The following is a 92,203-nucleotide window of genomic DNA, read 5'->3' on the forward strand; positions in this document are numbered from 1 at the left end:
GCGGCGGGCGGCGGGCGGCGGGCGCGCCTAGGGGTCCCGGGGTCAGGACCCGTACCGCGGTGTCCACTGGGTCGTCGCGATCGCTTCTCGCAGCTGCTCCTCGCCGGCCTCGGGGGCGACGCCGTCCTCGACGGCCGTGAGGGCCACGGCGAGCGCGATGTCCCGGGCCGCGTCCCGCATGCTCGCCAGCGGCGGCAGCAGCGGGGTGGCGCCGTCGGAGCCCGCCCGGACCGCGCAGTCGCCCAGGGCGCGGGCCGCGGCGACCATCATGCGGTCGGTGACCCGGGTGGCCCGGCTCGCGGTCACCGCGAGGCCGACGGCGGGGAAGACGTACACGTTGTTGGCCTGCGCGACCGGGACCTCGCGGCCGTCCACCTTCAGCGGCGGGAAGGGCGATCCCGCGGCGATCAGGGCCCGGCCGTCGGTCCAGCGGGCGAGGTCGGCGGGGTCGGCCTCGGCGTTCGAGGTCGGGTTGGACAGCGGCAGGATCACCGGCCGGTCGCAGGCGCCGGCCATGGTCCGCACGATGTCCTCGGTGAAGGCGCCGTGTGCCGTGGACAGCCCGATCAGCACCGTCGGTTCCACCTCGCGGACGACCCGGGCGAGGTCGGGGGTGTCCCCGCCCCACTGCCGTACCTCCTCGTCGTCGCGGGCGTAGGTCCGCTGCTCGGGGGTGAGGTCGGTGCGGGAGCGCACCAGGGGGCCGTCGATGTCGACGAACCAGAACCGGTCGGCCGCCTCCTGCTCGGACAGGCCCTCCTCCACGAGCGCGGCGCGGATCATGTCGGCGACGCCGATCGCCGCGGAGCCCGCGCCGAGGACGACGATGCGGTGGTCGGTGAGGGCGGTCCCGGCGACCTTGGTGGCGGTGGTCAGCGCGCCCAGTGCCACGGCGGCGGTGCCCTGGATGTCGTCGTTGAAGGTGAGCAGGCGGTCCTGGTAGCGGGTGAGGATCGGGCGGGCGTGGGCGGTCGCGAAGTCCTCCCACTGGAGCAGCGTGCCGGGGAGTTCGGCCTCCACGGCGGAGACGAACGCCTCGATCATCTCGTCGTACTCCTGGCCGGTCACCCGGTGCTGCCGGCGGCCCAGGTAGTGCTCGTTGGCCAGCAGCTCGTCGTTGTCGGTGCCGACGTCGAGGAGGATCGGGAGGGTGCGGGCGGGGCGGATGCCGCCGATGGCGGTGTAGAGGCTGAGCTTGCCGATGGGGATGCCCATGCCGCCGACGCCCTGGTCGCCGAGGCCGAGGATGCGCTGCCCGTCGGTGACGACGATGACATCGACCTCGCCGCCGGGCCGGTTGCGCAGGATCTCGCGGAAGCGGTGCCGGTCCTCGTAGGTCAGGAACAGTCCGCGGGGCCTGCGGTAGATCTCGCTGAACCTGCGGCAGGCCTCACCGACCGTGGGGGTGTAGACGACCGGCAGCATCTCCTCCAGGTGCCGGGTGAGCAGACCGTAGAAGAGCACCTCGTTGGTGTCCTGGAGCTGGCGCAGGTAGATGTGCCGGTGGAGCGGGTTGTCGTAGCCGAGGAACGCGTGGTAGGCCCGGTCGGCCTGCTCGTCGAGGGTCTCGGTCGCCGGTGGCAGCAACCCGTCCAGGCCGAGTGCGGCCCGCTCGTCGGGGGTGAAGGCGGTGCCCTTGTTGAGGAGGGGATCGGCGAGCAGGGCCGCTCCGCGGACCTGGGGGGTGTGGGGTGCCATGACGTTCCTCGGGTCGACGGTTCCGGACCAGCTACTCCTGTGCCCCGTCGACCCGTGTCCGAATCAGCCGCCCCGTCCGGGTGTACGGCGGTTTCAGGCGTCGTCGGCCGTGTGCACCCGCCGTCCCTCGACGAAGGTCTCGAGGACCCGGGTGGCGGCGATCTCCTCGGGCGGGCCCGCGAAGGGATCCCGGTCGAGTACGACGAGATCGGCCGACTTTCCGGCGGTGATGCTGCCGGTGATGTCGTCGAGGTGGTTCACGTGGGCGCTGCCCGCCGTGTACGCGGCGAGGGCGGTGCCGAGGTCGAGGCGCTGGCCGGGGAGGAACTCCGGAGTGCCCTCGGGGGCACCCGGGGAGACGCGGTTGACGGCGACGTGGATGGCCTGGAAGGGGTCGGGGCTGCTGACCGGCCAGTCGCTGCCGGCGGCCAGGGTGGCGCCGGCCCGCAGCAGGTCGCCGAAGGGGTACTGGCGTGCGCCGCGTTCCGCGCCCAGGAAAGGCAGGGTCAGTTCGTCCATCTGGGGTTCGTGGGCGGCCCACAGCATCTGGAGGTTGGCGCTCGCGCCCAGGGCACGGAAGCGGGGGACGTCCTGCGGGTGCACGACCTGGAGGTGGGCCAGGTGGTGGCGGGTGTCCCGCCACCCGTTGGCCGTGCGGGCGGACTCCACGGCGTCGAGGGCCTCGCGCACCGCGCGGTCGCCGAGCGCGTGGAAGTGGACCTGGAAGCCGGACGCGTCGAGTTCGGTGACGTACTTCTTCAGCTCGCCGGGGTCCACGAAGCTGATACCGCTGTTGTCGGAGGAGCAGCCGCAGCCGGTCAGATAGGGGGTGAGCATCGCGGCGGTGTGGTTCTCGGCGATGCCGTCCTGCATGACCTTCACGGTGCCGGCCCGGAACCGGCCCCGGTGCAACTCCTCGCGGCGGGCGATGAGTTCGGGGATCTGCTCGGCGCCGCGCTCGCGGTCCCACCACAGGGCGCCGACCACTCGGGCGGTGAGCAGGCCCTGATCGAGGGCGGCGAGGTAACTGGGCGCCGGATCGGCCATGTTGGCGTACGCACCCACGATGGCGTCCTGCCAGGCGGTGACTCCGTACGAGTGCAGCACCGCCTGCGCTCGCAGCAGCGCGGCGAGTTGGTCCTCGGGGGTGGGGTCCGGGACCAGCTTGCCCACCAGGTGGACGGCGCCCTCCTGGAGCATTCCGGTGGGGTTCCCGTCGGCGTCGCGTTCGATGCGGCCGTCGGCGGGGTCGGGGGTGCGGGCGTCGATGCCGGCGCGTTCCAGGGCGCGGCTGTTGACCCAGGCGCCGTGGTGGTCGCGGTTGGGCAGGAAGACGGGGCGGTCGGGGACGATCGCGTCGAGGGCCTCGGCGGTGGGGGCGCCGCCGGGGAACGCCTCGAGGGACCAGCCGCCGCCGGTGATCCACTCGGCGTCGGGGTTCCGGTCGGCGTACTCCTTGATCCGGCGCAGGTACTCGGCGGGGTCGGTGGTGTCGGCGAGGTGGCACAGGCCGAGTTCGAGCCCGGCGCCCTGCGGGTGGACGTGCGCGTCCTGGAAGCCGGGGAGCAGCAACCTGCCTTTCAGGTCCACGACTTCGGTGCGCGGGCCGATCAGCTCGCGCACCTCGTCGTGACCGACGGCGGCGATCCGCCCGTTGCGTACGGCCACGGAGGTGGCTCGGCTGCGGGCGGGATCGACGGTGTGCACGGGACCGCCGGTCAGGACGAGGTCCGCGGTGGGTGACATGGGTGTGGCTCCAGTGGGGGTCAGACCGCCGTGCGGTCCATCGGCAGGGTCAGGGCGTCGGCGTCGGTGCCGCGTCCGGTGGTGAAGTACGGGGAGTGGCGCGCGTACTTGGCGACCGCGGCCATGCCGAGGCCGGCGAGGACGATCGCGGCGGGCAGCGAGAACATGAACCAGCCGTTGTCCGGGCTGAGGGCGAAGTGGTCGCTCATGGTCAGGTACGAGTAGGCGAGGTAGCCGCCGAGGCCGAGCAGGATCAGGCCGGACACGGCGGGTACGCCGATGGCGAGCAGGGCCTCCCGGGCGCCCTCGTGGCGGGCGGCGCGGAAGCGGACGGCGCAGGCGAGCGCGGTGAGGCCGTAGTAGAGCGCGACGATCAGACCGATGGCGTTGACGGCGGCCAGCAGCATGTCGCTGAGCTTGGGGATGGCGACGGCGAGCAGGGCGATCACCGCCGCGATGGCCATCACGACGGCGGTGCCGGCGGCTGGGGTGCCGTAGCGGGGGTGGATGCGGGTCCACAGCGGTCCCATGGTGCGGTCACGGCTCATGGCGAACAGCCCGCGGGCGGTGGGGATCAGGGTGGCCTGCACGGAGGCGACGGCGGAGAACATCAGCGCGACCACGGGCAGGGTGGCCCAGGGTTCGGAGGCAAGTTTCGCGCCGAGGTACGGGAGGGCCTGGGGGCCGTTCTTGACGAGCTCGGCGAGGCTCATCTCGCGCTGGAAGGCGACCGAGGCGAAGAGGAACAGGCCGAGCATGGCGAACAGGGCGATGAGGCCGCCGCGGGCCGCCTCGCCGGGGCTCTTGGTCTCCTCGTTGACGCTGAAGGCCGCGTCCCAGCCCCAGAAGAAGAACACCGCGAGGACCATGCCCTGGGCGAAGGTCTTGCCGCTGGAGATCTCCAAGGGGTTGAACCAGGAGAGCGAGAAGGCGTGGTCGCCGGTGATCAGGGCCCAGCCGCAGAAGGCCAGCAGGACCGCGTACTCGAAGACCAGGAGGGCGAACTGGAAGCGGGTGGCGGCCCGGATGCCGGTGACGGCGAGGACGGTCAGGCCGACGAGGATCACCAGGCCGACCGCCGTGGTGACACCGGTGGACGTCGGGTCCAGGGCGATGCCGGCGACGCTGTGCAGGCCCGCCTTGTTGGCGAAGATCAGCACCACCGAGCCCATGATCGCGCTGGTGTAGGCGCAGAAGATGATCGAGCCGACCAGGGTGACCCACCCGGTCAGAAAGCCTGGCCAGGGGCCGAGGGATCTGCCGACCCAGACGTAGCCGTTGCCCATGTTGGGCTCGGAGCGGTTCAGGCGGGCGTAGGCGGTGGCGATGCCGAGCACCGGCAGGAAGGCCAGGAGCAGCAGGGCTGGTGCCTGGAGGCCCACGATGGTCGCGATCGTGCCCATGCCGATGGCGATGCTGGTGGTGGCCGCGGTGCTGGAGGCGGCGAGGGCTACGCCGTCGACGACGCCCAGGGAACGGCGCAGCGTGGTTCCGGGCGGGGAGGACACGGGCGGTGCTGACGACATGGAGGGCTCCTCGGGGACGGGAGACGGAGGAAGAGCCGCGCGGTGAGGTGATGGAACCGCCACCGTCCACATTCGGTCAACCCTGTTGACGTAAGGAGGCCGGGGGCCGTTCACTGTGCGGGCCGCGACGAGAGGAGTCCCGACCATGACCACCCGTGTCCCGCCGGAGCGCCGGCGTCGGCGGCCCACCCGTTCCGGAGTCCTGCTGTCCGAGGAGCTGATCGTGCAGACCGCGCTGCGGCTGATCGGCGAGCACGGCCCCGAGGCACTGAGCGTGCGCCGGCTCGGTGCGGCGCTCGGCTGCGACCCGACCGCGCTGTACCGCTACTTCCACGACACCGACGACCTGGTCCTCGCCATCGCCGACCGGATCATCGGCGACGCGATGGAGGGCTTCGCGCCCGGGGACGACTGGGTGGCCTCGCTGCGCGAGATGGCCCTGCGGGTCCGCGCCGGGTACCTCGCCCATCCACGGGCGGCCGCGCTGGCCGCGCACCGGGTGACCCGGCGCAGGAACGAGATCCGGGCGGTGGACATGGGCATCGGCCTGCTGCTGATCGCAGGCTTCGAACCGTCCGCCGCCGCCCGGCTCTACCTCGCCTTCATCGACACGGTGCTCAGCCACGCGGCCGCGGACGCGGCCTTCCTGGCACTCCCCCGCCCGCAGCGGGAGGCCGACCAGCGGGCCTGGCGGGACGTCTACCAGGACCTCGACCCGTTGACGTACCCGGCGCTCACCGCTGTCCGCCGAGAGCTGCCGGGGATGGCGGACGGGTCGTTCGAGGAAGCGGTGGAACTGCTCCTCGAGGCGTTGGCGGCGCGGGCGGCGCGGCAAGGCGCCGCGGGTGGGGTGGGGGCGGTGAGTGGTTGAGGCCTCGGGGTGATCGCGGGTTGAGCGGCTGGAGTGCGGTCGGGGCGTCCCGGCCAACCGGACTTCGCGGCCAACTCGGCCTGACAGGAGGCATGTTGGGAGAAAGGCCCACGACAGGGCGTCGACGGGGTGCCGTGCGGCGGAAGCAGGGAGCGCGAATGCGAGGTACGCCCCATGATCACCGCACCCCTCGGAGATCTACGCAGGAGCATCACACAGGCTGCACACCGCCTTTCGAAAGCGTCGCTACTTTTACCTCGGCTCGATCCCCCGTGCGAACGAGACCGGCCACGGCCACTGGGCCGATGGTGCAGTCGACTCAGGAAGACCAGATGGACTACTGCTCCTCGTGCCGTCGGCATCTCAACGGCGCCCTGGCGTGTCCCGGATGCGGCGCCTACGCCCCCGACATCGCTCCCCCCGGCCACGTCCACACGATGGGCATGGCGGCAACGGCCTGGGACGAAGCACCCACCTGGCACGACGCCGGCCACCACGAGGAGCCCGCCGTCGGGACCGACCCCGGCCTCGCCTCCGAGGACGTGTCCGACGCGCCGGTGGTCACGGAGGGCCGGGCGGCCCGGCGGCGCCAGCGGGTCCGCTGGAAGAAGAACCAGCGCAAGGCCGTGGTCGCGACCGCGGTCGCCCTCGTCGGTGGCGGCCTGACCGTCTCCGCGATGAACCAGGGGTCCGGCGCCCGTGCCCAGGCGGCCACCGCGCCGGACAACCGGGCCATGGGAGTCTCGGAACTGCCCACCTCGGACGACTCCGTCGTCGGCACGACCGCGGGCGACGCGCACCGGTCCACCTCGGACACACCCGCCGCGACGATCGCCAAGCACCGGCGCACGGCCGGCTCGGCGTCCACCGCGGGCGGCTCCTCCGTCCGCACGGACTCCGTCGGCTCGCCCGCACCCACGGCGAAGACCGCCGCGCGCTCGCAGTCACAGTCCACGGTCTCCGCGTCGGCGGCCGGCGGCACCGACAGCGGCAGCGGCACGACCGGCGCGTCCGGTTCCACGACGGCGCAGACGCCGTCGTCCACGGCGCCGAGCGGTTCGACGTCCACGAGCACGGGCACGTCGACGACCACCACGGGGTCGAGCACCGACACCGGCACGAGTTCCGGCACCACGCAGACGTCGGGTTCGTCGGCCTCCTCGTCGTCGGCGACCGATCCGGCAGGGCTGTGCGTGCTCAACCTGCTCTGCATCAGCTGAACAGCGGCCGCCCGGGCCTGACCCCCGGGCGGCACCCCGGCGCGTCCTGCTGCACCGGCGGAAGTTCCTCAGACGGGGCTGCGGTGCGACTGCGGCGTTTCACGGGCGGGCCCCGCGCCGGCTGGTCGATCACGGGCTCGTGGCGCAGACGCCTCTCGGCGAGGTGGACGTCGCCTGCGACGAACCGCTGAGGACGAGGTTGGCCGCCTTCAGATTGCCGCGGGCCGGCCGCCCGCCTTGATCGTGCCGGTACTGGTGATCGTCCAGCCAGAGGGAGCCGGGCAGCGCCGCGGACCCGACGCAAGGGCGACCGCCCGACGCCGTCCGTGACGTAGGTCTACTGGGCGCAGGTGCCGTGCAGCAGGTCCAGGAGGTGCGGCCAGGCGGCGGCGCCGAGGAGGGCGTCGGCTTCGGGGGTGCCGCCGTAGCGGAACCGCGGGGACGCCGGCGCCGGGCCCTCGCCGGGCAGTCGCGGACGGTGGCCTGCGTCGGGGCGGGTGATCAGGCGCACGGCGGCGCCGGCCGCGCGGCGGCGTGCGGCGAGTTGTTCCGCGAAGGGCAGGGACGGCCACATCGCGTCGTCGCCGCCCGCGACGAGCAGCAGCTCGGCCCGTGCGCGCTCCACGGGGATGTCCGCCGCGGCGAGCCGGTCGGCGTGGGTGAGCTCGCTGAGTTCGTACCATCCGCGGATGGCGACGGGGTCGCCGTCGGGCTCGGCCGGCGTCCAGGAGTCGTCCAACGGCACGAAGGGCAAGGGCTGTCGGCGCCAGGTCCAGGAGGACCGGTACGGGTGCGTCGCTCCGTCCGGGCCCGGGCCGACGTTGCACCAGACGCGGGAGGTGGGCGACAGGGCCACGGCCACGTCCACGCGCGGGTCGTGCACCGCTGTGAGCAGAGCCGCCTCGGCCCCCTTGGACGTGCCCAGGACCCCGACCCGCTCCGCGCCGTTCGCCCGGAGGAGGTCGACGGCGGCGGTGAAGGTCTCCAGGGGGATCTCACAGATCCCGGGAGCCTGCCCCGGCCCGCCGAACCAGCGGATCGACAGTGCGGTGAGGCCCTGTCGCGCGAGGAGCAGGACACGATCGCGCTCCACCCGGCCGCTGGAGCCCGCCAGGACCAGGACGCCGGCGCGACTGCTGCCGCGCGCGCGGGCGGCCAGGACCCCCTGCCAGGGCTCCGTGAGGTCACGCTCGAAGACGTCCGTTGCGTACGTGGTCAAGGTGGGTCTCCCGCGTCCCGGCAGCTACGCCTCGACGCTACACGGGATGCCCTCCTTGACGCATGCCGATATAGGCATACGATGACGTCATGGCACGAGCGGCGACGACCTCGGACGCGTTCAACGCGATAGCCGAACCGCAGCGGCGGGACATCCTGGTGCTGCTGCGGGGCGGTGAGCGGCCGGTGACCGAGCTGGCACGGGACCTGGGGATGACCCAGCCGCAGGCGTCCAAGCATCTGCGGGTGCTGCGGGAGGTCGGGCTGGTGAAGGTCCGTGAGGCCGGCAAGCAGCGGCTGTACGGCCTGGACGCCCGCGGGTTGCGGCCGATCCACGAATGGGTGGGCGGCTTCGAGCAGTTCTGGAACGAGAGCTTCGACCGACTGGGCGACTACGTGCGGGAGTTGAAGCGGGCAGCACAGGAAGGACCGGACCATGGCGACGACGAGCAGTGACGGTGAGTCCGCGACCGCGGACCGCGAAATCCTGATCTCCCGGGAGATCGACGCCCCACGGGAGCTGGTGTTCGAGGCGTTCACACAGGTCCGGCACCTGTCGCGGTGGTGGGGACCCGAGGGGTTCACGACCACGACACGGTCGTTCGAGTTCCGCGTGGGTGGTGCGTGGGACTTCGTGATGCACGGGCCGGACGGAACCGACTACCAGGAGTGGATCACCTGGCGGGAGATCGTCCCGCCGCAGCGGATCGCGCTGCTGCACGGCGAGTCCGCCACGGACCCCGACGCCTTCGAGTCCTTCCTGACCTTCGAGTCCACCGGTGAGCGGACCCGGATCGCGATGCGGACCGTGTTTCCGACCAGGGAACTCCGCGACCAGGCGGTGGAGAAGTACCACGCGGTGGAGGGCGGCGAGCAGACCTTGAGCAACCTGGCCGCCTACGCGGCCGACCTCCTCCACGGAACGGAGAGCTGATGTCCGGGAAGGTGTTCTTCAGCGTGACGATGTCGCTGGACGGCTTCATGGCGCCGGAGGACGTGCCCGCCGAGGTCGTCTTCACGCCCGAGGGCCGCGACGACCCGAGGGCCCGGCGCTGGCTGGCGAAGTGGTCGGAGCTCCAGGCGTGGGTGTTCCCGCTGCGCTGGTTCCGGGAGAGCCTCGGCTTCGGCGAGGGCGGCGAGGAAGGCCTCGACGACGACTTCGCACGGGCGACGTACGAGCGCACCGGTGCGAGCGTCATGGGCCGGCGCATGTTCGACGCCGGCGAGCTGTCCTGGCCGGAGGAGGCGCCGTTCCACACCCCGGTGTTCGTCCTCACCCACGCCGGTCGTGACCCGTGGGAGCGGCCGGGCGGCACCACCTTCCACTTCGTCGAGGACGGCATCGAGAGCGCCCTGCTCCAGGCCCGCGAGGCGGCCGGCGACCGTGATGTGCGCATCTCCGGGGGCGCCGAGACGATTCAGCAGTACCTGGACCGTGCCCTGATCGACGAGTTCTCGGTCACCCTGGCCCCCGTGCTTCTCGGCACCGGCATCCGCCTCTTCGAGCATGTCGACGCGGAGCGGCTGACGCTGACCCAGTCCCGCGCGGACGCGTCGTCCCGGGTGACCCACCTGACGTACACCGTCGCAAAGCGGTAGCCGGGCGCTCGTGGAAGGGCCCCGGAACCGTGCGGTTCCGGGGCTCCTGGACTGTCCCTTCAGCCCACCCGCGGCGGGTCGGCCTCGCCGCTCACACGAACGCGCTCTGGCCTGTGATCGACTTGCCCACGATCAGGGTGTTCATCTCGCGCGTGCCCTCGAAGGAGTAGATCGCCTCGGCGTCGGCGAAGAAGCGCGGGATGTCGTGGTCCAGGAGGATGCCGTTGCCGCCGAAGATCTCGCGGCTCCAGCCGACGACCTCCCGCATCCGCGAGGTGACGAACGCCTTGGCCAGCGAGGACTGTTCGTCGCGGAAGATGCCGGCGTCCTGGAGTCGGGCGAGCTGTACGAGCATGCCCCAGGACGCGGTGATGTCGCCCAGGCTCTTGACCAGGAGGTCCTGGACGAGCTGGAAGCCTCCGATGGGGCGGCCGAACTGCTTCCGCTCCCGGGCGTAGTCCAGGGCGAGTTCGTAGGCGCCGACCATGACACCGAGGGCCTGCCAGGCGACACCTGCGCGGGTCGCACGCAGGATCTCGGCGACGTCGCGGAAGGAGTTGATGTTCTGGAGGCGGTTGGCCTCCGGGACCCGCACGTCGGTCAGGGTGATCTCGGCGTTCTCGACGATGCGGAAGGCGAGCTTGTTCTCGATCTTCACCGGGTCGAAGCCGGGCATGTCCTTCTCGACGACGAAGCCCTTGACGTGGTTGTCGTCCTCGTCGCGTGCCCAGACCACGACGTAGTCGGCGAAGGTGGCGTTGCCGATCCACTTCTTGGCGCCGTTCAGCACCCAGGTGTCGCCCTCGCGCCGGGCGGTGGTGCGCATGCCGCCCGCGACGTCGGAGCCGCCGAGGGGCTCGGTCATCGCGAACGCGCCGATCCTGTCCATCGCCGCCATCGCCGGCAGCCAGCGGTCGCGCTGCTCCTGGTCGCCGCCGGAGTGGATCGAGTACATGGCCAGGCCGTTGTGGACGCCGAAGAAGGTGGACACGGAGGCGTCGGTGCGGGCCATCTCCATGGCCATGGTGCCGCTGAGCAGGTTGCTGACGGCGGGGCGGTACTCGCCGTAGCCCTCGTAGGGCAGGCCGGCGAGGCCGCTCTCGCGGAACAGGCCGATGAGCTCCGTCGGGAACTCGCCCTTGGCCCAGTTCTCGTTGACCAGCGGCTTGACCTGGTCGCGCATGAGGTCGCGGGCCTTGAGGAGGAGCTTGCGCTCGTCGTCGGACAGCAGGCTCTCGTAGGCGTAGAAGTCCGCGACCAGCTGGTCCTGGAGCGGTTCGTGGGTGGTGGTCATCTCAGTTCTCCTCCTTGTCCGCGCTGTCCAGGGCTGCCAGGACAGCGAGTTGCCTGCGGTCGCGCGTCTCGGAGAGTTCCGAGTACGTGGAGGAGCCGTAGGCCTTCTCGACGGCTCGGATGAGCCGTTCTTGTTCGTCTTCCTGCTGGGCGGGGGTGCCGAGTCCCGCGCCCGTCCGCTGCATGGACGTGCCGATGTGCTCGACCAGGTGCCGGTAGCCGCCCGGTCCGCCGCCGAGGTGCGCGCCGAGGAAGGGCCCGACCGTGGCCCAACGCAGGCCCAGCGAGTTGGTCATGACCTTGTCGAGGTCCTCGGGGGTCACGACCCCCTGCTGGACGAGGTACGCGGCCTCGCGGCTGAGCGCGTTCTGGAGCCGGTTGCCGACGAAGCCGGGGATCTCCTTGCGCTCGACGACCGGGGTGCGGCCGACCGAGGTGTAGAAGTCCACCGCAGCCTGGACGGCCACCTCGCCGCTGCGCTCGCCGGGGACGACCTCCACTAGCGGGACCAGGTGCGGCGGGTTGAAGGGGTGGCCGATCAGGACCCGGGCGGCGTCCTCGTCGGACAGTCCTTCTGTGAACGCGCTCGACGGGACAGCCGACGAGGAGCTGAGCAGCAGCGCGTCGGCGGGCGTCTCGCGTGCCAGAGTGGCGAACAGGTCCTTCTTGAACTCGACGCGCTCGGGGCCGTTCTCCTGTACGACGTCCACGTCCCGGACCGCCTCGGTCACCTCGGGAGTGAGGTGCACGCGGTCGGCCAGGCCGGGGACGTCCAGGCCGCGGGCGGCCAGGTGCGGGGTGTACCGGGCCAGGGCCTCGTCCACGGCCTCGGCGAGGTCGGGGCGCGGGTCGCTGACCCGCACGGTCAGACCGTGGGCCGCGAACAGCGCTGTCCAGGACAGTCCGATGGTGCCGGCACCGATGACGGCGGCCGTACGGAAGAGGCGGGTCATGAGGAGGCGCCTCCCTTCAGGTAGTCGTGGACCGGCTCGACGCCCGCGAGCGTCAGGTCGGTGAGGATGTGGCTCGCGGAGACGACCTCCAGAACCGGCAGGTCCGCCAGCGGGGCGAGCACGTGCTGGAAGAGCTGGAGCCGGGCGGGGCCGGTCCAGGCGCCCTTGACGGTGAGGTCGGTGATGCGGGTGCGGACGAGTTCCTGCACGCGCGGCAGACCGTCGTAACCGGGAATCGTCTTGAGCATGAAGGTCGGCACGGTGATCTGCGCCTCGGCCTCGGCCCGGTCCAGTTCATGGTGCTTGTAGCCCATGGTCGCGGTGGCGACCCGCAGGCTGCCGTGGTCGAGGGTGCCGACGACAGCGCCGGAGTCGACGTACAGCGACGGCGAGCCGATGACCTTCGGATAGGCGGCGACCTCGCGACCGGAGGCGGTGGCCGGGAAGTTGTCGAGGTACATGGCGTGCAGGTACTCGCCCCGCTCCCCCTCGAAGCCGACCGGGATCGCCTGGCCGGCCTCCGTGTAGGGGCCGTATCCACTGACGTCGCCCATCTTCATGACCTCGAACCGGACCAACGGCTCGTCGATCCGCAGGGGTTCGGGGACGACGGCGCGCAGGGCGTCGGGGTCGGTGCGGTAGACGATGTTGAGGTACTCGCGGTCGGTGAACCGCGGGACCATCGGCGGGTACGCCGGGTTGGTGAGGGGGGTGGTCAGGTGCTGTCGTACGTCCTGGGTCCGCATGCCGGCCTCACCGCCCTGTCCACCGGGCGGGCCGGCGCTCGGCGAAGGCGGTCATGCCCTCGCGTACGTCGTCCGAGCCCATCAGGGTCTTCATCTCGCCGCGCTGGAAGGCGAAGGCCTCGGCGTCGGGGGCTCCGTCGGCGGCCCGGACGACGCGCTTGACGGCGGCCAGCGCCAACGGGGCGTTCCCGGCGAGCTGTCCGGCCAGACGCAGGGCCTCGGGAAGGGCCTGGCCCTGGGCGGTGACCCGGTTGGCCAGGCCGAGTTCGCCGGCACGGCCGCCGTCGACGGGCTCGCCGGTCAGCAGCAGTTCCATCGCCAGGTGGTGCGGGACGCGCTTGGGCAGGCGGATGACACCGCCACCCGCGGCGATCAGGCCGCGCTTGACCTCGGGCAGGCCGAACCGGGAGTCCTCGGCGGCGACGATCAGGTCGCAGGCCAGGGCCAGTTCGAAGCCGCCGCCCATGGCGAAGCCCTCCACGGCGGCGATGAGCGGCTTGGTGGGTTCGGCCTCGGTCAGTCCGCCGAAACCACGGCCCTCGATCTCGGGCGACTCGCCGCGCAGCGCGGCCTTGAGGTCCATGCCCGCGCTGAACGTGCCGCCCTCGCCGGTCAGGACGCCGACCCGCAGGGCGGGGTCGGCCTCCAGTATGTCGAGTGCTTCGGCCAGGGCGCCGGCGACCGCGGCGTTCACGGCGTTGCGGGCCTCGGGGCGGTCGAGGGTGATCAGCAGGGTGGAGTCGATGCGTTCGGTGCGGACGACGGAGGGTGCGGGGGTGCTCAAGGCGGTGGTGGTCACGGCGGTAGTGCTCATGGCGGTGGTCCTTCCGGGTCGATCAGCGTGCGGTGGCGGCGAGTTCGGCGAGGACGTCCTCGGTGTCCTGGCCCGCGACTGGCGCCAGACGGCGGATCGAGCCGGGGGTGGCGGAGAACCGCACCGGGATCCCGATGGTGCGGACCGTGCCCTCGGTCGGGTGCTCGACCGTGTCGAGGAGATGACCGTCACGGACGTACGGGTCCTCGTGCGCGCGGTCCAGTTCCAGCACCGGGGCCATCGGGATGCTGTGCTTGGCGCACACCTCCGCCCACTCCTCGGTGGTCAGCGCGGGGGCGCAGGCCGCCAGGAGCGCGGCCAGGTCCTCGTGGTCGGTGCTGTCGATGGCGTCCCCGTTGACCCGCGGGTCCTCGGCGAGGTCGGGGCGTCCGGCCGCCGTGAAGAAGTCCCGGTAGTTGTGCGGGTTGTACGGCATGACGCAGGCCAGGCCGTCCTTGGTGCGCACCGCCTTGTGGCCCTTGAGCATGGACAGCGGGAAGCCGGTGGGGCCGGTCTCGGGGACGTGGGTGTGGCCGGCGAGGTGCTCGACCAGGTTGAACGCGATCAGCGTGTCCGTCATGGGGATCTCGACGAGCTGGCCCTGGCCGGTGCGGCCGCGGTGCAGCAGGGCGGCCAGCACGCTGTAGGCGATGGTCAGCGAGGAGACCTTGTCGCCGATGATGGTCGGCAGGTAGACGGGCTCGCCGAGCGCCCGGTCGGCGATGTCGACGAGGCCGGAGGCGGCCTGCACGGTCTCGTCGTACGCGGCGTTCCCTGCGCGGTCGGAGTCGCCGCGGAACCCCTGGGCGTGCGCGTAGACGAGGCCGGGGTTGCGGGCGGCGATGTCGTCATGGGACAGGCCCAGGCGGTGCAGCGCGCCGGGCCGCATGTTGGTGATCAGCACGTCGGCGGTGTCGATCAGCGCTAGTGCCCGCTCGCGGTCGGTGTCGTCCTTGAGGTTGAGGGAGACGCTGCGCTTGTTGCGGTTGACGTTGAGGTTCAGCGGGGTCATGCCGGGCGTGGTGCGGTAGTGGCCCACGCGGACGGTGTCGGCCGGAGACTCGATCTTGACCACGTCCGCGCCCAGGTCACCGAGGATCTGGGCGGCGTAGGGGCCCATCACCACGGTCGACAGGTCGATCACCCGGATGCCCTTCAGGGGGCCGGTGACGGTGTCTGCGAGGTCCGTCATGGCTTTCCTCACTCCTTGCTTCGCGGTTTCCGTGTATCTAGCACCTAATTTATATCGGGGGTGCACCGACAAGAAAGCCGAGGGAATGACCGAATAAGGAAAGGCGGTATGACCACTGCGGTCATACCGCCTGTTCACACTGCTTCTATTCGTCGAATTTCTATTAGCGAGGCAGCTACGGCCGCACCTCTGAGGAATTCTTGCCGAATTCAGAAACGCCGTTTTCCCGACCGCCCGTCAGGAGGAACGGCGGCCACTCGCAACTCCATACTTCCCTCACGCGCCCAGGGCCCGCGCCAGCAGCATCACGCGGTTGTTCGTCGTGGTTTTGGTGAAGATCGACTTCACGTGGTCCTGGACGGTGTGTTCGGAGAGGCACAGGCGGTGCGCCACCGTGTGGCTGTCGCCGCCCTTGGCCAGGTGGTGGAGTACGTCCACCTCGCGGGGGCTCAGGGCGAAGGACCTGGCGAAGAGGGCGAGCCGTTCCGCCGGGCAGGTCTCCTCCAGCGTGACGGCGATGCTGTGCCGGCGATCCGTGGGCATCACGTCGGCGATGCGGGCGGCGCTCAGGGTCAACCACAGGCCGTCCGCGAGGTGGAGCCGGGAGCGCGGGGGGTGGGTGTCGACGCCCGCCTCGACGGCCAGTAACTGGGCGGCGACGTCGTACACGCACGCGTGCATCGCCGCGCGGCCGTGCCCGGGTGGCACCAGTCGGCTCAGACAGGCGGAGGTGGCCGGGGTCTGGGCGAGTACCCGCAGATCGTGGTCGAGCAGCAGGGCCAGCGGACTCTGGAGCCGCGCCTGGGGCGGTCGTACGACGAAGGTCTCGGCCTGGGCGCGACGCAGGGCCGCCGTCACCGGAGCGGTCAGGCGGGCCAGGCAGGCGGCCTCGGTGGCGGTGAAGGGGCGGTCGCGCCGGTACAGGTCGAGGTGACCCCAGCAGCCGAAGCGGTCTCTGAAGACCAGCGAGGCGATGTCCCGGATGCCGTAGTCGCACAGCGCCTCGCGCCACAGGCGGCTGACGGTGGGGTCGGGGAGCCGGCTGAGCAGAGCCACGCGGTCGAGTGTCGTCCAGCGGTTGGCCGAGGTCAGGTATCTGAGACGGGTCGTCCTCGGCAGTTCCGGCGACCACGGCACGTCGGCGACGGGGCAGGAGCCCACCGTGGTCTCGGGGTCGGTCAGGGGGAAGCCGTAGGCGTCGAAGCCGATGGTGGTCCGCAGTTCGCCGAGGAGCCGTTCGCGCAGGGTCCGGGAGTCGCCGCCCGCCTCACAGAGACGGACGATCCGCTCGTACGACCTCGCGTACGGGGCGGCATGGAGGGCCATGATTCGAGCGTACGTCGCGATTCCCCACATTTCAGGGATGGGCCGCGCTCCCCACCAGGTCAAGCATGGAGGCATCAGCACACGCCGGAAGGCAGCGACCGAGGAGCCACCGATGAGAAAGACGTCGAGAACCCGTGCCGTCCTGGCCGCCGCCTCGCTCGCCGCCGCGGCCGCGCTCGCGACCGCCGCCCCGGTCGGGGCGCAGCCCGCCCAGGTTCTCCAGGCGACCCAGTCGAGCACCGTGTACGCGTGGATCGACGGCTGGGGCGGCGGCACGGTCACCAGCCGACCAGCCGGGATCAGTTGCCACACGACCGCCTGGGACCCGTACAGCTCCGAAGAACCGCCGCCGAACTCCACCGGCCCGTGCTCGGCGAGCTTCCCGGTCGGCACGACCGTCACCTTCACCGCGACGCCCGACCCGGGTTCAGCCGTCAACGGCGGCCCCGACCCGGCCTCGCTGACCGTGCGGTCCGGCTACAACGCCGTGTGGGCCATGTTCTGCCCGACGGACGGTCTCTGCTCCGCCGGGTGACCGCACCTGCCCGGGCGGCTCCGCAGCCCCTCGGCCGGTGCACCGGCACACCCCTGTCCACGAAGATCCACTGATCTGGGAGGATCCTCATGCCCGTCATCGTGAACAACCTCCGGGTACCCCACGAGTCCACCGTCCCCGCGAACATGGGCCAGGTCGTCGAACTGTTCGTGCGCGAGCGCGACGGCACGTCCCTCGGCCACCTCGACGAGCGCACGGCCGTCCTGATGCTCCACGGCCGCAGCGTTCCGGTGCTCGCGGGCTTCGATCTCGATTTCAAGTCCTACAGCTGGGCCGACGCGCTGGCCAGGGCCGGTTACGACGTCTTCATGATGGATCTCCAGGGCTCGGGGCTGTCACCGCGGCCGAAGATGGACGACCCTCGTAACGTCAACCCCGCCCAGCAGAACCTTCTGAAGCCGCGGCCTCCGGGTTTCACGCCGGGCCCGCCGAACTATCCGTTCCAGCTGACCAACTCGATCAGCGACCGGGACGACCTGAACGCCGTCGTGGACTGGATCATCCGCGAGCGCGGGGTGGAGAAGGTCGCCTTCATCGGTTGGTCCGCGGCCGCGTTCACGATGGGGCCGTACGCGGTCAAGAACCCGGGCAAGGTGTCGAGCCTGTTCCTGCTGGCGCCCATCTTCCCGCCCGAGGGCACGTCGAACGCCCCCGACCCGTTGCCGCAGCCCGGCTTCCCGACGTTCGTGAGCACGAAAGCAGGAACCTGGAACGGGTGGGGCAACGAGGTGCACTGCGAGGGGCAGCGCGAAGAAGAGATGCAGGACAAAGCGTGGGACGCGATCATGGAAAGTGATCCCGTGGGCAGCACCTGGGGGCCGGTCGGTGAAGGGCGCAATCGCATCAGAAACTTCGTCCGGTGGGGCTGGAACAAGACCACCGCGGCGCAGGACATCGTCCTCGGCGACCGCGTGCCGGTCCTCATCGCGTACGGGGAGTACGACAGGCAGGCGAACACGTCGAGCGAGGATCCGGAACTCAACTTCTCGGTCCCCGCGCTCTACAACGCCATCGCCGGCGGCCACAAGCTGATGGTCAAACTGGACTGCGCAGGCCATTCCGTGGTGTGGGAGATACAGCACAACAACGTGCACAACCTCTCGAAGCACTGGCTCAAGCACCTGAAGGTCGACGGCAAGTCCAACGGCGTCTTCGACATGAACACCAACGGCGACATCAGCCCGGCTCCGTAGGGCAGCTGCGCCGACATCACCCAGGGCCCGGGAGCCGGGACCGGATGCGAGAGATCCAGCAGCGGCGGCCGTGCTGCTCAGCCCCAGGCAGTCACCGGCACGAACGAACTGTCCTGCCGGAAGAGCTCCGTCCCGTCCGTCCGGTCCACCCGGAGTTGATAGTCGTAGTGGCGCAGGTAGCGGCCGGGGTGGTTGTACGCCTCCCAGCGGATCGAGCCCGACGACGTGCCCGTGCGGGCGATGAACGTCGCGTCCTTGGCGAAGGTCGAGGTGCCGTCGTGGGCGTCGAAGCGGGCGCGGAAGTCCCGGTGGCGGAGGTAGTTGCCGGACGAGTCGCGGAAGGAGCAGCCGCTCGGGTCGGCGAGTCCCGCGACCACGGTGAAGGTGGACGCCGTCTTCTCGGCGGATGTGCTGGAGCCGGTCACCACCGGGAGGTTGAGCAGGGAGGACTGGTTCTGCCAGTAGCGGGTGGTGTAGTTGGCCGACCGGAAGGAGCGCGTCACGTTCCTGGCCAGCGAAGGGCCCCCGGCCACCGTCTCCTTGACCACCGTGAAGTGGCGGGCCGTGCCCGAGATCACCGGCAGTGCCGTCGGGGCCGACCAGGTGGCGAAGGTGTCGTAGCTGTCGCTGTAGTAGTAGCTGCCGTCGCCGTAGCCGTCGAAGAAGATCCGCCAGCCGCCGTTGTCGAGCTGGATCACCGACGGGCCCTCGCGGTAGCTGCCCCAGCCCGCCCAGTCGCCGGTTCTGGAGATCGTGTAGGGGCCGTCGAGGGAGGACGCCGTGGCGTACTCGATGTACTTCGTCGTCTCGTTCTTCGTGAACGCGTGATAGGTCGAGCCGGACTTCACGAGGTACGTGTCGATGTGGTTGGCGCCGAGGCCGGACAGAGCCACCGGTGAACTCCAGGCCGTCAGGGCCGAGTTCGTCGCCCTGAGCCGGTACGGCGTGAAGATCCACTCGTCGCTGGTGAGCGAGCAGGACACGATGACGTTCACACTGCCGTCGCTGTCGACGAACCACTCCGGCGCCCAGGCGCGGGACAGGTTGGCGATCGGGACGGTGTAGTCGTACAGGAAGGTCCAGTTGGCCCGGTCGGAGCTGCGGGCGAAGCCGATGGTGGTGCTGACGTCCTGCCAGGTGTGGGTGGTGTAGGTGAGGTAGTAGGAGCCGTCGGTGTGCTTGAGGACGCTCGCGTCGCGGATCCTGTTGCTCGGCGGCGTGTAGGCGGAGGACTTGAGCAGCCGGAAGTCGGTGGCGTCGTCGGACTGGTAGACGTTCACCGTGCCGTCGTTGCTGTTGAGGAACGGCACGATCGTGTAGCGGGTGGCGGAGCCGCTGGGCGGGGCGGCGGCGAGGGCCTCGCCGGGCAGTTCGCCCACCAGGACGGCCGAGGCGGGCAGGGCGGCCATCGCGCGGAGCAGGGTGCGGCGGGACGGCGTGGGGGGACGTGTGGTCACGGGCGGCTCTCCCTTGAGCAAGGACGCGACGCCGCACAAGGATGCGACGCCGCTGTCCGGTATCCCGAACAGAGTTCGGGAAGTCGGTCAGACGGTAAGAGCCTGACCAGAACACGTCAATCCCCTGAGTAACCCCTGTTGCGCACAACCCCCGTTCCGGCGAAGCGCTTTCCGACGTTACCGTTCGGTAGACGGCGTCCGCCCGTCCTGGAGCCCGGAGGTGTCCCGTATGAGGTACGAGCGTTCCGCCGGGCTGGCGGAGACCGCCCGGGCGCTGGCCGACGGCGGCCTCACCTCCGTGTCCCTAGTCGAACGGACCCTGGCACGCATCGACGCCTCCCAGGACACCCTCAACGCCTTCCGGCTCGTACGGACCGAGGCCGCCCTGGCCGAGGCCGAGGCGGCGGACCGGGATCTCGCCGCCGGCGTGCGCAAACCGCTGCTCGGAGTGCCCGTCGCGGTCAAGGACGACATGGACGTGGCGGGCGAACCGACCGCTTTCGGCTGCCGGGGCGAGTTCCCCGCGGTCGCCCGCGACGGTGAGGCGGTACGGCGGCTGCGCGCGGCCGGTGCTGTGATCGTCGGCAAGACCAACACCTGCGAGTTCGGGCAGTGGCCGTTCACCGAGGGCCCCGCCTTCGGCGCGACCCGCAACCCATGGAGCCCCGAACACACCCCGGGCGGCTCCTCCGGCGGCTCCGCCGCCGCCGTGGCCGCCGGTCTGGTGCCGGTCGCCCTGGGCTCCGACGGGGCCGGTTCGGTCCGCATCCCCGCCTCCTGGACCCACCTGGTCGGCATCAAGCCGCAGCGCGGCCGCGTCTCCACCTGGCCGCGCGGCGAGTCCTTCCAGGGCATCACCGTCAACGGCACGCTCGCCCGCACGGTCGCCGACGCGGCCCTGCTCCTCGACGCCGCGAGCGGCAACCACCCCCTGGACCCGCACCGGCCGCCCGCCGTCGACGCCTGCGCGGCGGTCGGCCGCGACCCCGGACGGCTGCGCATCGCGCTCGCCCTGAAGCCGCCGTTCACCGCTCTGCCCGCCCGGCTCCGCCCGGATGTACGGGCGCGAGTCCTCGAACTCGCCGAGAAGCTTGCCGCGTTGGGGCACACCGTCGAGGAGGCCGATCCGCCGTACGGGCAGATCGGGCTCACCTTCGTGCCGCGCGCCACGGCCGGGATCGCCGAGCGGGTGCGGGAGGCGCCCTTCCCCGCGCTCCTCGACCGCCGCACCCGGGAGGCGGCCCGGCTGGGCGGGCTGCTCGGCGGGGTGCCGCTCCGGGCGGCGCGGCACTCGGAGGCGGTCCTGCACCGCCGTATCGGCGGCTTCTTCACGTCGTACGACGTCGTCCTCGCCCCGACCACCGCCGCTCCCCCGCCCCGCGTCGGGGCGATGCTGGAGCTGGGCGGGCTGGCCACCGACCGGGCGATGATCGCGGCCTGCCCCTACGCGTGGCCGTGGAACGTGCTGGGCTGGCCCGGGGTCAATGTCCCCGCCGGGTTCGTCGGGGACGGGCTGCCCGTCGGGGCGCAGCTGCTCGGGCCGGCGAACAGCGAGCCGCTTCTGCTGTCGCTCGCGGGGCAGTTGGAGGCGGAGCTGCGCTGGCACGAGGTGTGGCCGCCCGAGTGGGCGACGGTGGATTCACCCGCCGCGTGACGGCGCCCGCCCGTACCCTGTGGCCATGGACGATGCGTCGATGGTCGGGCTCATGGGGCGGGTCACGGGGACGGTCGGGCCGGGGCTCGTCGGCGAGGTGATCGTCCGGGTGCGGGGCGGCGCCGAGCACTTCCTCGCCTACCCCGCCACCGGCACCGAGCGGATCGAGCGGGGCACCGTGGTGATGGTGGTGGAGCACCTGCCCCCGAGGACGGTCTACGTACAGCCCGCCTACGACAGTTGAGCCTGCCAATGCGCAGGTGAGAAGCGTTTGTATCAAGGTTTCGACAAGGAATCCCCAGCGTCTTCACCCTGGCCTCCAACAGGCGCACACTCCCTTCGTTCGGTGCCGAAAGGGCACCATCAAAAGGGGGCGTATGCCGATGGTTGTCGGCGTCGTTGCGGGGGTGGCCGTTGCGGCCATCGCCGCTGTGATCGGTCTGTTCAAACTGATGTGGCGTGTCGCGGAACCCAACGAGGCACTGATCATCTCGGGCTCCAACCACAAGACCGAGGGCCTCGAGGCGGGCATGGGATTCCGCATCGTCACCGGGCGCGGCACGCTGGTGCTGCCCGGTGTCCAGGCGGTGCGCAAGCTCTCGCTCGACCTGAACGAGACCGAACTGCATGTGGACTGCGTGACCCACCAGGGCATTCCGCTCAAGGTGCGGGGCGTGGTCATCTTCAAGGTCGGCGACGACTTCGTGTCGATCGCCAACGCGGGGCGGCGCTTCCTCGACCAGCAGAAGCTGATGTCGGAGCGGGTGCACAACGTGTTCGCCGGTCATCTGCGGTCCATCGTCGGCGGGTTGACCGTCGAGGACATGATCCGCGACCGGGAGAAGCTCACCGGGCAGACCCGGGCCGCCTGCGGCACGGAGATGGAGAAGCTGGGGCTCATCGTCGACTCCCTTCAGATCCATGAGATCGAGGACCCGACCGGGTACATCCAGAACCTGGCGATGCCGCACGCGGCGGCCGTCCAGCGCGATGCCCGTATCGCGCAGGCGGAGGCGAACCGGCTGGCCACCGAGGCCGAGCAGCAGTCGTTCGCTCGGATGGCGGAGGCCACCCGGGACAGCGAGATCCTCCAGGCCGGCTACCAGGCCGAGCGGGACAAGGCGGCCGCGAAGGCGCGCCAGGCCGGCCCGCTCGCGGACGCCGGGGCCCGGCAGGAGGTCGTCGTCCAGGAGACCCGGGTCGCCGAACTCGAGGCGCACCGGCGGGAGCAGCAGCTACAGGCGGACGTCCGCAAGCCGGCGGACGCCAAGGCCTACGAGAAGCGGACACTCGCCGAGGCCGAGCGTGACGCGCGGATCTCCGGGGCCGAGGCCAAGGCGCGGGAGACCGAGCTGGCCGCGGCGGCGGAGGCCACCCGGGTCAAGACGGCGGCGGGTGCCGAGGCCGAGGCGACCAAGGCGCGCGGTGCGGCCATGGCGGCGTCCACCCGGGCCACGGGTGAGGCGGAGGCCGCGGCGGCCCAGGCCAGGGGTCTGGCCGAGGCTGAGGCCGCGAAGGCGAAGGGTCTCGCGGAGGCGGAGGCCATCAAGGCGCGTGCCGCCGCACTCGCCGAGAACCAGGAGGCGGTCGTCGCCCAGCAACTCGCCGAGAACTGGCCGGAGATCGTCAAGGCGGGCGCGTCCGCGTTCGGCAACGTCGACAACATGGTGGTGCTCAACGGCGCCGACGGCATGGCGGACATGTTCGCCAAGGCGCTCACCATGGGCGGTACGGGGCTGGGTCTGGCCCGTCAGCTGCTGGCGTCGATGAACCAGAACGGGCAGCAGGTCAACGGCACTTCGCTGAACGGCGTCGCCGCACCGCCCGCGCAGAAGGTACCGGTTCAGGAGTAACGGCAGGTTCCGGTCCAGGAGCAAGGTACGGCTCCTGGACCGGAACTCACGGACAGGCGGTCCGGGGCCTTCGGACAAAAGGGCCCCGGACCGCCGCCGTTGACGACGCTCCCCGGGAGCGGTTCGACGGCACCATCCCCCGCCGTACGAAGCAGACCGCGGCCCCGCCTCGCTCGTTGGACCGGCCGCGCTGCTCCTGCGACCCCGCACGTCATAAGGTTCCTCACGTGACTGCGTCTACCGATGAGAACGTCCCCGGCCGCTTCGGCGCCACCGCCACCACCGAGGCCGACCCGCGCGAGGTCGGCTCGGTGCGCACCGAGTACTCCCCCGCGCACGACGGCGACCCGGACCCCGGGGAGATCGTGTGGACCTGGGTGCCCTTCGAGGAGAACGACGGCCGCGGCAAGGACCGGCCCGTGCTCGTGGTCGCCCGCGAGGCGGCCGGCACCGTGCTCGCCGTCCAGCTGTCGAGCAAGCGGCATGACGGCGACCGGGAGTGGGTCGCCATCGGCAGCGGCCCCTGGGACCGCACCGGGCGGGACTCCTGGGTGGCCGTCGACCGCGTCCTGCGCCTGCACGAGGAGGGCATGCGCCGAGAGGCCTGCGCCCTGGACCGGGGCCGCTTCAACCTGGTCAGGCAGCGGCTGCACGAGCGGTACGGCTGGACCTGACGGTCAGCTCCGCGCCGGCTGCTGCTCGGCGAACGCCTGTACGAACGCCGCCCGCGCCACCGCACCCGGGGTGCGGTCGAGGACCCCGAACACCACGTGCTCGAAGGCCCCCGCGAACCGGCCGCCCGGGGCGAGCAGAGTCCGGAACGCCCCCGCCACCTGCGCGGGGTCGTTCTGGAACACCCCGCAGCCCCAGGCCCCCAGCACCAGGCGCCGATAGCCCAGGGCGACGGCGACCGACAGCACCTGCTCGGCACGCACCGCGAGGGCCCGCGGCAGCTCGGCCACCCGCTCGGGTGCCGTCCGCCGCACCACCCCTGCGTTCGGGGCGGCCGCCGTCAGGAAGCCCACGAGGTGTACCGAGTCCAGCAGACGGCCGCGGTCGTCCCGGAACACGGGCACGGCAGGCGAGTGGACGACCCGGTCCGTGTAGAACGGGTCGCGGTGGGCGCGGTGGTGGTCGTAGAACTCGCGGGCCCGGAGCAGGCAGGTGTACAGCGCGGAGGCCCGGCACAGGGCTTCCTCCTGGGCCTGGGCACCGTTGAGGAAGCCGCCGCCCGGGTTGCGGGCCGAGGCGAAGTTCAGCACCGCCACGCCCCCGGTGGGCCGGCCGACAGGCCGACCGGCGGAGGCCTCGCCGGACGGGCGGACCGCCTCCGGACGGCTCTCGCCCGGCCGGCGGCCCGTTCCCGGACCGGCCTCGCCCAACCGGCGCGCCGCCTCCAGACTGCTCTCCCCCGTGACCTCGAAAATCGTGTCCGCGGGAGCGAAGCCCGCCGCCGGAGCGAACTGCGGCACCTCCACCGGCCCAGGGCCGAACATCCGCGTCCCCGCCCGCGCCGCCTCGATGTCCTCGGCGAGGAGCACCTCGCGCCCGTCCGGCGCCCGGTAGCGTCCCGCCGCGACGATCTGTTCCGTCTCCTGCGCGAGACCGCGCAGCCGTGCGCTCATGGCGCCACCCCCGTGGACGCCATGACCGCACGCCGTGCGGTCTCCCCCGTCGTGCTCATGCGGGAATCGTGGGTGATGCTGGGGTGGCGGTGCAACAGAGTTTCCGACGCCCGCCGTTTCCGGAAAACGCCTCGAGAACCCAGGGAAAACAGAGATCCACGGCCCCTAATGCGCGGATGTGCCCCCTTGTGCGGAACGGAAAGAAGGTCTTGGGTGGGACGAGCGTTGCCGGTCCGACCCACCTGATCCCCGGACCGGTGGCATGGTGGAATCTCAGGAGGATCCCGACATGTCCGACTCCATAGGCGACTGTACGAGCCCTCGTACAGCGCTCCGCGAAGCAGAGCTCGAGGCCCTGGTCCGCGGCATCTGCTTCAAGACCGGTCCGCCCCGCCGCATCGGGGTGGAACTGGAATGGCTCGTCCACGAGCTGCGCAGCCCGCAGCTCCCCGTCACACCCGAACGACTCAAGGCCGCCTACGCCGCAGTGCGGACCGTACCCCTGAAGTCGGCACTCACCGTCGAACCGGGCGGCCAGCTGGAGCTGAGTTCCCAGCCCGCAGCATCCCTGACGGAGTGCATCGGCACCGTCTCCGCGGACCTCGCCGCCGTCCGTACGGCCCTCGCCGCACAGGGTCTCGGCCTCGTCGGCTTCGGCCACGACCCCTGGCACCCGCCGCGCAGATACCTCCTCGAACCGCGCTACGACGCGATGGAGACCTGCCTGGACCGCACCGGCCCGGCGGGCCGCGCCATGATGTGCACCTCGGCCTCCGTGCAGGTCTGCGTGGACGCCGGCCACGAGGAGCCCGGCCCCCTGGGCCTGGGGCGCCGCTGGTGGCTGGCGCACCAGTTGGGCGCCGTCCTGGTGGCCGCCTTCGCGAACTCGCCCCTGGCCGGTTCCGAGCCCACCGGCTGGCTCTCCACCCGCCAGCTGCTGTGGACCGAGATCGGCAAGGGCCGGGCGGGCGGCCCCGACCTGGACGCCGACCCCCGTGCGGCCTGGGCCCGGCACGTCCTGGACGCGCCGGTGATGTGCATACGGCGGGACAGCGGCCCCTGGGACGTCCCCGAGGGGCTCACCTTCCGGCAGTGGGCCAGGTCGGGCGTGCCCCGGCCGCCGACCCGGGAGGATCTCGACTACCACGTCTCGACGCTGTTCCCGCCGGTCAGGCCGCGCGGCCATCTCGAACTGCGGATGATCGACGCACAGCCCGGCGAGGACGGCTGGATCGTCCCGCTCGCGGTGACGGCGGCGCTCTTCGACGACCCGGAGACCGCCGAGACGGCCTACCGGGCGGTGAAGCCGCTCGCCGAGCGCACCCTGTCCCTGGCCGCCCCGCACAATCCGCTGTGGATCGACGCGGCCCGGCACGGGCTCACCGACCCGGAGCTGCGGGAGGCGGCCGTCGTGTGCTTCACGGCGGCCCTGGAGGGCCTGCCCCGGCTGGGCGCGGGCCCCGAGGTCATCGGCGCCGTCGAAACGTATCTGCACCGCTATGTGATCCGGGGCCGCTGCCCCGCCGACGATCTGCTGGACCGCACCCACGGTTCGCTCGGGAAGGAAATCCGCACATGACCGACCCCACCACCGCCCCCTCGGTCGAGGACCCCGAGTCCTTCCGTGAGCGGGCGGTGTCGACCCTGGTCACCGCCCGGGACCGCACGACGCTGCTCACCAGCTGCGTCGAGGAACCCGACCTGACCGCCCAGCACTCGCCACTGATGTCGCCGCTCGTGTGGGACCTCGCCCACATCGGCAACCAGGAGGAGCAGTGGCTGCTGCGGACGGTCGGCGGGCAGGAGGCGATACGGCCCGAGATCGACGGCATCTACGACGCCTTCGAGCACCCGCGCTCCGAACGCCCCACGCTGCCCCTGCTGTCCCCCGCGGAGTCGCGGCGCTACGCGGCCGAGGTGCGCGGGCGGGTCCTCGACGTCCTGGAGGGCACCGCGCTGCACGGGACCCGGCTCACCGAGGCCGGGTTCGCCTTCGGGATGATCGCGCAGCACGAACAGCAGCACGACGAGACCATGCTGATCACCCATCAGCTCCGCAAGGGCCCCGCGGCACTGACCGCCCCGGACCCGGAACCCGCCCCCCTCTTCACCGGCCCGGCCGAAGTCCTGGTCCCCGGCGGCCCGTTCACCATGGGCACCTCCGACGAGCCGTGGGCGCTGGACAACGAACGCCCCGCGCACCGGCGGGAGGTGGACGCCTTCTGGATCGACACCACTCCGGTGACGAACGCCGAGTACCAGGCCTTCATCGCGGACGGCGGCTACGACACCGAGCGCTGGTGGGCGCCGGCGGGCTGGACGCACATCAGGCAGCACTCCATCCACGCCCCGCTGTTCTGGAGCCGGGACGGCAAGCAGTGGCTGCGGCGGCGCTTCGGCGTCACCGAGGTCGTGCCGGCCGACGAGCCCGTGGTCCACGTGTCCTGGTACGAGGCCGACGCCTACGCCCGCTGGGCCGGACGGCGGCTGCCCACCGAGGCGGAGTGGGAGAAGGCGGCCCGCCACGATCCGGCCGGGAACCGCTCGACGCGCTACCCGTGGGGCGACGCCGACCCTCGGCCCGAGCACGCCAACCTGGGCCAGCGGCACCTGCGCCCCGCCCCCGCCGGAAGCTACCCGGAGGGCGAGTCCCCGCTCGGCGTACGGCAGTTGATCGGGGACGTGTGGGAGTGGACGGCGAGCGACTTCGAGCCCTACCCGGGGTTCCGGGCGTTCCCGTACAAGGAGTACTCGGAGGTGTTCTTCGGTCCCGACCACAAGGTGCTGCGCGGCGGTTCGTTCGCCGTGGACCCGGTCGCCTGCCGGGGCACGTTCCGCAACTGGGACTACCCGATCCGGCGGCAGATCTTCTCCGGCTTCCGCACCGCCCGTTCCGCGGGATCCGCCTGATGTGCCGTCACCTGGCTTACCTGGGACCCGAGGAGCCGCTCGGCCGGCTCCTCGTGGAGCCCCCGCACAGCCTGTACCGGCAGTCCTGGGCGCCGCGCCGGCAGCGGTACGGAACGGTCAACGCCGACGGGTTCGGGGTCGGTTGGTACGCCGAGGGCGACCCGGTGCCGGCGCGGTACCGGCGGGCCGGGCCCATCTGGGCCGACCTGTCGTTCGCCGACCTCGCCCGGGTCGTGCGGAGCCCGGCGGTCCTGGCCGCCGTACGCGACGCGACGCTGGCGGGCGCCGACGCCGAGGCCGCGGCGGCTCCGTACGCCTCGGGACCCTGGCTGTTCAGCCACAACGGCGCGGTGAAGGGCTGGCCGGACTCCCTGGCTCCCCTCACCGGGACCCTGCCCCCGGCGGACCTGCTGTCGATGGAGGCCCGCAACGACTCGGCGTTCGTGTGGGCGCTGGTCCTCAACCGGCTGCGCGGCGGCGACGAGGAAGGCCAGGCGCTCGCCGACACGGTCCTGGAGGTCGCCGAGGCGGCCCCGGGCTCCCGGCTCAACCTGCTGCTGACCAACGGCGAATCCATCGCCGCGACCGCCTGGGGCGACACCCTCTGGTACCTCCAGCGGCCGGGCCTCGGCACGGTCGTCGCCTCCGAGCCGTACGACGACGATCCGCACTGGCAGGAGGTACCCGACCGCACGCTCCTCGCGGCGAGCCGCACCGACGTGCTGCTGACCCCCCTGAAGTCCCTGGAACCACTCAAGGAGCCCCGCACGTGAGTCCGTTCCTTCTGACCCGCACCCTGCCCGAGGACGCCACCGAGGCCGCCCTGCGCGCCGACGTCCTCAAGGGCCTGACGCACATGCCCAAGACCCTGCCTCCGAAGTGGTTCTACGACGCCCACGGCAGTGAACTCTTCGAGCAGATCACCGAGTTGCCCGAGTACTACCCGACCCGCGCCGAACGGGAGATCCTCGTCGCGCGGTCCGGTGAGATCGCCGCGGCGACCGGTGCCCGCACCCTGGTCGAGCTGGGCTCGGGCTCCTCGGAGAAGACCCGGTATCTGCTCGACGCCCTGACCGGGCTGCACACGTACGTCCCGGTCGACGTCAGCGAGAGCGCGCTCACCCAGGCCGGGCAGGCGCTCATCGCCCAGCGGCCCGAACTGAGCGTGCACGCGCTGATCGCCGACTTCACGGCCGGTCTGAGCCTGCCGGACACGCCGGGCCCGCGCCTGCTGGCCTTCCTCGGCGGCACGATCGGCAATCTGCTGCCGGCCGAGCGTGCCGCGTTCCTCTCCTCGGTACGCGCCCTGCTCTCGCCGGGCGACGCGCTGCTGCTCGGCACGGACCTGGTCAAGGATGAGGACGTGCTGGTCAGGGCGTACGACGACGCGGCCGGGGTGACGGCCGCGTTCAACAAGAACGTCCTGACGGTCGTCAACCGCGAACTGGACGCCGACTTCGATCCCGGCGCCTTCGACCACGTGGCCCTGTGGGACGCCGGGAACGAGTGGATCGAGATGCGGTTGCGGTCCCGCACGGACCAGACCGTGAAGGTGCCCGCGCTCGACCTGGCCGTGGACTTCACGGCGGGCGAGGAGCTGCACACCGAGATCTCGGCGAAGTTCCGCAAGGACGGCGTCCGGGGCGAACTCTCCGCCGCTGGGCTGGAGTTGGCGCACTGGTGGACGGACGGCGAGGGCCGGTTCGCGCTGTCGCTGAGCGTGGTGCGGTAGCGGTAGCGGTAGCGGCAGGTGACGAAGGGGGCCCTCAGGTCCCCTTCGTCGGTCGAAGGCGCGCTCTCCTCGTCAGTCGAAGGCGCGCTCGCCGTCCTCCTCGTCAGTCGAGGGCGCTCGCCATCCTGCGGACCGCCTCGGTGATCAGCTCGGGAGAGGTCGCCAGGTTCAGCCGGACGAACCCCTCGCCTCCGGTGCCGAACGGGATGCCGGAGTTCAGGGCGACCCGGCCGCGCTCCAGGAAGATCTCGGCGGGATCGCCGCCGAGGCCGAGCGCGCGGCAGTCCAGCCAGGCGAGGTACGTCGCCTGGCCCGGCGTGTACCGCACCGCGGGCAGGTGCTCGGCGAGGAGGCCGGCCAGGAGCCGGCGGTTGTCGTCGAGGCCGCCTAGCAGGGCGTCGAGCCAGTCGCCGCCCTCCCGGAGTGCGGCGGTGTGCGCGAGGACTCCGACATGGCTGGGTCCGTCCCCGACCTCCTCGGGCAGCCGCGCGAGGTCGTCGGCCGCCTCGGGCCCTGCGACGGCCACGGCGGCCTTGAGCCCGGCCAGGTTCCACGCCTTGGAGGCCGACAGCAGCGACAGCCCGTTCTCCGCGCCCGGTACGGCGAGGTAGGGCACGAAGTTCGCGCCGGGCGCCGTGAGCGGGGCGTGGATCTCGTCGACCACGACCCGGACTCCGTACGTCTGCGCCAGCGCCGCGACGGCGGCCAGTTCGTCGACGGTGTGCACGGCCCCGGTGGGGTTCTGCGGGCTGCACAGCAGGTATGCGGGCCGTCCCCCGCCCGCGCTCAGCCGCGCGAAGGTGCCCTCCAGGACGCCGAGGTCGAGCCGGCCGTCCGCGCCGAGCGGAGCCTCGACGACCTTGCGTCCCATGTTCTCGACGAACGGGAAGAAGGGCGGGTACACGGGCGAGTTGACGACGACCGGGTCATTCGGTCCTGAGACCAGCTTGAGCATCTCGACGATGCCCATCATCACGTCGGGCACGATGGCCGTACGCTCGACGGCCAGCCCCTCCCAGGCCCACCGCTCGGCGGCGAAGGCGGCCAGTGCCTCGGCGTACGCCGTCCCGGCCGGATACCCGGTGTCCCCGAGCTCCATCGCCTCCCGGACGGCCCGCACGACCGGTTCGGCCAGCGGCACGTCCATCTCGGCGACCCACAGCGGCAGCACGTCCTCGGGGTAGGTCCGCCATTTCATGCTCGTACGCCGTCGCAGCTGCTCCAGGGAGAGCGCCCGCAGCGGGTTCGGGGTGTCGGGGGCAGGGATGTCGTGCGGCATACCGTCCATGAACCCACGGTAGGCGCCGACCCGGTGAGCTCGGTCGTGGCGCCGGCCAACTGCACTCACCCAGGGGCGCGGGGAACTGCGCGACATGCCACGACGCACCCGCACCCGCCCGGCGGCCGCCCCCGGCACTCCCGTAGGCGCCGGGCCAAGCCCAGCGCAGCGGACTCGCGTTACCGGGCGGGCTGGGGCACGGTGGAGTGACGCGTGACGCCGCTGTCACGGCGGAGAGGAGCATCCGTATGTCGAACCACACCTACCGGGTCACCGAGATCGTGGGCACCTCGCCCGACGGCGTGGACCAGGCGATCCGCAACGGCATCAGCCGCGCCTCGCAGACCTTGCGCAACCTGGACTGGTTCGAGGTGACCCAGGTGCGGGGGCAGATCGAGGACGGGCAGGTCCAGCACTGGCAGGTAGGCCTCAAGGTCGGTTTCCGCCTCGAAGAATCCGACTGACGGCGCTCACGTCCGCCCCTCCCGCTCCTGCGCCGTCTTCAGCGCCGCGGAAGGGGCGGTCCAGCGTGCCCGTACGACGGAGAACCCGGCCCGTTCCGCGTCCGCGCAGACCAGTTCGTCGTCGTCCACCAGCACCCGGATCTCCCGGGTCCGCGCGAGCCGCTTGAGGATCTCCAGCTTGGTGAGCCGGGCGGGCCGCCGGTCGTCGTTGCGCCGCATGTGCACCCGCCCCTCGGGCAGCCCCTGCGCGGCGAGCCAGGCGAGCGTGTCGCGGCGGCAGCGCTCGGGCCGTCCGGTGAGGTAGACGATCTCGCACTCCTCGGCGCTGGCCAGCACCAGCGCGATGCCCTCCGGGATCGGCGGGTCCTCGGGCGCGGCAGCGAAGAAGGCGTCCCAGTCGCGCGGCTTGCGCTCCAGGTACCGCTGCCGGTGGGCGGTGTCGGCCAGGGTGTTGTCGAGGTCGAACACGGCGACGGGGCGCTTGTCACTGTCGGTCACAGGCTCACCCTAGCCCCGGCCGCCGTCCCGCTCCCGGGACCACGCGTCCGGACGGCCGCAGCCCGGCGACACCCGCCCGCGTGCGCCCCCCCCTCGGTCGTACGCGGGGGTCCGCCTGAGGACGCGGACACCGAGCCCCCTCCCGCCCGGAGGGGGACCTGAGGTGCCGCCCCCGGCGTGATGTGGCACGGGCGTCGTGCCGGGAGAGTGGGAGCCGTCCGAGCAACCCACCGAGAGGACGGGCATGAACCGCCGTACACGAACTGCCGTGTTGGGTGCCACGCTCCTGCTGACCGCCGCGGTGGCGGGATCAACCGCCGCCTCCGCCACCGGTGACCATCGGCGGGAGGCCGCCGCCCCTCACCGGTACCGCGAAACTGTCCCGGTCGACCGCCGAGGACATCACGTTCTCCTTCGACGCCCATCTGGCGGCGAAGGACGTCGACAACCCGCTCAAGGCCACGGGAACCTTCGAGTGGAGTCACTACCTCCACGGTGACGGCGCACGTGCGAAGGCGAAGGTCGACTGTCTCGGGTCGGCGTGACCGTCCACGACCTCGGCCGCCATGACCGGCTCGGCTACAGCTGGGCCTCGACGGGCTCGCCGGTGGAGACCGACGGCCTGCCCAGGTGCGTGAGTTCGGCGCCGTTCGAGAAGGTCGAGGGGGCACGGGCGACTACCGGGTCCTCCCGTGGCAGCCGGAGTTCCAGGCACCCCGCCCGCACCCCGTGATCGGTGCAGGCCGCATGCTTCTCCCATGTCCTCGACGCCCCGTACGTTCCTGACCGGCTCCGCCCCCTGCACGCTCGTCGTGTGCCGGGGCTGCTGCTGCGGGGACGCCCGCAAGAACCCCGGCACCGACCACGCCTGGCAGCTGGAGCTGTTGCGGGCCGGGGCCGCCGAGCACGGCTTCCAGGTCCGGACGACCGACTGCCTGGGCCCCTGCGACCAGGCGAACGTCATCGTCGTACGACCCTCCGCCGCAGGGCGCCGGGCGGGTGCCAAGGCCGCGTGGATCGGGTTCGTGACGGACGACGGGGCCACCGAGGAGGTCGTGCGGTGGGCGGCGGCGGGCGGCCCCGGGGTCGCCGAGCCGCCGCTGACGCTGGAGCTCCAGTTCATCGAACCGCCTCGGGAGGCGAGGGTCCGGTCCCGGCGCCGCCGCTGACAGTCCAGGCGCCACCGTTGATTGTTAATGGTATCCATTTTCATGTAGCGTCCTCGGTGCTCACCCCGGCACCGAGGAGGATCCCGTCATGGCCGTACCCAAGCGGAAGATGTCCCGCAGCAACACCCGCCACCACCGCCCAGCTGGCGCCCGTCACCGTCGACGGGGTCACCCGTCTCGTCCCGCAGAACCTGGTCAGGGCGTACGAGCGCGGCCTGCTGCGTCCCGAGGGCTGAGGACCTCGTGCCGTACGACCGCCTCCTGCCCGTCACCGTCCTGTCCGGCTTCCTCGGGGCGGGCAAGACAACGCTCCTCAACCACGTCCTCGCCAGCCGCGAGGGGCTCAGGGTCGCCGTCATCGTCAACGACATGAGCGAGGTCAACATCGACGCGGCGCTGGTGCGCGGCGGCGAGGCCGCCCTCTCGCGGACCGAGGAACGTCTGGTCGAGATGACCAACGGCTGCATCTGCTGCACCCTGCGCGACGACCTTCTCGAGGAGGTGGACCGGCTGGCCCGCGAAGGCCGCTTCGACCACCTGCTCATCGAGAGCTCGGGTATCTCGGAACCCATGCCGGTGGCCGCCACCTTCACCTTCGCCCGCGACGACGGCGCCACCCTCGGGGACGTGGCCCGGCTCGACACCATGGTCACGGTCGTGGACGCGGCCAACTTCCTGCCCGAGCTGGAGCGGGGCGACGACCTCGCCGAACGCGGCCTCGCGCCCTTCGAGGGCGACGAACGCACGGTCAGCGATCTCCTCGTCGACCAGGTCGAGTTCGCGGACGTCCTGATCCTCAACAAGCTCGACCTGGTCGACGCGGACGAGGTCGCCCGGCTGCGCGCGGCTCTCCTACGGCTCAACCCGGCCGCCCGGATCGTCGAGACCGAGCATGCCCGCGTGGACCTGCGACAGGTCCTCGGCACCGGTCTGTTCGACCTGGAGCGCGCCCAGCAGGCACCGGGCTGGGTCCAGGAACTCAACGGCGAGCACATTCCCGAGACCGAGGAATACGGCGTCTCCTCGACCGTGTTCCGCTCCGAACTCCCCTTCCATCCGGGCCGGTTGTGGGACTTCGTCACCGAGGGCCTGGACAGCGGGGCGTACGGGCGAGTCATGCGCTCGAAGGGCTTCTTCACCCTTGCCGGCCGCCCGCGGGTGACGGGCCTGTGGTCACAGGCCGGTGCGGTGGCCCGCTTCGAACCGTCCGCGGCCCGGGACGCGGAGGCGCCCTACGCCCAGGAACTCGTGTTCATCGGTACCCACTTGGAGCCGGAGGCGCTGCACGCGGCGCTCGCCGGCTGCCTCATGGCCCCGGACGAACGCCGGCCGCGCGTGGACCCCTTCCCCGCCTGGGAGACGTACGGCGTCGACGACGCCTGCGACCATGAGACCACCGACGCGCACACCGACACCCGCGACCACGAGACCACCAACGCGCACGCTCGCGCTCACGCCGCCGTGGCGTAGAACTCCGCGCGCAGGCGCAGCAGCCACGCCTCGACCGGCGCCTCGTCGGGCCGGTCGGGCAGCGCGCTGCGGCTCTCGGCGAAGGCGTGCTCGTAGCGGGCGAGCAGCGACCGCGCGCAGGAGGGGTCGGCGGCGACGGAGTCCCCGAAGCGGTGGTACTCCTCGGGGTCCTCGACCCGTACGGTGAGCTGTCCGGTGGTGTACAGCTCCAAGCCCTGGTGGCAGAGCCGTTTCAGGTGCCGGGCGTGCTTGGCGGTGCGGTGGTCGCCGGCGCGGCTCTCCAGCTTCCTGAACTGCTGGGCGGCGTACCCGAGATAGGCGTCCTTGACCCGCGGCGCGCTGAGGAACGCCCCGCGGATGCCGACGAGTTCGTCACCGAGCGGGGTGCGCACCTCGTACAGCTCGTCGGGCAGCCACACCAGCTCCATCACGGTCGGGTTGCCGCCGAGGGCGAGCCGGCACCACTTCGCCGCCTCGTGCAGGGTGCGGTCCGGTGCCGTGGTGACGTGGGACTCCCTGGGCGTGTGCAGGCCGAGCAGGGACGCGGTGGGCGCGGCGAACATGCCGAGCCGGTCCGTGTCGGAGCCCTCGCGGGCGAGTCCGTACGCGGTCGAGCCGACGATGCCGGAGAGCAGGATGTTCTGGACGGTCACCCGGCCATTGTGCTGACCTGCGCGGATGCGGGTCACCCGGTTTTCCGCCGGACCGGGCCGGGAATGCGCGGCTCCGCCACGCGTTGAACCTGGTGTGAGTTCCCTGATCGCCGCCACCCGCTTCTCCGTCCTCGACCGCTCCCGCACCCGCGAGGGCGGCACGAACGCGCAGGCGCTCCAGGACACCGTGCGGCTGGCGCGGGAGCTGGAGGGGCTCGGCTACCACCGGTTCTGGGTCTCGGAGCACCACGGCGTACCGGGCGTGGCGGGCTCCGCGCCGACGGTTCTCGCGGCCGCCGTTGCCTCGGCCACCGGCTCGATCCGGGTCGGCACCGGCGGGGTGATGCTGCCGAACCACCAACCCCTGGTCGTCGCCGAGCAGTTCGGGGTGCTGGAGTCGCTCTTCCCCGGCCGGATCGACATGGGCCTGGGCCGCTCGGTCGGCTTCACCGACGGCGTGCGCAAGGCGCTGGGCCGCGGCAAGGACGACGCCGACGACTTCGCCGTACAGCTTCAGGAGCTGCTGGGCTGGTTCCGCGGCACCTCACCGACGGGAGTGCGGGCCCGGCCCGCGGAGGGCCTGACCGTGCCGCCCTTCGTGCTGGCGATGGGCGAGGGCGCGGGGATCGCGGCCCGCGCGGGCCTGCCGATGGTCATCGGCGACCTGAGGAACCGCGAGAAGATGCGGCGCGGCATCGACCACTACCGCGCGCACTTCCGCCCCTCCCCCTGGGCGCGGGAGCCGTACGTCGTCGTCTCCGGCACGGTCGCGGTCGCCGCCACCGAGGAGGAGGCGCGGCGCCTGCTGATGCCGGAGGCGTGGTCGATGGCGTACTCCCGCACCCACGGCACCTTCCCACCTCTGCCGCCCGCCGAGCGCGTCGAGAGCCTCACGATGACGGCGAAGGAGCGCGGCTTCTACGAGTCGGGACTCGCGGGCCACATCGCGGGCACCGAGGACCAGGTCGCCCACGAACTGGAGACCGTGCTGAAGGAGACGGGCGCGCAGGAGGTCCTGGTCACGACCAGCACATACGACCGTGCGGCCCTGCTGGACTCCTACCGAAGGCTGGCGTCGATCACCTCCGGTTAGAGTCGTTCTCATGTACGACCGCAGCGGCCCCCACGACCCTTACGTCCGTGTGCGCGGTGCACGTGAGCACAATCTTCAGGGGGTGGACGTCGACGTTCCGCGGGACGTGCTGGCGGTGTTCACGGGGGTGTCCGGGTCGGGGAAGTCATCGCTGGCGTTCGGGACGATCTACGCTGAGGCCCAGCGGCGGTACTTCGAGTCGGTGGCGCCCTACGCGCGGCGGCTGATCCACCAGGTGGGGGCGCCGAAGGTCGGGGAGATCACCGGGCTGCCGCCGGCGGTCTCGCTCCAGCAGCGGCGGGCCGCGCCCACGTCCCGTTCCTCGGTCGGCACGGTCACCACCCTCTCGAACTCCCTGCGGATGCTGTTCTCCCGCGCAGGCGACTACCCGCCGGGGGCCGAGCGGCTCGACTCGGACTCCTTCTCCCCGAACACGGCCGTCGGCGCCTGCCCGGAGTGCCACGGGCTCGGCCGGGTCCACCGTACGACCGAGCAGTCGCTGGTGCCCGATCCGTCGCTGTCGATCCGGGAGGGCGCCATCGCCGCCTGGCCCGGTGCCTGGCAGGGCAAGAACCTGCGGGACATCCTCGACACGCTCGGTTACGACGTGGACCGGCCGTGGCGCGAGCTGCCCGCGGAGCAGCGGGAGTGGATCCTGTTCACGGACGAGCAGCCGGTGGTGACCGTGCACCCGGTGCGGGACGCGGACCGGATCCAACGCCCCTACCAGGGCACGTACATGAGCGCCCGCCGCTATGTCCTGAAGACCTTCGCGGACTCCAAGAGCCAGACCCTCCGGGCTAAGGCGGAGCGGTTCCTGGTCTCTTCGCCCTGTCCGGCCTGCGGTGGCAGCCGGCTGCGCCCGGAGGCCATGGCGGTCACCTTCGGAGGCCGTACGATCGCCGACCTGGCGGCCCTGCCGCTGACCGAGCTGGCCGCCTCGCTGGCCGCCGACGGCGGGGCCGCGCGGGTCCTCACCGAGGACCTCAGGTCCCGTATCGCGCCCGTGGTCGAGCTCGGTCTCGGCTACCTCAGCCTCGACCGCGCCACCCCCACCCTGTCGGCCGGCGAACTCCAACGACTGCGCCTCGCCACCCAGTTGCGGTCCGGGCTGTTCGGAGTCGTCTACGTCCTCGACGAACCCTCAGCCGGACTGCACCCCGCGGACACCGAGGCGCTGCTCACCGTGCTCGCGCGACTGAAGGCGGCCGGAAACTCGGTGTTCGTGGTGGAGCACCACCTGGACGTGATGCGCGGCGCGGACTGGCTGGTGGACGTCGGCCCGCTGGCGGGCGAGCATGGCGGACGGGTGCTGCACAGCGGGCCGGTGGCGGATCTCGCGGCGGTCGAGGAGTCGGCCACGGCACGGTTCCTGTTCCACCGTTCACCCGCCTCCACCCGTCAAGTGCGTGAGCCCCGTGGCCACCTGAGGATCGGTCCGGTCACCCGGCACAACCTGCGTGGGGTCACGGCCGAGTTTCCCCTGGGTGTGTTCACGGCGGTGACCGGGGTGTCGGGGTCGGGCAAGTCCACGCTGGTCGGTGAGATCACGGACGAGCCGGCCGGGGTGGGCCGGGTGGTCTCCGTCGACCAGAAGCCGATCGGCCGGACCCCGCGCTCCAACCTGGCGACCTACACGGTGTTCGCCGGGACCGAGGGGGCACGCGAACGCGGCTACGGCGTGAGCCGGTTCTCCTTCAACGTGGCGGGAGGGCGCTGCGAGACCTGCCAGGGCGAGGGGTTCGTGAGCGTGGAGCTGCTCTTCCTGCCGAGCACGTACGCGCCCTGCCCGGACTGCGGCGGGGCCCGCTACAACCCCGGGACGCTCGAAGTGACGTACCGGGGGCGGAACATCGCCCAGGTGCTCGACCTCACGGTGGAGTCGGCGGCGGACTTCTTCGCGGACTCCCCGTCCGTGGCCCGCAGCCTCGCCACCCTCCTGGACGTCGGACTCGGCTACCTGCGGCTGGGGCAGCCCGCCACCGAGCTCTCCGGCGGCGAGGCCCAGCGCATCAAGCTGGCGAGCGAACTCCAGCGCGTGCACCGCGCGCACACGGTCTACCTTCTCGACGAACCCACCACCGGGCTCCACCCCGCCGACGTCGAGGTCCTCATGCGGCAGCTGCACGGCCTCGTTGACGGCGGGCACACGGTGATCGTCGTCGAGCACGACATGTCGGTCGTGGCGGGCGCGGACTGGGTGATCGACCTGGGGCCGGGCGGCGGGGAGGCGGGCGGACGGATCGTGGCGGCGGGGGTGCCGGAGGCGGTGGCAGGGGCCGCGGGGAGTGCTACGGCGCCCTATCTGACGCGGGCGCTGACGCCTGGCGGCTGAGGGGCGAGCAGAGGGGGGCGGCGGCGCGGACGACGGGGCCGTACGACGTCCCGGGCGGCCTGCGCGGGGAACGGGGCGCTTTCACCGTACGGCTCTACCGGGTGCCTCTCCGCCGTGTGTTCTTCCCACACCTGCGCCTGCGCGGTCGCGGCCAGCGTCTTTCGGTCGGTGCGGCAGCCCGGTGCCAGCGGCTCCGGGACTCCCACCTCGGCCACCAGCCCCCGTGCCGACACCACCCGCCACACCGAGGCGAGCAGGGAGTCGTCCCCGATGAAGGCGGGAGCCGTGCTGGCCTCTCCCCCGCTCACCCGGTACCGCAGGCGCACCGGCTGCACCGGGGCCCCGGCGTCCAGGGCCGCCTGGAACACCGCGCGGCGGAAGTGGCCCTGGGCGCGGCCGCACCAGGTGCTGCCCTCGGGGAAGACGGCCACCGCGGCGCCCCCGCGCAGCGCGTCGGCGATGCGCGCGACGGTGTCGGGGAGGGCCCGCAGCCGGTCCCGCTCGATGAACAGTGCCCCGCTGCGGGCCGTCAGCCATCCCGCCACCGGCCACCGCCGGATCTCGGACTTGGCGAGCATGCGGGCGGGGCGTACGGCGGCCAGCAGCGGGATGTCCAGCCAGGAGATGTGGTTGGCGACCAGGAGCACCCCGCCGGTGGGCACGGCGGCGCCGGACACGCGGACCCGGACGCCCGAGGCCCGCACCACCGCCCGGGACCACCACCTGACCGCGCCGACCGGGATCAGCCGCCCGACCGGCAGCAGCGCGATCCCGGCGAGCAGCAGGGCGGTCACCGCGAGCAGCCGCCCCACGGCACGGGGCAGAGCCGTGACCGGCCCCGTCCGCTCCAGGCACGTCCTGGGGGTGCAGGGCGCGCTGGGCAGCCAGACGCTCATCAGGCCGGCACGAGCGAGAGGAAGTGCCGCAGATAGCGGGCGTTGACCCGGCGCATCGACAGCAGCACGAACAGGTCGGCGACCCCGAAGTCCGGGTCGTGGGCGGGCTGACCGCACACCCAGGCGCCGAGGCGGAGGTAGCCGCGCAGCAGCGGGGGAAGCTCGGAGTGCCCGGCGGGCGCCGCGCCCGTGGGCTCCCAGGGCAGCAGGGGCCGTACCCGGAACTCCTCGGGAGCCAGGTACTTGGTGCGCACCCGGTCCCAGGTGCCGGCCGCGAGCGCGCCGCCGTCGGCGAGCGGGATCGAGCAGCAGCCGGCCAGCCATTCGTGTCCGCGGTCCACCATGTAGCGGGCGATCCCGGCCCAGATCAGGCCGATGACCGCGCCGTCGCGGTGGTCGGGGTGCACGCAGGAGCGGCCCACCTCGACGAGCCCGGGACGGATCGCGTCGAGCGGGGCGAGGTCGAACTCACCCTGCGCGTACAGGCGTCCGGCGATCGCGGCCCGCTCCGGGGGCAGCAGCCGGTAGGTGCCGACGACCTGCCCGGTCAGGGTGTCTCGGACGAGCAGGTGGTCGCAGTGGGCGTCGAAGCCGTCGATGTCGAGGCCGGGTTGCGGGGTGGTCAGGAGGGCCCCCATCTCCCCGGCGAACACGTCGTGCCGCAGCCGCTGCGCGGCCCGCACGTCGTCCTCGTCGCGGGCCAGGCCGACGGTGTAGCGGGTGGGGGCGACGCTCTGCGGGGGACGGTCCAGGGTGGAAACGCCGGTCATGGCACTCTCCAGGTCACAGGCGGAGGCGGCGAGCGGTGCCGCTGTCCCTGTTCTCCCGACGCCGGTTGGCGTGTACGTGACCGGTTCCAAGAGTGCGGATGTGCGCTGGCTGAACGGCTCGGGCCAGGTGTCCGGGGCCTCCGACTCCACCGTCCGGACGGTGTCGTGCCGGTGACCGGAGAGCGGTCAGGCGTGGTGGGGCCGGGCATGAGCACCACGGCCGGCCCCACCCGTCCGCACTGATCGGCGAACGTCTCTCAGCGCCTGGCGGCCTTCCTGGTCGCCCGGAGCCACTCCTTGTTCATGCTCGTGATGGACATCAGCGGAATTCCCTTGGGGCAGGCCGTCGCGCACTCGCCGGTCAGGGTGCAGCCGCCGAAGCCCTCCTCGTCCATCTGCTCCACCATGTCGAGGACCCTGGTCTCGCGCTCCGGCGCGCCCTGCGGGAGCACGTTCAGGTGGTTCACCTTGGCCGAGGTGAAGAGCATCGCGGCCCCGTTGGGGCAGGCCGCCACGCACGCCCCGCAGCCGATGCACTCGGCGTGCTCGAAGGCGAAGTCGGCGTCGGGCTTGGGCACCGGCGTGGCGTGGGCCTCGGGGGCCGCTCCCGTGGGTGCCGTGATGTAGCCGCCGGCCTGGATGATCCGGTCGAAGGCCGACCGGTCCACGACCAGGTCCTTGATCACGGGGAACGCGGAGGCCCGCCACGGCTCGATGTCGATCGTGTCGCCGTCGGAGAAGGACCGCATGTGCAGCTGACAGGTGGTGGTGCGCTCGGGCCCGTGCGCGTCGCCGTTGATGACGAGGGAGCACGCGCCGCAGATGCCCTCGCGGCAGTCGTGGTCGAAGGCGACGGGGTCCTCACCGCGCAGGATGAGCTCCTCGTTCAGGGTGTCCAGCATCTCCAGGAAGGACATGTCGGACGAGATGCCGTCCACCTCGTACGTGGACATCGCTCCGTCGGCGTCGGCGTTCTTCTGCCGCCAGACGCGCAGGGTGAGCTTCATGCGTAGCTCCGCTGGGTGGGGTGGACGTACTCGAAGACAAGGTCTTCCTTGTGCAGGACGGGGGCGGCGCCCGTGCCGGTGAACTCCCAGGCCGCCGCGTAGGCGAACTCGTCGTCCCTGCGGGCCGCTTCGCCGTCCGGGGTCTGGGACTCCTCGCGGAAGTGGCCGCCGCAGGACTCGGCGCGGTGCAGCGCGTCGAGGCACATCAGCTCGGCGAGTTCGAGGTAGTCGACGATCCGGTTCGCCTTCTCCAGTGACTGGTTGAACTCCTCGCCGGTGCCCGGCACCTTGATGCGCCGCCAGAACTCCTCACGGATCTGCGGGATGCGCTCCAGCGCCTTGCGCAGACCGGCGTCCGTGCGGGCCATCCCGCAGAACTCCCACATGAGTTCACCGAGTTCGCGGTGGAAGGAGTCGGGCGTGCGGTCTCCGTCGACGGCGAGGAGCAGGTTGACGCGGTCCTCGGTCTCGGCCAGCACCTCCTGCACCGACGGGTGTTCGGGGGTGACCGCGTCCTGGTGCGGGTTGCGGGCGAGGTAGTCGTTGATGGTCGCCGGCAGGACGAAGTAGCCGTCGGCCAGGCCCTGCATCAGCGCCGAGGCGCCGAGGCGGTTGGCCCCGTGGTCGGAGAAGTTGGCCTCGCCGATCGCGAACAGGCCGGGGATCGTGGTCTGGAGGTCGTAGTCGACCCACAGTCCGCCCATCGTGTAGTGCACGGCGGGGTAGATCCGCATCGGCACCTCGTACGGATCCTCGTCGGTGATCCGCTGGTACATGTCGAAGAGGTTGCCGTACTTTGCCTCGACGGCCGCCCGTCCCATCCGCTGGATGGCGTCGGCGAAGTCGAGGTAGACGCCCTGTCCGCCGGGGCCGACCCCGCGCCCTTCGTCGCAGACGTTCTTCGCGGCGCGGGAGGCGATGTCCCGCGGGACGAGGTTGCCGAAGGAGGGGTAGATGCGCTCCAGGTAGTAGTCGCGCTCGTCCTCGGGGATCCGGTTCGGCGGCCGGTCGTCGCCCCTGGCCTTCGGTACCCAGATCCGGCCGTCGTTGCGCAGCGACTCGCTCATCAGCGTCAGCTTGGACTGGTGGTCTCCGGTGCGCGGGATGCACGTCGGATGGATCTGCGTGAAGCAGGGGTTGGCGAACAGGGCGCCCCGGCGGTGGGCCCGCCAGATCGCCGTCGCGTTGGAGTTCATGGCGTTCGTCGACAGATAGAAGACGTTGCCGTAGCCGCCGGAGGCCAGGACCACGGCGTCCGCGAAGTACGTGTCGATCCGCCCGGTGACGAGGTCCCGCGCCACGATCCCGCGGGCCTTCCCGTCGACGACGATCAGGTCGAGCATCTCGGTGCGCGGGTGCATCTCGATGTTCCCGGCGGCGATCTGCCTGCTGAGAGCCTGGTAGGCGCCGAGCAGCAGCTGCTGGCCCGTCTGGCCGCGGGCGTAGAAGGTCCGCGAGACCTGCACCCCGCCGAAGGAGCGGGTGTCGAGCAGACCGCCGTACTCCCGAGCGAACGGGACGCCCTGCGCCACGCACTGGTCGATGATCTCGACGGAGATCTGCGCGAGCCGGTGGACGTTGGACTCGCGGGCCCGGAAGTCGCCGCCCTTGACGGTGTCGTAGAACAGGCGGTGGATCGAGTCGCCGTCGTTGCGGTAGTTCTTGGCCGCGTTGATGCCGCCCTGCGCGGCGATGGAGTGGGCGCGACGCGGCGAGTCCTGGTAGCAGAACTGGACGACGTGGTAGCCCTGTTCGGCCAGCGTGGCGCCGGCCGAGCCGCCCGCGAGGCCCGTCCCGACGACGATCACGGTGTGCTTGCGCCGGTTGGCGGGGTTGACCAGCCTGGCCTCGAACCGGCGTTTGTCCCAGCGCTCGTTGACGGGTCCCGAGGGCGCCTTGCCGTCTTGAACGGGCGCGCCGGTGGTGTAGTCCGCGTAGGAGGTCATGTTCAGCTCACCACTCCGGTCATGACGCCCACGGGTACGGCGATGAAGCCGGCCGTGAGCAGCAGTGCGAGGACGTTCGCGACGGCCTTGAGGGCGCGGTCGCGGCTGCGGCTGCCGACGCCGAGGGTCTGGGCGGCGCTCCAGAAGCCGTGCCGGACGTGCAGGCCGAGGGCGAGCATCGCGACGATGTAGATGACGTTGCCGTACCAGGTGGAGAAGGTGTCCACGACGTTCTGGTACGGGTGGCCCGCCTGGAAGCCGCCGGAGTGCACGGTGCCGGTCGTCAGGTCGAGGATGTGCCACACGATGAAGAGGGCGAGGATGATCCCGCCCCAGCGCATGGTGCGGGTCGCGTAGCTCGCCCGCGGCTTCTTGTGGACGTACTTGCTGGGCCGGGCCCGGATGTCCCGGCGGCTGAGCTGGTAGGCGGACGTGGCGTGCGCGACCACGGCGACGACCAGCACCACACGGATCAGCCAGAGGGTCCACTCGTAGTGCATGAACGGCTCGCCGACCGTGCGCAGCCAGTGCGCGTAGTGGTTGAACTCGCCCGCGCCGAAGAAGATCTTCAGGTTGCCGATCATGTGGACGACCAGGTACAGCAGCATGATCAGTCCGCTGACGGCCATCACGGTCTTCTTGCCGACGGAGCTGTCCCACACGGTGCGTGCCATGGACGGCCGTCGGTCCGTCCGCGTTGCCAGAGCCATGGGTCAAGACGTTAGAACCGTCCGTCCCGATCGGTCCAAGACATGGTCCGGCTTGATTCCATAGTCAGCGGCTATCGTACGAGGGTGCAGTTCCAGCAGCTCCAGTACTTCGTGGCGGTCGCCGAGACCCGCCACTTCACCCGTGCCGCCGAGACGGTCCACGTCGCCCAGCCCTCGCTGTCCCAGCAGATCAGGGCGCTGGAGCGGGAGCTCGGGGCGGACCTCTTCCTGCGCGCCCGCGGCAACATCACGCTCACCGACGCGGGCGAGGCGCTGCTGCCGCTGGCCCGCCGCATCCTGGCCGACGCGGACACCGCCCGGCACGAGGTGCAGGAGCTGGTGCAGCTGCGCAGCGGCCGGATCCGGCTGGGCGCGACCCCGAGCCTGTGCACCGGTCTGCTGCCGGACGTGCTGCGCGCCTTCCACGACCGCTATCCCGGCATCCGGCTGATGATCGAGGAGGGCGGGTCCCACGATCTCGTACGGCTGCTCGCGCGCGGTGCCCTCGACCTGGCCCTGGTGGTCCTGCCGCTGCCCACGCCGTCCCCGGCGCTGACCACGGTGGAGCTGCTGCGCGAGGACCTGGTCGTGGTCTCCTCGCCGGAGGGCCCGGCACCGGGCGGTCCCGGCCGCCGTACGGTCCGCGTCGCCGATCTGGAGAGCGCGCCCCTGGTGATGTTCCGGCACGGCTACGACCTGCGCGAACTGACGGTGGCGGCGTGCCGTGCCGAGGGGTTCGAACCGGACTTCGCGGTGGAGGGCGGGGAGATGGACGCGGTGCTGGGCTTCGTGCGGGCGGGGTTGGGCGTGGCCGTCGTACCACGCATGGTCGCCACGCGTGCGGGCCGCGGACTGCGGGTCACGCCCCTGGCCCGGCCGGGCCTGCACCGGACGATCGCGCTGGCCCACCGCAGCGATGTGGCTCCGCCGCGGGCGGCACGGGAGTTGCAGCGGATGCTGCTGGAGCGGTGAGCGGTGAGCGGTCGTAGCATGAGGCCTTCTCGAACGGGGGTGGGCGGGGATGAAGCGGCGGATCGTTGCGGTGGGCGCTGCACTGCTGGTGCTGGTGGGGTGCGCCGCGTCCGGCGGACCGAAGAGCCCGGCCGTCTCGTCGTCCCGCGCCTCGGGGCCGACGGTGGAGACGACCTCGACGTCGGTCTCGGGCCCGTGGCGGGCGTGGACCGCGTCCCTCACCCGCCCGGAGGCGCACGGCAGTTGCGGCGCGACCGCGCACCAGGTGGTGTGTGCGACCGACACCGGTGCACTCGTGGGGCGTTCGCGGGCCGACGGCCGGGTCACCTGGACCGTGCCCGGCGACACCCACGCCAGGACCGCCCAGCTCCTCGTCGACGCGGCCGACGCACGGGCCGTCGCCGGGGTCGCGGGCGTGCTCCGCGCGGCGGACCTGCGGACGGGTGACCAGGCGTGGACCCGTCGACTGCCCGCCGGCCGCGCCTACGTCGCGCTCGCCGCCACGGACGGGATCGTGTACGCCCTGCACGCACCGGACCCCTTCATCCGCACCGGTGCCGTCCTCGACGCCGTCCGCGCGTCCGACGGCACGCCCCTGTGGCACCGGAACGTCGCCTGGAGCACCGGCGAGCCCCTCGCCGCCTTCCGGGGCCGCGTCTACACGGCCGACGGCGTCACCCGGGTCACCGCCCACGACGCCCGCACCGGCGCCACCGTGGCGACCAGCCCCGCGGGCGTCGAGTGCCAGCACCTCGTCACCGGCGGCCACTACCTGGTCTGCACCGGCAGCCCGTTCTCCGCCGGGGACGTCTTCCCGCCGATGCGGCGACTGGATCCCGCGACACTGAGGCCGCTGCCGACCCCGCGGAACACGATCGACAAGCCCGTGCAGGGAGTGATCTCCGACGACGGCGTCCTGGTGCTGTACGAGGCCGGCGCCGAGGACACGAGCGCGGGCGACTGGTACGCGTACGACCTCGAGAACGACCGCAGGCTGTGGAGCACGTACGCCACCATGACGGACGGCGCCGGCGTGGCCGGCGGACGGTTCGTGACCTTCACCCCCGTCAACGACCGCGCCACGCGGGGCCGCGTGCTCACGATCGACCTGCACGCCGGTCCGCACGGCGCCGGAAGCGCCGCGCCCCGCCTGTCCCCGGCGTACGCGCAGACCAGGGGCGGCGAACACCCCGCGCTCGTCGTACCGGGCGGGAACACGGGCCATGTCGTCGTCATGGCCCGCACCCACGGTTCGCTGCGGTCGCTCCCGCTGCCCTGAGGAAGCGGGCGTTCAGCCCGTCGCGTCCACCAGTGCCAGCTCGTGCAGGCGCTCCGGCGGGCCCGGGCGGGCGTAGTACCAGCCCTGGGCGGTGTCGCAGCCCAGTATCCGCAACTGCTCGGCCTGCGCGCCGGTTTCGACGCCCTCGACCGTCACCGCGAGGTTCAGGCCGTGGGCGAGCGAGACGATCCCCTCGACGATCTTGAGGTCGACGGGGTCGGCGGGGAACTGCTGCATGCTCTGCGTGAAGGAGCGGTCCAGCTTGAGGACGCTGACCGGGAGACGGCGCAGGTTCGCCAGGTTCGAGTAGCCGGTGCCGAAGTCGTCCAGGGCGATGTCGACGCCCATCTCGGCGAGTCGGCGCAGCGGCTTGAGCAGGTCGTCGTCGGCGCCGATGAGGGCCGACTCGGTGACCTCCAGGCAGAGGGCGTCCGGAGCGACACCCGTGCGCTCCAGGATGTCGACGGTGTCCTGGACCAGGCCGGGGTGGGTGAGCTGGCACGGCGACAGGTTGACGTTGATCCGGAGCGGACCGCCCGCCGTGTCCTCGCCGTAGCGTTCTCGCCATTCCCGGGCCTGGCGCACCGACTGCTCCAGGACCCAGCGGCCGAGCGGCACGATCAGCCCGGTGTGCTCGGCGAGCGGGATGAACCGGTCCGGGCCGAGGATGCCGTGCTGCGGGTGCAGCCAGCGCACCAGCGCCTCGGCGCCGCGCACACTGCCGTCGCCGAGGTGGACCAGCGGCTGGTACTCGATGAAGAACTCGCCGCGCTCCAGGGCCGCCGGCAGCTGCGTGGTCAGGCCGTGCCGGGTGATCGCGCGGGCGTCGGCCTCCGGGTCGGCCAGCTCGAAGCGGTTGCCGCCCGCCGACTTGGCCCGGTACATCGTGATGTCGGCGCTGCGCAGCACCTCCGCCGGGCCCCGCTCCCCCGCCGGGCCCTCGACGATGCCGATGCTGCCCCGCACGGTCAGCTCCCGGCCGTCGATGCGGACCGGGGCGAGCAGGACGTTCATGATGCGTGTGGCGAGCTCGTCCACCTCGCTCTCGGTGTCGGGGCCGGTGGTCAGCGCCACGAACTCGTCGCCGCCGAGCCGGGCCACCATCTCGCCCGGCGCGGTCGCGCAGGACTGCAACCGGTCGGCGACCTCGACGAGCAGCCGGTCGCCGGCCGCGTGGCCGAGGCTGTCGTTGATGGTCTTGAACCCGTCGAGGTCGAGGTAGCACAGGCCGAACCGCTGGCCCTCGCCCGCGCTCAGCGCCTTCTCCAGGCGCTCGAAGAACAGCGTGCGGTTGGGCAGTCCGGTGAGGGCGTCGTGGGTGGCCTCGTAGCGCAGCCGGAGGTTGAGCAGCCGGCGCTCGGTGGTGTCCTCCATCAGGGCGAGCTGGTACTGCGGGGTGCCGTCGGCGTCCCGCAGCAGGGAGACCGTCAGATTGGTCCACAGGACCGTGCCGTCGGGGCGGGAGAATGCCTTTTCGACGTGGTAGTGCTCGCGCTCGCCGCGGACGAGCTCGTCGTAGAGCGTCCAGGTCTGCGGTGCGTCCTCGGGGTGGATCCACTCGCGGACGTTGCGGCCGCGCATCGTCTGGTCGGTGATGCCGAACATGCGCAGCAGGGCGTCGTTGACCTGGAGGACGTTGCCGTCGAGGTCCGCGATGCCGATCCCTATGGCCGCGCCTTCGAACACCGCGCGGAACCGGGCCTCGGTCGCGTGCAGCGCCTGGGCCACCACGCCCTGGGCCTCCAGGGCGGCCTGCGCGATGGCCTCCTGCTCGGCCAGGGTGCGCTCGCGCAGCGCCTGGGCGAATCCGGCGGCCATCGCGTGCTGGAGTCGGGCGGACCGGCTGCGCAGGTCCTCCCGGTCGCCGTCGCCGCCGCAGTACAGGACCAGATAGGCGTCGACACAGTCCAGGGAGCGGGTCAGCGCGTCGGGGTCGGTGCAGTGCGCGGTCACCAGGGCGGCGCCCACCGCCCGCCCCTCATCCGTGTCGACGGTCCTGGCCAGCAGCGCCTGGCTCAACCGGCGGGCCAACGGCAGCAGTTGTTTCTCGAACTCCACGCGGGTCAGCGAGGTCGAGGTCACCGGGAACACGGCCCGGCTCCAGATCGTCGCGAACCGGCGCAGTCTGTCCTCCGGCCCGTCCGGCTCCGCGCTCACGCCGTCCGCCCCACGCCGCCGAACTGGGAGAAGGCCCATGGATCCTCTTCGTCGGGGTCCCAGTTCTCCGACTCCGGCCGCCATCGCGGCATCGGCACCAGCCCGGGTTCCACCATGTCGTACCCCTCGAAGAACCGTGCGATCTCGTTGTGCGAACGCATGATCAGCGGGTTGCGGATGTCCTTGTACACGTCCACCGCGCCCTGCACCTGCTCCTGCGACAGCGGGATCCCCTCGAACGCGGCGTGCGTCAGCACCAGCAGGCTGCCGGGCGCGAGCGCGTCGCGCAGTTCGGCCACCGCCTTGTAGGGGTCGTCCGCGTCTTCCACGAAGTGCAGTATGGCAACGAGGAGCAGCGCCACCGGACGCTTCAGGTCGAGCAGCCGCTGGACCTCGGGGCTGTCGAGGATCTCCTGCGGCTTGCGGAGGTCGGCCGCGACGACGCCCGCGTCGGGGTTCTCCGCGATGACCGCCCGGCTGTGCGCGACGGCCACCGGATCGTGGTCGACGTACACCACACGGGCGCCGGGGCTGGCGCTCTGGGCGACCTCGTGGACATTGCCGAAGGTGGGGATGCCGGAGCCGATGTCGAGGAACTGCGTGATGCCCTGGTCGACGGCGAACCGCACCGCCCGCCGCATGAACGCCCGGTTCGCCTGCATGATCTTCGGCAGTCCCGGTACGTGCTCCATGGCCTTGCGGGCCGCCGCCCGGTCGGCCTCGAAGTTGTGCGAACCGCCCAGGTAGAAGTCGTAGATACGCGCCACGCTCGGCACCGAGATGTCGATGCTCCGGGGAGCCCAGGCGGGACGCTCCATGTATCTCTCCAAGGCGTAGACGATCCGGTGTTCGAGCTGAGGCTACTGATCGCCCGCCAATGGAGCGAGTGGAAACGGAAATTGACCATCCGTTCCCGGTCACTGCCTGCGGCACGTGCCGCCGGTGCACGGCCGCAGCATCACCACGAAACGTAGGCGCCGCACTCCGGAGAGTTCCGGAACGGGCGCCGACTCGCGGGGAGTTGGGGGGTAATGACGGCAAACCGGTCCGCCCCCTCCGTGCGGCGCGGAAGGGGCGGACCGGTGGTCCTTGGTGAGGTCCCGGTGAGAGGGCCGTCACTTGTCGGAGATACCGACCATCTCTCCGTTCGGACGGACGGCGTACCACGTGCCGCCGACACCCTGACCGTTGGTGTCGCCGGGCTCCTTGTCGCCCGAGAAGGTGTAGATCGGCGAGCAGTTGACCGTCTGCTGCCTCACGCCGTCGCCGCGGGTGAAGTTCATGAGGCCCTTCTTCTGGACGCCCTTGGTGTCGTTCGCCTGCACCGGGCCCACGACCGGCCACTTCTCCAGGCAGGCGCCGTTGCAGTTCGAGACCGGCTTGGGCCACGCCTTGTCCTTGGCGAAGCGGTAGACCGTCATGCCGTTCTTGTCGACGACGATCTCGCCCAGCTTGGGGTCGTTGCGGGTGGACAGTCCGGGAAGGCTCGCGACGGACGCCTTCTTGCCGGTGGGCGCCAGCGCGTACCACTTGCCGCCCACGCCCTGACCGGTCAGGTCGCCGGCCTTGGTGTCCTTGGCGTAACGGTAGGCAGGCCAGCCGCCGATGGTCAGCTGCTTGCTGCCGTCGGCACGGGTGACCTCGCCGAGCAGCGCCTTGTCGATGCCGGCACCGGCCGAGGCGTCGTCCGCGGGCACCGGCGGCCAGGCCGTCGCGCAGTCGCCGTTGCAGTTCGACTTCGGCGGCTCGGCGGTGTCCTCGTCGAAGCGGTAGAGGGTGAGGCCGGTGGCATCGGTCAGCACGTCCCCGAGTTCGGGGTTCGCGGACACCTGCAACTTGCCGGCCGAGGCCGACTGGGCGCCCAGGTTGCCCTGGCCGACCGCGGAGGTCGAGCTCGCGCTGGGGCTGGTCTCGGTGCCGGTCCCGATACCGGAGCCCAGACCGCCGTAACCGCCCGCGGCCGCGGTGGCGCCGACATTCTGCTGGCTGCCCACGGACGAGGCGCCGCTGTCCTGACCGCACGCCGTCGTGAGGGCGAGCACCGCCGCGGCGCTTGCCACGAGTGAGGCGTTCCGCCAGGAGGTCTTCATCGTCAACTCCCCATAATTAAAAAGGGTGTTGCAGCGCCCTGCTGCGCCGCCGCACGACAATGGGTACGCATCGGGGCAGGGGTTGTGTTCAACGGTCCCGCAAATTTCTTTTCGGACGCCGTGACCACACCCACCTCGGACCGCACAGACGTACGCCTGATCGGACGCACGAACGTCCCGGATTCAAACATCGGGTGGCCTTTTTCGCTCCTTCGGAGCAATCTCTTCGCGCCCGCGCGTGAGGCGGCGCGGCAGGCCTCATGATCTCCGACGTGCATCGACCCGAATCGCCCCAAACCGCCTCCGCCATACGGGTGTTGGCCCTGCTGGCATTGACGTGGGCGCTCGTCGCCCCGACGGCCGGGGTGGCCGAGGCGGATGCCTGCGCGTACGCCTCCGTCGGCCCCGACGGCGCCGAGGTCGTGGCGGTCGCCGGGAGCCTGGACTGGCCCACCCTGCCGCCGTGCCCGAAACCGCCGCCGCCCGCCCCGACCCCGACTCCCCCCGAGCCTCCTTGCACTCCGACGCCCTCACCCGACCCGACGCCGACGCCGCCTCCGACCCGGAAGCCGCCGAAGCCGACCCCACCGCCGCCCCCGGCCCCCGAGCCCCCGGCACCGAAGCCCCCGCCTCCGCCGCCCGCACCGGCCCCGCAGCCGGCCCCACCGCGGCCCCGGCCCACTCCGCCCCCCGAGCCCACCCCGACACCGACCCCCACCCCACCCCCGACACGGACGCCGCCGAAGCCGGCTCCGGGTCCCTCCGCGAGTCCGGTGACCTACCCGGCGTACCACCACGCGAAGGCGCCCGACCGGACCACGCACAGCACGACCTCGCCCGTGATCTACGTCCTGCTCATCACCGCGCCCGCGGTGGTCGCCGTGGCCGCCCTGCGGCCCCGCTAGTGCCGATCCTGGAGGCATCCCTTGCCGGAATGGCTTGTTCTCATCCTCGCGATGCTGGCCGCGTGCGCCGTGGTGGTCGCCATCACGCTCATCCGCCACAAGGCGGCACCCGTGGACGAGGATCCCAGCGAGACCCCGGACGTCATCGAGTACATGACGATGTGGATCGGGGTGGTCTACGCCATTGTGCTGGGTCTGGCCATCGCGGGGGTATGGGAGGCCCGCAGCTCCGCACAGGACCACGTCCAGGCGGAGGCCCAGGCGCTGCACGAGATCTCGGAGCGGGTCCAGGTGTATCCGGCCGGTGTCCGTGACCGCATTCGGGCCGATGTCAACGCCTATGTCGGACACGTCGTCACCGTCGAGTGGAAGGAGATGGCCGACCACGACCGGACGACCACGCGCGGCGCCGAGCTGCTCGACCGGATCCGCACGGACGTCACCTCCTACCAGCCGGCGACCGACTTCGAGGCCCAGGCCTACCAGCCCCTCGTGGACCAGGTGGCCGCCGTGGACCAGGCCCGCAACGCGCGCGCGGACTCGGTCGAGCCGACCATGCCCGGGGTGGTGTGGTTCGGGCTGCTGGGCGGGGCGGTGATCACCATCGGGATGGTGTTCGCGCTCCAGATCAGGCGTAGGGCGCGTGAGCTGATCCTCGCCGGGCTGTTCTCCGCACTGATCGCCTTCCTGCTCTTCCTGATCTGGGACTTCGACGCCCCCTACAGCCGGGGGATCACGGCCTCGGCCGAGCCGTTCCTCTCCCTCTTCCCGGGCATCAAGGGCTGACGGCCGCTCACCACGGGCCGGTCGGGGGGGGGCGCTCGGCGTGCGACACGCCGTCGGTGTCCCCTGACCGGCCCAGTGCTGTGCCCCATTCGGCGCGACAGGGATCGCGCGGACGTACACGTGTTCCTAGCGTTTCGGTCATCGAGGTGCATTTCTGACGTAGGCGGAAAAGGTCCGCAGCTGCTCCTCGGGGACCGGAGGAACCACCATGCGCGCGATACGCGTCGCTTCGGCCGCACTGCTGGGCCTGACCGCCCTGACCTTCGCCGCTCCGGCCGCCGTGGCGAAGAGCGACAACAACATCACGCCCTTCGGGTTCAGCGTGCTGCCCTCGACCGTCGCGCCGGGCGGCCAGGTGACGCTGCTGCTGGAGCGGGACCACGGCGGCTGCAAGGGCTCGGCGACGGTCACCTCGGCGGTCTTCGACACCATCACCATCCCCTCGCACCGGAGCCAGGCGACAGCTGTCGTCGACTGGGACGCGAGGCCCGGTGCGGTCCACCGGGTCACCTTCACGTGTGACGGCGTCAGCGGGTCCACGTCCCTGACCATCGCCGGGGTCCGGCCGGTCGAGCCCACCCCGGTGCCGCTCTACCCGGGCCGGGGTGTCCAGGCCGGTGAGGGCGGCAGCCTCGCCGGGTTCGACCTCAAGCAGATCGGCATGGGCGCCGCGCTCGTCGTGGGCTCGGTCGGCACGGCCTACGCCCTGTCCCGCCGCCGCGGCAGCAACGAGGACAACGCGTGACCGCTGCGCCGGGCGCGGGGTGGGGGTGCGGGGTCCTGGTTGTCCCGGTTCCTGGCTCAGCAGCGAGTCGGCTCACACGGCACGTGACCCCGCACTCGGCCCGGCCAGGTAGCCCTCGGGCGCGTGTCCGGGATGCGGCGGCGACCGGGCCGCCCTCCGCGCGGAAGCGGCCCGACCCGACAGCCCTTCGCCCCATGCCGAGAAACAGCGGGGACCAAGCAAGCCTCCACCCCGGCCTGAAAACCCGGCCAGGGCAGCGCGGCGCTCCTCCCAGTCCTGGAACCGGCCGTGACCGGGTCGCCCTCCACCCCATGCCCAGGCACGGCCGGAGGACAGCGCCCGGGCACGGCCGGAGGACAGCCTTGCGTCCGCGCCCAGGAACAACCGGGACCGCGCAGCCCTCCCCTCGACACTCGGAAGCAGCCGACGCAGCCCTCCACCCCGGACTCGCAAGCGAGGCGGAGCGGAGGGCCTGGGCGGGCGCGGTCGGAGAGCCGCGAAGGGGAAGGGCTCAGCGACCTCCGAGGGGGGATCAAGAGACTCCGGACGGGACCGGGGTCAGATGTGCCGCTCCGACCGGCGGCGCATCCAGAACACGCCGCCGCCGATGACCGCCAGGGCCACGAGGCCGCCGCCGATGGCCATGTCGGTCGGCGTGGCGCCGGTGGAGCTGCTGCCGCCGAGACCACCACGGACCCCACCGATGACGGTGAAGGCCGTGGGGTTGATGACCGTGCCGTTCTGGCACACGACGCTGATGCTGTGCGACCCCGTCCGCGCGTTCTGGTTGACGGTCGCCCGTCCCGTCGCCACATTGCCGGGTCCCGTGCGCAGCGTGGTCGTCGGGAAGGCGTCCGAGCTGGCCGTGGCCCGGCCGGTGCAGTTGTTGACGGTGATGGTGAGCTGACCGCCCCGAGCGATGACGCTGGGCAGCGCGACGACGTTGCTCGGGCTCAGGTTCATGCCGTCCTTGGCGACGGCGACCGGGGTGGCGAGACCGAGAACCGCGACGGCGGCGCCGGCGGCCGCCAGGGCACGAGTGGTACGCATGTGATCCTCCGCGGGAGACGCCCGGGGAACGGTCCCCGGTTGATCGGCGAGAAAGCGCCTCCCAGACAGACCCTCAGATGCCTTGCGCCGCACCGCATTTCGACAATGGTCCGTCCTGGTGAGCCAACACGCCGAACGAAAAGCGCACAATCGGATATCTCCGCAGGTCACGGACCGTCAGAAAATTCCTGTTCACGGCAACTCGGATGGCGCACCACCCGCATTCGGGGGCCACCCGTTCGCCTTCGCCCCGTCGCCGGTTGCGCGCGCGGCATTTAGCGTTCTCGTATGCGCGAATGACGTGGCGACGGCCGCGTCGAGAGGGGAAGTCAATGTCTGCGTCCGAGCTGGCCGATCTGGCCGAAGTGGAGGAGCAGCGGAAGAAGCGCGCTCCCTGGGGCGTGATAGCGCTTGTTCTGCTGACCGGCCTCGCGCTCATCCGGAACGGGTCGGGGGAGTTCGACGTCGGCCCGCCCCAGCCCGCCTCGGCGGCCGCGGCGGACACCCGGGTGCACGGCACCACGTTCGGCAGCTCCCCCGCCGCCCTGCCGTTCGCCGCGCCCGACCGGGTCCTCATCCCGGCGATCCGGGTGGACGCGCCGGTGCTGCCGGTCGGCCTGGACCCGGACGGCTGGGTCGCCGCACCGCCGCCGGAGGACCCGAACCTGGCCGGCTGGTTCACCGGCGCGGTCTCCCCGGGCGAGAAGGGCACCGCCGTCGTCGTCGGCCATGTCGACAACAAACAGGGCCCCGCCGTGTTCTACGGACTCGGGGCCCTCAAGAAGGGAAATCGCATCGAGATCAGGCGCAAGGACGGAAAGACGGCGATCTTCGAGATCTACGGCATCGAGGTCTTCGAGAAGAGCAATTTCCCCGGCGACCGCGTCTACGGTTCCAAGGGCACCCCGGAATTGCGGGTCATCACCTGCGGGGGCGGTTTCTCGAAGCAGCACGGTTATGCCGGGAACGTCGTCGCGTTCGCCCGCCTGGCCGAGGTCCGCTGAGCGTTCCCCGGCCGGCGGGCCGCGTCAGCGGTTACGCGTACTGCCTCCGCGGAACGGTGATGTGATAACCGGAGTCGAGCAGCCTCGGGAGATAGTCGCGCAGCGCCCGGACACTCTGGGTGCGGTCGCCCCCGGCGTCGTGCGAGAGCACCACGACGCCGGGGGCGGCGCCGTTCTCCACCCGGCCGACGATTTTGCGGGTGCCGGGTCTGGTCCAGTCGAGGGTGTCGACCGTCCAGGCGAGGGGGTCCATGCCGAGTTCCGCGCCGAGTTGGAAGGCGGCGCGGTTCCAGGCGCCGTAGGGGGCGCGGAACCACTCGGGCCGCTCGCCGTAGCCGTCCTCGATGACATCGCAGGTGCGTTCCATCTCCGAGCGGATGCGGGACCGGGTCAGCCGGGTGAGCAGCGGGTGCGACCAGGTGTGGTTGCCGACGACGTGGCCCTCGTCCGCCATCCGGGCCAGCAGGTCCTTGTTGTCGACCGCCATCTCGCCGCACACGAAGAACATCGCGCGGACGTCGTACTCGGCGAGGGTGTCCAGGATGTGCGGGGTGTAGCGGGGGTCGGGACCGTCGTCGAAGGTCAGCACCATGGTCCGGCCGCGTCCGGACACCTTCAGCATCGGCTCGTGGCGTACGAGGGTGCGGTGGGGGGCGGCCTGCGGCGGGCCGTATCCGGTGAGGGGCTGGAGGCGGTAGGCCGACGGCTGGAGCGGACGGGCCGCGGCCGGCGGGCCGGCGGCGGGGAGAGCCGGCCGGACCGGCTTCTCGTCGCCGACCGCCGCGAACACCCCGGCCGTACCGGCGGCTCCTGCCGCGGTGACTCCGGCCACCAGGGCCCGGCGCCGGGTGAGGACCGCCGCCTTCGTCGCCGACAGTCGTGTGAGCAACTGATCCTTCGTCATGACTCATCAGTCGCCCGGCGGAGCGCAGACGCACCTCAGCAACACCGGTGCGGCGGCACGAATACACCCGCCCGGCCCAGTGAGAACGCCCCTGTCAGCCATGACGGCGCGTCAGGGCGGGCCCCTGGAGGGTGTGTCGGCCCCGGCCTCGTCCCCTCCGTCGAGGCCGGGTGCCGAGGGCGGCGGCGGGCTCCGGCGGCGCCCGGTCGCGCCCGTCCCCACGGGTGCCCCGTTCGGCCGTTCACGCACCCCCGTTGTGGCCGGTCCCGCCGGGGGTCCGGACCTGCGGGTTCCGATAGCCTCGCAGCCGTGACGGAACAGCATTCGCAGCAGTTCGAACGGGGCACGGACGGGCCCAAGGTGATCGTGGTCGGCGTGGACGGCTCCGATTCCTCGCTCCGCGCCGCCGCGTACGCCGGAGGTCTGGCCCGGCGGCAGCACGCGCTGCTCGCCGTCGTGTACGTCCAGCCGGTGCTCGCGTCGGGCGCGGCGCTCGGTGCTCCGGTGGCCGAGACGACGGACGAGATCGCCGAGGACCTGGTCGCCCAGATCCGGCAGGCGACCGAGCAGAACAAGGGGATATTCGATGTGCGCTGGGAGTTCCACACCTTCCGTGGCGACCCCTACAGCGGGCTGACGAAGGCCGCGGACGAACTCAAGGCCGACGCGGTCGTGGTGGGCGCCTCGGAGCAGGCCGGGCACCGGATCGTCGGTTCGGTCGCGGTACGTCTGGTGAAGGCGGGGCGGTGGCCGGTGACAGTGGTGCCATAGCCGACTCATGGCCGGGCGGAGGCCGGGGGGTGCCATAGCCGACTCATGGCCGGGCGGAGGTCGGTGACGGTGGTGCCGTAGCCGACTCATGGCCGGGCGGAGGTCGGTGACGGTGGTGCCGTAGCCGGGCTCCTGGCGGGGCCGCGGCCCGGTGCCGGCCCTGCCGAGTCCGGCGCACGTCGGTCGGTTCAGGTCAGTGCTTCCTCGCGCAGCCGGTCCAGCACCTTCAGCCGGCCCTCCGTCTCGATGCGGGTGGTGGTCACGCGCTCCGGATAGCAGCGCATGAACATCCGGGTGAAGTGGGTGCCGTAGTGGATGTACTCGGTGGGGTCCGCGGTGTCGAGCGGGCGGGCCACCGCGTTGAAGGCCGGTTCGTGGAAATAGGCGAGGGTGTAGCGCTCGCGCTCGGCCAGGCGGACCTTGTGCGGGGTCGACAGCAGGGCGCCGCCGGTCATGAACTGCATGATGTCGCCGGGGAAGACGGTGAGGACGGCCGGGACCGGGGTGACGTAGGTCCACGGCTCCTCGTGCTCGTGACGGCCGGCCATGGACTCGCCGGGCAGCCAGTTGCGGCCGCGCTCCTCGCCGGGTACGGGTGGCCGGACGTAGAGGCCGCCGACGTCGTCCTGGGCTGCGACGACGAGCAGGCCGTAGTCGGTGTGGGCGCCTATGCCGCGTTCGGAGCCTGCGTCGGCCGGCGGGAACCGCAGGACCCGCATGTGGTGCCAGCCGTCCGCGGTGAGCCGGGTGAAGTGGTCGGGGTCGTCCAGGCCGAGGCCGAGAGCCGTGAGCCGGAGCAGGCGGTGGCCCACCTCGCCGACGGCCGTCATGTAGCCCTTCATGGCGCGGGCGTAGCCGGGTGAGGGCCAGGGTGCGGGGCCGTGGCAGGGCCATCGGTCGATGACGCGGGGGTCGTCGGCCGGGATGTCGGGGCACACCGTGAAGATCTCCGAGCCGTCCCGCTCCCCCGCCGTCTCCTCCTCGCCGGAGGCCACGTAGCCGCTGTAGCTGAGGTCCGAGACGTACCCTGCCTTCTCCGCGAGGGGTCTGCGGCAGAAGGCCCGGGATGCCTCCAGTGCCCTTTCGGTGGCTTCCTGCTGGGCGGGGGTGGCGTGGATCTGGAAGATGCCGTCGGACTGCCAGGCGGCGATGAGCGCCCGCCCGAGGGCCCGGTCGGCGTCCGTGCCGTCCACGACGGCCGGCAGCCGGAACGTCCGCAAGGGCGGCGGCACGTGTGGGTCGGTGGTCATTCTGGAACCTCCGAGAACTCCGCTCAGTGGTTGCGGGACAAACTACTCCGACCCACGAACTGAACGGCCGTTCAGTTCACTTGCTTCCGCCGGGTATCTGCGCGGCGACTTCCGTCCCAGGCGCCCCGGTGTCGTCATGATCTGCCGTCACCCCTTTGCCGGACGCGAAGAGGTGAGGCACATGGCCCGGTTTTGGACAGGCGAGGGGATTCTCCGCCGCAAACCGGCCGAAAGCGGCGAGGAGACGGAATCCAGCGCGGCCACTGGCCTGGAACGGCCGCTCGTGCTGTGCCGGCTGACCGCAATCGGCGTAGGCGGCGTCATCGGTGCGGGCACCTTCCCTCCGTCCGGGACAGTGGCGGACGGTACGGCGGGGCCCGCAGTCCTCGTCTCCTTCCTCGTAGCGGTCGGCGTCGGCGGGGCGTCAGAGCTCGCGGAGGAAGTCCAGCAGGATCGCGTTGAACTCCTCGGGCTTCTCCAGGTTGGGGAAGTGCGACGTGCCCTCCACCAGGACCGAGCGGCCGTTGCGGGCGGTGTTCGCGAAGCGTTCGGCGTCGGCCAGCAGGTCCGGTGAGTCCAGGGTGCCGTTGACGGTGAGCACCGGGACGTCGATCTTGGGCACCCGGGCCCAGGTGTCCGTCATCGGCACATGCCAGTTCCGCTCGCCCGGGGTGTGCTTGGCGATGGTGTGCAGGGCCATCTCTCGCAGGTGGTCGAGGATGCGCGGGTCCAGCTCCTCCGCCGAGCGGAAGGGGCCGGCCGCGGAGCCGAGGAACACCTTCAGCCAGCCGTCGATGTCGCCCGAGTGCAGCGTCCGCTGGGACTCGGTGACGACTTGCCGGGTTGCCTCGTGGGTGTACTGGAAGTCGCTGACGGAGGCCCCGCTCAGGACGATCCCCCGGACCAGTTCCGGGTACTCCATCGCGGTGTCCCCGGCGACCGCCCCGCCCATCGAGACGCCGGCCAGGACGGCGGGGCCCGCGTCGAGGTGCCGCAGCAGACACGCGAGGTCGTCCGCCCAGCGGAAGGGCTCGGTCGCGTTGGCGGTCCAGCCGTGGCCGCGGATGTCCACGGCGACCACGCGGTGCTCGGCGGCCAGAGCCGGGATCTGGGCCTGGAAGAGGCGGTGGTCGACATAGCCGGCGTGCAGCAGGACCACGAGGTCACCGCTTCCGGTGTCGAGGTAGGCGATGTCCCCGTCGGCGGACGGGAAGAAGGTCAGTTCCGAAGCAACGGTCATGACAACCAAGGTGTCATCTTCTGGTGACTTTGACAACCAGGTTGTCATGATGGTCCGGTGCATGATGAGCGGGTGAACGACATCGACGCACCATTGCCGCCCGACGAACTCGGCCACCGCGTCTCCGAGGTGTTCGACCTCGTCGGCGCGCTCTACCGGCGCGGCCTGCGCAAGCTGGAGCAGGACGAGGCGATCGGCGGAGTGTCCGTCGGCGTGCGGTCCGTCCTCGTCCTGCTGCACAGGTACGGACCCATGACGGTTCCTCAGATGGCCCGGATCATGGCGCTGACCCGGCAGTTCGTGCAGCGCATGACCAATGACGCGATCGAGCGGGGCTGGACGGAGGCCACACCCAACCCCGCACACCAGCGGTCCTCGCTGATCCGGATCACGGACGAGGGCACGGACGTCATCACCGCGATCCTGGCGCGCGAGCACGCCCTCAACCGGCAGGTCGGCGGCGGCGAGCTGACCGACGCCGAACTCCGTTCGTGCGTACGCGTGTTGAAGCAGATGCTGAAGACCTTCGACCACGTGGACATGGACTGAGCTACTGCCCCATGGTGAGCCCCGCCTTCGCCGCGCCCCGGCTCAGCACCACCTCCCGGATGCGGTCGCGCACGCCGTCCAGGTCGGCGCCCTGCGCGATCGCGCGGTTCAGGTTCACCACCCGTCCCGCGTCCACGTCGAACATCTGCGGCACGAACTCCGCCCTGGTGACCCGCCAGCGCCCGCCCGGCCGGGCCGGCGGGACGAAGGTGAAGCGGCCGAGGGTGGACTGGTTGCCGCGCGGGTCCTGGGCGCCCTCGTGGTTGAACATCTCGCCGGCGATCTGGTCGCCCATGCCGTAGACCACCCAGGTGCCGTTGACCTTCTCGTACGCCTGCGGGACATGGGCGTGGGTGCCGAGGATCAGGTCGATGTCGGGGCGCCCGCCGGTGCGGGCCGCGGTGAGGTCGCGGGCCAGCGCCTTCTGCTGCTCGTCGGGCGCGTTCTGCCATTCGGTGCCCCAGTGCAGCGATACGACGACCACGTCGGCGCCCGCCTTCCGGGCGGCCCGGGCGTCCGCGAGGATCTTGTTCTCGTCCATCAGGTTGACCGCCCAGGGCTGCCCCTGGGGCATCGGGAAGCCGTTGGTGTCGTTGGTGTAGGCGAGGTGGGCCACCTTCGCGGCCCCGGCGCGCAGCACGGTGACCGTGCGCGCCTCCGCCTCGTCGCGGGCCGATCCGGCGTGCCGTACGCCCGCGCGGTCGAGCGCGTCGAGGGTGCGGCGGATGCCGTCGGCGCCGTCGTCGAGGCTGTGGTTGGAGGCGGTCGAGCAGCCGTCGTAGCCGGTGGCGGCGAGCGCCTGGGCCACCTCGGGCGGGGACTTGAAGGTCGGGTAGCCGGTGTAGTTCCCGTTCGCGCCGTAGACGGTCTCCATGTGACACAGCGCCAGATCCGCGCGGGAGACGACGGACCGGATCCCGGCCAGCATCGGACGGAAGTCGTAGCCGTTGCCGCCCGCGTCGAAACGGGCCCGGTCGATGATCGAGCTGTGCGGCAGGACGTCGCCGGAGGCGACGAGCGTGAAGCCGCGCGGTGCGGCGGCGGCCGGGGCGGGACGCCCGGGTGTCGCGTGGTCGTGCGCCTGGCAGGCCGCTCCTCCGGCGAGAAGGACGGTGAGGGCCAGGGCAACCTGCTGTCTGCGTGCAATCATCAGCTCACCCCATCGAGGTCATATTTACTGACGAATAGGTATGAGTTGGTCCGTGTCCGCAAACGGTCTGACCGTCTTCTTGACCCGTCCGGGGCGCACGGGACGCGGACGGAACGCGGAACGAACCGTTCATCGAACCGTTCGTCGACGCGATCGACCGCCCGCCGCAGATCCTTGTGCGTGGCCTGTCCCCCGGCCCCGCACTGAGGTGCCATACGGCCATGACGGCCGGGACCACGCTCACGAACGGGACGACCGCCGAGCACGAGCTCGCCGCATTGCAGCGGGAGCACGGCCGGCCCCTCTTCGCGCTTCTGCTCCGGCTCAGCGACGGCGACCGGCAACGCGCCGAGGACCTCGTGCAGGAGACCCTCGTCCGCGCCTGGCAGCATCCCGAGGCGTTGCGCGCCGACGACTTCGACTCCGTACGGCCCTGGCTCATGACGGTGGGACGGCGGCTGGCGATCGACGCGCGGCGGGCCCGGCAGGCGCGTCCGGCCGAGGTCGGCGACGCGGTGCTGGAGAACGCGCGCGTGTGCGCCGATCACGCGGAGCGGGCGGCCGCGGCCCTCGACGTACGCGAGGCTGTGAAGACACTCACTCCGGAACACCGTGAAGTCCTGGTGCTGGTGTACTTCCAGGGGGCAAGTGTGGCGGAAGCCGCCGAAATCCTCGGAATCCCGCCCGGTACGGTGAAGTCCCGCGCGTACTACGCGCTGCGCGCCCTGCGCCGGGTGCTTCCGGGATACGCGGCCGACCTGCGGTGAAACCAACGGGAAAGTCAAACCTCCGTAAAGCGCCTTGCTGAGGACCCCGGTTGAGTAATCGGCTGTCCTCATCCGTGTTCCGGATGGGCCTCCCACAGAGGCCCGGCGACGGGCGACGCGCACGCACCGGAGGAAGGCAGGCAAGGATGCTGCACAGAGGTCAACAGAGCACGGACGGCACCGGCGGCGGCGAACTCGTCGTTCCCATGGCCTGGTTGTACGCCGAGTACATCGCCGACGAACTGCTGCGTTCCGGCGATCTGATGCCACCGACGTCCTTCGAGTTCCGGGCCGGGCGGGACGCGCTCGCGCTGACCGTCTTCCTCGCCGACACCGAGAACGAGCTCTCCGGCATCCAGGTGGTCTCCCAGTTGGAGAACTGGCTGTCGCTGACCGCGTACGACCAGCCGTGGCAGGACTGGGTCTGTGAGCGGATGGCCGCGCTGACGGCCGAGGCGGTGGCCTCGGGCGAACCGGTGCCGGACCTGGAACTCGCGGCGTCGGCCTGGCGCTGGCTGGAGGAGACCGAGCTGCTCGCCCCCGATCTCAACGCCGTTCCGGGCGGCGGGGCGGGGCTCGGTGAAGACGAGGGGCCGAAGGTCTGGACGCCCGCGTGGCAACTCGGCCTGCCGCTCGGCCACCTGGCCATCCACCTGTTCTAGGTGTTCCGGATTCTTTTCGATTCGGACCAATCCGCGGGGCCGACCACTCCGAATCCCTTGGTCACGATTCTGCGTACCCCTTGAGTGATTCGGCGGGCTGGTGCGTACCGGTGGGAGCAACGAGTAACCCCACCCACACCCAACGGCACGAGGTTTCCGCATGAGGTCCTTGGAGAGGCATCGCGACGTCGGCGCGTACGCGCTCGGCGTGCTGGACGAGGCGGAGGCCTTCCGCTTCGAGGACCACCTCATGGAGTGCCCCCGGTGCGCGGCACACGTGACGGAGTTCGGTCCGGTGACCCGGCAGATGATGCTGTACCGCCGGGCGACGCCCCGGGTCGTGCACCCGATGGCGCAGCCGGGCCCCCAGCTGCTCAACCGGCTCCTCGGCGAGGTCGCCACCCGGCAGCGGGCGCGCCGCAGGCGGCTGGTGTTCGCCCTGGCCGCCTCGGTGGTCCTCGCGGTGGGCGGCCCCACGCTCGCCCTGGCGGCCGGCGGCGACTCCTCACGGAACGCCGAGGCGGCCCCGCGGACCAGCAGCGTCGAGGCCACCGACGCCAAGTCCGGGGTGTGGGCCCAGGTCGTCACCGAGGACGAGGACTGGGGCACCGCGGTGGAGCTCAAGGTGAAGGACGAGTCCGGCCCCCGCTCCTGTCACCTCGTCGCGATCAGCCGCGACGGCACGGAGGAGACCGTGACCGGCTGGAACGCCACCGGGCACGCCTCCGAGGACAACACCATGATGGGCAGCTCCACCTTCCACGCCGACCAGATCGACCGCTACGAGGTCCGCACGGCGCGCGGCGAGCACCTGGTGACCCTCGACCCCAGCTGACGCCGGCCCCGGAGTGAGTTCAGGTCACTTCAGCAGCCGGGACAGTCTGCGGTCCGCGAGCGGCTTGCCGCCGGTCTGGCAGGTCGGGCAGTACTGGAGCGAGGAGTCGCTGAAGGAGACCTCGCGGATGGTGTCGCCGCACACGGGACAGGGTTCACCGGTGCGGCCGTGGACCCGCAGGCCCGACTTCTTCTCCGCCTTCAGACGTCCCGCCGCGACACCCCGGGACCGCTCGACCGCCTCGGTGAGGGTGGTCCGCAGCGCCTCGTAGAGCCTGCCGGTCTCCTCAGCGGTGAGGGTCGCGGTGGGCTTGAAGGGGGACATCCTCGCGGCGTGCAGGATCTCGTCACTGTAGGCGTTGCCGACACCCGCGATCAGGCCCTGGTCGCGCAGGGCACCCTTGATCTGCCGCCGCTCCCCCTTCAGCAGTGCCGCCAGGCGGGCCTCGTCGAAGTCTTCGGCGAGGGGGTCGGGGCCGAGCCGGGCGATGCCGGGGACCTCCTGCGGGTCGGCCACGACGTACACCGCGAGGCGCTTCTGGGTGCCCGCCTCCGTCAGGTCGAAGCCGGCGCCGGTCTCCACGGCCACGCGCAGGGCGAGGGGGCCCTTTCCGGGGCGGGGCGGGCCGCTCGGGAGCTGGTCCTTCCAGTGCAGCCAGCCCGCCCGGGCCAGATGGGTGACGACGTGCGGGCCACCGTCGGTCTCCAGGTCGAGGAACTTGCCGTGGCGGTGCACGGCGACGACCTCGTGGCCCTCGACGGCGGTGGGCGGGGGGTCGTACGTCTTCAGGACGCTGATGGCGACCGGCAGCACGCGCACGATCTCGTGGCCGACCAGGTTCTCGGTGAGGAAGTCCTTGAGCGCTTCGACCTCGGGGAGTTCCGGCATACGTCCAGAGTGCCACCGGTGACGGCGGGGGTCAGGTCAGCGCCGCTCTCGTACGAGGGGATCGCGGCGGTGATCAGCGCCGCTCCGGTACGACGGGATCGCGGCCGTGGTCAGCACCACTCCGGTACGACGGGATCGCGGCCGTGGTCAGCGCCGGTCCCGTACGGCGAACTCGCACCACACGCACTTGCCGCGGCCCCGCGCCTCCACGCCCCACACGTCGCTGAGCAGGTCGACCAGGAGCAGCCCGCGGCCGGAGACCCCCGACTCGCCCGCGTCCCGGCGCCGCGGCAGGGCGCTGGAGGAGTCCTCGACCTCGACGCGAATCCGCCGGTCGGGGCCGGTCAGGGCCCGTAGCGTGACGATCGCGGCGCCCTCGGTGTGCATCAGGGCGTTGGTGATCAGCTCGTCGGCGACCAGTTCGATCTCGTCGGAACGCTCCCGCGCGCCCCAGGCGGCGACCGCGGCCCGGATCATGTGCCGGGCCTGCATGAGGGCCTCGGGGTCCCCGGACGCCACATGCTGCCGGAGGCGGCCGCCGGACTGCTGGGAGTCGGGAGCGCGGCGGCGCAGCAGGAGCAGGGCCACGTCGTCGTCCCCGCCGCGTTCCTCGGCCACGTCGATGAGCTTGTCGGCGAGTTCCCACACGTCCTCGGGGCCCACGGCGATGAGACCGATGAGGGTCCGCATGCCGTCGTCGAGGTCGGCGCCGGGCATTTCGACCAGCCCGTCGGTGCACAGCAACAGCGTGTCCCCCGGTTCGAGTTCGAGGGTGGCGACGGGGTAGTCGAGCTGTCCGAACTCGGCGGACAGACCGAGCGGCAGCCCCCCGTCCACGGTCACCCGGCGGCAGCTGCCCCCGGCCTGCCGGACCAGCGGGTCGATGTGGCCCGCCCGGACCACCTGGACGACTCCGGTGTCCAGGTCGGCCTCGGCATACAGGCAGGTCGCGAAGCGGTCGGTGTCCAGTTCGTGGAGGAAGACGGAGGCGCGGGCCATGACGGTGGCCGGGGTGTGGCCCTCGGCGGCATAGGCCCTCAGGACGATCCGCAGCTGGCCCATGACGGCCGCCGCGTGCGTGTCGTGGCCCTGGACGTCCCCGATGACGGCACCGACCCGGCCGCCGGGCAGCGGGATCAGGTCGTACCAGTCGCCGCCGATGTCCCGGCCGAGGGAGCCGTCGGCGGAGGCGGCCCGGTAGCGGACGGCCACGTCGCTGCCGGGGACGCTGGGGATGGTCCGGGGCAGCATGGCCTGCTGGAGGCCGGTGGCGAGGTCCTTCTCCTGCTCGTAGAGCATGGCCCGCATCAGGCTCTGGGCGATGCTGCTGCCGAGGGCGATGAGAACGTTGCGGTCCTCGGGGGTGAAGCCGTGGCGGTCGCTGTAGAGCAGGCCCATGGCGCCGATGGGACGCGCTTCGGCGATGAGCGGGAGGTAGGCGGCGGAGGTGATGTTGAGGCCGGTGATGTGCGGCCACAGGATCGGGTAGCGGTCGGCGAACTCCTCCGGCGACTCGATGAACCGCGGGCTGAGCGTGCGCACGGCCTCGCTCATCGGGTACGGCTCGTCGATCCGGGTGATGTCGGTGCCGGGCACGAAGCTGCCCGCGGGGCCCTCGGCGATCAGCCGGATCCGGCCCGCCTCGACGAGCCCCATGACCAGGCTGGTGGCGCCGAGGTGGGTGAGGCCGTGGGTGTCCTTGAGCACGTCGATGACGTCCTGGACGGTCCGGGCGTGGGCCAGGGCGGCGGTGGTGAGCTGGACGACGCTGGTCTGCCGGCGAAGGGCCTCGTCCTGGGCGGCCAGTTCCCGGCGGGCCTCCAGCTCGCCCATCTCCTGGGTGGCGTCGCGCACGATGCCGACGATCCGGCGCGGCCGACCCGTCTCGTCCCGCCGGATGTAGCCCTGGGTGTGCGTCCAGCGCAGGGTGCCGTCGCGGCAGCGCAGCCGGAAGTAGGTGCCGTAGTTCTCGCTGCCGTCCTTGATGGCCTTGGCGACCAGGGCGTCGAGCCGGTGCGCCTCGCCCCTGGGCACCCGCACGCCGAGGGTCATCGGGTTGCCGTCGTACTCGTCGTGGCGCAGGTCGAAGACCTCGTGGGCCTGGGCGTCCATGTGGAGCAGGCCGCTGTCGAGGTCCCAGTCGAAGCTGCCCATGCGGTTGAGCGCCAGGATCGGATCCGGGTGGGCGGGCCAGTCGTCCGGGAGTGCCAGGGCGCTCGCTCCCCGATCAACCATGGGCCCACCTTGCCAGGAATCGCCCGATTATTCGACCGGGGAGGGCAAGGTTGTCGGGGACGGCGCTCCTCGGGACTGCTGAGCCGGAGGAGGCCGTCGGGGCGCTTCCCCGGGCCGCCTCGCGCGCCCGTTCGGGTTGCGCAGGCGGAGAGGAGGTACACGGAGAGTCACCCTGGGTGTCCGGCGCGACAATGGAGGCAGGAGCGAGACGCGTGGACTGGTTCACCGCACCCGACTACTGGCTGAGCCGGCTGGTCTTCCAGCGGGCTCTTGCCGGGCTGTACTTCGTCGCGTTCCTGGCCGCGGCTCTCCAGTTCAGGGCGCTGATCGGGGAACGCGGCATGCTGCCGGTCCGGCGATTCGTCGCCCGGGTGCCCTTCCGCAAGGCGCCGAGCCTCTTCCAACTGCACTACTCGGACCGGTTCTTCGCGGGCTGCGCGTGGACGGGCTGCGGAGTGGCCCTCGCGCTGGCGGCGGGGCTCGACTCGTGGCTGCCGCTGTGGGCCGGGATGCTGCTCTGGCTGCTGCCGTGGCTGCTGTACCTGTCGATCGTCAACGTCGGCCAGACCTGGTACGGCTTCGGCTGGGAGTCGTTGCTCCTGGAGGTCGGCTTCCTCGCGGTGTTCCTCGGCAACGACGAAGTCGCCCCGCCGGTCGTGGTGTTGCTCCTGCTGCGCTGGATCCTGTTCCGGGTCGAGTTCGGTGCCGGGCTCATCAAGATGCGGGGTGACGCGTGCTGGCGCAAGCTCACCTGCCTCTACCACCACCACGAGACCCAGCCGATGCCGGGCCCGCTGAGCTGGTGGTTCCACCATCTCCCCCGCCCCCTGCACCGGGTGGAGGCGGCCGCGAACCACGTCACGCAACTCGCCGTGCCGTTCTTCCTGTTCGCCCCGCAGCCGATCGCCACGGCCGCCGCCTCGCTGATGATCCTGACCCAGCTGTGGCTGGTGCTCTCGGGCAACTTCGCCTGGCTGAACTGGATCACGATCGTGCTGGCGGTGCCGGCGCTGCACCTTCCGGGCGAGGCACCGGATGTGCCCGCCGCGCCGCTCTGGTTCGAGGTCGTGGTCATCGCCGTCGCCGCGCTGCTCCTCGGCCTGAGCTACCACCCGGTCCGCAACATGCTCTCCCGCAGGCAGATCATGAACCGCTCCTTCGACCCGCTGCACCTGGTCAACACCTACGGCGCGTTCGGCAGCGTCAGCCGGATCCGCCACGAGGTGGTCGTGGAGGGCACGACGGACGACGTGCCGCGTCGGGACTCGGAGTGGAAGGAGTACCAGTTCAAGGGCAAGCCGGGTGATCCGCACCGTTGGCCGCGCCAGTTCGCGCCCTACCATCTGCGCCTGGACTGGATGATGTGGTTCGCGGCGCTCTCCCCCGCCTACGCCGACGCGTGGTTCGGCACGATGGCCGAACGGCTCCTGGAGAACGACCCCGCCACCCTGCGACTCCTGCGCCACTCCCCGTTCCCGGCCGATTCCCCGCCCCGCTACGTCCGCGCCCGCCTGTTCCGCTACCGGTTCACGACGTGGCGGGAGCGGAGGCGGACGGGGGCGTGCTGGGAGCGGACGTATGTACGGGATTTCCTGCCGCCGACACGGTTGGCAGGGGTGTCTCAGAGGCCGTAGACGCGGCCGGCGGGGGTGGCCCACAGGCCGTAGACGCGGCCGACGGGGGTGGCTCACAGGCCGTAGACGCGGGTGGCGGTGGCAGCGAGGACCTGGTCGGCGTCGCCCTCACCGATCAGCTCCCGGGCGGTGACCAGTACATCGTCATAGGTCGCCTCCGACGTGCACACCGGCCAGTCCGAGCCGTACATCACGCGGTCCGGGCCGAAGGCGTCCAGGACCGTGTCGGCGTAGGGGCGCAGGTCGTCGACGGTCCAGTGCGCGGGGTCGGCCTCCGTGACCATGCCGGAGAGCTTGCAGACGGTGTTGGGGAGGGCCGCGAGGGCGCGGAGGTCGCTCGCCCAGGGCTCCAGGGCACCGGAGGCGATGGGGGGCTTGCCCAGGTGGTCCAGGACGAAGGTGAGGTGGGGCAGGGACTCGGCCGCCTCGACGCAGGCGGCCAGCTGGGGCGGCAGCACGACCAGGTCGTAGAGCAGGCCCGCCTCGGCGACCGCCGCGAGGCCGCGCAGGACCTCCGGGCGCAGCAACCACCGCGGGTCCGGCTCGCCCTGGACCTGATGGCGGATGCCCTTGAGGAAGGAGCCGCCGGGGAGGGCGCGGAGACGGGCGAGGTCGTCGGCGACATCGGGGCGGGTGAGGTCGGTCCAGCCGACGACCCCCGCGATCAGGTCGTGCCCGGCCGCGAGAGCGAGGAACTCCGGGGTCTCCTCGGGCACGGTGACCGTCTGGACGAGGACGGTACGGTCGACCCCGGCGGCGCGGGCCTCGGCGGCGAGGTCCTCGACGGTGAAGGTCCGTCGCAGCGGGCTGTCCGCGGCGATCCAGTCCTGGTCCCGCACCGCCAGGTCCCACACGTGGTGGTGCGCGTCCACGACCGTCACGGCAGCTCCCACACCACCGGCAGGCCGGCGGCGGCGCCCTCGTCCGAGTAGTCGTGGACCACGTCCAGGAGTTCGGCCATCCGGGCCTGCCAGGTGACGTTCACCGGCAGTTTCTCGAGTTCGGCGAGGAGGCGGCCGTAGTCCTCGCACTCCAGGACGTGGAACAGGTCGGTGCCGCTGCGCCAGATCGTCCAGGAGGAGGCCCCGGCCGCGCGGATCGCGTCGGTGAGTTCGACCGGGACCTCGCGGTGGGCGGCCTCGTACTCGTCGATGCGGTCGGCGCGGACCGTGGTGTGCAGGGCGACTCTCATGTGTGGTCCTCCAGTAGTCCCGTGTCCCGCAGTTCCTGCCAGAAGGTCTCCGGCACCGCCACCGCGAACTGGTCGGCGCAGTCGTGCACCTCGGCCGCCGAGCGGGCGCCCACCAGGACGCTCGCGACGGCCGGGTGGGCCGCGCAGAAGGCGAGGGCGGCGGTCCGCAGGCTGATGCCGTGCCGGCCGGCGATCTCCTTCATGCGCAGCGCCTTGTCGAGCAACTCGGTCGGCGCAGCGGTGTAGTTGTACGTCGCTCCCGGCTGCGGATCGGCCAGCAGACCGGAGTTGAAGGCGCCGCCGACGATCACCGACACACCCCGCTCGACGGCCGCGGGCAGGAGTGCGTCCAGCGCGCTCCGGTCGAGCAGGGTGTAGCGGCCCGCGCACAGCACCACGTCCACGTCGGTCTCGCGGACGAAGCGGGTGAGCATCTCCACCTGGTTCATCCCGGCGCCGATCGCCCCCACCACACCCTCCGAGCGCAGCTTCTCCAGGGCCGGGTAGCCCTCCCGGAAGGCCGCTTCGGCATGGTCGTCGGGGTCGTGCAGGTAGACGACGTCCACCCGGTCCAGGCCCAGCCGTTCGAGGCTCGCCTCGAGGGTGCGTCGTACGCCGTCCTCGGTGAAGTCCCAGACGCGGCGCCGTGTCGCCGGGACCGCGAAGCCGTTGGCGAGGTCGTCGCCGCCCGCGCCGGAGGGCTCCAGACGGCGGCCGACCTTGGTGGAGACGGTGAACTCCGCGCGCGGGTACGCCTTCAGGACCTCGCCGAGCCGCTGTTCCGACAGGCCCAGACCGTAGTGCGGGGCGGTGTCGAAGTAGCGGATGCCGCGCTCCCAGGCGGCGGTCACCGCCTCGTGGGCCTGCTCGTCGCTCACCTCGGTGAAGAGGTTGCCGACGGCCGCCCCGCCGAAGGCCAGTCGGCTGACCTCGACTCCGCTGCGCCCGAGGGTGCTCACTGGCCCGCCGGGCGCAGGCGCAGGCCCCGCATGCCGCCGTCGACGGCCAGCGAGGTGCCGGTGGTGGCGCCGGAGAGGGGGCTCGCCAGGTAGGCGACAGCGCCCGCGACCTCGTCGGCCGAGACGAGTCGGCCGGTGGGCTGACGGGCCTCCAGTGCGGCGCGTTCGGCGGCCGGGTCGGCGGCACCGGCGAGCAGGCGGCCGACCCAGGGGGTGTCCACCGTGCCGGGGTTGACGCAGTTCACGCGGATGCCCTCACGGACGTGGTCGGCGGCCATCGCGAGGGTCAGGGCCTGCACGGCCCCCTTGGTCGCGCTGTACAGCGCCCGCTGCGGCAGGCCCGCGGTGGCCGCGATGGAGGAGGTGTTCACGATCGCCGGGTGCGCGGACTCTCGCAGATGAGGGAGCGCGGCGCGGGTCACCCGGACCATGCCGACGACGTTGACGTCGTAGACGCGGTGCCACTCCGCGTCGTCGTTGTCGGCCACGGTGCCCTGGGCGCCGATGCCCGCGTTGTTGACCAGGACGTCGAGGCCGCCGAGATCGGCGGCGGCCGCCGCGACGGCCGCACGCACGGAGTCGTCGTCGGTGACGTCGGCGCGGTAGCCCCGGAGCGGCTTCTCCACCGCGGACGGATCCAGGTCGAGGACGGCGACCTGGGCGCCGCGCGCGGCCAGGAGTTCGGCCGTGGCCCGGCCGATGCCGGAGGCCCCGCCGGTCACCAGGGCCTTGAGACCCTCGAAGTCGCTCATGCCGCCTGCCCCTTCTTCCGTGTGTCGTCGGCGAGATCTTCTGCCCAGAAGGCGCCGTCCGGGAACGTGTAGCGCGCGATGGACTCCGGGTACATCTCGGCGGAGAGCCCGGGAGCGGTGGGTGCCGTGTAGTGGCCGTCCCTGATCACCACGGGGTCCTGGAAGTGGTCGTGCAGATGGTCGACGTACTCGATGACCCGGTCCTCGGTGGTGCCGGTGACGGCCACGTAGTCGAACATCGAGAGGTGCTGGACGAGTTCGCACAGGCCGACGCCGCCCGCGTGCGGGCAGACCGGGACGCCGAACTTGGCGGCGAGCAGCAGGACGGCGAGGTTCTCGTTGACGCCGCCGACGCGGGCCGCGTCGATCTGGACGACGTCGACGGCCCCGGCCTGGAGGAGCTGCTTGAAGACGACCCGGTTCTGGACGTGCTCGCCGGTGGCGACCTTGACCGGGGCGACGGCCTTGCGGACGGCCGCGTGGCCGAGGACGTCGTCGGGGCTGGTGGGCTCCTCGATCCAGTACGGGTCGAACTCGGCGAGGGCCCGGGTCCAGCGGATCGCCTCGTCCACGTCCCAGCGCTGGTTCGCGTCGATCGCCATGCGGATGCCGGGGCCGACGACCCGGCGGGCGACCCGGCAGCGCCGTACGTCGTCCTCCAGGTCCGCGCCGACCTTCAGCTTGATCTGCCGGAAGCCGTCGGCGACGGCCTGGGCGGCGAGCCGGGTGAGCTTCTCGTCGTCGTAGCCGAGCCAGCCGGGGGAGGTGGTGTAGGCGGGGTAGCCCCGGTCCAGTAGCCGCGCGGATCTTTCCCGGGCGCCCTCCCGGCCCCGGCGCAGGATGTCCAGCGCCTCCTCGGGGGTGAGCGCGTCCGTGAGGTAGCGGAAGTCGATCTGGCCGACCAGCCATTCGGGGTCGCTCTCGGCGAGCAGCCGCCACAGGGGCTTCTCGGCGCGCTTGGCCGCCAGGTCCCACACGGCGTTGACGACCGCGCCGATCGCCATGTGCATCACGCCCTTCTCGGGCCCGAGCCAGCGCAGTTGGCTGTCGCCGACGAGGTCGCGGTACAACGTGCCCGGGTCCGCGCACAGTTGGTCGACGGACCGTCCGACCACGTGGCCGCGCAACGCCTGGATCGCGGCGACCTGGACATCGTTGCCACGCCCGATGGTGAAGGTGAAGCCGTGCCCCTCGTGCCGGTCGGACGCGTCGGTGCGCAGCACGACGTAGGCCGCCGAGTAGTCGGGGTCCGGGTTCATCGCGTCGGAGCCGTCGAGCTCCCGCGAGGTGGGGAAGCGGATGTCGTAGGTGTCTACCGCGGTGATGCGGGCGGTGGTCGGGGACACGGAGTGCCTTTCGGTTGGGTGCGGGGGGAGTCAGTCCTGGGCCCGGCCCGTCGTGACACGGGCGATCATGAGGGCGACCAGGATGATTCCGCCGTAGATGGCCTGGATCCAGAAGGACGGCACCTGGGCGAGCGTGAGCAGGTTCTGTACGTGCCCTTGCCGCCGTCGAGGCTGATGCCGCCGATGACCGCGGCCGCGAACACGGTGAAGATCATGTTCTGGCCCTGGTTGGCGCTGATCGCGCCGACGTACCCGGTCTGCATGATGCCGCCGACGGAGGCGAGCACACCGGCCACGACGAACACGCCGAGCATCACGCGCTCGACCCGGATGCCGGCGGCGCGGGCCGCGTCGGGGTTGCCGCCGATGGCGTACAGGGCGCGGCCGACGCGGTGGTACTTGAGGACCAGGCCGGCGACGGCGAAGGCGACGGCGGCGAGCCACACCGACATCGGGATGGTCAGGAAGGTGGTGGTGGCCAGGGAGTAGAAGCTGTCCGGCATGCCGAAGAGGGTCTTGCCCTTGGTCGCGCCGACGAGCAGTCCGCGCAGCACGATCAGCATCGCGAGCGTCACGATGAACGCGTTGAGCTTGAACTTCACGACCAGGACGCCGTTGAAGGCGCCGACCACCGCGCCGGCCACGAGGACCGCCAACAGGGCGAGGGCGGCCGGGAATTCGGTCCCCCAGCCGGACTGGGCGGCGGGCAGGACGAGCAGGGCCCCCACGGCGGGCGCGATGCCTACGACCGACTCCAGGGACAGGTCGAACTTGCCGGTGATCAGGACGAGGGACTCGGCCAGGACGACCATGGCGAGGGCCGCCGAGGCGCCGAGGATGGAGATCAGGTTGCGTTCGGTGAGGAACGAGTCGTTGACGAACGCGCCGAGCACCATCAGGAGCAACAGGGCGGGGACGAGGGCGAGTTCGCGGGCCCGGCGCAGCAGCACCGTCCGGGCCGTGCCGGGGGTGAGGGCGCGTGCGGGCGCGAGCGGGCGGGCCTTGGTGTCAGCCATGGTCCACTCCTTCTATGGAGGCGATCAGCTCGTGGTCGCGCCAGCCCGCCGGGTGCTCGGCGACCACGCGGCCGTGGAAGAGGACGAGTACGCGGTCGCAGCGCCGCAGGTCGTCGAGTTCGTCGGAGACGACGAGGACCGCGGTGCCGTCCTCGCGGGCGGTGTCCACGCGCGAGAGCAGGGATTCCTTCGACTTGACGTCGACGCCCGCGGTGGGGTTGATGAGGACGAGCAGCCGGGGGTCGGAGGCGAGCGCGCGGGCCATGACGACCTTCTGCGCGTTGCCGCCGGACAGGTCGGAGACGGGCTGGTCGGGGCCCTCGGCGTGGATGTCGAGGCGGTCGATGAGCGCGGTGGCGAAGCCGCGTTTGCGCTCGGTGCGCACGAAACCGCGGCGGCCGAGCCGGTCCAGGACGCTGAGGGTGGCGTTGTCGCCGATGGTCATGCCGAAGACCAGGCCCTGGGCGTGCCGGTCGCGCGGCACGAAGCCGACGCCGGCCTTGAGCGAGGCCTGCACGTCGCCGAACGGCAGCGGTCTGCCGTCGAGTCGGGCCGTGCCGCCGGAGGGGGTGTGCAGTCCTGTGAAGGTCTCGGCCAGCTCGATCTTGCCGCTGCCGCTGATGCCGGCGAGTCCGACGACCTCCCCGCGGCGGACGGTGAGGTCGACGTCGTGGTAGGCGTCGGAGGTCAGGCCCCGGGCGTCGAGGAGGACGGGGGCGTCGGTCTCCCGTGTGCGCACGGCCTGTTGCTGTTCGGCGACGGTCTCGCCGGCCATCGCCTCGACCAGGGCGGCCCGGGGCATGTCGGCCACGGGCGCCGTGGTGATCCAGCGGGCGTCCCTGAGGACGGTGACCGTCTGGCACACCTCGTACACCTCCTGGAGGTGGTGCGAGATGAACAGGAAGGTGACACCGGAGTCCTGGAGCGCGCGCATCCGGTCGAAGAGCCGCTCGATCTCACGGTTGTCGAGCTGCGCGGTCGGCTCGTCGAGGACGATGAAGCGGGCGCCGAAGCTCAACGCCCTTGCGATCTCCACCATTTGCCGGTCCTCGACCTTGAGGTCGGCGGTGCGGGCGTCCGGGTCGACACGTACGTCCCAGGTGTCGAGGAGTTCGGCGGCCTGGGCCCGCAGCGCCCGCCAGCTGATCAGACTCCGCCTGAGGGGCTGCCGGTTGATGAAGAGGTTCTCGGCGACCGTCAACTCGGGTACGACGGTGGGCTTCTGGTAGACGCAGGCGACCTTGCCGCGCCAGGCGTCCCGGTCGGCGAGCGGGGGTGCGAGCTCGCCGTCGAAGCGGACGGTGCCCTCGTCGGGGGCCTGGAGGCCGGTGAGGACGCTGACGAGGGTGGACTTGCCCGCGCCGTTGCGGCCGACGAGAGCGTGGGACTCGCCGGGCAGGACGGTGAGCCGGCCGTCGGCGAGGGCGGTCGTGGGGCCGTACCGCTTGACGACCCCCTGGGCTTCGACGAGTGGGATGCTCATTTGACCGTGTTGCCCCACAGCTTCGGGTCGTCGACGTTGTCCTTGGTGACCAGGGGCGCGGGCAGCTGGTCCTCGAGGATGCCGTTGGGCAGCTTGACGATCGTGGAGTCGTGGTCGGTCGGGCCGGGCTTGAAGGTCTTCCCCTCCATCGCCGCCTTGATGTAGTACATGCCGTACTGGGCGTACAGGTCGGCCGGCTGGGAGACGGTCGCGTCGATCTCGCCCTTGCGGATCGCGTCGAACTCCTGCGGGATGCCGTCGTTGGAGACGATCGCGATATGGCCCGCGGTGCCCGCCTTCTTCAGCAGCCCCTTGGACTTCAGGGTCTGGAGCGTCGGCGCGAGGTAGACGCCGCCGGCCTGCATGTAGATGCCCTTGAGGTCGGGGTTGGCGTTCAGGAGGGTGCTCAGCTGCGAGGCGGCCGTGTCGGACTCCCACTTGGCGGGAATCTCCAGGACCTTCAGCTTCGGGAAGTTCTTCTTCACACAGGCCCGGAAGGCCTCGGAGCGGTCCCGGCCGTTGACGGAGGCCAGGTCGCCCATGATCTGCACGACCTTGCCGGAGGTGATGTGCTCACCGAGGTACTGGCAGGCCTTCTCGCCGTACGACACGTTGTTCGCCCGGACGACCATGGCGACCTTGCCCTTGTCGGGGGCCACATCGACCGCGACGACCGGGACGCCCTTGCGTTCCGCCTGGTCGAGGCCGGCCTCGATGGCGGCGCTGTCCAGCGGGGCCACGACCAGGCCTTTGACGCCCTGGTTGAGCTCGTTGTTGATGTCGGTGATCTGCTGGGAGGGGTCACTGTTGGAGTTGACGGTCTTCAGCGCGTCCACGCCCTGGGACTTGGCCATCTTCGGCACGTAGTCGTTGTACGACTGCCAGAACGGCGAGGTCAGCAGCGGCAGGACCACGCCCACCTTGCCGCTCCCGTCGCCGCCCTCACTGGTGCTGCCCGCGGTGTCCTTGGTGCTGCCGCACGCGGTGAGCGCGAGCGAGGCGCTCGCGGCCACGGCTACCGCACCGATGATCTGGACCCTGGTGCGCTTCCCTGCTGTTCTGCCTGCCATCTGGTGGCTCCTCGTTGAGCGTGTTGAGCAGTTGACGGCATATTTATCAGACCAATCCCGCTTGGCAATACCCCGTGGAGCCTTATTTTCCCGCTTCTCCGCCATAGTGGTCCGACCACATCGCCGGTTAGACTGCGGCGCACCCGGCGAGTGGAGGAGTGGCGTGGACGAGACAGCCCCGCAGAAGGGCACCGTGACGCAGCGCGCCATCGAGCAGATCAAGGCGATGATCGGCGAGGGCAGGCTGGAGCCGGGCCAGCGGCTGCCGACCGAACGGGATCTGGCGGCCCAGCTGGGCATCTCGCGCAGTTCGATGCGCGAGGCGATCCGCGCGCTGACCGTCATGGGCGTACTGGAGGCCCGGCACGGTTCGGGCATCTACGTCACCCAGCTGGAGGCCGGCGACCTGCTGGAGACCTTCGGTGTGGTCGCCGACCTTTCCCGGGGACCACGTCTGGTGGAGCTCCTGGAGGTCCGGCGCATCCTCGAGTCGACGGCGACCGCGCTGGCCGCCGCCCGGATCACGCCCGACCAGCTGGCCGAGGTCGAGAAGCACCTCACCGCGATGAACGCCACCGAGGACCCGGAGGAGATCCTCGCCCACGACCTCGCCTTCCACCGCGAGATCGCGGGGGCGGCCGGCAACGAGACGATGGCGGCCATCCTGGACGGCCTGTCCTCCCGCACCTTCCGGGCCCGTGTCTGGCGCGGCTACCAGGAGGAGGGCGCCTTCGCCCGCACCCGGCGCGAGCACGCGGCGATCCACCGCGCCCTGGTCGCCCACGACCCGGAGGCTGCCCGGGCGGCGGCGGCCGCGCACGTGGGCGAGGTCGAGCAGTGGCTGCGGGCGCAGCTCGGGGCGTGACGCAGGGGCTGTACGTGCAGGTCCTGCTCACACAGCCCCCGTGCTGAACGTCCCACGACGAACCGCGCGAGCACTCTCGACGTGAGGTCCGCCGCACGGCAGAGTTCTCCTCACGTACTCGCCAGTAGCCCGAGGAGCGCACGTGACCAGCTGGGTCGGCCGCACCGCCGCCGAGATCGCCGCCGCCGTCCGCGAGAAGCGGGTCACCCCGCGCGAGGTGGTGGCCGAACACCTCGACCGGATCGGGAAACTGGACGGGCGCCTCGGGGCGTTCCGGGTGGTGCGGGCCGAGGCGGCGCTCGCGGAGGCCGACGAGGTGGGGTCCCGCGCCGACTTCGGCGAACTGCCCCTGGCCGGGGTGCCGGTGGCGGTCAAGGACAACCTCTCCGTGCGCGGCGAGAGCAACCGCGTCGGCACCGCCGCGACCCCGGACACCCCGGCCGAGGCCGACCATGTCGTGGTGGCCCGGCTGCGGGCGGCCGGTGCGGTGGTCGTGGGCCTGACGAACGTGCCGGAACTGTGCGTCTTCGGCACCACGGAGGGCGTCCACGGCACCTCCCGCAATCCGTGGGACACCTCGCGCACGGCGGGCGGCTCCTCCGGCGGCAGCGCGACCGCGGTCGCCGCCGGACTGGTCCCGCTCGCCCTCGGCAACGACGGCATGGGCTCGCTGCGCATTCCGGCGGCCAACTGCGGCCTGGTCACCCTGAAGCCGGGCTTTGGGGTGGTCCCGGCGGGCATCAGCGACGGCGACTGGTTCGGCATGTCCGAGAACGGCCCGCTCGCGACCACCGTCGAGGACGCCCGCCTGCTGCTCTCGGTCATCGCCGACACCGAGTTCGTACGACGGGAGGCGCCCGCCACCCTCGACGTGGCCGTGTCCCTGCGCAGCCCGCTCGCCGGGGTCACCGTCGGCGCGCCCTACAAGAACGCGGTCCGGGAGGCTGCCGGACTGCTGATCAAGGCGGGGCACCAGGTGCGGCGCGCCGACCCGCCGTACCCGATGTCGCTGGGCGTCACCTCGCTGGCCACCTGGACGGCGGGCACGTCGGTGGACGCGCAGGGACTGGATCCACAGCTGCTGGCCCGGCGCACCCGGGTGCACGCGGCGATCGGCCGGCGCTTCGTCGAGGGCGTGCGGACGGGGAAGGCGCGGCAGGCGCTGCGCGACCGGCTCGAGCCGTTCTTCGCCGAGCACGACGTCCTGCTGCTCCCGGCGCTGGCCCGCCGCTCCCCCAAGGCGGAGGCCTGGCACGAGCGGGGCTGGCTGCGCAACGTCCTCGCCAACACCGCCTACTCGCCGCTCACCCCGCCGTGGAACCTCACCGGCTGGCCGGCCATGTCGGTCCCGCTCGGCACCCTGCCCTCGGGCGCCCCCACCGCCGTACAACTGGTGGCGCGGCCCGGGTCGGAGACCGTGCTGCTGGAGGTCGCGGAGGAACTGGAGCGGCGGCAGCCGTGGCGGCGGACCGCACCGGTCGACTGAGCCGTGTCCCGGTGCGGCGCCAAATCGTTCGCGGTGCGGTCTCGCCGTCCCTAGCCTGAACTGCGTGATCACTCTTGGGCTTTCGGACCGCGCGGGGCGTCAGGTCGTCCTGCGGGACGTGGACGACGAGAACTGGCGGGCCGTCGCGGACGTCGCTCCGCTGGACGAACAGCGCCGCTACGTGGCCGCGTTGGCGGCCCGCTATCTGCTGCTGTCCCTGCGGGAGGGGGTCTGGCACTCGCTGGCCGTGTGCGCCGACGAGACCGTGGCCGGTCATCTCATGTGGGGACGTGACGACGACGGCTCGTACTGGCTCGGGGGGATGGTGATCGACGGTCCCGAGCAGGGCAAGGGCGTCGGGCGGGCGGCGGTGCTGACCCTCGTGGAGTGGCTGGCCCGCCGGTCGGAGTGCACGGAACTCCGTCTGTCGTACCACCCCGGCAACACGGTGGCCGCCCGGCTGTATACCTCCGTGGGCTTCCTGCCGACGGGCGAGCTCTCCGACGACGAGGTCGTGGCCGGTCTGCGCGTGGTCGACGGGCGGCCCCTGTCGGGTTGATTCAGAGGGCCCTGTGCATGATGTGCAGGCCGACGCGGCCGTGCCGGGGGTGTTCGAAGGCGTCCGGGACGGTGCCGAGGATCGTGAAGCCCAGCGAGGTCCAGAGCCCCACGGCCGGGTTGGTCTCGACGACGGCGTTGAACACCATGCCCCGGTAGCCGTCGGCCGCGGCGGCCGCCAGGATGTGCTCGGCGAGTGCGCGGCCGTAGCCGCGGCCGCCCCGGTCGGGGTCGACCATGAAGCCGGCGTTGGCGATCCAGGCCGCGGGGCCACCGTAGTTGGGGGTGACGTAGGCCGAGGCGACGATCTCGCCGGTCTCGTCCTCGACGACGAAGACGCGCTTGGCCGGGTTCATCCACAGGGCGCGGGCGGCTTCCTCGGAGGTGTCGGGGTCCCAGGCGTAGGTCTCGCCGGCGGCCACGATCCGGTGCCAGAAAGGCCAGATCCGCGGCCAGTCGTCGGCCGCGGCTTCTCTGATCAGCATGGGCGCGAGTCTTCCACGCCCATGCCGTCGGCGATCGCGAAGGTCCTGCGGTCAGTCCACGCTGGGCAGGATGTGGGGCTCGGCGAGGTCGTCCTCGTAACCCGCGAGGCGGATGGGAGCCGAGCGCGCCCACACGTCGAGACTGCCGATGTCCCCGGGCCGTCGGCCCGCGCGCTCCGGGCGTTCCTTGGGGCGCTGTTCGCGATTCGTCTTCTCCGGTGTCACCGCGCACTCCTTATGTGTCGGGCTCACCCTCGGGACGGGTACCTGTCAACCTACGGTCCGGTGCCTGGACGTCCGCTCGGGTCTGGGTCGAGATCGGGTTCGGACGCGGTGGCGCCGGCAACTCAGGTGAGAGCAGGCCATGGTGAACGGCTTGTCCCGGGACGGACTGTGGGTGTGGGTGGGACCCCGTACTGCCGTCCGTCCGCTACAGACTAACCAGATGAGCGGGGGCTCGCTCGATAGGGGCCGAAAACAAGGTGTAACCATTGCAATTCGACTGTGGTCTTTCGGCCGTTTTCCACGTGATTTGTCATTCAATACCCCTTCCTGAAGTCACCCGTTCGGCCTAGGGGTCGACCGGGCCTCCGAGCAGGGCGGTCGCGCAGTTCAGATCCCGTTGGCCGAATCGCAAGGCGCCCATGCTGTGCTGGCCCGTGGCAACGGCCGGCCCGGCGGGAGGTCTGACGTATGGAACTGCGCAGTGTCGACGAGCTGATGGATCTGCTGCACGCCTGCGGCAGCGAACACGCCCTGCGGACCGCCGCGCTGCTGCGCCGCAGCAGGCCCGCCGACAAGGAGCTCCAGGTGGCCGGTCTGCTGCTGGGCCTCGGACCGGCGGCCGAGGCGTTCCGCGGCCTGCTCGGCGACCGCGTCCACCGGCTGCTGCGCCACCACGGCCCCACCACCGACGACGACCTGCTCCGCCTGGCCGGCGAGGACGGCCTGACGGCCCGGTTCGACGCGGGCGTCCTGGAGGACTGGCGGGCCGTCCTCGAACTGGTCGCCGCGCACAACTCCCGCCTGGAGTCTGTCGACTGACGGCCCGTCATGAGACGGTACGGCGATGACGTCGTCGTACGGACTCAACGGCAGGGCCGCCCTGGTGACCGGCGGCACCCGCGGGATCGGGCTCGAGGTCGCGCGGCAACTGGCCGACGCCGGGGCGCTGGTGTGCGTCACGGCCAGGGACCGGGACGACGTCCGCCGGGCCGCCCGTGCCCTCGGCGGCATCGGGCTGGCGGGCAGCGTCGCCGACCCGGACCATCCGCGCGCGGCCGTGGACCTCGTCCTCAGCGAGTTCGGCCGGCTCGACGTGCTGGTCAACAACGCGGCGACGAACCAGCCGTACGGCCCCCTCATGGAGGTCGATCCGGACGCGTGGCGCGAGGCGTTCACCGTCAACGTGGAGGCTCCGCTGCGGCTGGTGCGCGAGGCGTGGCGGGCGTGGCTGCGGGAGCACGGCGGCTCGGTGGTGAACGTCTGCACGGAGGGTGCCGCGCATGTCGGGCCGAACGTGGGCGCCTACGGCACCAGCAAGGCGGCGCTGCTGCATCTCACCCAGCAGCTGGCGGGCGAGCTGGCTCCCCGGGTGCGGGTCAACTCCGTGTCCCCCGGGCTCGTCCGCACCGAGATGGCGCGGTTCGTGTGGGAGCAGGGGCCCGTCGAGCTGCCGCTCGGGCGGATCGGCGAGCCCGAGGACGTCGCGCGGGCCGTGGTGTGGCTGGCGTCCGACGCCGCCGGGTGGATCACCGGGGCGGATCTGCTGGTGGACGGGGGCACCCGGGTGCGGGCGGCGCGCCCGGGCGGGTACGCCGTCCACGACCGGCTGCGGTCGTCGGCCCCGCCACCCTCATGACGGGGTCACGGGAACAGGGCGATGCCCACGAGGACGATCAGGCATACGAAGACGACGAGCGCGATCATGCCCCAGCCCCAGGGGTGCCTGATCCGGTCGGAGGCACCGCCGCGGGGCCGGTCCTCGGGCAGCTCGCGCTGGACCGGACGGTCGCTCGCGTAGAACTCCTCGTCGGTCGGGTAGCGGTTGCGCGGGTCGTCGAACGCGCGCGGATCGATGCTGTGTGGACGTGCCATGACAACTCCTGGCAGGGAACTGACCGTGGTCCGGGTTCCCCGCCGCCGTCGGCCCACACGTCAGGGCCGACGGTTCCTGCGGCCGGGGCTCACCACTTGCCGGGCGCGTAGTCCTTCAGGAAGACCCCGTACACGTCCTCGCCGTCCTCACCCCGCACGATCGGGTCGTAGACGCGGGCCGCGCCGTCGACCAGGTCGAGGGGCGCGTGGAAGCCCTCCTCGGCGAGGCGGAGCTTGTCGTAGTGGGGGCGCTCGTCGGTGATCCACCCGGTGTCGACGGAGGTCATGAGGATGCCGTCGCTCTGGAACATCTCCTGGGCACTGGTGCGGGTGACCATGTTCATCGCGGCCTTGGCGGCGTTGGTGTTGGGGTGGCCCGCGCCCTTGTAGCCGCGGCCGAAGACGCCCTCCATCGCGGAGACGTTGACGACGTAGGCGCGGCCGCTGCTCGCCTTCTTCGCCGCGTCGGCCATCGCCGGGCGCAGCGCGCTGATCAGGATGAACGGCGAGGTGTAGTTGCAGAGCTGGGTCTCCAGGAGCTCCACCGGAGAGATCTGGTCGATGGTCTGCACCCAGGTGTTGCTGTCGACGACGTCCGGGACCAGGCCGCCCGCGTCGATGGCCGTGCCGTCGAGGTGCCGGGCGACGCTGGCGTTGCCCGCGACCAGGGCGAGGTCGGCGACCTGCTGGGCGTCGATGCCGGAGATCCCGGCGGGCAGCGAGGCCAGCCCGTCGACCGCGCCGGAGCCGAAGGCGCCGATGACATGGTGGGCGGGGAGCTCACCGGCGGGCAGCGGGGCGCTCTCACCGTCGACCAGGGCCGCGTACGCGGACGGCAGCCGGCGTACGGTCTGGGTCGCGTTGTTGACGAGGATGTCGAGCGGGCCCGCCTCGGCGACCTGCTCGGCGAGTGCGACTGCCTGGGCCGGGTCGCGCAGGTCGATGCCGACGACCTCCAGGCGGTGCAGCCAGTCCCCGGAGTCCTCCATGGCCTTGAAACGGCGGATGGCGTCCTTCGGGAACCGCGTGGTGATCGTGGTGTGGGCGCCGTCGCGCAGCAGCCTCAGCGCGATGTACATGCCGATCTTGGCGCGGCCGCCGGTGAGCAGGGCGCGCTTGCCGGTGAGGTCGGCGCGGGCGTCGCGCTTGCCGCGGTTCAGGCGGGCGCAGTCCGGACAGAGCTGGTGGTAGAAGTAGTCGACCTCGACGTACCGGGTCTTGCAGGTGTAGCAGGAGCGGGGGCGCTGGAGTATCCCCGCGACCCTGCCCTCCTCGGTGATCGAGGACGGCAGGATGCCCTCGGTCTCGTCGTCGATGCGCTGGGCGGAGCCGGTCGCCGTGGCCTCCGTGACCGCCTTGTCGTGCGCGGTCTTGGCGGCCCGGCGCTCCTGTCGGCGGCGCTGCTTGACGGTGCGGTAGATCCCGGCGGTGGCCCGGCGCACGGCGATCGCGTCGGGGTGGTCCACCTCCAGCTTGTCGAGCTCGTCGAGCACGCTCAGGCAGACGGCCAGCCGCTCCGGGTCGATGCCGGGGCCGTGCACGACCTCGTCACCGGGCTCGTGCATGGTCGCCGAGCCGTCGTCTGTCACCGTCATCGCGCTGCCGTTTCCCTGGTCACCCGTGCGGCACCCGGGCCGCGTCCACTGGTCGAACGCGGAATTTTACTTCAGCGCGGGGCCGGGCCCGCAATCCGGAAACGATCAAGAGCCGCAGGCGGACAGGAGTCCGGCCACCTCCTCGGACAGGGACCGGGCGAGCAGGTCCAGGTCGGGCACCGCTTCCGCGTCCGCGACCAGGCCGTAGTGGACCTGCCCCCGGTACGTCGAGATCGCTACGGCGAGGGACTGGCCGCGGGCGAGCGGGGCGAAGGGGTAGACCTCCGTGACCGGGTTGCCGCCGAGCTTCAGGCCGATGCTCGGCAGGGGCACGCTGGTGACCAGGATGTCGAACCAGAGCCGCGCACCCTGGCTGACCAGCGGGCCGCCGAGCCGGTGGCCGAGGGCCGGGACGTGGTCGGCGAGCAGGGCGACCGCGCCGGCGCCCCGGTTGGAGCCCGCGTCCTTGTTGCGGTCCATGGCGCTGCGGACCGTGTCGAGGCGGCCCAGCGGGTCGGGGTCGGAGACCGGAAGCCGTATCAGGTACCCGGAGAGCCGGTTGCCCTGTGGGTGCGCGGTGCGCGGACGGCGCTTGGAGACGGGGATCAGGGCGCGGGGCGCCACGCCCGCACTGCCGTCGCCGCGTTCGTCCAGCCAGCGGCGCAGGGCGCCCGCGACGACGGCGATCAGGACGTCGTTGACCGTCCCGCCGCGGGACTTGCGGACGCGGTGCACGTCGTCGAGGTCGACGACGACTCCCGCGGTGCGGCGGGTGCCGCTCGGCTCGGCGGTGAGCGCCTGGGAGGAGCGCACGGCCACGGAGGACAGGGCGACGCAGGCGCCGATGTCGAGGGCGCGGCCGAGGTCGGAGACGGCGCCCCGGACGAGGCCGGGCAGTCTGCGCACGTCCGGCAGCAGGCTCTTGGCCGGCTCCTCGGGGCGTGGCCTGCGCTCGGGCAGGTCCATCGGGTCCAGGACGGCGGCGGCGAGCGTCAGTGCGCGCAGTCCGTCGGCCAGGGCGTGGTGGAACTTGAAGAGCACCGCGAAGGAGACACCGTCCTCGCCCGGCAGGACATGCGCCTCCCAGGGCGGGCGGTCACGGTCGAGCGGCCGCTGCATGAGCCGGCCCGCCTCGGTGTGGAAGTCGGCGGTCGGGGCGTGCAGCAGGACATGCCGGAGCGGGTCGAAGTCGGGATCGGGCACGCGCGCGGCGCCCCCGAAGGCGTACGGGAGGCCGAGCGGCCACGCGTCCCGGATCCGCATCCTCAGGCCGGGCACGGCGGCGGCCCGGACCGCGAGCAGATCGGCCGCGTGAGCGCCCGCGGTGGGCGAGTGCGCCGTGAAGACGCCGAGTGCTCCCAGGTGCATCGGGTGCTCGGCGGTTTCCATGTTCCAGAACGCCAGGTCGAGAGGGGCGAGCAGGTCTGAAGTCAATGGCTTGCCTCGCGTCGACGACAGGTGGACCAGCAGTCAATCGCCCTCCGGCGATTACGGTCAAGTACGATCAAGCTACGCACAGTTAACAGCAGATTACGTTCGAGTCCCTGGCGCAAGGGGTGGGACACAAGAGGCGGACGCGACAACCGCCGGTTGCAGCACAGCGCTCAGCCGCCGGGAGTCCGCTTCAGGTAGGTGGCCGTCTCGGCGAAGCCCAGTCGCCGGTAGAAGTCGGCGGCCCTGCGCGTCGGCACGCACACCTCCGCGTCGGCGGCCCGCTCGGCGGCCTCCAGCACCGCACGGACGAGCCGTGAGCCGAGCCCGCGGCCGCGCAGTTCCGCCCGGACGGTGAGTTCCAGGAGTTCGAGGACCGTGCCCCCGGCGAACAACGTGGGCACGCGGGCGGCGTAGGCGTACCCGACCACGCGCCCGCCCTCCTCGGCCGCCAGGAACTCGGCCCGGCCGGCCGCCGCGGAGGCGAGGACCGCGGGGAAGGTGACCGTCCTGAAGCGGCCCGGTTCCGGGATGTGGCTCGTGGTGAAGGCGCGGAGCAGGCGGAGGACGTCGTCCGCGTCGGCGGGCCGCACCGCGCGGACCGTCACCTCGGGTCTCACCGCGCGGACCGTCACCTCGCTCCTGCTCCGCATCCGCCTACGACACCAGCTGGCCCTTCCCCAGGGCGATCACGCCGCCCTGGGAGACCGTGTACAGCTCCGCGTCCCGCTCCGGGTTCACTCCGATCGTGGCGCCCGGCGGCACCTCGACGTTCTTGTCGATGACCGCGCCCCGGACCACCGCGCCCCTGCCGATCTTGACGTTGTCGTGGAGCACCGAGCCCTGGACCACCGCGCCCGGATCGACCAGGACGCCGGGCGACAGGACGGAGCGGGTGACCTGGCCGCGGATGAGGCAGCCGGCGCTGATGATGGACTCGCTCGCGATGCCGCCGGCGTTGAAGCGGGCCGGGGAGAGCTGGCCGGAGTGGGTGTAGATGGGCCACTGCCGGTTGTAGAGGTTGAAGGCGGGGCGCTCGGCGATCAGGTCCATGTGGGCGTCGTAGTAGGCGTCCAGGGTGCCCACGTCCCGCCAGTAGCCGCGGTCGCGGCTGGTCTCGCCGGGGACGTGGTTGGCGCTGAAGTCGTAGAGCTGGGCCTCGCCGCGGTCGGTGAGCTGCGGGAGGATCGAGCCGCCCATGTCGTGGACGGAGTTCTCGTCCTCGGAGTCCCGCTGGAGCGCCTCGATCAGGGCCTTGGTGGTGAAGATGTAGTTGCCCATCGAGGCGTACACGGTCTCCGGGTCGTCCGCGAGGCCGGGCGGATCGGTGGGCTTCTCCAGGAAGCGCTCCACCGTGAGGCCGTCCGAGCCCGGGGAGATCACCCCGAACGACGAGGACTCCGAGCGCGGCACCCGGATCCCGGCCACCGTGACGCCCGCGCCAGAATCGATGTGCTGCGTGAGCATCTGGCGCGGGTCCATCCGGTACACGTGGTCGGCGCCGAAGACCGCGACGTACTCGGGCCGCTCGTCGTAGATCAGGTTCAGGGACTGGAGGATCGCGTCCGCGCTGCCCAGGTACCAGCGCGGGCCGAGGCGCTGCTGGGCGGGCACCGGCGTGATGTAGTTGCCGAGCAGGCTCGACATCCGCCAGGTGGTGGTGATGTGCCGGTCCAGCGAGTGCGACTTGTACTGCGTGAGCACGCAGATGCGCATCATGTCGCCGTTGACGAGGTTGGAGAGCACGAAGTCGACGAGGCGGTACGTGCCTCCGAACGTGACCGCCGGTTTCGCGCGGTCCGTGGTCAGGGGCATCAGGCGTTTGCCCTCTCCGCCCGCGAGTACGATGCCGAGCACCGAAGGTCCACCACGACGCATGGCCGCTCCCCTCACCCTGGTTTGAACCATGCCTGCCCTTGTGCGGGGCTTAGTACGCCTGTTTGACGATCTCCTCGTAGAGCCGGACCGTACGCCGGGCGACGGCGTCCCAGCCGAACTCGCCCACCGCGCGTTCCCGGCCCGCCTCGCCCATCCGGCGGGCCGTCTCCGGATCTCCGATCACGGAGTCGAGTGCCCGCGCGAGGGCCGGCTCGAACGCGTCGTCCACATCGACGAGCAAACCGGTCCCGCCGTCGTCCACGACCTCGGGGATCCCGCCGACCCGTGAGGCGACCACGGGGGTCCCGCAGGCCATCGCCTCGAGGTTGACGATCCCGAGGGGTTCGTACACCGAGGGGCAGACGAACACGGCGGCGTGGGTGAGGAGCTGGATCACCTCGGGGCGCGGCAGCATCTGCGGGATCCAGTGCACGCCCTCGCGGACGCGGCTCAGGTCCTCGAAGAGCTCGCGGAACTCCCGGTCGATCTCGGGTGTGTCCGGGGCGCCCGCGCACAGCACGACCTGCGCCGCCGGATCGATGTCCCGCACCGCGCGCAGCAGGTGGGGCACGCCCTTCTGACGGGTGATGCGGCCGACGAACAGCACGAAGGGGCGGTCGCGGTCCAGGCCGATGCGGTCCAGTACGTCGGTGCCGTGGTCCGGCCGGTACAGGGCGGTGTCGATGCCGTTGTGCACGATGTGGACCTTGGCCGGATCCAGCGCCGGGTAGCAGCCGAGGATGTCCTCGCGCATCGCCCCGGACACGGCGATCACCGCGTCGGCGGTCTCGATCGCGGTGCGCTCGGCCCAGCTGGACAGGGCGTACCCGCCGCCGAGCTGCTCGGCCTTCCAGGGCCGCAGCGGTTCCAGGGAGTGGGCGGTCATCACGTGCGGGATGCCGTGCAGCAGCTTGCCGAGGTGACCGGCGAGGTTGGCGTACCAGGTGTGCGAGTGGACCAGTTCGCGGTCCTCGAGGCCGGCCGCCATGGACAGGTCCACGGAGAAGGTGCGCAGCGCGTCGTTGGCGGCGTCCAGCGCGGACCAGGGCCGGTGCCGGATCACGCCGTCGGTCCGGCCCTCGCCCCAGCAGTGCACATCCAGGTCGACGAGGGACCTCAACTCCCGGGCGAGGAACTCGACATGGACACCCGCGCCGCCGTACACGTCCGGCGGGTACTCCCGGGTCAGCAGGCCCACTCGCACCCGGAACCCCCTGTCTTTCGGCTGGTCGGCTTTCATGGTCACCCAGATGTGCCGCGCGGGGAAGAGCGCGGGGCTCGTGTGAAGCAACAGTCACCGCACACGCCGCCTCCCGGCAACCGGTAGTACAGACAGCAGCTGCGGCGGCGGAGGGTGCGGGGGTCGAGGGTGCCTTCGAGCAGCGGATGGGCGAGGAGCTCGGCCGCGAGAGCGCGGGCGCCGGCGCCGCGGGGGCCCAGCTGCCGGACGGCTCCCACGAGCGCCGAGGCCGCGTTGCCCCACAGCAGTCCGCCGGCCGGCCGGTACGCGGTGCGCAGGGCGGCCGCGAGGGGTTCGAGGTGGCCGTGCAGGACGACGTCGGCGAGGGTCCGTGCGTCACCCGGCAGGGACTCCCCCGGTCCCTGGGGAGCGACCCAGAGGTCGTCGGGCGCGCTGCCGTCGGGGTCCCAGTGCAGGCGCCCGGGCGACAGGTCGGGAATCCGGCCGTAGACCGCCGCGCAGCCGAGAGCCACGGACCACAGCCGGGCCGCGAGGCCCAGGTGGGCGATGGAGGCCGCGATCCGGGGCTCGGGGGCGTCCAGGGCGTCGGCGACCTTCCGAATACGAAAAGTCAGTGGATTTCCGTAAACATCCGATGATGCGTTCTCGTAGACTTGTGCGAGAGTCGGCAGCGCCGGGCGCGAGGTCTCGGCGGGGTCGCCGATCGTGTGTAGGACGAAGAAGGCGCCGAGCGGTCGCAGCGCCGCGAGTTCCGGGTCGAGGTCCACGACCAGCAGTAGTACCAAGGCCCCTAGGGGGACCCAGCAGGGGCCCTCCACCCCGTGTCACCCGCCCTGGGGAGGACACGGACCGTTTTGTACTCCATCGGCAGTAGGACCCATTGCCTGCTCAGGTACGACGACGGGAAGAACTTTTCCGGGCATCGTGTTGCTCATGGAAGACGACAGTCCGTCGCCCCGGGCCCGTGGCCCCCGCCTCACGCAGAGGAGCTGCTCATGAGTGCCCTCGCGTTGTCCGTGCTTCTGTCCCTCGTCTCCGCCGTCGCCTACGCGGGCGGTGCGATCGTGCAGGAGCAGGTCGCGGTGTCGCACCCCGACGAGCAGTTCGCGCCGCTGCGCCGGCCGAGCTGGTGGGCGGCGGTCGCGCTGAACGGCCTGGGCGGACTGCTGCACGTGGTCGCGCTCGCGTACGGTCCCCTGAGCCTGGTCCAGCCGCTGGGCGCCCTGACGATCGTGTTCGCGCTGCCGATGGCCGCGCTGTTCGTGGGCCGCAGGGCCGGGGCCACCGCCTGGCGGGGCGCGATCATGGCGACGGTCGGTCTGGCCGGACTGCTCTCCCTGGTCGGCGCGTCCGACGCGCAGTCGCTGGGCACGGCCCAGCGGGTGTTCGCCGGGCTGGTCACGGCCGCCGCGGTGGTCGCGCTGATGATCGCGGGCCGGGCCGCGCACCGGCACCCGGTGGTGCGCAGCGTGCTGCTGGCCACCGCGTCGGGCATTGCGTTCGGCATGTCCTCGGTGTTCACCAAGACGGTCGCCGTGGACTGGAGCGACGGCATCGCGACGGCGGACCTGCCCTCGCTGGCCGCGATCGGCGCGCTGGCCACGGCCGGTCTGATGCTGTCGCAGGCCTCCTACCGCGGCGCGGGCCTCGCGGCCCCGCTGGCCACCCTGACGGTCGTGAACCCGGTGGTGGCGGCCGCGGTCGGCATCACGATGTTCGGTGAGACCTTCCGCTACGGCACCACCGGCACCGCGCTCGCCCTGAGCTGCGGTGTGGTGGCGGCCGGCGGTCTGATCCTGCTCACCACGGAGCGGATCCAGCGCACCCACGCCGAGGCGGAGCCGGCGGCGGCCGAGCAGGACGAGGTGTTCCTGCCCGCGCCCGTTGAGGCACCGGCCGACGCGCTGGTGCGCGAGGGCGTGCTCGTCGAGCAGGTCGCCGCCCTGCGGGAGGGACTGCGCAAAGAACTGCTCATCCCGGCCCCGGGAGCCCCGCGGGCGGTCCTGACGGACGGTCCGCCCGGCGGGCACCCGGCGTCCGGCACCGAACTCCCGACGTACTACGGCCCCTTCTACGGCGCCGCGTACATCCCGGTGCCGGTGCTCGACCGGCACCGCACCCGCGTCAAATCCTGACGCCGCCGGCCCGGAGGTACGCCACCGGGTCGATGTCGGAACCGAAGCCGGGCCCGCTGCGCACCTCGAAGTGCAGATGCGGGCCCGTGCTGTTGCCGGTGGATCCGGAGCGGCCGATGCGCTGTCCGGAGCCGACCGTCTGCCCGGCCTTCACGGAGATCGCGGACAGGTGGGCGTACTGGGTGTAGCGGCCGTCGCCGTGCCGGATGACCACCTGGTAGCCGAAGGAGCCGCCCCAGCCGGAGGCGACCACCTTGCCGGCCGCGACCGCCTTCACCGTGGTCCCGGTGGGCACCGCGAAGTCGACGCCGGTGTGGTAGCCCTTCGACCAGGCGGAACCCGCCTTGTGGTAGGGGGTCCCGAGGGAGGCGTTCACGGGGGCGACCAGCCCGGTGCCGTGGGCCTTCTCCTCGGTCTTCTTCTCCCTCTTCTCCGTGTGCCGCGAGGGGGCCGTCTTCGGGGAGGACGTCTTCTTGGAGGACGTCCTCGTGGAGGAGGCGGGATCGGCGGTGGTGGTCGTGCCGGCGGGGGCCCGCAGCTTCAGCCGCTGCCCGGGCAGGATGAGGTCGGGATCGGCCCCGATGGTCTGCCGGTTGGCGTCGTAGAGCTGCCGCCAGCCGCCGCGGACCCTGTGGGCGTCGGCGATCCCGGAGAGCGAGTCGCCGCGGACCACGGTGTACATCCGTGCGGTACCGGCGCGGGACTGCGGGGTGGTCTGCGGCCGGACGTCGCGCACTGCGGCAGACTCCCCGCCGAGGGGCTCGATGTCCGGGGTGCCGCCGCCCCGGGTCAGCCCGGCCCGCACCGAGCACGTCGGCCAGGCGCCCGGCCCCTGTCCGTCCAGCACCTTCTCGGCCACCGCGATCTGCTGGTCCTTGGTGGCCAGATCCGCTCGGGCCGCGTAGCGGGTGCCGCCGTACGCCTCCCACGTGGACCGGGTGAACTGGAGCCCGCCGTAATAGCCGTTGCCGGTGTTGACGCTCCAGTTGTTGCTGGACTCGCACGCGGCGACCTTGTTCCAGGTGTCCACGTCGGCCGCGTGGGCCGTGCCGGTGCCGATGAGCGGGACCGCGATCCCGACCCCGCCCGCCGTGACGGTGAGCGAGGCGCGGTTGATCCTGTTCGGCTGATACCGGCGGTGCCGGCCTCGTACGGCCATGGAGGCCTCCCCCTACGACATGGGTCCTGCGCCAGGAGGGGCAAAAGTAAGCGCAGCGAACAGGCCATGACAAGACGGCAACCAGCCGAGCCGCGGCTCAAGCGGGCGGCTTCCCCGCCGAGTTGGGAGACGGCTGAGGCGGGTGGGGGGTTCCGTGCGTATGTGCCTGCGAAACGCTGCACACCCCGGACGTGCGCACGCCGTACCGGCACGTCAGGATGGCCAGGGTCGATACTGGTCGGACGACCGGCACCACCGATAACGGATGCTTTAGGAGCCACACCGTATGAGCACTACAGCGCAGATCGGCGTCACGGGCCTCGCGGTCATGGGCCGCAACCTGGCCCGCAACTTCGCCCGCAACGGCTATACGGTCGCCCTGCACAACCGGACCGCGTCGCGTACGCACGCCCTGGTCGAGGAGTTCGGGAGCGAGGGCGACTTCATCGCGGCCGAGACCGCCAAGGAGTTCGTGGCGGCCCTGGAGCGGCCGCGTCGGCTGGTCATCATGGTGAAGGCCGGGGAGCCGACCGACGCGGTGATCCAGGAGTTCGCGCCGCTGCTCGAGCCCGGCGACATGATCATCGACGGCGGCAACGCCCACTTCGCGGACACCCGGCGCCGGGAGCGTGAACTGCGCGAGCAGGGCATCCACTTCGTCGGCATGGGCGTCTCCGGCGGCGAGGAGGGCGCGCTCAACGGCCCGAGCATCATGCCGGGCGGCCCGAAGGAGTCGTACGACTCGCTCGGCCCGATGCTGGAGAAGATCTCTGCGAAGGCGGCCGACGGGTCGCCGTGTGTGACCCACGTCGGTCCCGACGGGGCCGGGCACTTCGTGAAGATGGTGCACAACGGCATCGAGTACGCCGACATGCAGCTGATCGGCGAGGCGTACCAGCTGCTGCGGGATGTCGCCGGGTACTCCCCCGCGCAGATCGCCGACATCTTCCGCACCTGGAACACGGGACGGCTCGACTCGTACCTGATCGAGATCACCGCCGAGGTGCTCTCCCACGTGGACGCGGCGACCGGCAAGCCGTTCGTCGACGTCGTGGTGGACCAGGCCGAGCAGAAGGGCACGGGCCGCTGGACCGTGCAGATCGCGCTGGACCTCGGTGTCCCGGTCTCCGGTATCGCGGAGGCCGTCTTCGCGCGCTCGCTGTCCGGGCACGCGGAGCTGCGGGAGGCGTCCCGCGGACTCGCCGGGCCCAAGGCGTCGCCCCTGTCCGAGTCCGAGGCGGGTGCCTTCGCGGACCGGGTCGAGCAGGCGCTGTACGCCTCGAAGATCGTGTCGTACACGCAGGGCTTCCACGAGATCGCGGCGGCGCGTGAGGAGTACGACTGGGACATCGACCTGGGCGCCGTCTCCGCGATCTGGCGCGGTGGCTGCATCATCCGGGCGGCCTTCCTGGACCGGATCCGCTCGGCGTACGACACCCGCGCCGACCTGCCGAGCCTGCTCTCCGACGACACGTTCGCCCGGGAGATCGCCGACGCGCAGGACGACTGGCGTGACGTGATCATCGCGGCGACGCGGCAGGGGGTTCCGGTGCCCGGGTTCTCGGCGGCGCTGGCCTACTACGACGCGCTGCGCGCCGAGCGGCTGCCGGCCGCGCTCACGCAGGGGCAGCGCGACTTCTTCGGTGCGCACACCTACCGGCGCACGGACCGCGACGGCTCGTTCCACACGCTGTGGGGCGGGGACAGGTCCGAGGTGACGGGCTGAGCGTCGCGCCGACGAGGGGGGCCACCGTTTGGTGGCCCCCCTTTTTTTCTGTCTGCGCTCCCCGTCAGGTGAGCGGTGGTCCCGGTTCCGGGTTCGGCACGGGCTCGGGGCCGGGCGGCACGGGGTCGGGGCCCGGCGGAACCGGGGACGGCGCCGGGTCGGGGGCCGGGCCGGGGCCTGGTGTCGGGGTCGGGTTCGGGGGCGACGGGGGTTCCGGGGCCGGACCCGGTGTGGGGACCGGTCCGGGGCCCGGGGTGGGACCCGGGGGGACGGGGTCGGGGTACGGGTTGGTCATCAGGTCCTCCAGCCAGTCGATCGACACCGGCACGGTTTCGTGTGCCGCCGTCTCTGGACTACTCCCCGCGTACCCGCGAGCCCTCCTGGCAGTCACTCGGGGGTGTGAGGGGTGGGGGCCGGGTGGGCG

General features: G+C 71.7%; 86 protein-coding genes and 4 pseudogenes. 42 read left to right on the forward strand and 48 right to left on the reverse strand.

Going from position 1 to position 92,203, the window contains the following annotated elements; genetic code table 11:
- Window positions 1–42: 42 nt before the first annotated feature.
- The 3 genes from IF54_RS0136840 to IF54_RS0136850 form a co-directional block, all read right to left on the reverse strand.
- A complete protein-coding gene (locus IF54_RS0136840) occupies window positions 43–1,698 on the reverse strand; it encodes an NAD-dependent malic enzyme (RefSeq protein WP_030326941.1) in 1,656 nt (551 codons plus the stop codon).
- Between the two features lie 93 nt (window positions 1,699–1,791).
- Entirely contained in the window at window positions 1,792–3,444 is a 1,653-nt protein-coding gene (locus IF54_RS0136845) for an amidohydrolase (protein ID WP_030326943.1), read from the reverse strand.
- 20 nt (window positions 3,445–3,464) lie between these two features.
- Complete coding sequence (locus IF54_RS0136850) at window positions 3,465–4,970, reverse strand: APC family permease (protein WP_030326944.1); 1,506 nt, start codon at window positions 4,968–4,970, stop codon at window positions 3,465–3,467.
- A 145-nt stretch (window positions 4,971–5,115) separates the two neighbouring features.
- Between IF54_RS0136850 and IF54_RS0136855 the strand changes: the two genes are divergently transcribed.
- Window positions 5,116–5,841, forward strand: a complete 726-nt coding sequence (locus tag IF54_RS0136855) for a TetR/AcrR family transcriptional regulator (protein WP_030326947.1) — start codon at window positions 5,116–5,118, stop codon at window positions 5,839–5,841.
- Window positions 5,842–6,146: 305 nt separating this feature from the next.
- Window positions 6,147–7,061 carry an SCO2400 family protein gene (locus tag IF54_RS42860; protein ID WP_159002285.1) on the forward strand — a complete coding sequence of 305 codons (915 nt, stop codon included), beginning with the start codon at window positions 6,147–6,149 and terminating at the stop codon, window positions 7,059–7,061.
- A 337-nt stretch (window positions 7,062–7,398) separates the two neighbouring features.
- Here IF54_RS42860 and IF54_RS0136865 read toward each other — a convergent pair whose 3' ends face one another.
- Complete coding sequence (locus IF54_RS0136865; protein WP_030326950.1) at window positions 7,399–8,280, reverse strand: acyl-CoA thioester hydrolase/BAAT C-terminal domain-containing protein; 882 nt, start codon at window positions 8,278–8,280, stop codon at window positions 7,399–7,401.
- 89 nt (window positions 8,281–8,369) lie between these two features.
- Here IF54_RS0136865 and IF54_RS0136870 point away from each other — a divergent pair, with 89 nt between their 5' ends.
- The 3 genes from IF54_RS0136870 to IF54_RS0136880 are packed head-to-tail and all read left to right on the forward strand — an operon-like array spanning window position 8,370 to window position 9,878.
- Window positions 8,370–8,735, forward strand: coding sequence for an ArsR/SmtB family transcription factor (locus IF54_RS0136870; RefSeq protein WP_030326951.1), 366 nt, complete (start codon window positions 8,370–8,372; stop codon window positions 8,733–8,735).
- Window positions 8,716–9,213 (forward strand): SRPBCC family protein, encoded by a 498-nt coding sequence (locus IF54_RS0136875; protein ID WP_030326952.1) that lies wholly within the window; start codon window positions 8,716–8,718, stop codon window positions 9,211–9,213. Before IF54_RS0136870 ends, IF54_RS0136875 begins: the two co-directional genes overlap by 20 nt.
- A complete protein-coding gene (locus tag IF54_RS0136880) occupies window positions 9,213–9,878 on the forward strand; it encodes a dihydrofolate reductase family protein (RefSeq protein ID WP_030326953.1) in 666 nt (221 codons plus the stop codon). The genes IF54_RS0136875 and IF54_RS0136880 overlap by 1 nt, the downstream gene beginning before the upstream one ends.
- A 91-nt stretch (window positions 9,879–9,969) precedes the next feature.
- Here the strand turns inward: IF54_RS0136880 and IF54_RS0136885 are convergent, their stop codons facing one another.
- The 6 genes from IF54_RS0136885 to IF54_RS0136910 form a co-directional block, all read right to left on the reverse strand.
- Complete coding sequence (locus IF54_RS0136885) at window positions 9,970–11,172, reverse strand: acyl-CoA dehydrogenase family protein (protein ID WP_030326954.1); 1,203 nt, start codon at window positions 11,170–11,172, stop codon at window positions 9,970–9,972.
- Window position 11,173: 1 nt separating this feature from the next.
- Entirely contained in the window at window positions 11,174–12,124 is a 951-nt protein-coding gene (locus IF54_RS0136890; protein ID WP_030326956.1) for a 3-hydroxyacyl-CoA dehydrogenase NAD-binding domain-containing protein, read from the reverse strand.
- The gene (locus IF54_RS0136895) at window positions 12,121–12,870 is read right to left on the reverse strand and encodes an acetoacetate decarboxylase (protein WP_030326958.1); all 750 of its coding nucleotides are present in this window, start codon (window positions 12,868–12,870) and stop codon (window positions 12,121–12,123) included. Before IF54_RS0136895 ends, IF54_RS0136890 begins: the two co-directional genes overlap by 4 nt.
- A 7-nt stretch (window positions 12,871–12,877) precedes the next feature.
- Window positions 12,878–13,654: a crotonase/enoyl-CoA hydratase family protein gene (locus IF54_RS0136900; protein ID WP_030326960.1), complete on the reverse strand. Its 777-nt coding sequence runs from the start codon at window positions 13,652–13,654 to the stop codon at window positions 12,878–12,880.
- A 52-nt stretch (window positions 13,655–13,706) separates the two neighbouring features.
- Complete coding sequence (locus IF54_RS0136905) at window positions 13,707–14,876, reverse strand: CaiB/BaiF CoA transferase family protein (RefSeq protein WP_030326964.1); 1,170 nt, start codon at window positions 14,874–14,876, stop codon at window positions 13,707–13,709.
- A gap of 276 nt (window positions 14,877–15,152) precedes the next feature.
- Window positions 15,153–16,202 carry a response regulator transcription factor gene (locus IF54_RS0136910; RefSeq protein ID WP_030326966.1) on the reverse strand — a complete coding sequence of 350 codons (1,050 nt, stop codon included), beginning with the start codon at window positions 16,200–16,202 and terminating at the stop codon, window positions 15,153–15,155.
- Window positions 16,203–16,314: 112 nt separating this feature from the next.
- Here IF54_RS0136910 and IF54_RS0136915 point away from each other — a divergent pair, with 112 nt between their 5' ends.
- A complete protein-coding gene (locus tag IF54_RS0136915; RefSeq protein ID WP_030326968.1) occupies window positions 16,315–16,737 on the forward strand; it encodes a hypothetical protein in 423 nt (140 codons plus the stop codon).
- A gap of 170 nt (window positions 16,738–16,907) precedes the next feature.
- A complete protein-coding gene (locus IF54_RS0136920; protein WP_037821114.1) occupies window positions 16,908–17,951 on the forward strand; it encodes an alpha/beta fold hydrolase in 1,044 nt (347 codons plus the stop codon).
- A gap of 77 nt (window positions 17,952–18,028) precedes the next feature.
- Here IF54_RS0136920 and IF54_RS0136925 read toward each other — a convergent pair whose 3' ends face one another.
- A complete protein-coding gene (locus IF54_RS0136925; RefSeq protein ID WP_030326970.1) occupies window positions 18,029–19,408 on the reverse strand; it encodes a glycoside hydrolase family 43 protein in 1,380 nt (459 codons plus the stop codon).
- 229 nt (window positions 19,409–19,637) lie between these two features.
- Between IF54_RS0136925 and IF54_RS0136930 the strand changes: the two genes are divergently transcribed.
- The 4 genes from IF54_RS0136930 to IF54_RS0136945 all read left to right on the forward strand — a co-directional run bounded on the left by IF54_RS0136930 (window position 19,638) and on the right by IF54_RS0136945 (window position 23,589).
- Window positions 19,638–21,062 carry an amidase gene (locus IF54_RS0136930; RefSeq protein WP_030326972.1) on the forward strand — a complete coding sequence of 475 codons (1,425 nt, stop codon included), beginning with the start codon at window positions 19,638–19,640 and terminating at the stop codon, window positions 21,060–21,062.
- Between the two features lie 25 nt (window positions 21,063–21,087).
- Window positions 21,088–21,306: a hypothetical protein gene (locus IF54_RS0136935; RefSeq protein WP_028809216.1), complete on the forward strand. Its 219-nt coding sequence runs from the start codon at window positions 21,088–21,090 to the stop codon at window positions 21,304–21,306.
- Window positions 21,307–21,439: 133 nt separating this feature from the next.
- The gene (locus IF54_RS0136940) at window positions 21,440–22,915 is read left to right on the forward strand and encodes an SPFH domain-containing protein (protein WP_030326975.1); all 1,476 of its coding nucleotides are present in this window, start codon (window positions 21,440–21,442) and stop codon (window positions 22,913–22,915) included.
- Window positions 22,916–23,142: 227 nt separating this feature from the next.
- Entirely contained in the window at window positions 23,143–23,589 is a 447-nt protein-coding gene (locus IF54_RS0136945) for a type II toxin-antitoxin system PemK/MazF family toxin (protein WP_030326977.1), read from the forward strand.
- A 3-nt stretch (window positions 23,590–23,592) separates the two neighbouring features.
- Here IF54_RS0136945 and IF54_RS0136950 read toward each other — a convergent pair whose 3' ends face one another.
- A complete protein-coding gene (locus tag IF54_RS0136950; protein ID WP_030326978.1) occupies window positions 23,593–24,540 on the reverse strand; it encodes a TIGR02452 family protein in 948 nt (315 codons plus the stop codon).
- Between the two features lie 289 nt (window positions 24,541–24,829).
- On the opposite strand from IF54_RS0136950, the gene egtA reads away from it, so the two are divergent.
- From egtA to egtD, 4 genes are read left to right on the forward strand one after another with little or no spacing between them, the layout of a single operon-like run.
- Window positions 24,830–26,119 carry an ergothioneine biosynthesis glutamate--cysteine ligase EgtA gene (egtA, locus tag IF54_RS0136955; protein WP_030326980.1) on the forward strand — a complete coding sequence of 430 codons (1,290 nt, stop codon included), beginning with the start codon at window positions 24,830–24,832 and terminating at the stop codon, window positions 26,117–26,119.
- Window positions 26,116–27,450 carry an ergothioneine biosynthesis protein EgtB gene (egtB, locus tag IF54_RS0136960; RefSeq protein ID WP_030326983.1) on the forward strand — a complete coding sequence of 445 codons (1,335 nt, stop codon included), beginning with the start codon at window positions 26,116–26,118 and terminating at the stop codon, window positions 27,448–27,450. The genes egtA and egtB overlap by 4 nt, the downstream gene beginning before the upstream one ends.
- Entirely contained in the window at window positions 27,450–28,223 is a 774-nt protein-coding gene (gene egtC, locus IF54_RS0136965) for an ergothioneine biosynthesis protein EgtC (RefSeq protein WP_030326985.1), read from the forward strand. The genes egtB and egtC overlap by 1 nt, the downstream gene beginning before the upstream one ends.
- The gene (egtD, locus tag IF54_RS0136970) at window positions 28,220–29,182 is read left to right on the forward strand and encodes an L-histidine N(alpha)-methyltransferase (protein WP_030326986.1); all 963 of its coding nucleotides are present in this window, start codon (window positions 28,220–28,222) and stop codon (window positions 29,180–29,182) included. The genes egtC and egtD overlap by 4 nt, the downstream gene beginning before the upstream one ends.
- 103 nt (window positions 29,183–29,285) lie before the next feature.
- On the opposite strand, the gene IF54_RS0136975 is transcribed toward egtD, so the two are convergent.
- A complete protein-coding gene (locus tag IF54_RS0136975; RefSeq protein ID WP_037821108.1) occupies window positions 29,286–30,461 on the reverse strand; it encodes a MalY/PatB family protein in 1,176 nt (391 codons plus the stop codon).
- Between the two features lie 248 nt (window positions 30,462–30,709).
- Between IF54_RS0136975 and IF54_RS0136980 the strand changes: the two genes are divergently transcribed.
- Window positions 30,710–30,925, forward strand: coding sequence for a dodecin (locus tag IF54_RS0136980; protein WP_020135180.1), 216 nt, complete (start codon window positions 30,710–30,712; stop codon window positions 30,923–30,925).
- A 6-nt stretch (window positions 30,926–30,931) separates the two neighbouring features.
- Here the strand turns inward: IF54_RS0136980 and IF54_RS0136985 are convergent, their stop codons facing one another.
- Complete coding sequence (locus IF54_RS0136985; RefSeq protein WP_030326988.1) at window positions 30,932–31,423, reverse strand: HAD family acid phosphatase; 492 nt, start codon at window positions 31,421–31,423, stop codon at window positions 30,932–30,934.
- A gap of 244 nt (window positions 31,424–31,667) precedes the next feature.
- Between IF54_RS0136985 and IF54_RS41775 the strand changes: the two are divergent.
- The 4 genes and pseudogenes from IF54_RS41775 to IF54_RS0137000 form a co-directional block, all read left to right on the forward strand.
- A pseudogene (locus tag IF54_RS41775) lies at window positions 31,668–32,131 on the forward strand (Repetin); the annotation flags it as partial.
- A 50-nt stretch (window positions 32,132–32,181) separates the two neighbouring features.
- Entirely contained in the window at window positions 32,182–32,592 is a 411-nt protein-coding gene (locus IF54_RS0136995; protein ID WP_030326989.1) for a hypothetical protein, read from the forward strand.
- 88 nt (window positions 32,593–32,680) lie between these two features.
- Window positions 32,681–32,828 (forward strand): annotated as a pseudogene (locus tag IF54_RS41780) (50S ribosomal protein L32).
- A gap of 7 nt (window positions 32,829–32,835) precedes the next feature.
- Window positions 32,836–34,062, forward strand: coding sequence for a GTP-binding protein (locus IF54_RS0137000; protein ID WP_078852242.1), 1,227 nt, complete (start codon window positions 32,836–32,838; stop codon window positions 34,060–34,062).
- Here IF54_RS0137000 and IF54_RS0137005 read toward each other — a convergent pair.
- Window positions 34,044–34,715, reverse strand: coding sequence for a DNA polymerase beta superfamily protein (locus IF54_RS0137005; protein ID WP_037821110.1), 672 nt, complete (start codon window positions 34,713–34,715; stop codon window positions 34,044–34,046). The genes IF54_RS0137000 and IF54_RS0137005 overlap by 19 nt on opposite strands.
- A 94-nt stretch (window positions 34,716–34,809) precedes the next feature.
- On the opposite strand from IF54_RS0137005, the gene IF54_RS0137010 reads away from it, so the two are divergent.
- Both IF54_RS0137010 and IF54_RS0137015 read left to right on the forward strand, forming a co-directional pair.
- Window positions 34,810–35,808 (forward strand): LLM class flavin-dependent oxidoreductase, encoded by a 999-nt coding sequence (locus IF54_RS0137010; protein WP_030326992.1) that lies wholly within the window; start codon window positions 34,810–34,812, stop codon window positions 35,806–35,808.
- 10 nt (window positions 35,809–35,818) lie between these two features.
- Window positions 35,819–38,143 carry an excinuclease ABC subunit UvrA gene (locus tag IF54_RS0137015; protein ID WP_030326993.1) on the forward strand — a complete coding sequence of 775 codons (2,325 nt, stop codon included), beginning with the start codon at window positions 35,819–35,821 and terminating at the stop codon, window positions 38,141–38,143.
- Here IF54_RS0137015 and IF54_RS0137020 read toward each other — a convergent pair.
- From IF54_RS0137020 to IF54_RS0137040, 5 genes are all read right to left on the reverse strand, one after another.
- Complete coding sequence (locus tag IF54_RS0137020) at window positions 38,110–39,039, reverse strand: lysophospholipid acyltransferase family protein (RefSeq protein WP_030326995.1); 930 nt, start codon at window positions 39,037–39,039, stop codon at window positions 38,110–38,112. The genes IF54_RS0137015 and IF54_RS0137020 overlap by 34 nt on opposite strands.
- Window positions 39,039–39,809, reverse strand: coding sequence for a GNAT family N-acetyltransferase (locus IF54_RS0137025; protein WP_030326998.1), 771 nt, complete (start codon window positions 39,807–39,809; stop codon window positions 39,039–39,041). Before IF54_RS0137025 ends, IF54_RS0137020 begins: the two co-directional genes overlap by 1 nt.
- Before the next feature lie 257 nt (window positions 39,810–40,066).
- Window positions 40,067–40,816: a succinate dehydrogenase/fumarate reductase iron-sulfur subunit gene (locus tag IF54_RS0137030; RefSeq protein ID WP_030327000.1), complete on the reverse strand. Its 750-nt coding sequence runs from the start codon at window positions 40,814–40,816 to the stop codon at window positions 40,067–40,069.
- Complete coding sequence (locus IF54_RS0137035; RefSeq protein WP_030327002.1) at window positions 40,813–42,762, reverse strand: fumarate reductase/succinate dehydrogenase flavoprotein subunit; 1,950 nt, start codon at window positions 42,760–42,762, stop codon at window positions 40,813–40,815. The genes IF54_RS0137030 and IF54_RS0137035 overlap by 4 nt, the downstream gene beginning before the upstream one ends.
- Window positions 42,763–42,764: 2 nt before the next feature.
- Entirely contained in the window at window positions 42,765–43,436 is a 672-nt protein-coding gene (locus IF54_RS0137040) for a succinate dehydrogenase (protein ID WP_030327004.1), read from the reverse strand.
- A 120-nt stretch (window positions 43,437–43,556) separates the two neighbouring features.
- Between IF54_RS0137040 and IF54_RS0137045 the strand changes: the two genes are divergently transcribed.
- A complete protein-coding gene (locus IF54_RS0137045) occupies window positions 43,557–44,444 on the forward strand; it encodes a LysR family transcriptional regulator (protein ID WP_030327006.1) in 888 nt (295 codons plus the stop codon).
- A gap of 70 nt (window positions 44,445–44,514) precedes the next feature.
- Window positions 44,515–45,723, forward strand: a complete 1,209-nt coding sequence (locus IF54_RS0137050; protein WP_234439152.1) for a PQQ-binding-like beta-propeller repeat protein — start codon at window positions 44,515–44,517, stop codon at window positions 45,721–45,723.
- A gap of 12 nt (window positions 45,724–45,735) precedes the next feature.
- On the opposite strand, the gene IF54_RS0137055 is transcribed toward IF54_RS0137050, so the two are convergent.
- The 3 genes from IF54_RS0137055 to IF54_RS0137065 form a co-directional block, all read right to left on the reverse strand.
- Window positions 45,736–47,880 carry a putative bifunctional diguanylate cyclase/phosphodiesterase gene (locus IF54_RS0137055; protein WP_030327008.1) on the reverse strand — a complete coding sequence of 715 codons (2,145 nt, stop codon included), beginning with the start codon at window positions 47,878–47,880 and terminating at the stop codon, window positions 45,736–45,738.
- Complete coding sequence (locus IF54_RS0137060) at window positions 47,877–48,698, reverse strand: SAM-dependent methyltransferase (protein WP_030327010.1); 822 nt, start codon at window positions 48,696–48,698, stop codon at window positions 47,877–47,879. Before IF54_RS0137060 ends, IF54_RS0137055 begins: the two co-directional genes overlap by 4 nt.
- A 297-nt stretch (window positions 48,699–48,995) precedes the next feature.
- Complete coding sequence (locus IF54_RS0137065; protein WP_030327012.1) at window positions 48,996–49,970, reverse strand: SCO0930 family lipoprotein; 975 nt, start codon at window positions 49,968–49,970, stop codon at window positions 48,996–48,998.
- A gap of 773 nt (window positions 49,971–50,743) precedes the next feature.
- On the opposite strand from IF54_RS0137065, the gene IF54_RS44020 reads away from it, so the two are divergent.
- From IF54_RS44020 to IF54_RS0137080, 3 genes are all read left to right on the forward strand, one after another.
- The gene (locus IF54_RS44020; RefSeq protein WP_020135198.1) at window positions 50,744–50,875 is read left to right on the forward strand and encodes a hypothetical protein; all 132 of its coding nucleotides are present in this window, start codon (window positions 50,744–50,746) and stop codon (window positions 50,873–50,875) included.
- Between the two features lie 21 nt (window positions 50,876–50,896).
- Window positions 50,897–51,661, forward strand: a complete 765-nt coding sequence (locus IF54_RS0137075) for a DUF4239 domain-containing protein (protein WP_078852245.1) — start codon at window positions 50,897–50,899, stop codon at window positions 51,659–51,661.
- 208 nt (window positions 51,662–51,869) lie between these two features.
- Window positions 51,870–52,406: a hypothetical protein gene (locus IF54_RS0137080; RefSeq protein WP_030327014.1), complete on the forward strand. Its 537-nt coding sequence runs from the start codon at window positions 51,870–51,872 to the stop codon at window positions 52,404–52,406.
- A gap of 558 nt (window positions 52,407–52,964) precedes the next feature.
- Here the strand turns inward: IF54_RS0137080 and IF54_RS40045 are convergent.
- Complete coding sequence (locus IF54_RS40045; RefSeq protein WP_030327016.1) at window positions 52,965–53,456, reverse strand: hypothetical protein; 492 nt, start codon at window positions 53,454–53,456, stop codon at window positions 52,965–52,967.
- 332 nt (window positions 53,457–53,788) lie between these two features.
- Between IF54_RS40045 and IF54_RS0137090 the strand changes: the two genes are divergently transcribed.
- Entirely contained in the window at window positions 53,789–54,460 is a 672-nt protein-coding gene (locus IF54_RS0137090) for a class F sortase (RefSeq protein ID WP_030327018.1), read from the forward strand.
- Window positions 54,461–54,491: 31 nt separating this feature from the next.
- On the opposite strand, the gene IF54_RS0137095 is transcribed toward IF54_RS0137090, so the two are convergent.
- A complete protein-coding gene (locus IF54_RS0137095) occupies window positions 54,492–55,364 on the reverse strand; it encodes a polysaccharide deacetylase family protein (protein ID WP_030327019.1) in 873 nt (290 codons plus the stop codon).
- 309 nt (window positions 55,365–55,673) lie between these two features.
- Here IF54_RS0137095 and IF54_RS0137100 point away from each other — a divergent pair, with 309 nt between their 5' ends.
- Entirely contained in the window at window positions 55,674–56,135 is a 462-nt protein-coding gene (locus tag IF54_RS0137100; protein WP_030327020.1) for a universal stress protein, read from the forward strand.
- Window positions 56,136–56,323: 188 nt separating this feature from the next.
- Here IF54_RS0137100 and IF54_RS0137105 read toward each other — a convergent pair whose 3' ends face one another.
- A complete protein-coding gene (locus tag IF54_RS0137105; protein WP_030327021.1) occupies window positions 56,324–57,385 on the reverse strand; it encodes an isopenicillin N synthase family dioxygenase in 1,062 nt (353 codons plus the stop codon).
- Window positions 57,386–57,566: 181 nt separating this feature from the next.
- Between IF54_RS0137105 and IF54_RS43750 the strand changes: the two are divergent.
- A pseudogene (locus IF54_RS43750) lies at window positions 57,567–57,812 on the forward strand (amino acid permease); the annotation flags it as partial.
- Here the strand turns inward: IF54_RS43750 and IF54_RS0137110 are convergent.
- Window positions 57,810–58,625, reverse strand: coding sequence for an alpha/beta fold hydrolase (locus IF54_RS0137110; protein ID WP_030327023.1), 816 nt, complete (start codon window positions 58,623–58,625; stop codon window positions 57,810–57,812). The pseudogene IF54_RS43750 and the gene IF54_RS0137110 sit on opposite strands and share 3 nt — an antisense overlap.
- A 72-nt stretch (window positions 58,626–58,697) precedes the next feature.
- On the opposite strand from IF54_RS0137110, the gene IF54_RS0137115 reads away from it, so the two are divergent.
- Window positions 58,698–59,174: a MarR family winged helix-turn-helix transcriptional regulator gene (locus IF54_RS0137115; protein WP_020135207.1), complete on the forward strand. Its 477-nt coding sequence runs from the start codon at window positions 58,698–58,700 to the stop codon at window positions 59,172–59,174.
- A 1-nt stretch (window position 59,175) separates the two neighbouring features.
- Here IF54_RS0137115 and IF54_RS0137120 read toward each other — a convergent pair whose 3' ends face one another.
- Window positions 59,176–60,324: a CapA family protein gene (locus IF54_RS0137120; RefSeq protein WP_030327025.1), complete on the reverse strand. Its 1,149-nt coding sequence runs from the start codon at window positions 60,322–60,324 to the stop codon at window positions 59,176–59,178.
- Between the two features lie 221 nt (window positions 60,325–60,545).
- On the opposite strand from IF54_RS0137120, the gene IF54_RS0137125 reads away from it, so the two are divergent.
- The 3 genes from IF54_RS0137125 to IF54_RS0137135 all read left to right on the forward strand — a co-directional run bounded on the left by IF54_RS0137125 (window position 60,546) and on the right by IF54_RS0137135 (window position 62,588).
- A complete protein-coding gene (locus IF54_RS0137125; RefSeq protein ID WP_030327027.1) occupies window positions 60,546–61,091 on the forward strand; it encodes a sigma-70 family RNA polymerase sigma factor in 546 nt (181 codons plus the stop codon).
- Window positions 61,092–61,237: 146 nt separating this feature from the next.
- Window positions 61,238–61,753, forward strand: coding sequence for a hypothetical protein (locus tag IF54_RS0137130; protein WP_030327029.1), 516 nt, complete (start codon window positions 61,238–61,240; stop codon window positions 61,751–61,753).
- A gap of 160 nt (window positions 61,754–61,913) precedes the next feature.
- Window positions 61,914–62,588, forward strand: coding sequence for a zf-HC2 domain-containing protein (locus tag IF54_RS0137135; RefSeq protein ID WP_030327031.1), 675 nt, complete (start codon window positions 61,914–61,916; stop codon window positions 62,586–62,588).
- A 24-nt stretch (window positions 62,589–62,612) separates the two neighbouring features.
- Here the strand turns inward: IF54_RS0137135 and IF54_RS0137140 are convergent, their stop codons facing one another.
- Both IF54_RS0137140 and IF54_RS0137145 read right to left on the reverse strand, forming a co-directional pair.
- Entirely contained in the window at window positions 62,613–63,476 is an 864-nt protein-coding gene (locus tag IF54_RS0137140; RefSeq protein ID WP_030327033.1) for an Fpg/Nei family DNA glycosylase, read from the reverse strand.
- A gap of 147 nt (window positions 63,477–63,623) precedes the next feature.
- Window positions 63,624–65,711, reverse strand: a complete 2,088-nt coding sequence (locus IF54_RS0137145; protein ID WP_030327035.1) for a SpoIIE family protein phosphatase — start codon at window positions 65,709–65,711, stop codon at window positions 63,624–63,626.
- Between the two features lie 212 nt (window positions 65,712–65,923).
- Between IF54_RS0137145 and IF54_RS0137150 the strand changes: the two genes are divergently transcribed.
- Complete coding sequence (locus IF54_RS0137150; RefSeq protein ID WP_030327037.1) at window positions 65,924–67,345, forward strand: lipase maturation factor family protein; 1,422 nt, start codon at window positions 65,924–65,926, stop codon at window positions 67,343–67,345.
- A gap of 53 nt (window positions 67,346–67,398) precedes the next feature.
- Here the strand turns inward: IF54_RS0137150 and IF54_RS0137155 are convergent, their stop codons facing one another.
- From IF54_RS0137155 to IF54_RS0137190, 8 genes and pseudogenes are all read right to left on the reverse strand, one after another.
- Window positions 67,399–68,226 carry an amidohydrolase family protein gene (locus IF54_RS0137155; RefSeq protein ID WP_030327038.1) on the reverse strand — a complete coding sequence of 276 codons (828 nt, stop codon included), beginning with the start codon at window positions 68,224–68,226 and terminating at the stop codon, window positions 67,399–67,401.
- Window positions 68,223–68,537, reverse strand: a complete 315-nt coding sequence (locus IF54_RS0137160) for an L-rhamnose mutarotase (RefSeq protein WP_030327040.1) — start codon at window positions 68,535–68,537, stop codon at window positions 68,223–68,225. The genes IF54_RS0137155 and IF54_RS0137160 overlap by 4 nt, the downstream gene beginning before the upstream one ends.
- A complete protein-coding gene (locus IF54_RS0137165) occupies window positions 68,534–69,496 on the reverse strand; it encodes an aldo/keto reductase (protein WP_030327041.1) in 963 nt (320 codons plus the stop codon). Before IF54_RS0137165 ends, IF54_RS0137160 begins: the two co-directional genes overlap by 4 nt.
- Complete coding sequence (locus IF54_RS0137170; RefSeq protein ID WP_030327042.1) at window positions 69,493–70,248, reverse strand: SDR family NAD(P)-dependent oxidoreductase; 756 nt, start codon at window positions 70,246–70,248, stop codon at window positions 69,493–69,495. Before IF54_RS0137170 ends, IF54_RS0137165 begins: the two co-directional genes overlap by 4 nt.
- Window positions 70,245–71,594, reverse strand: coding sequence for an enolase C-terminal domain-like protein (locus tag IF54_RS0137175; RefSeq protein ID WP_030327043.1), 1,350 nt, complete (start codon window positions 71,592–71,594; stop codon window positions 70,245–70,247). Before IF54_RS0137175 ends, IF54_RS0137170 begins: the two co-directional genes overlap by 4 nt.
- Window positions 71,595–71,624: 30 nt before the next feature.
- Window positions 71,625–72,610 (reverse strand): annotated as a pseudogene (locus tag IF54_RS40050) (ABC transporter permease).
- A complete protein-coding gene (locus IF54_RS0137185; protein WP_030327044.1) occupies window positions 72,603–74,093 on the reverse strand; it encodes a sugar ABC transporter ATP-binding protein in 1,491 nt (496 codons plus the stop codon). Before IF54_RS0137185 ends, IF54_RS40050 begins: the two are co-directional and overlap by 8 nt.
- Entirely contained in the window at window positions 74,090–75,163 is a 1,074-nt protein-coding gene (locus IF54_RS0137190) for a sugar ABC transporter substrate-binding protein (protein WP_030327046.1), read from the reverse strand. The genes IF54_RS0137185 and IF54_RS0137190 overlap by 4 nt, the downstream gene beginning before the upstream one ends.
- Window positions 75,164–75,326: 163 nt before the next feature.
- Between IF54_RS0137190 and IF54_RS0137195 the strand changes: the two genes are divergently transcribed.
- The 3 genes from IF54_RS0137195 (at window position 75,327) to IF54_RS0137205 (ending at window position 78,073) form a co-directional block, all read left to right on the forward strand.
- Window positions 75,327–76,028 (forward strand): FadR/GntR family transcriptional regulator, encoded by a 702-nt coding sequence (locus IF54_RS0137195; protein ID WP_020135223.1) that lies wholly within the window; start codon window positions 75,327–75,329, stop codon window positions 76,026–76,028.
- A gap of 142 nt (window positions 76,029–76,170) precedes the next feature.
- Window positions 76,171–77,514 carry an amidase gene (locus IF54_RS0137200; RefSeq protein ID WP_030327047.1) on the forward strand — a complete coding sequence of 448 codons (1,344 nt, stop codon included), beginning with the start codon at window positions 76,171–76,173 and terminating at the stop codon, window positions 77,512–77,514.
- A gap of 64 nt (window positions 77,515–77,578) precedes the next feature.
- Window positions 77,579–78,073, forward strand: a complete 495-nt coding sequence (locus IF54_RS0137205; RefSeq protein WP_030327050.1) for a GNAT family N-acetyltransferase — start codon at window positions 77,579–77,581, stop codon at window positions 78,071–78,073.
- A 1-nt stretch (window position 78,074) separates the two neighbouring features.
- On the opposite strand, the gene IF54_RS0137210 is transcribed toward IF54_RS0137205, so the two are convergent.
- Complete coding sequence (locus IF54_RS0137210) at window positions 78,075–78,557, reverse strand: GNAT family N-acetyltransferase (RefSeq protein ID WP_030327053.1); 483 nt, start codon at window positions 78,555–78,557, stop codon at window positions 78,075–78,077.
- A gap of 51 nt (window positions 78,558–78,608) precedes the next feature.
- On the reverse strand, window positions 78,609–78,782 hold the full coding sequence (locus tag IF54_RS42480; RefSeq protein ID WP_007386357.1) for a hypothetical protein: 174 nt from the start codon (window positions 78,780–78,782) through the stop codon (window positions 78,609–78,611).
- A 468-nt stretch (window positions 78,783–79,250) separates the two neighbouring features.
- Here IF54_RS42480 and IF54_RS0137220 point away from each other — a divergent pair, with 468 nt between their 5' ends.
- A complete protein-coding gene (locus tag IF54_RS0137220; RefSeq protein WP_020135226.1) occupies window positions 79,251–79,601 on the forward strand; it encodes a hypothetical protein in 351 nt (116 codons plus the stop codon).
- Between the two features lie 25 nt (window positions 79,602–79,626).
- Complete coding sequence (locus tag IF54_RS0137225) at window positions 79,627–80,418, forward strand: SDR family oxidoreductase (protein ID WP_030327054.1); 792 nt, start codon at window positions 79,627–79,629, stop codon at window positions 80,416–80,418.
- A gap of 5 nt (window positions 80,419–80,423) precedes the next feature.
- Here IF54_RS0137225 and IF54_RS0137230 read toward each other — a convergent pair whose 3' ends face one another.
- The 7 genes from IF54_RS0137230 to IF54_RS0137260 all read right to left on the reverse strand — a co-directional run bounded on the left by IF54_RS0137230 (window position 80,424) and on the right by IF54_RS0137260 (window position 87,544).
- Window positions 80,424–80,654, reverse strand: a complete 231-nt coding sequence (locus tag IF54_RS0137230) for a hypothetical protein (RefSeq protein WP_030327056.1) — start codon at window positions 80,652–80,654, stop codon at window positions 80,424–80,426.
- Window positions 80,655–80,743: 89 nt separating this feature from the next.
- Entirely contained in the window at window positions 80,744–82,249 is a 1,506-nt protein-coding gene (locus IF54_RS0137235) for an SDR family NAD(P)-dependent oxidoreductase (RefSeq protein WP_030327057.1), read from the reverse strand.
- A gap of 105 nt (window positions 82,250–82,354) precedes the next feature.
- Window positions 82,355–83,683: a wax ester/triacylglycerol synthase family O-acyltransferase gene (locus IF54_RS0137240; protein ID WP_030327058.1), complete on the reverse strand. Its 1,329-nt coding sequence runs from the start codon at window positions 83,681–83,683 to the stop codon at window positions 82,355–82,357.
- 170 nt (window positions 83,684–83,853) lie between these two features.
- The gene (locus IF54_RS40055) at window positions 83,854–84,333 is read right to left on the reverse strand and encodes a GNAT family N-acetyltransferase (protein WP_078852246.1); all 480 of its coding nucleotides are present in this window, start codon (window positions 84,331–84,333) and stop codon (window positions 83,854–83,856) included.
- Window positions 84,334–84,337: 4 nt separating this feature from the next.
- On the reverse strand, window positions 84,338–85,558 hold the full coding sequence (glgC, locus tag IF54_RS0137250) for a glucose-1-phosphate adenylyltransferase (RefSeq protein WP_030327064.1): 1,221 nt from the start codon (window positions 85,556–85,558) through the stop codon (window positions 84,338–84,340).
- Window positions 85,559–85,607: 49 nt separating this feature from the next.
- Complete coding sequence (glgA, locus tag IF54_RS0137255) at window positions 85,608–86,762, reverse strand: glycogen synthase (protein ID WP_030327065.1); 1,155 nt, start codon at window positions 86,760–86,762, stop codon at window positions 85,608–85,610.
- Window positions 86,763–86,800: 38 nt separating this feature from the next.
- The gene (locus tag IF54_RS0137260; protein ID WP_030327067.1) at window positions 86,801–87,544 is read right to left on the reverse strand and encodes a (2Fe-2S)-binding protein; all 744 of its coding nucleotides are present in this window, start codon (window positions 87,542–87,544) and stop codon (window positions 86,801–86,803) included.
- A gap of 210 nt (window positions 87,545–87,754) precedes the next feature.
- Between IF54_RS0137260 and IF54_RS0137265 the strand changes: the two genes are divergently transcribed.
- Window positions 87,755–88,894, forward strand: coding sequence for a DMT family transporter (locus tag IF54_RS0137265; RefSeq protein ID WP_030327069.1), 1,140 nt, complete (start codon window positions 87,755–87,757; stop codon window positions 88,892–88,894).
- On the opposite strand, the gene IF54_RS0137270 is transcribed toward IF54_RS0137265, so the two are convergent.
- Complete coding sequence (locus tag IF54_RS0137270; protein WP_030327070.1) at window positions 88,884–90,053, reverse strand: transglycosylase family protein; 1,170 nt, start codon at window positions 90,051–90,053, stop codon at window positions 88,884–88,886. The genes IF54_RS0137265 and IF54_RS0137270 overlap by 11 nt on opposite strands.
- Before the next feature lie 286 nt (window positions 90,054–90,339).
- Here IF54_RS0137270 and gndA point away from each other — a divergent pair, with 286 nt between their 5' ends.
- On the forward strand, window positions 90,340–91,779 hold the full coding sequence (gene gndA / locus IF54_RS0137275) for an NADP-dependent phosphogluconate dehydrogenase (protein ID WP_030327071.1): 1,440 nt from the start codon (window positions 90,340–90,342) through the stop codon (window positions 91,777–91,779).
- The last annotated feature ends 424 nt before the right edge of the window (window positions 91,780–92,203 follow it).

This window comes from Streptomyces sp. NRRL B-3229 (assembly GCF_000719505.1).
In the GTDB taxonomy this organism is placed as follows: domain Bacteria; phylum Actinomycetota; class Actinomycetes; order Streptomycetales; family Streptomycetaceae; genus Streptomyces; species Streptomyces griseorubiginosus.

Excerpts from the sequence above, each read along its gene's own strand:
- IF54_RS0136980 (WP_020135180.1), top strand. The coding sequence starts at position 30,710 with ATGTCGAACCACACCTACCGGGTCACCGAGATCGTGGGCACCTCGCCC.
- IF54_RS0137060 (WP_030327010.1), bottom strand. The coding sequence starts at position 48,698 with ATGGAGCGTCCCGCCTGGGCTCCCCGGAGCATCGACATCTCGGTGCCG.
- IF54_RS0137145 (WP_030327035.1), bottom strand. The coding sequence starts at position 65,711 with ATGGTTGATCGGGGAGCGAGCGCCCTGGCACTCCCGGACGACTGGCCC.
- IF54_RS42860 (WP_159002285.1), top strand. The coding sequence starts at position 6,147 with ATGGTGCAGTCGACTCAGGAAGACCAGATGGACTACTGCTCCTCGTGC.
- gndA (WP_030327071.1), top strand. The coding sequence starts at position 90,340 with ATGAGCACTACAGCGCAGATCGGCGTCACGGGCCTCGCGGTCATGGGC.
- IF54_RS0136975 (WP_037821108.1), bottom strand. The coding sequence starts at position 30,461 with ATGCCGCACGACATCCCTGCCCCCGACACCCCGAACCCGCTGCGGGCG.
- IF54_RS0137040 (WP_030327004.1), bottom strand. The coding sequence starts at position 43,436 with ATGGCACGCACCGTGTGGGACAGCTCCGTCGGCAAGAAGACCGTGATG.
- IF54_RS0137065 (WP_030327012.1), bottom strand. The coding sequence starts at position 49,970 with ATGAAGACCTCCTGGCGGAACGCCTCACTCGTGGCAAGCGCCGCGGCG.
- IF54_RS0136940 (WP_030326975.1), top strand. The coding sequence starts at position 21,440 with ATGCCGATGGTTGTCGGCGTCGTTGCGGGGGTGGCCGTTGCGGCCATC.
- IF54_RS0137190 (WP_030327046.1), bottom strand. The coding sequence starts at position 75,163 with ATGGCAGGCAGAACAGCAGGGAAGCGCACCAGGGTCCAGATCATCGGT.
- IF54_RS0136905 (WP_030326964.1), bottom strand. The coding sequence starts at position 14,876 with ATGACGGACCTCGCAGACACCGTCACCGGCCCCCTGAAGGGCATCCGG.
- IF54_RS0137265 (WP_030327069.1), top strand. The coding sequence starts at position 87,755 with ATGAGTGCCCTCGCGTTGTCCGTGCTTCTGTCCCTCGTCTCCGCCGTC.
- IF54_RS0137160 (WP_030327040.1), bottom strand. The coding sequence starts at position 68,537 with ATGAGAGTCGCCCTGCACACCACGGTCCGCGCCGACCGCATCGACGAG.
- IF54_RS0136845 (WP_030326943.1), bottom strand. The coding sequence starts at position 3,444 with ATGTCACCCACCGCGGACCTCGTCCTGACCGGCGGTCCCGTGCACACC.
- IF54_RS0137185 (WP_030327044.1), bottom strand. The coding sequence starts at position 74,093 with ATGAGCATCCCACTCGTCGAAGCCCAGGGGGTCGTCAAGCGGTACGGC.
- IF54_RS0137015 (WP_030326993.1), top strand. The coding sequence starts at position 35,819 with ATGTACGACCGCAGCGGCCCCCACGACCCTTACGTCCGTGTGCGCGGT.
- egtC (WP_030326985.1), top strand. The coding sequence starts at position 27,450 with ATGTGCCGTCACCTGGCTTACCTGGGACCCGAGGAGCCGCTCGGCCGG.
- IF54_RS0137140 (WP_030327033.1), bottom strand. The coding sequence starts at position 63,476 with ATGCCGGAACTCCCCGAGGTCGAAGCGCTCAAGGACTTCCTCACCGAG.
- egtA (WP_030326980.1), top strand. The coding sequence starts at position 24,830 with ATGTCCGACTCCATAGGCGACTGTACGAGCCCTCGTACAGCGCTCCGC.
- IF54_RS0137125 (WP_030327027.1), top strand. The coding sequence starts at position 60,546 with ATGACGGCCGGGACCACGCTCACGAACGGGACGACCGCCGAGCACGAG.
- IF54_RS0137035 (WP_030327002.1), bottom strand. The coding sequence starts at position 42,762 with ATGACCTCCTACGCGGACTACACCACCGGCGCGCCCGTTCAAGACGGC.
- IF54_RS0137095 (WP_030327019.1), bottom strand. The coding sequence starts at position 55,364 with ATGACGAAGGATCAGTTGCTCACACGACTGTCGGCGACGAAGGCGGCG.
- IF54_RS0136870 (WP_030326951.1), top strand. The coding sequence starts at position 8,370 with ATGGCACGAGCGGCGACGACCTCGGACGCGTTCAACGCGATAGCCGAA.
- IF54_RS0136910 (WP_030326966.1), bottom strand. The coding sequence starts at position 16,202 with ATGGCCCTCCATGCCGCCCCGTACGCGAGGTCGTACGAGCGGATCGTC.
- IF54_RS0136890 (WP_030326956.1), bottom strand. The coding sequence starts at position 12,124 with ATGACCCGCCTCTTCCGTACGGCCGCCGTCATCGGTGCCGGCACCATC.
- IF54_RS0137210 (WP_030327053.1), bottom strand. The coding sequence starts at position 78,557 with ATGCTGATCAGAGAAGCCGCGGCCGACGACTGGCCGCGGATCTGGCCT.
- IF54_RS0136995 (WP_030326989.1), top strand. The coding sequence starts at position 32,182 with ATGTCCTCGACGCCCCGTACGTTCCTGACCGGCTCCGCCCCCTGCACG.
- IF54_RS0137235 (WP_030327057.1), bottom strand. The coding sequence starts at position 82,249 with ATGACGGTGACAGACGACGGCTCGGCGACCATGCACGAGCCCGGTGAC.
- IF54_RS0136950 (WP_030326978.1), bottom strand. The coding sequence starts at position 24,540 with ATGAGCGCACGGCTGCGCGGTCTCGCGCAGGAGACGGAACAGATCGTC.
- IF54_RS0137120 (WP_030327025.1), bottom strand. The coding sequence starts at position 60,324 with ATGATTGCACGCAGACAGCAGGTTGCCCTGGCCCTCACCGTCCTTCTC.
- IF54_RS0137220 (WP_020135226.1), top strand. The coding sequence starts at position 79,251 with ATGGAACTGCGCAGTGTCGACGAGCTGATGGATCTGCTGCACGCCTGC.
- IF54_RS40045 (WP_030327016.1), bottom strand. The coding sequence starts at position 53,456 with ATGCGTACCACTCGTGCCCTGGCGGCCGCCGGCGCCGCCGTCGCGGTT.
- IF54_RS0137080 (WP_030327014.1), top strand. The coding sequence starts at position 51,870 with ATGCGCGCGATACGCGTCGCTTCGGCCGCACTGCTGGGCCTGACCGCC.
- glgC (WP_030327064.1), bottom strand. The coding sequence starts at position 85,558 with ATGCGTCGTGGTGGACCTTCGGTGCTCGGCATCGTACTCGCGGGCGGA.
- IF54_RS0137230 (WP_030327056.1), bottom strand. The coding sequence starts at position 80,654 with ATGGCACGTCCACACAGCATCGATCCGCGCGCGTTCGACGACCCGCGC.
- IF54_RS0136875 (WP_030326952.1), top strand. The coding sequence starts at position 8,716 with ATGGCGACGACGAGCAGTGACGGTGAGTCCGCGACCGCGGACCGCGAA.
- IF54_RS0136850 (WP_030326944.1), bottom strand. The coding sequence starts at position 4,970 with ATGTCGTCAGCACCGCCCGTGTCCTCCCCGCCCGGAACCACGCTGCGC.
- IF54_RS40055 (WP_078852246.1), bottom strand. The coding sequence starts at position 84,333 with ATGCGGAGCAGGAGCGAGGTGACGGTCCGCGCGGTGAGACCCGAGGTG.
- egtB (WP_030326983.1), top strand. The coding sequence starts at position 26,116 with ATGACCGACCCCACCACCGCCCCCTCGGTCGAGGACCCCGAGTCCTTC.
- IF54_RS0137130 (WP_030327029.1), top strand. The coding sequence starts at position 61,238 with ATGCTGCACAGAGGTCAACAGAGCACGGACGGCACCGGCGGCGGCGAA.
- IF54_RS0136930 (WP_030326972.1), top strand. The coding sequence starts at position 19,638 with ATGAGGTACGAGCGTTCCGCCGGGCTGGCGGAGACCGCCCGGGCGCTG.
- IF54_RS0137135 (WP_030327031.1), top strand. The coding sequence starts at position 61,914 with ATGAGGTCCTTGGAGAGGCATCGCGACGTCGGCGCGTACGCGCTCGGC.
- IF54_RS0136895 (WP_030326958.1), bottom strand. The coding sequence starts at position 12,870 with ATGCGGACCCAGGACGTACGACAGCACCTGACCACCCCCCTCACCAAC.
- IF54_RS0137225 (WP_030327054.1), top strand. The coding sequence starts at position 79,627 with ATGACGTCGTCGTACGGACTCAACGGCAGGGCCGCCCTGGTGACCGGC.
- IF54_RS0137105 (WP_030327021.1), bottom strand. The coding sequence starts at position 57,385 with ATGACCACCGACCCACACGTGCCGCCGCCCTTGCGGACGTTCCGGCTG.
- IF54_RS0136855 (WP_030326947.1), top strand. The coding sequence starts at position 5,116 with ATGACCACCCGTGTCCCGCCGGAGCGCCGGCGTCGGCGGCCCACCCGT.
- IF54_RS0137025 (WP_030326998.1), bottom strand. The coding sequence starts at position 39,809 with ATGACCGGCGTTTCCACCCTGGACCGTCCCCCGCAGAGCGTCGCCCCC.
- IF54_RS0136880 (WP_030326953.1), top strand. The coding sequence starts at position 9,213 with ATGTCCGGGAAGGTGTTCTTCAGCGTGACGATGTCGCTGGACGGCTTC.
- IF54_RS0137170 (WP_030327042.1), bottom strand. The coding sequence starts at position 70,248 with ATGAGCGACTTCGAGGGTCTCAAGGCCCTGGTGACCGGCGGGGCCTCC.
- IF54_RS0137020 (WP_030326995.1), bottom strand. The coding sequence starts at position 39,039 with ATGAGCGTCTGGCTGCCCAGCGCGCCCTGCACCCCCAGGACGTGCCTG.
- IF54_RS0137090 (WP_030327018.1), top strand. The coding sequence starts at position 53,789 with ATGTCTGCGTCCGAGCTGGCCGATCTGGCCGAAGTGGAGGAGCAGCGG.
- IF54_RS0137110 (WP_030327023.1), bottom strand. The coding sequence starts at position 58,625 with ATGACCGTTGCTTCGGAACTGACCTTCTTCCCGTCCGCCGACGGGGAC.
- IF54_RS0136915 (WP_030326968.1), top strand. The coding sequence starts at position 16,315 with ATGAGAAAGACGTCGAGAACCCGTGCCGTCCTGGCCGCCGCCTCGCTC.
- IF54_RS0136935 (WP_028809216.1), top strand. The coding sequence starts at position 21,088 with ATGGACGATGCGTCGATGGTCGGGCTCATGGGGCGGGTCACGGGGACG.
- IF54_RS0137030 (WP_030327000.1), bottom strand. The coding sequence starts at position 40,816 with ATGAAGCTCACCCTGCGCGTCTGGCGGCAGAAGAACGCCGACGCCGAC.
- IF54_RS0136840 (WP_030326941.1), bottom strand. The coding sequence starts at position 1,698 with ATGGCACCCCACACCCCCCAGGTCCGCGGAGCGGCCCTGCTCGCCGAT.
- IF54_RS0136885 (WP_030326954.1), bottom strand. The coding sequence starts at position 11,172 with ATGACCACCACCCACGAACCGCTCCAGGACCAGCTGGTCGCGGACTTC.
- IF54_RS0137270 (WP_030327070.1), bottom strand. The coding sequence starts at position 90,053 with ATGGCCGTACGAGGCCGGCACCGCCGGTATCAGCCGAACAGGATCAAC.